The organism is Klebsiella sp. M5al, assembly GCF_002090195.1.
GTDB lineage: Bacteria > Pseudomonadota > Gammaproteobacteria > Enterobacterales > Enterobacteriaceae > Klebsiella > Klebsiella grimontii.
In genome coordinates this window covers 5,493,998-5,609,340 of sequence record NZ_CP020657.1, presented here as the reverse complement: position 1 = coordinate 5,609,340, position 115,343 = coordinate 5,493,998, and the positions used below count along the sequence as shown (strand labels likewise).

Genomic DNA, 115,343 nt, shown 5'->3' with positions numbered 1-115,343 from the left:
GGCGTTAAGCCGCAGACTGACATTATCAATCGCCTTCACCGCACCGAAGGTTTTAGTTATGTTCTTCATTTCGAGTAACCAGGACATAGAGGCTCCGCATAAGCGATATCCGGCAGGATGGGGCAACGCCCCCGGAAGAGGGCGTCAGAGATTACAGCTCGCTTTTTTTGTGGAAACCGTCCTTGATCACCGTCTGGTCAATGTTGTCTTTATTGACCTCAATGGGGGTCAGCAGCCGTGACGGGACGTCTTTCAGCCCATTGTTAAGCGAGGAGTCGGCCTGCGGCTGCTTGTCGTTGCCCAGTTCGACGGCGATTTCAGCCGCGGTGGTGGCAAGGGTGGTGATAGGTTTATAGACGGTCATCGTTTGGGTGCCGGCGATAATGCGCTTCACGCCGGCGAGGTCGGCATCCTGTCCTGATATAGCGACTTTGCCTGCGAGTCCCTGGGCGCTTAATGCCTGGATGGCGCCGCCGGCGGTGGCGTCGTTGGAGGCGACGACCGCATCAATTTTGTTGTTGTTGGCGGTCAGGGCGTTTTCCATAATTTTCAACGCATTTTCCGGTAACCATCCGTCGACCCACTGATCGCCGACGATTTTAATTTTCCCTTCATCAACATAAGGCTTGAGGACTTTCATTTGTCCAGCGCGGAAAAGCTTGGCGTTATTGTCTACCGGCGAGCCGCCCATTAAGAAATAGTTACCCTGAGGCACTTTATCGACCAGACTTTGCGCCTGCATTTCACCCACTTTTTCATTATTAAATGAAATATAAAAATCAATGTCGGCGTTATTGATAAGACGATCGTAGGCGAGAACTTTAATTCCCTCCTGTTTGGCCTCTTTTATGACATTGCTCAGCACCTGGCCGTTATAGGGAATAATCACCAGAACGTCGACGCCGCGGTTGATCATATTTTCGATTTGCGACATTTGCGTTTCTTCGTTGCCATTGGCTGACTGGACGAATACTTTTGCACCTAATGATTCAGCTTTGTTGACAAAAATATCGCGATCTTTTTGCCAGCGTTCCAGACGCAGGTCGTCAATCGCCATGCCAATTTTAACTTCTTTAGCAATGCCCGACAGGCTGGTGAGGAGGAGTGAAGCGCAGAGCGTTAGGCAAAGGTTCTTTATCTTCATAATAATAACACCTTTTTTGTAAAGTGCAGGATAAGACGAACGATAAAAATAAACGGCCTGATACGTAGCAGATTTTTAACGCGGAAAGGAGCGCTGGCAATTATCTATGCTTATTTTGCCGTTATGAAATTTTGTTTATTTGTTAATTTATGACCGCGATCGTACTTTAATAATTCGTTCTCACCGTATTTCATTGATCTCTCGTGGCGGAAGCGGCGGAATGAGGCCGCTGACGTATTATTTTTGCGACCTGGCGCACGTTTGTGGATTCTCTCAATCACAGTGTGAAATAACGTAATTGAGGAAACTAAAAAGAGAATTCTATATTGGCTTATGACTTATTACTCGCCGCATCCCTGAATATGGAGTTCATTATGCAGACCTATTTTGATCAGCTCGATCGCGTTCGTTATGAAGGCCCGAAATCCGCTAACCCACTGGCTTTCCGTCATTACAACCCGGATGAGCTGGTGCTGGGCAAACGGATGGAAGACCATTTACGCTTTGCGGCCTGCTACTGGCACACCTTCTGCTGGAACGGTGCCGATATGTTCGGCGTGGGCTCCTTTAACCGCCCGTGGCAGCAGCCGGGTGAAGCAATGGAAATGGCGAAACGTAAAGCCGATGTCGCTTTTGAGTTTTTCCACAAACTGAACGTACCGTACTACTGCTTCCACGACGTTGACGTTTCTCCTGAAGGGGCATCGCTGAAAGAGTATGCCAATAACTTCGCGCAAATGGTTGATGTGCTGGCGGAAAAACAGCAGCAAAGCGGCGTCAAGCTGCTGTGGGGCACGGCAAATTGCTTTACGAACCCGCGTTACGGCGCCGGTGCGGCAACCAACCCGGATCCGGAAGTGTTCAGCTGGGCGGCGACCCAGGTGGTGACCGCGATGGATGCGACCCACAAACTGGGCGGTGAAAACTACGTCCTGTGGGGCGGTCGCGAAGGCTATGAAACCCTGCTGAACACCGACTTGCGTCAGGAACGCGAGCAGATTGGCCGCTTTATGCAGCTGGTCGTTGAGCATAAACATAAAATCGGCTTCCAGGGTACGCTGCTGATTGAACCGAAACCGCAGGAGCCCACCAAGCATCAGTACGATTACGACGCGTCTACCGTCTACGGCTTCCTGAAACAGTTCGGCCTGGAAAAAGAGATTAAGCTGAACATCGAAGCGAACCATGCGACGCTGGCTGGCCACACGTTCCACCACGAAATTGCTACCGCCATCGCCCTCGGCCTGTTTGGTTCCGTTGACGCTAACCGCGGCGACCCGCAGCTGGGCTGGGATACCGACCAGTTCCCGAACAGCGTTGAAGAGAACGCGCTGGTGATGTACGAAATCCTTAAAGCGGGCGGCTTCACCACCGGCGGCCTGAACTTTGATGCTAAAGTGCGTCGTCAGAGCACCGACAAATACGACCTGTTCTACGGCCACATCGGCGCGATGGACACCATGGCGCTGGCGCTGAAAGTTGCTGCCCGTATGATTGAAGGCGGCGAGCTGGATAAACGCGTTGCCAAACGCTATGCCGGCTGGAACGGCGAGCTGGGTCAGCAGATCCTTAAAGGCCAGATGAACCTGGCGGACATCGCCCAGTATGCCACTCAGCATAACCTGGCGCCGCAGCACCAGAGCGGCCATCAGGAACTGCTTGAAAACGTGGTTAACCGCTACCTCTTTGATCGCTGATGATGGCGAAAATGCCCGGCGGGTCCGGGCATGGGTTTAACCGATGCTTTATTCCCGTCAGTAAGGAGAGGCCGTATGTATATCGGGATTGATCTGGGCACCTCGGGCGTTAAGGCTATTCTGCTCAACGAGCAGGGGGAGGTCGTGGCTTCGCACACCGAAAAGCTCAACGTGTCGCGTCCGCACCCTTTATGGTCTGAACAAGATCCAGAGCACTGGTGGCTGGCGACGGACAGCGCGATGAAAGCGCTGGGGGCGCAGCACTCTTTGCGCGCGGTTAAAGCGTTAGGCATTGCGGGTCAGATGCACGGTGCGACGCTGCTCGATAAGCAACAGCGCGTCCTGCGCCCGGCGATCTTGTGGAATGATGGCCGCTGCGGCGAGGAGTGCGCGCTGCTGGAAGAGAAAGTCAGCCGTTCACGACAGATCACCGGCAATCTGATGATGCCGGGATTTACCGCGCCGAAGCTGCTGTGGGTGCAACGTCACGAGCCCGAGATTTTTAGGCAAGTCGATAAGGTTCTGCTGCCAAAAGATTATTTACGTTTGCGTATGACTGGCGAATTTGCCAGCGATATGTCCGATGCCGCCGGAACGATGTGGATGGACGTGGCGCGCCGCGACTGGAGCGATGAAATGCTCGCCGCCTGTGGGTTGAGCCGCGATAACATGCCCGCGCTTTTCGAAGGCTGCGAAGTAACGGGCTCGCTGCGCCCGGCCGTCGCGCAAGCGTGGAATATGCCGGAAGTATTGGTGGTGGCCGGCGGCGGCGACAACGCGGCGGGAGCGGTTGGCGTCGGTATGGCGGATGCGGGCCAGGCGATGCTGTCGCTGGGGACCTCAGGCGTCTACTTTGCCGTCAGCGACGGCTTTCTTAGCAAACCGGAAAGCGCCGTTCACAGCTTCTGCCACGCGTTGCCCGGGCGCTGGCATCTGATGTCGGTCATGCTGAGCGCGGCTTCCTGCCTCGATTGGGCGGCGACCTTAACCGGCCTCGGCACGGTTCCGGCGCTAATTGCGGCGGCGGAAGCGGCGAACGACGATGCCGATCCGGTCTGGTTTTTGCCTTACCTCTCGGGTGAACGCACGCCGCACAACAATCCGCAGGCGAAAGGCGTCTTTTTCGGCCTGACTCATCAACACGGTCCGGCGGAGCTGGCGCGGGCGGTGCTGGAGGGAGTCGGTTATGCCCTGGCGGACGGCATGGATGTGGTTCACGCCTGCGGCGTCAAACCGGAGAGCGTCACGCTGATTGGCGGCGGCGCGCGCAGCGCCTACTGGCGGCAAATGCTGGCGGATATTAGCGGCCAGCAGCTTGATTTCCGCACCGGCGGCGATGTCGGACCGGCGCTTGGCGCGGCGCGGCTGGCGCAGCTGGCGCTGCATCGAAATGTCGCGTTTTCCGATCTGCTCCCGCAGCTCCCGCTGGAACAGGCTCATCTTCCGGATGCCGAGCGCTTTGCGCGTTACGCCCCCCGTCGGGAAACTTTCCGCCAGATTTATCAGCAGCTTTTACCGTTGATGTCCTGAAACATTCGCCCCTGTTCATGGGGCGAATTCATCTAATGAATGTTTTTAAAAACATCTAGTTATCGAGTGTATTGATATATTCCGAATTTGTCGTTTCAGATGTGAAAAGTGCGGATAATCACGTTCTGGCAGTACACAATGGGGCCTGTCTTATGCCAGGGAGGCTTCATGAAAAATAATATTATTCCTAAGCTATTGATGTCCCTTGGGGCACTGGTTTATCTGCTGGGGATCTGGCGCACCTGTCCGTTATTTAGCGGCAAGGGCTATTTCCTCGGCGTTCTGGTGATGGGCATGTTCGCGATTTTAGCGCATCAACGCACGATGCGGGAGAAGGCGCCAGACGATGGTTTTGCTTCGCTATGTCGCCTTGTGCTCCTGCTGTCGGTCGGTTTACTGATGGTCGGCGCCTGGTTCGTACCCGCCGGATGGGATGAGAAGATCATCTACGTGGCGGCCTGGTTTGTGTGCTTATACGGCGTTTCCGCGATGCCTCATAAGGCGCTGGCCGCACAGATGGCGCAGAAAGATTCCTCAGAACGGCCTTAACTGACAAAGCGGCGGACATCAAAGCGCTGAACCAGCATCGAGAGCAATAAACTTCCCAGCAGCGCAGCGCTGAATATCCAGACAATATCCAATAATGGCCAGCGGGACAGCGCCAGTCCGCTGGCGCGGAGCGCGTGGATAATCAGCGCATGAAAGCCGTAAATCCCTAACGAATGGCGTGCAATCAGCGCAATAAGCGGCAACTCACGCCTGGTCAGCGTATTTTTTACCAGCGTCAGAAGCGCTATCGCGCAGACAAAAACCGCGGGGCCGCAGTATAAATACCAGGTATCGCCAAAGTCGCCGCGCCAGCGCAGTTCGTGCAGCGTGCCGCGTGATATGACCCATACTCCCGCGATGAATAGGCCAGCGCAGAGCGCAGTCAGCCATTTTTTATCACTATTCATCATGCCGATTGCCCGCCCTAACACGCCGTACATCACATAGTAAAACGTATCCCCGTTGATATAGAGATTGACCGGCAGCCACTCGACTCCTCCCGCTTTCACCGTCACCATATTAGGGTTCGCCAAAAGCCCGACGATCGCCATCAGCGCTAGCAGCATCTTGCCGCTCACCGGTTTGACCTGAACCAGCGGCGAAAGCAGGTAAATGACAACGATAGCGAAGAAGAACCACAGATGATAGAACACCGGTTTTTGCAGCAAATTCCTCAGCGATAGCTCAACGTTGATGTGGGTAAACAGGGTGATATAGAGCAGCGACAGCGCGCTGTAAAAGAGGATGCACAGCGCGATGCGCAAAAAATGCCGGGGCTGAGCGCTGCGCTCGCCGAAAAACAGATAGCCTGAAATCATGAAAAACAGCGGCACGCTGACGCGAGACGCGGAGTTGAGGATATTGGCAACATCCCACGTCAGCAGGCTGATGGTGTGCGGGTGCGTGATATACCAGGCGGTGCTATGAATCATGACGACCATCAGGCAGGCAATACCGCGCAAATGGGTAATCCAGTGTATTTTTTCCTGCATCAGTACCTCTGTTTCTCCTTCTCAGACAGGGTCTGACTGCCCTTATCCGCTTGTATCGCAGTGGAATAATCCGAGTTTTTCGTCATAGACTTGTCGAGGTGTGGTCCAATTCGCACAATGAGCCGGTTATTTAACGTAACCTGCACGATAACAATTTACTAACAAGGCGGTCGAGAAAAAATGGTGATGAAATATGCGTTTTCTGGACTGCTGCTGTGCATGCTTGCGGGCTGTAGCGCACCGCCGCCTCAGCCAGCGCAGAAGGCGCAAAAAGCGCGGATAACGCCGCAGGCGACCCTCAATATGGCGCAGCTGTGCAAGGATAATGCCGCCGTACGTTACAGTACAGGCGCGCGTCAGATTGACGTCAGCCATTTCGAGCAATTCCGGGGGAGCTACGAGCTTTCGGGCAAGACTGCGCGGAATGAACGCTTTATCTGTTCTTTTGATCCGGACGGGCAGTTTTTGCATCTTTCCATGCGCTAAATGCGCCCGCGGTGGCGCTTATTTCCGCAATTTTCCCTAAACAATCCCGTTTCATACTGTATATCTCGCAGCCAGCGGGTATACTGGCTCCTTCCTTTAAATCCACACGTATCCAGCACGAAATCATATGCAAAAGTTTGATACCAGGACCTTCCAGGGCCTGATCCTGACCTTACAGGATTACTGGGCTCGCCAGGGCTGCACCATTGTTCAACCACTGGACATGGAAGTCGGCGCAGGCACTTCTCACCCAATGACCTGCTTACGCGCATTGGGCCCAGAGCCGATGGCAACCGCCTACGTGCAGCCTTCCCGCCGTCCGACCGATGGTCGCTACGGTGAAAACCCGAACCGTTTACAGCACTACTATCAGTTCCAGGTGGTGATAAAACCCTCTCCGGATAATATCCAGGAGCTGTACCTTGGGTCTCTGAAAGAGCTGGGTATGGATCCGACCATCCACGACATTCGCTTCGTCGAAGACAACTGGGAAAACCCGACGCTGGGCGCCTGGGGTCTGGGTTGGGAAGTGTGGCTGAACGGTATGGAAGTCACGCAGTTCACCTACTTCCAGCAGGTTGGCGGCCTGGAGTGTAAGCCGGTAACCGGCGAGATCACCTACGGTCTGGAGCGCCTGGCGATGTATATCCAGGGTGTCGACAGCGTTTACGATCTGGTCTGGAGCGATGGCCCGCTGGGTAAAACTACCTACGGCGACGTGTTCCATCAGAACGAAGTGGAGCAATCCACCTACAACTTCGAATACGCCGACGTGGACTTCCTGTTCTCCTGCTTCGAGCAGTATGAGAAAGAAGCCCAGCAGCTGCTGGCGCTGGAAAACCCGCTGCCGCTGCCTGCTTACGAACGCATTCTGAAAGCCGCCCATAGCTTTAACCTGCTGGACGCGCGTAAAGCCATCTCCGTCACCGAGCGTCAGCGCTATATTCTGCGCATTCGCACCCTGACCAAAGCAGTGGCTGAAGCTTACTATGCTTCCCGTGAAGCCCTTGGCTTCCCGATGTGCAACAAGAATAAATAAGAGGCGGCCATGTCTGAGAAAACTTTCCTGGTGGAAATCGGCACTGAAGAGCTGCCACCAAAAGCCCTGCGCAGCCTGGCTGAATCCTTCGCTGCGAACGTGACCGCGGAGCTGGATAACGCCGGCCTCGCGCACGGTAAAGTTGAATGGTTCGCCGCGCCGCGCCGTCTGGCGCTGAAAGTGGCGAATCTGGCGGCTGCGCAAGCAGACCGTGAAGTCGAAAAACGCGGCCCGGCGATTGCCCAGGCGTTTGACGCAGAAGGGAAACCGAGCAAAGCGGCTGAAGGCTGGGCGCGCGGCTGCGGTATTACCGTCGATCAGGCTGAACGTCTGGCGACCGATAAAGGCGAATGGCTGCTGTATCGTGCCCACGTGAAAGGCGAGAGCACCGAAGCGCTGCTGCCGAACATGATCGCCACCTCGCTGGCGAAGCTGCCGATCCCGAAACTGATGCGCTGGGGCGCGTCTGACGTGCACTTCGTGCGCCCGGTTCACACCGTGACCCTGCTGCTGGGCGACAAAGTGATCCCGGCAACGATTCTGGGCGTACAGTCCGACCGGATTATTCGCGGTCATCGCTTTATGGGCGAAGCGGAATTCACCATCGATTCTGCCGATCAATACCCAGAAATCCTGCGTGAGCGCGGTAAAGTAATTGCGGATTACGCTGAGCGTAAAGCCAAAATCAAAGCCGATGCCGAAGAAGCGGCGCGCAAAATTGGCGGCAACGCCGATCTGAGCGAAAGCCTGCTGGAAGAAGTCACTTCCCTGGTGGAATGGCCGGTGGTGTTGACCGCGAAGTTCGAAGAGAAATTCCTTGCGGTACCTGCCGAAGCGCTGGTTTACACCATGAAGGGCGACCAGAAGTACTTCCCGGTTTACGACAACGCGGGCAAGCTGCTGCCGAACTTTATCTTCGTGGCCAACATCGAGTCGAAAGATCCGACCCAGATTATTTCCGGTAACGAGAAAGTCGTGCGTCCGCGTCTGGCGGATGCTGAGTTCTTCTTCAATACCGACCGTAAAAAACGTCTTGAAGATAATCTGCCGCGTCTGCAAACCGTGCTGTTCCAGCAGCAGCTGGGTACGCTGCGCGACAAGACCGATCGCATTCAGGCGCTGGCCGGCTGGATCGCCGGGCAGATTGGCGCAGACGTTAACCACGCAACCCGCGCGGGCCTGCTGTCCAAGTGCGATCTGATGACCAACATGGTCTTCGAATTCACCGATACTCAGGGCGTGATGGGGATGCACTACGCTCGCCATGATGGCGAAGCGGAAGATGTGGCGGTTGCCCTGAATGAGCAGTATCAGCCGCGCTTTGCCGGTGACGCCCTGCCGTCAAATCCGGTAGCCTGCGCGCTGGCGATTGCCGACAAGATGGATACTCTGGCGGGTATCTTCGGGATTGGTCAGCACCCTAAAGGCGACAAAGACCCGTTCGCGCTGCGCCGCGCCGCGCTGGGCGTGCTGCGCATCATTGTTGAGAAGAACCTCAATCTGGATCTGCAGACTCTCACCGAAGAAGCGGTGCGCCTGTACGGCGATAAGCTGACGAACGGCAACGTAGTCGATGATGTTATCGACTTCATGCTGGGACGCTTCCGCGCCTGGTATCAGGACGAAGGCTACACCGTCGATACCATTCAGGCGGTACTGGCGCGTCGTCCGACCCGTCCGGCAGACTTCGATGCGCGCATGAAGGCAGTTTCGCACTTCCGTACCCTCGAAGAGTCCTCCGCGCTGGCGGCGGCGAACAAGCGCGTTTCCAATATTCTGGCGAAATCGGACGTTACGCTGAACGATATCGTTCACGCCTCCGTATTGAAAGAAGCGGCTGAAATCAAACTGGCAGGCAATTTAGTCGTGCTGCGCGATAAGCTGCAGCCGTACTTCGCCGAAGGGCGTTACCAGGATGCGCTGATCGAGCTGGCGTCCCTGCGCGAGCCGGTTGATGAATTCTTCGAGAACGTGATGGTCAACGCCGAAGACCAGAACGTGCGCGTGAACCGTTTGACGCTATTGTCCAAATTGCGCGATCTGTTCCTGCAGGTAGCGGATATTTCCCTGTTGCAGTAAGCGTATCGCTAATAATAAAAAAACCTGCCTCAGAGCAGGTTTTTTTATGCGTAAACTATAAATAAGCGAACCATTAATAATTCTCTAAGTAATATTTTAGATCAATATATAGCTTCAGGAAAAATATTTTAGGAATATGCCAACGTAGTCTGGTCAGATATTTACGGTAGAATGCTGGCGGGTGCTTGAGACTGTTTGTCTCAGGCGTTTAGCGGGAGACAAACAGAGAAAAGCCCCACCTGATGATAAATCAAAGTGAGGCTTCCCTATGCATGAACACCATAAGAGTAGCCTCTTACCTGTTGGAAATCAACACCGGAGGCGAGGAATGCCGCAAAAGTATCTGTTGTTTGGCTTAATGGTGATTTGCTTCACTATTTTATTATTCACCTGGATGGTTCGTGATTCACTGTGTGAATTACAGGTCAGACAGGGGAATATCGAGCTGGTGGCATTCTTAGCCTGTGAAATTAAACGGTAAGAGCATCTGGTGGGGAGCGATTCCCGCCAGACTTACGGCGTTAGGCATTTTCAATGCACCCTTTCGTTTTTCATCAAATAAATATTTTGCCTCCTGATATCAGGAGGCTTTTTTTTCGCTTTTATGGAATGTTGAAAAAACAGGCTTGAAATTTGCACCGGTGTGTGGCTATCCTATGCCCCGACGAATTCCTCGTCTTACCGGAGAGCACGCGCCAAATGAACAAACACGACTGATGAATCTCATGCCTTGCTTCGCGCTATTGGCGAGCAGGGGAAGTATTGATTTCATCCAGGAGTGCTTATGGCTCATTGTGCCCAATCCCCCTCTTTTCTTTTGCATCAGGTCACCTGTCAGTTTGCGACGGGAGATTCGCTTTTTGGTCCGCTGAATTTATCGCTGGAAGGCTCCCTCTGCGGGCTTGTCGGGCGCAATGGCGTCGGTAAAACCCGGCTGTTGCGTTTGCTGGCGGGCCTGGACTCGCCGTCGAGCGGCCATATCGAACGTATGGTTTCGGTAAGCTACGTTGCTCAGCAGCATGCTTTGACTCCTGATACGACGCTGGCGGAATGGCTAAGCTTCGAATTCGTTTTTTCTGCTCTGGCGCGTCTTGAACGAGGCGAAGGGCGAGTTGACGATCTCGAACGTCTTGATGGCTTTTGGGATCTTCCGGATCGTTTGAATGCAGGCTTCCTGGCCGCTGGCTTAGGGGAATTTTCTCCCGCACGGCCCGCCTCTTCGCTGAGCGGCGGCGAAAGAGTGAAGGCGCAGCTCTGCGCGGCATTTTTGTCCGGTGCGGATTTTCTCCTGCTTGATGAACCCACCAACCATCTCGACCGACAAGGCCGGGCGTGGTTCTATCAGCAGCTTGAGCAATGGCGCGGTGGCGCGCTGATCGCCAGCCATGACCGCGAGCTGCTGGCCCAGATGCCGCGCATCCTCGAGCTGACGCCTGCAGCTTTGCGTAGCTACGGCGGCAACTATGCGGATTATCAGCAGCAGCGTGAGCTGGAGCAGCAGGCGGCTCGCGCCGCGCTGGAGCATGCTGTCATTGAACGGCGGCGTACTCGCGCAAGGATGCACAAAGAGCACGATGCCTGTCTGCGGCGCTCCGCGCAGACGTTGCGTACTATCGACACGCTAAATATCGCTTCATTCGAGCGGGTAGCTTACAAAGGCGCGGCAAAAGAGCGCCCCGGAACCCTTAAGCGCCAGCATCGTGAACAACGTAGCGCGCTAAATGATGCGGTGGTTCAGGCGCGTGAGCGGGTAGAAGAGGACAATCCGGTGATGTTTACTCTGCCCGGTAGCCAGGTCGCTGCGGGAAAACAGGTACTGGAGCTGGAAGCGTTGCGGCTGGCGTATGCGCCTATGGCGCCGCTGGACTGGCGCATGGATGGGCCGATGCGCGTGGCGCTACGGGGTCCCAACGGCTGCGGTAAGACGACGTTGCTTAAAACGCTGCTGGGCCTGGAGCCGCCGCTTTCAGGACGCTGCCGCTTATCGGTAAACGCGGCGTATCTGGACCAGCATCTGACCCAGCTTGATCTGTCATTATCCGCAATGGCGCACCTGAATCTCGGCGATACGCCTTTGGAAGAGGGCGTGCTGCGCAGCCAACTGGCGCAGCTACAGCTGGGGGCGGACAAAGTCCATCTGCCGCTATCGGCCCTTAGCGGAGGAGAACGCCTGAAGGCGGCGCTGGCCTGCGTGCTCTGGCGGCGGGAAGCCACGCAGCTACTGCTGCTGGATGAGCCCACCAATCATCTCGACCTGGCGTCCACGCAGGCAATTGAAACAGCGCTGGCGCAATTTCCCGGCGCGATGCTGGTGGTGTCGCATGATGACGCCTTTTTACAGGCGCTGAAGCTGACCCACTGTCTGGAATGGCGGGAAGACGGATGGCGCTTTGAGCGGCGATAAATGCAAAACCGCCATCCGTGGGATGGCGGTTTCTTGTCGCACAAATAAAAAAATCCCCGCCGTTTGGCAGGGACTTAAGAATTTTGAGCTTTTTAAGCTTACAGGCTGGTTACGTTGCCAGCTGCCGGGCCTTTAGCGCCGCTTTCGATGGTGAAGGAAACTTTCTGACCTTCGTCCAGAGATTTGTAGCCTTCGTTCTGGATAGCAGAGAAGTGTACGAACACGTCTTTAGAACCATCGTCAGGAGTGATGAAGCCGAAGCCTTTGTCAGCGTTGAACCATTTTACGATACCAGTCATTTTACCGGACATAGTGAATTACCTTTAAAAAAAAATAAATGAGCCTTTCGGCGTTACGGTCTGGACTACAGATTTGAAGCGATAAAGGGAAAGTTCACTACCGGGGTATCAACGGATAACCTTTGAAGGACTGCTCTATTCGAATGCTCTGTGGTCTTTACATCAAACCTGCGAGCATTAACGCATGTTCACGTTGTGATAGCAAACTTTTTTTTCGTTGGCATGAAAACGGTCCTTTATCAGGACCGTTAGCCGAAACCAATAAACGCTAAAATTATGAGTCGATAAGCTGTCTTGAAAGCTGCGGATTCGCCTGTATCAGGCGCATCAGCTTAAGCTCTGTGGGAGAGGGCTTCACGCGTCTCGATTCCCACTCTTGTACCATTGCTACACTGACGCCCATGGCGCTGGCAAAATCATCTATCTTCAGCCCGGTACCTTTGCGTAGCTGGTCAAATTCAATGCTTGCGGCGGGCTTACGCGTCAGCGAGGCCGCCTGGGCCTGATCTTTAAAAATAATTTGTTCAAGGTTGCTCAGCAGTTCAAATGCAGGATCTTTATATTCCATTGAGAACTCCTCTCTTTCATACGGCGGAGGGTGAATTGTGTAGAGCCTCTTAAGAATAGTCGGAAAAAAAAGTGAGGAATGATTACCGTGGTAATTATTTATGACCTGGGGTTCTTTACGTCCGTTTCAGGCGGTATAACGTGCTGAAAAGTAATAGACAGAGCCGTTAAGCAAATTATTGTAAACAGATAAGAAGAAAAGCGGAAAAGGCCAGCGCGCGCCCGCTGGCCGGTGTATTACGCCTTTTGCAGCTTCTTCACATCGCCTTGCGAAGCCGCGGGTTGCCGCTGGCCCAGCTTATATTTGACCAGCAGCGCGATGGCCGACAGGAAGGCCGGGATAGCCAGCAAAGAGAAAATCGTTTCGAAAGAGAGCTGGGCCTGCATCAGGAATGCGCCGCTAAAGGCGCCGAGGATACCGCCAAAGCGGCCAATCCCTAACATCCAGGCCACGCCGGTCGCGCGTCCCTGGGTGGGGTAGAAACCGGCGGCCAGCGCAGGCATTGATGATTGCGCGCCGTTCATAATGCTGCCGGCGATAAAGACCATTATTCCCATCAGCAGCAGGTTATGGGTTGAGAAACCAACCAGGCAAACGAATACTCCGGTCAACAGCCAGCCCACGGCAACCACTTTGTTTGGGTTGAGCTTATCCATCAGCGCGCCGAGGATGAGCACGCCAATACCGCCGCCCAGCGGGAACAGCGCGGTGATAATGGAGGCCTGGCTCATCGTCGCGCCGGTTTCGCGTATCAGCAGCGGCAGCCAGCTGGTCAGCAAATAGAAGATCAGCAGGCCCATAAAGTAGGTCAGGCAGAGCATGATGGTGCCGACGGCGTAGCGCGGAGAGAAAATCACGCCGATGGATGATTTCTCTTGTATCTGGCCCGCTTCGCGTAGCTCAAATTCAGCCTGCTCGGGAACCGGCGCGATACGGCGCAGAATCGCGGCGATACGCTGGGCAGGCTGGCGTTTGACCACCATATAGCGCGCGGATTCCGGCAGAAGAAAGATCAGCACTACCGCCAGCAGCAGCGGCATCACGCCGCCAAGCACCAGTACGCTTTGCCAGCCGTAGTGGGGGATCATCCAGGCGGAGAGGAAGCCGCCCAGCGAGGAGCCCATCGGAAAGCCGACGAACATCAGGTTAACCATCAGCGCCCTACGCCGCTCAGGGGCATATTCGCTCATCAGCGTCGCGGCGTTCGGCATGGCGGCGCCCAGCCCAAGGCCGGTGAGAAAACGCAGCAGCGTCAGCTGGTTAAGGCTGGTAGCAAAGGCGGTCAGCAGGCTGAAGCCGCCGAAAACCACGATGGACATAATCAGAACTTTTTTCCGCCCAACGCGGTCGGCGAGCGGTCCGGCGGTCAGCGCGCCGACCGCGAGCCCGACTAAGGCGGCGCTCATCACCGGGCCTAACGCCGATTTTTCGACGCCCCATTCCTGCACCAGGTCAGAGGCGATAAAGCCGATTATCGCGGTATCGAATCCGTCCATCGCGACGGTGATAAAACATAAGGCCAGAATCATCCACTGGTATTTCGTGAAGGGATGTTCATTGATAAAAGCCTGAATATCGATGGTTGTTTTCTTCATGCGGCATTCCTGGCAGGCAGTGCGGGGGACAGAGATAGATTATTGTTATCTCCCTCGCGGTCGTTGATGTTGTTTGTGCGATTATCGAACAAAGAGCCGTTAATCGCTCATTTAATAAAATCATCGAACGGCGGTTCAGGCAATGTGGGGGAAAAGGGAAGCGTGCGATTATCGTCCGCTTTACGGGCAGTTCGGGAGTAAGGTTAAAGTAATCGTAGTAAAATCAGCTTATTAGATAAATCCGCTGCGCACTGAACGATAGTGGTAATTGTGATGAACTTAACAGAGGGTACCGCCGCGCGCTAAAACGTCGAAAACCCGGTTTTAAAGGCGGAAGATTATCAGGAAAAGGTATCCTGCAAGGCCGACCTGGACTATCCTTGTCAGCGTCTGACACGTGTGTGTCTGTTTGCGTTTTTTTTGGCTGAAAGGAGTAAAAAAATGGCGACAGGAAAGTCCTGCTCTCGCTGGTTTGCGGCTATTGCAGCCCTGTTAATGGTGGTTAGCCTGAGTGGGTGTTTTGATAAAGAAGGCGATCAGCGCAAAGCGTTCATCGACTTCCTGCAAAATACGGCAATGCGTAGCGGCGAACGTCTGCCGACGCTGACCGCCGATCAGAAAAAACAGTTTGGGCCTTTCGTTTCCGATTACGCGGTGATTTACGGTTATTCACAGCAGGTGAGCCAGGCGATGGATGCGGGTTTGCTTCCGGTGGTTGATAGCGTGAACGCGATTCGCGTACCGCAGGATTATGTTACCCAGCGCGAACCGCTGCGTCAGGCAAACGGCGCTTTGGGCGTACTGAGCCAGCAGCTGGAGAACGCAAAAATACAGGCGGATGCCGCCCACGGCGCGCTGAAACAGGGTGACGATCTCAAGCCGGTCTTCGACCAGGTCTATAATAAAGTCGTGACGGCCCCGGCGAATGCGCTACAGCCGTTAATCCCGGCAGCGCAGGTATTTACCCAGCAGCTGGTGCAGGTGGGTGATTTTATCGCGCAGCAGGAGACTCAGGTCAGCTTCGTGGCGAACGGTATTCAGTTCCCGACTTCGCAGCAGGCCAGTCAGTATAATACGCTGATTGGGCCGCTGGCCGCTCAGCACCAGGCCTTTAATCAGGCGTGGACAGCGGCAGTTAACGCGACTCGTTAACCGTTCTGACAACCCGGGCCAGGCTTCACCTTAGCCCGGGTTTTCTTTTCTTATTTCACCTGCGGGTTCACGCAGTTCTTCTCAACGCTGCCGTTCAGGGCATCAATCAGATTATCCACCGCGCAGGCCGCCATATTGTAGCGAGTCTCATGCGTGGCCGAGCCAATATGCGGCAACGCGACGACGTTCGGCATGCTCAGCAGCGGGGAGTCTTTCGCCAGCGGCTCTTGTTCAAAAACGTCCAGCCCGGCAGCATAAATTTCACCTTCCTGCAGCGCCGCAATCAGCGCCTTCTCATCCACGACCGGGCCGCGCCCGGCGTTAATAAAGATGGCGGAGGACTTCATTTTGGCAAACTGCGCTTTGCCGAACAGGTGATGAGTCTCTTCGGTCAGCGGCAGGATTAGACAGACAAAATCTGCTTCCTGCAGCAGGGTATCGAGATCGCAGTAGCGGGCGTTAAAGCGCTCTTCCGCCTGCGGGTGCTGGCGGCGGGCGTTGTAGAGAATGGGCATGCCGAAGCCCGCGTGGGCGCGCTGGGCAAGCGCCATCCCGATACGCCCCATACCGACGATGCCGAGGGTTTTATGGTGCACATCGTTGCCAAACCAGTCCGGACCGATGCTTTTGGTCCACTCGCCGGCCTTCACGCGGTTAGCCACTTCAACCACCCGACGCGCGGTGCTCAATACCAGCGCCATAACGGTATCGGCGACGGTTTCGGTCAGTACGGTCGGGGTGTGCATCAGCAGCACTTTACGCGCATTCAGCGCATCGACGTCGAAATTATCGTAGCCGACGGAAATGGTCGAAGTTGCACGAAGCTTGGGCATTTTCTCCAGTAACGCAGTATCGACTTTTTCGCTGGAACCCAGCAGACCTACCGCCTCAGCAAACGCGGCGGCGTGCTGTGAAACGGTCTCCGGACGCAGGTTTTTCACCTGCGTGACGGTAAAGTGTTGTTCCAGACGCTGTTGCAGGTCGTCGGGAAGCGTTTTGTAGAGAATGACTGACGGCTTCATGCGGTTCTCCGTTGCGTTAATGTTTCAGGCGTGACGTGCGCCGAGCGGAAGTTTTTGATTATTAGCAGGCTTAACAATCAAAGTAAGCCATACCGAGACGAAAAGCGCCACTCCCATAAAAATGTACGAGGCTGACGGGCTGCCGGTGGTGCCGTTCAGGTAGCCGACAAACCATGAGCCAAAGAATGAACCCAGCGCGCCCATGCTGTTAATCAGCGCCATGGCGCCCCCGGCGACGTTACGCGGCAGCATCTCGGGAATGATGGCGAAGAACGGCCCGTAGGGGGCGTACATCGCCGCGCCGGCAATGACCAGCAGGGTATAAGAGACCCAGAAATGGTTAGCGCCGACGGCCCAGGAGCCAATAAACGCGAAGGCGGCAATCAGCAGCAGCGGCCAGACGAATAGCTTGCGGTTCTGCATTTTATCGGAGGCCCAGGAGACCACGATCATGGCGATGGTTGCCGCCAGGTAGGGGACGGATGAGAGCCAGCCGACCTCGACCATGCCCATATTCTCGCCGCCGCTGCGGATAATTGACGGCAGCCACAGCACGAAACCGTAAACCCCGATGCTCCAGGCGAAATATTGCATGCACAGCAGGACCACGTTACGCGAGCGGAAGGCCTCACCGTAGTTGCGCACCGGTTTGATACCCTGCTGTTCGCGCTCCAGCTGCTCCTGCAATGCGGCCTTTTCGCTTTCCGCCAGCCAGTTGACCTGAGACGGTTTATCTTTTACCAGCACCCACCAGCAGAAGGCCCAAATCACCGCCGGAACGCCTTCAATAATAAACATCTCCCGCCAGCCGAAAGCCTGAATCAGGTAGCCGGAGACCACCGACATCCACAGCACCGTCACCGGGTTGCCGAGGATCAGGAAGGTATTGGCGCGCGAGCGTTCGGATTTGGTAAACCAGTTGCTGATGTATATCAGCATCGCCGGCATGACTGCGGCCTCGACCACGCCAAGGATAAAGCGGATCGCCGCCAGCGCGGGAATATTGTGCACCATCCCGGTCAGTGAGGCGCAGGCACCCCACAGGATCAGGCAGATGAAAATGAGTTTACGTACGCTGCGGCGTTCGGCATAAATCGCGCCGGGGATCTGAAAGAAGAAGTAGCCGAGGAAGAACAGCGCCCCCAGAAGGGAGGAGATACCTTTGGTGATCCCCAGGTCTTCAGTAATTCCGGCCGCCGAAGCGAAGCTGAAGTTAGCGCGGTCGAGGTACGCCAGGCTATACGTGATAAACACGATAGGCATGATGTACCACCAGCGTTTTGTTGCATTCGTTGAACTATTCATAGGTTTGCCTCTGTGAGTGAGGTGACGCTCATCATAGAAAAGATCCGTTACGCCGCGCTGCTGGTAGGGTACAGAACGGCCTGACGTTGTGCTGAATCGACTTACTCGCCCAGCGCCTCGCGCGTGGGTAATCCTTCGCTATCGCCCTGAACCTGAATGGCCAGTGAGCCGATTTTGTTTCCGCGTTTCACCGCCTGCCGCAGCGGTTTTCCTTCCAGCAGGGCGCTAATCACGCCGACGGCGAAACCATCGCCCGCGCCGACGGTATCGACGACGTTATCCACTTTTATCGCCGCCACGGCTCCCTGTTCGCCGTCGGCGGTTTTATACCAGGCGCCGTCGGAACCGGTTTTAATGATGACCGCACGCACGCCGTGGCCGAGGTAAAAGTCGGCGATGGCTTCTGGCGTTTGTAGGCCGGTCAGAATCATGCCCTCTTTTAAACCCGGCAGAACCCAGTCGGCCTGAAACGCCAGCTGGTTAAGCTTCTCGACCATCTCGGCTTCGCTTTTCCACAGCGTGGGCCGCAGGTTGGGGTCGAACGAAATCGTTTTTCCCTGCGCTTTCATCGTGTGCGCCGCGCGCTCCAGCAGGGCGTATGAGCTTTCCGACAGCGCGGCGGCCACGCCGCTTAAGTGCAGATGCCGGGCGCCGGCGAAGTATGATTCATTAAAATCCTCCGGCGAAAGATGGCTGGCGGCGGAGCCTTTGCGGAAATACTCCACGATGGGATCGGTTCCATTTTCGACTTTAGATTTCAGCTGAAAGCCGGTAGCGTAGCGGTCATCGATGCTCACGCCGCGGGCGTCGATTCCCTCTTTCGCCAGCGCGTTGAGGACGAAGCGGCCAAAGCTGTCCTTGCCGACGCGGCTTACCCAGCCGACGCTCAGGCCGAGGCGGGCCAGTCCGGTCGCCACGTTCAGCTCCGCGCCCGCGACGCGCTTCATAAAGTGCTCTACAGCAGACAGCTCGCCGGTCTCGGTGGCGACAAACATCGCCATGGCTTCGCCTATCGTGATGACATCTAACGCTTTTTGCATAATTTAATCCTCGCGCAGCAGGTTGACGTAGCGGCGGGTCACGGCCGTCAGGTCATGGCCAGTCAGCGGAAATTCAATCCCGCGCGGGGCATCGGCGGGCAGGTTATCGAGCAGCGCCAGCCAGCGCCCGGAGGCTTCATCCGGCGGCACGGCGCGAAAGTGCGAATGGTGCGGCTCAGCCGCCTTAACATGAATATAGCTGACGGCCGGGGCCAGGTGGCGCGCGGCCTCTTCCGGCGAGTCGCCGACCCATAGCCAGTTGCCCATATCAAAGGTGAGAGTGATCGGCAGCTGGTTAACCCGGCAGGCGGCTTTGAAGCGCTGCATCGGCGCCAGCTGGCCGCAGTCGGTTTGATCGTTTTCCACCACCAGCGCCATGCCGCTCTCGCGCAAAATATCGCGCAGGGTTTCCAGGCCATGGTGGTGGGTAAAATGGCCCAGCGAGAGCTTTAGCCACAGCGCGTTAAGGGTTTGCGCTTCCTGTAAAAGATCGGAAAGATGGGGGTTAAGCGCTCCGTCTGCGGCAAACAGGGCTTCCGGCGCGGAATAGCAAACCAGCAGGCCGCGGCGCTCAATATCGGCGGCCAGCTCCGCCAGGCGGTTCAGCTCATCCGCGCTGAACAGTTCCCGGCGGATCTCTACGCCGTCGGCGCCGGAACCGGCGATAAAGGGCAGTACGGCGGACTGCCCGCCCAGCGCTTTAACATGGTCATTCCCGTACGCGGCGGTCACGACAATAATCTTTCTGGCCATTCCAATACTCCCGACGATAATCTGATGCGTTGTTTATTACGCTAGATGGTATCGGTTCCAAAGCAAAGGCCAGGATGTCTAATTTATGATCGCCATCACGAAGGATCGTTAGCGGGAGGTGGAGCCTCTGACGATCAGCTCGCCGGAAAACACCCGTTCGCGGACCGGGTCGTTGCTGCCTTCAATCCGGCGCACCACCTGTTCGACGGCGGCGAAGCCAATCTGCCAGGTCGGCTGTTTAAGGGTGGTGATCCCCACGCCCGCCAGTTCGGCCCACTCCAGCTCATCGAAGCCCAGCAGGCCGATATCGCTGCCCCAAATCAGGCCAACGCGTTTAAGCGAGCGCGCCACCTGCAGGGTCAGCGCGCCGTTGGCGGAAATCACCGCCTTGCGCATGCCGCGATGGTGGGAGTGGAAATGGCGCAGGACGTTATCGAGCATCGCGCCATCATTCAACGGTACTTCGGCGTTTTCCGCGATGATACCGCTGTGGCGCTGTAGTGTCTGGCGAAAGGCGCTCAGACGCTCGCGGCGGGTATTGACCGAGCCAAGGGGTTCGCTGAGGAACAGCAGGGCTTCGAAACCTTTTTCCACCAGGTGTTCGGTGGCGGTAGTGGCGGCCTGAGTATTATCGAGGCCGACGACATCGCAGGCGAATTCCGGAATCTTGCGGTCGATAAGCACCATCGGCAGCGCCGACTGCTGCAGGCGGTTCAGGCCGTCCTCGCGCATCCCGACGGCGTTGACCACGATCCCTTCCACCTGGTAGCTGCGCAGCAGATCGAGGTAGTGCAGCTCCTGGTCCAGCTCGTTGTTGGTATTACATACCAGCAGGGTGAAACCCTTTTCGCGACAGGCGGCTTCAATGCCGCTGAGCACGTTGACCGAGTAGGGGTTGGTGATATCGGCGATGATCAGGCCAATCAGCCGGGTGCGGCCATGCTTCAGGCCGCGGGCCATCAGGCTGGGACGATAGTCGAGCTCGGCAATGGCTTTTTCAATCCGCCCCAGCAGATCGTCGGAAAGCAGATGCTTTTCGCCGTTCAGATAGCGTGAAATGCTGGTTTTGCCGGTCTGTGCGGCTTTCGCCACATCGCTAATGGTTGCTCGCGCCGCTTTCGCCATGGTGGCTTCCTTTGCTGAAATCTGCACACACCTTAGCGCGAAAATTCGCTATATCAAGCATTTTGCCCGGCGACTCACCGGGCAAAGCGGGCATTACTGCAGCGGGCTGAGGGTAATTTCGACGCGGCGGTTCTGCGCTTTACCTTCCGCGGTGCTGTTGCTGGCGATCGGATTCGCCGGACCCATGCCGGTAGTGCGGATGCGGTTAGCCGCTACGCCCTGGGTGATAAGCGCGCTGGCGACGCTCTCCGCGCGCTGCTGAGAAAGACGCATATTCAGATCCTGGCTGCCGGTGCTGTCGGTGTAGCCAACCACGTTAACGGCGGTTTTCTCATACTCTTTTAGCACCATCGCTACCCCGGTCAGGGTATTGGCGCCCGCCGGTTTCAGGTTGGCGCTGCTGCTATCGAAGGTCACATTGTTTGGCATGTTCAGCACGATATTGTCGCCGTTTCGCGTCACGCTGACGCCGGTTCCCTGCATTTTCTCGCGCAGCTTCGCTTCCTGCACGTCCATATAGTAACCAATGCCGCCGCCCAGCGCCGCGCCGGCCGCCGCGCCGATCAGCGCGCCTTTGCCGCGGTCATGTTTGGAAGAAGAGAGCACCCCTACGCCTGCGCCGACTAACGACCCAATGCCCGCGCCGATCCCGGATTTACCCGCTTCGCGCTCCCCGGTGTAGGGGTTGGTGGTACAGCCAGAAATAGCCAGTGCGCCGCTAACGACAGCCGCAATCATGAGTACGCGTTTTTTCATCTTATTTCCTTAATCCTTTTTATTCTTTGCCACAGCGACCGTGACGGTTGATTATGACGCGCGAAACCGGAGAAAATTCCGCAGAGAGCATCTCAATTTGTAAATAACATTGAACGGCTGAATAACGTGCCGTCACCACACCTGCTATCGCTGACCAGGAGCCCGCATTGCCAACCTCATCCGCCACCAAAACTATCCTCACCGCAGCCCACTGGGGGCCCATGCTGGTCGAAACCGATGGCGAGAACGTCATCTCATCGCGGGGGGCGCTTGATACCCCTTTCGCCAACTCGCTGCAAAGCGCCGTGCGCGATCAGGTGCATAGCAAAACCCGCGTACGGTACCCGATGGTACGTAAGGGGTTTCTCGCCTCGCCTGAAAGCCCGCAGGGCGTGCGCGGGCAGGATGAGTTTGTGCGGGTAAGCTGGGATCGGGCGCTGGATCTGATTCACACCCAGCACCGCCGAATTCGCGAAAGCTACGGCCCGGCGTCGATTTTTGCGGGCTCCTACGGCTGGCGCTCAAACGGCGTGCTGCACAAAGCGGCGACCCTGCTCCAGCGCTATATGAGTCTGGCGGGCGGCTATACCGGACATCTGGGCGATTATTCCACCGGCGCGGCCCAGGCGATCATGCCGTACGTGGTTGGCGGTAATGAGGTTTATCAGCAGCAGACCAGCTGGCCAATGGTGTTGGAACATAGCGATGTGGTGGTGCTGTGGAGCGCTAACCCCTTAAATACGTTAAAAATCGCCTGGAACGCTTCCGACGAACAGGGTATTCCGTGGTTCGACCGTCTGCGCCAGAGCGGGAAACGGGTGATCTGCATCGATCCGATGCGATCGGAAACGGCGGAATTCTTTGGCGACGCGGCGGAGTGGATCGCCCCGCATATGGGCACTGACGTCGCCCTGATGCTCGGTATCGCCCATACGCTGGTCGAAAACAGCTGGCAGGATGGCCCATTTTTGGCCCGCTGCACCAGCGGCTATGACGTTTTCGCCCGCTATCTGACCGGCGAGAGCGACGGAACGGCAAAAACGGCGGAATGGGCGGCGGCGATCTGCGGCGTCAGCGCGGATAAAATTCGCGAACTGGCAAAACTTTTCCACGAAAACACCACCATGCTGATGTCCGGCTGGGGCATGCAGCGCCAGCAGTTTGGCGAACAAAAACACTGGATGCTGGTGACCCTTGCGGCCATGCTCGGCCAGATCGGCACCGAAGGCGGGGGGTTTGGCCTTTCCTATCACTTTGCCAACGGCGGCAACCCTACGCGGCGTGCGGCGGTGCTGGGCTCAATGCAGGGTAGCGTGGCGGGCGGTACCGACGCGGTAGAGAAAATTCCGGTCGCGCGCATCGTTGAAGCGCTGGAGAACCCCGGCGCCGCTTATCAACATAACGGGATGGAGCGTAGCTTCCCGGATATTCGCTTTATCTGGTGGGCGGGCGGCGCCAACTTTACCCACCATCAGGATACCAACCGGCTGATCCGCGCCTGGCAAAAACCGGAGCTTATTGTGATTTCAGAATGCTTCTGGACCGCGGCGGCGCGCCATGCCGATATCGTCCTGCCCGCGACGACCTCGTTTGAACGCAACGATATGACCATGACCGGGGATTACAGCAACCAGCACCTGGTGCCGATGAAGCAGGTGATCGCGCCGCGCGATGAAGCGCGCGATGATTTCGCCGTTTTTGCCGACCTCAGCGAGCGCTGGGAAGCGGGCGGGCGGGAGCGCTTCACCGAGGGTAAAAACGATCTGCAGTGGCTGGAGACGTTTTACCAGATTGCCGCCCAGCGTGGGGCGCAGCAGCAGGTTACGCTGCCGCCGTTCGCCCAGTTCTGGCAGGATAATCAGCTGATAGAAATGCCGGAGGAGCCCGCAAACGCACGCTTTGCCCGCTTTGCCGCCTTCAGGGCCGATCCGCAGGCGAACCCGTTGAAAACCGCCAGCGGTAAAATTGAGATTCACTCGCCGACCATCGCCGGGTATGCCTATCCGGATTGCCCGCCGCATCCGATGTGGCTGGAGCCGGACGAGTGGCATGGCAATGCGCAGGAAGGTCAGCTTCAGGTGCTGTCAGCGCATCCGGCGCACCGCCTTCACAGCCAGCTCAACCATACGTCGCTGCGCGAGCGCTACGCGGTGGCGGGCCGTGAACCGTTAACCCTTCATCCGCGCGATGCGCAGGCGCGCAATATCGCCGATGGCGATCTGGTGCGGGTATGGAATTCACGCGGTCAGGTGCTGGCTGGCGCGGTAGTGACCGACGGTATCCGCCCTGGGGTTATCTGCCTGCATGAAGGAGCATGGCCCGACCTTGACCCTCAGGCGGGGATCTGCAAAAACGGTGCGGTGAACGTGCTGACCAACGATATTCCGACATCGCGGCTGGGCAACGGCTGCGCCGGAAATACGGCGCTGGCCTGGCTGGAAAAATATACCGGTCCCGAGCTTACGCTGACGGCATTTGATCCGCCGACCAATGCATAATCCAGGTCGGATGCTGGGTTTCATCCTGCCATGCGCAGTCTTCAATGCGGAAGCCTTGCGCATGGTAGAAATTCACCGCCTGAACGTTTTTCTGGTACACCTCAAGGGTTAGCCAACCGTAGTGTTTTTTGACTTCGCCAATCAGCGCGCTGCCGATACCCTGCCTGGCGGCATCCGGCGCGACGAACAGCGCGCCGATGAAGCGAGACTCCATCACGCTGATAAAGCCCTTCAGCACGCCGTCCTGCTCCCATACCCAGGTTTGGGCGGAGGGCAGGTAAACGTCGCGCACTATCGCCAGACTGTCATGCCAGTAGCTTTCGGCGATAAACGGGTGGGCGTGGATCGTACTCTCCAGCCACAGTTCAAGCAGCGGGCCGGTTTCGTTAGCGTCCCAGTTGCGGATCATCCTGGCCTCCTGAGCGACAGAAACAGCCGGTGACGTGGTCGTTGACCAGACCGCAGGCCTGCATAAAGGAGTAGCAGATCGTTGAACCGACAAACTTAAACCCCCGTTTTTTCAGCGCTTTTGACAGCGCGTCAGAAGCCGGAGTGGTTGTCGGGATCTCCGCCAGCGCGGCGGCGGTCGTCACCTGGGGATGATTATCGACGAATGACCAGACGAAATCTGCGAAAGGCTCGCCATTTTCCTCCATCGCCAGAAAGGCCCGGGCGTTGCCGATGATGGCCTGAATTTTCCCGCGATGGCGAATAATACCGGCATCGAGAACCAGACGTTCAACATCTTCTTCGTCCATTGCCGCGACGCGAACCGGGTCAAACTGGTGAAAGGCGCTGCGGTAGTTTTCACGCTTTTTCAGTACGGTGATCCACGACAGTCCGGCCTGCTGGCCCTCAAGACAAATCATCTCAAACAGCTTGCGGGGATTCTTTTCAGCGACGCCCCACTCGTTATCGTGGTACTCAATGTATAAAGGATCCTGACTGACCCATCCGCAACGTTGCATCTGCCTCTCCCTTTTGTCATAAAAATCAGCCGGGCAACTTGACGGCTGAAAGATAAAGATAATAGTTAATACAGGGTTATTATCCCCAAAACAGGGATAGGGCACCCCATAAAAAAACACAGCAACCTTGCCGTTTCGGCTCTTTTTGGAGTCGCATTAATGATAATAAAGAAATGCAATGGCCTCCGGGGATTCCTGGTCCCGGCGTACGTATCCGTCTGGGCGTCGTGTGTTGCCGGTGCGAATGCCTGGCAACAGGAATATATCGCTATCGATACAAAAAGTAATACTGCGGAACGCTATACATGGGACAGCGATCACCAACCGCGCTATGAAGATATTCTCGCGGAGCGGATAAATGCGTCCGACGATCCTTCCGGGCTGGCGTTTAACCAGGCGGTATCGCCGCCGGACAGCGCTCGCGGCATGAGCGTGGGCTGGAATTTCTCCTTGGTCGACGGCGTGACCTCCGGCCCGGTAGCCAGTTTACATTCCGACCTGACGTCCCCCCCGTTTACCCGTAATGCGGCCGGAACCGGCTACGTGAATACGCTGGGCTGGCGGGTAGATTATCAGAAGCTATGGGGTGTACATCCGTGGGCCCAGGTGAGCTATAACCAGGGATTTACGGCTGATGCCGGCGGGCAGAATCGCGCGCAGGACGGTGCCTGGCGGGACGTGACTTTTGGCGCCGATATGTCGCTCAACTCTCATCTTGCCGCCTGGGCGGCGCTGTCGCAGGCGGACAATCTGCCCACTGGGGCAAATTATCTCTACTTAATGGGCGTGAGCGCCAATTTTTAATTTATTCGTCATGCTTCAAGCGGCAGATGCGTTGGCCGCGCTTGAAGCAACTCGAATTATTTAGGCTAAATATGTAGCATATTTGATACGTTTAATTTACTTCATCATTACAGTAATGACGCATCTTCCGGCGGTAGCAGGTACTCACTTTTCAATGAATATTTAAGGCGTGAATATTTTTCACTGTCATTCATTCCGCCTTTAGTGCATTTCATTCCGCGGTGACGGCAGTTCATGCCTTTTTTCCCCAGCCTTAAAGGGGACTTCGTTATGGTGGCGGCAGTTAATTATTCAGGACAACTGCTATGAACGCTGCAAACCGTCAATACACCCGCTGGCTTACGCTGCTTGGCACTATCATTACGCAATTTGCGCTGGGATCGGTTTATACATGGAGTTTGTTCAATAGTTCGCTTTCCGCCAAGCTGGACGAACCGGTCAGCCAGGTGGCGTTCTCATTCGGCCTGTTAAGCCTCGGCCTGGCGCTCTCCTCATCCGTGGCGGGCAAATTACAGGAACGTTTCGGCGTCAAACGCGTCACCATGGCGTCCGGCGTTCTGCTGGGCCTCGGATTCTTCCTGACCGCGCATTCAAACAGCCTGATGATGCTGTGGCTGAGCGCGGGCCTTCTGGTCGGGCTGGCCGACGGCGCCGGCTATCTGCTGACGCTGTCGAACTGCGTCAAATGGTTCCCGGAACGTAAGGGGTTGATTTCTGCTTTCTCTATCGGTGCTTACGGGCTTGGCAGCCTGGGTTTCAAGTTTATTGATTCCCATCTGCTGGCGACGGTCGGTCTGGAAAAAACTTTTATTATCTGGGGCGCAATCGTGCTGGTGATGATCGTTTTTGGCGCGACGCTGATGACAGACGCGCCGAACCATACCGCCTCCGCGTCCAATGGCGTGGTCGAAAACGACTTCACCCTCGCCGAATCGATGCGTAAACCTCAGTACTGGATGCTGGCGGTGATGTTCCTGACCGCCTGCATGAGCGGCCTGTACGTGATTGGCGTGGCGAAAGATATTGCCCAGGGGATGGTGCATCTCGATGTGGCGACGGCAGCCAACGCGGTGACGGTGATTTCTATCGCTAACCTGAGCGGCCGTCTGGTTCTGGGCATTCTGTCGGATAAAATGTCGCGCATCCGGGTGATTACCATCGGACAGGTCGTTTCGCTTATCGGTATGGCGGCGCTGCTGTTCGCGCCGCTGAACGCCACGACTTTCTTCGCCGCCATCGCCTGCGTGGCCTTTAACTTCGGCGGCACGATTACCGTCTTCCCATCGCTGGTCAGCGAGTTCTTTGGCCTCAATAACCTGGCGAAAAACTACGGCGTGATTTATCTCGGTTTCGGTATCGGCAGCATCTGCGGTTCGCTGATTGCTTCCCTGTTCGGCGGTTTCTACGTGACCTTCTGCGTCATCTTTGCGCTGCTGATTCTTTCCCTGGCGCTGTCGACGACGATTCGCCAGCCGAAAAGCGAAATTTACCACCAGGCTCATGCCTGAAAGCGGGCGTTATCACGGCCCCGATGATTAATCACCTAAGCTAATAGTGCCAATCCAACCAAATGTTTTGTAAATGTTTGGTTGGATCACATTCCCTCCTGATACTTTTTCCTTCCGCTGTGGTCTACTTATCGCGCTTTGTAGAGGTTTCTTATAACCAAGCTAAACGCACTTTATTAACCTGCTTACTTATATCGCTTAAGTCGGGCGGTTTTATCTCTTCGTTTTCCAGGTTTTTTGCATGAAATACATTAAAACGATGACGCAGCTGAAGCTCAGTATCTGGCTGGCGCTGTACATCGGCTGGTTTATGAACGCTGCCGTATTCTTCCGCCGCTTTGAAGGGTACGCTCAGGAGTTTACCATCTGGAAAGGACTCTCAGGTGCAGTTGAGCTGATTGGGACCTTTCTGGTCACCTTCTTTCTGCTGCGTATTTTGTCGCTGTTTGGCCGCCGGGTCTGGCGCATCCTCGCGACCATCGTCGTACTATTCTCCGCCGCCGCCAGCTATTACATGACCTTCCTGAACGTGGTGATCGGCTACGGGATTATTGCCTCGGTGATGACCACTGACATCGACTTGTCCAGAGAAGTTATCGGCTGGCACCTGATTCTCTGGCTGGTGTTGATGAGCGCGCTGCCGCTGGTGCTTATCTGGAGCAACCGCTGCCGCTTCACGCTGCTGCGTCAAATTCGTACGCCCGGCCAGCGGATGAAGAATATTACTATCGTGCTGCTGGCTGGCCTGATGGTTTGGGGGCCAATTCGTCTGCTGGAGGTTCGCCAGAAGAACTTCGAGCGCAGTTCCGAAGTCGATCTGCCAAGCTATGGCGGGGTGGTGGCTAACTCCTACCTGCCGTCTAACTGGCTCTCAGCGCTGGGGCTTTACGCGTGGGCGCAGGTGGATGAGTCTTCCGATAATAAATCCCTGATCAATCCGGCGAAAAAATTCACCTACGTTGCGCCGCAAGGCCTGGATGATACTTACGTGGTGTTTATCATCGGCGAAACCACCCGCTGGGACCATATGGGCATCCTGGGCTATAACCGCAATACCACGCCTAAGCTGGCGCAGGAGAAAAACCTGGTCGCTTTCCGCGGATACTCCTGCGATACCGCCACTAAGCTGTCGCTGCGCTGTATGTTCGTTCGTCAGGGCGGGGCGGATGATAACCCGCAGCGGACGCTGAAAGAACAGAACGTCTTTGCCGTCCTCCACCAGCTTGGCTTTAGCGGCAACCTGTACGCCATGCAGAGCGAGATGTGGTTCTACAGCAACACGATGGCGAACAACATCGCCTATCGCGAGCAGATTGGCGCTGAGCCGAGTAACCGCGGCAAGAGCGTTGACGACATGCTGCTGGTAGATGAAATGAAGCGCGGGCTGGCGAAGAATCCCAGTGGTAAGCACCTGATTATTCTGCATACCAAAGGGTCGCACTTTAACTATACCCAGCGCTATCCGCGCAGCTTTGCCCAATGGAAGCCGGAGTGCGTTGGCGTCGATAATAAATGCTCGAAGGCTGAGCTGATTAACTCGTACGATAACAGCGTGACCTACGTCGATCACTTTATCGTCAGCGTGCTGGATCAGCTGCGGGATAAGAAGGCGATTGTTTTCTATGCAGCCGACCATGGCGAGTCCATCAACGAGCGCGAACACCTGCACGGGACGCCGCGCAAGATGGCGCCGCCGGAGCAGTTTCGCGTGCCGATGCTGGTGTGGATGTCGGATAAGTATCTGGAGTCGCCTGACCACGCAGCCTCCTTTGCGCGCCTGAAACAGCAGGCGGCAATGAAGGTACCGCGTCGTCACGTCGAGCTGTATGACACCATTATGGGCTGTCTTGGCTATACCTCGCCGGACGGCGGGATTAACCAATATAACAACTGGTGCCACGTTCCTGACGCTGCGGCGAAGAAGGAGTAGCAGAGTGGCGAGTTTCTCGCCGCTTGAGCGAATTTTTCATAATAAGGCATTGACGGGTGTGTATCGCAGCAGTAAGATGCGCCCGCATTCGGTGATTGGCGCAGCCTGGTAGCGCACTTCGTTCGGGACGAAGGGGTCGGAGGTTCGAATCCTCTATCACCGACCAAATTCGAAAAGCCTGCTCAACGAGCAGGCTTTTTTGCGTCTGTCGCCGGTACAGGTGCCCAGCACCGCCTCCGGGAAATTCAGCTGCTCTGCGCTCTGCTCCCCGGGGGCGGCGCTTGACGCGCCTTGCCCGGGCTACGGGTTCACCGCTGTCTGCGGGCCGGTCGCGCGGAGAGGTGCCCAGCACCGCCTCCGGGAAAATGCGCTCTACCTAAGAGTGTCAGAAAACTCGCCCATTACCCTTTCCTGCCGCCAATTCCCTGTTTTGTGACATCTTCCATTGTATTTTTTTATATATACTCCGATCTTTTTTCGCGAAGCTTATGGATAACTTCAGCATTTTCCGCTGTGCGTTTTAACGTTCACGCTATTTATCGCTCACATATTGGTCACATCGCAAGAAATTTTTACCATTTGGCATAATTGCTTATCACTGGCTGCCGGAAAATATTAAGGCGTTTATTCTGCGTACTGGCCGCTAGCATAAATTTCTCTGCTGGAAATAGCGCTTTGCACTTTTTTTAATCTTTGCCTGCCGATTCTCACCCCGGATGTAAAACCAGGTTGGCTGTATTGACGTTTCCCCATTCTGTTGACAGATTGTAGGGCATGAGGGGCATTTCATGGAGAATCCGTACTGCAACTCAGTCGTTTTTGCGAAAGGAATCCCCATCTCTCTCAATGCCTTCGGGCACCACCGACCGGACCGGGTAAAACATAAATAAAGGTCTGGCGGATATATGCAAACAACATCACATTTGGAGCAGAATAATGAGTATTTCCTTGAAAAAATCAGGGATGCTGAAGCTTGGTCTGAGCCTGGTTGCCATGACCGTTGCAGCAAGCGTACAAGCGAAGACCCTGGTTTATTGTTCAGAAGGTTCGCCGGAAGGCTTTAACCCGCAGCTCTTCACCTCTGGTACCACCTATGACGCCAGCTCAGTGCCGATTTATAACCGCCTGGTAGAATTCAAAACCGGCACCACGGAAGTGATTCCGGGCCTGGCTGAGAAATGGGAAGTTAGCGAAGACGGGAAAACCTATACCTTCCATCTGCGTAAAGACGTGAAGTGGCAGGATAATAAAGATTTTAAACCGACTCGCACGCTGAACGCCGATGACGTTGTCTTCTCTTTCGACAGACAAAAAAATACCAACAACCCGTACCATAAAGTGTCTGGCGGCAGCTATGAATACTTTGAAGGCATGGGGTTACCTGACCTGATTAGCGAAGTGAAGAAAGTGGACGATAATACCGTCCAGTTCGTGCTGACCCGTCCGGAATCGCCGTTCCTTGCCGATCTCGCCATGGACTTCGCCTCTATTCTGTCAAAAGAGTATGCCGACAACATGCTGAAAGCCGGTACGCCGGAGAAAGTGGACCTCAACCCAATCGGTACCGGCCCGTTCCAGCTGCTGCAGTACCAGAAAGACTCCCGTATTCTCTATAAAGCCTTCCCGGGCTACTGGGGCGTCAAGCCGAAAATCGATCGCCTGGTCTTCTCCATCACCCCTGATGCTTCCGTGCGCTACGCTAAGCTGCAGAAAAACGAATGCCAGATTATGCCGTACCCGAATCCGGCAGACATCGCGCGCATGAAGCAAGACAAGAACATCACTCTGCTGGAGCAGCCGGGCCTGAACGTGGGCTACCTCTCTTTCAATACCGAGAAGAAGCCGCTGGATGATGTCAAAGTTCGCCAGGCGCTGACCTACGCGGTAAACAAAGAAGCGATTATCAAAGCCGTTTACCAGGGCGCAGGCCAGGCCGCGAAGAACCTGATCCCGCCGACCATGTGGGGCTATAACGACGACATTAAAGATTACACTTACGATCCAGAGAAAGCGAAAGCGCTGCTGAAAGAAGCCGGTCTGGAAAAAGGCTTCACCATCGACCTGTGGGCAATGCCGGTACAGCGTCCGTATAACCCGAACGCGCGCCGTATGGCTGAGATGATTCAGGCTGACTGGGCTAAAGTTGGCGTCCAGGCCAAGATCGTCACTTACGAGTGGGGTGAATACCTGAAGCGCGCGAAAGCGGGCGAACACCAGACCGTCATGATGGGCTGGACCGGCGACAACGGGGATCCGGATAACTTCTTCGCCACCCTGTTCAGCTGCGCGGCGGCAAAAGACGGTTCTAACTACTCCCGCTGGTGCTACAAGCCGTTTGAAGATCTGATTCAGCCGGCTCGCGCCACCGATGACCACAACAAACGCATTGAGCTGTACAAACAGGCTCAGGTCGTGATGCACGATCAGGCTCCGGCGCTGATCGTCGCTCACTCCACCGTCTATGAGCCGGTGCGTAAAGAGGTCAAAGGCTACGTGGTCGATCCATTAGGTAAACACCACTTCGATAACGTCTCTATCGAATAATAACAGCGTGTTTCCCCTCTCCCCGCCTTGGGGAGAGGGAATTGACATTTGTGAGCAATACAGACGTCCTGTCACCAGGCGGGCCGTCTCCAGAGAGAATCCGGGTTATGTTGCAGTTCATTCTCCGACGTTTGGGACTTGTCATCCCAACATTTATCGGTATTACCCTTCTCACTTTCGCCTTCGTTCATATGATCCCCGGCGACCCGGTGATGATTATGGCGGGCGAACGTGGTATTTCCCCTGAACGTCACGCGCAGCTGCTGGCCGAAATGGGCCTCGATAAGCCAATGTGGCAGCAGTACGTCAACTATATTTGGGGCGTGATGCACGGTGATTTGGGCATCTCGCTGAAAAGCCGTATTCCCGTCTGGGAAGAGTTCGTGCCGCGCTTTAAGGCCACCATGGAGCTGGGCGTCTGCGCGATGATTTTTGCCATCATCGTCGGGATCCCGGTGGGAGTGCTGGCGGCGGTCAAACGCGGCTCTATCTTCGACCACACCTCCGTAGGCCTCGCGCTGACCGGCTATTCCATGCCTATCTTCTGGTGGGGGATGATGCTGATCATGCTGGTGTCGGTACAGCTTAACCTGACGCCGGTTTCCGGACGTATCAGCGATACCGTCTTCCTTGACGATACCCTGCCGCTGACCGGATTTATGCTGATCGATACCGCGATTTGGGGCGAGCCGGGCGACTTTATTGATGCGGTGATGCATATGATCCTGCCCGCCGTGGTGCTGGGGACGATTCCCCTGGCGGTGATCGTGCGTATGACCCGTTCGTCGATGCTGGAAGTGCTGGGCGAGGATTATATCCGTACCGCGCGCGCGAAAGGCCTGACGCGGATGCGGGTGATCGTCGTTCATGCTTTACGCAACGCGATGCTGCCGGTGGTCACGGTTATCGGCCTGCAGGTCGGTACGCTGCTGGCGGGGGCTATCCTGACCGAAACCATCTTCTCCTGGCCGGGCCTTGGCCGCTGGCTGATTGATGCGCTGCAGCGCCGCGACTATCCGGTGGTGCAGGGCGGGGTGCTGCTGGTGGCGACGATGATTATTCTCGTCAACCTGCTGGTCGACCTGTTGTACGGCGTGGTGAACCCGCGTATCCGGCATAAGAAGTAAGGGGCCATCATGTCACAAGTTACTGAAAATAAAGTTGTCGCCGCACCGGTGCCAATGACCCCTTTGCAGGAGTTCTGGCACTATTTTAAACGCAACAAAGGCGCCGTCGTGGGGCTGGCCTACGTCGCGGTGATGATTATCATCGCCGTCTTCGCCAACTTCATCGCGCCCTATAACCCGGCGGATCAGTTCCGCGATGCGCTGCTGGCCCCGCCGTTCTGGCAGGAAGGCGGCAGCGTAACCCACCTGCTCGGCACCGATGACGTCGGTCGCGATATCCTGTCGCGCCTGATGTACGGCGCGCGCCTGTCGCTGCTGGTTGGCTGTCTGGTGGTGGTGCTGTCGCTGATCCTCGGCGTGGTGCTCGGCCTGATTGCTGGCTATTTTGGCGGCGTGGTTGACTCGGTCATTATGCGCGTTGTCGATATTATGCTGGCCCTGCCGAGCCTGCTGCTGGCGCTGGTGCTGGTGGCCATCTTCGGCCCATCCATCGTCAACGCCTCGCTGGCGCTAACCTTTGTCGCCCTGCCGCACTACGTGCGTCTGACCCGCGCCGCGGTGCTGGTGGAAGTCAACCGCGACTACGTGACCGCTTCTCGGGTGGCGGGCGCGGGGGCGATGCGTCAGATGTTCATCAACATTCTTCCCAACTGCCTTGCGCCGCTGATTGTTCAGGCGTCGCTGGGCTTCTCTAACGCCATTCTCGATATGGCCGCTCTTGGCTTCCTTGGCATGGGTGCGCAGCCGCCGACACCGGAGTGGGGCACGATGCTCTCCGATGTGTTGCAGTTCGCGCAGAGCGCCTGGTGGGTCGTCACCTTTCCGGGTGTCGCTATCCTGCTGACGGTGCTGGCATTTAACCTGATGGGTGACGGTCTGCGTGACGCGCTCGATCCCAAACTGAAGCAGTAAGAGGTTCGAGATGGCGTTATTAAATGTAGATAAACTCTCGGTGCACTTCGGCGACGAAGGGACGCCGTTCCGCGCCGTAGACCGCGTAAGCTACAGCGTAAACCAGGGCGAAGTGGTCGGTATCGTCGGCGAGTCCGGCTCGGGCAAATCGGTCAGTTCGCTGGCGATTATGGGGCTGATTGACTATCCCGGCCGGGTGATGGCGGAAAAGCTGGAGTTTAACGGTCGCGACCTGAAGCGCATTTCCGAAAAAGAGCGTCGCCAGCTGGTGGGCGCGGAAGTGGCGATGATCTTCCAGGACCCGATGACCAGTCTGAATCCGTGCTATACCGTCGGCTACCAGATTATGGAAGCCATCAAGGTCCATCAGGGCGGTAATAAGAAAACGCGTATTCAGCGGGCGATTGACCTGCTGACGCTGGTGGGGATCCCCGACCCGGCTTCACGTCTCGATGTCTATCCGCACCAGCTTTCCGGCGGCATGAGCCAGCGCGTGATGATCGCGATGGCGATTGCCTGTCGGCCAAAGCTGCTCATTGCCGATGAACCCACGACGGCGCTGGATGTCACCATTCAGGCGCAGATCATCGAGCTGCTTCTGGAGCTGCAGCAGAAAGAGAATATGGCGCTGATCCTGATTACCCACGATCTGGCGCTGGTGGCCGAAGCGGCGCACAAAATCATCGTCATGTACGCCGGCCAGGTAGTGGAAACCGGCGATGCGAAGGATATCTTCCGCGCCCCGCGCCACCCCTATACGCAGGCGCTGCTGCGCGCGCTGCCGGAGTTCGCTCAGGATAAAGCTCGCCTCGCCTCGCTGCCGGGCGTGGTGCCGGGTAAATATGACCGTCCGAGCGGCTGCCTGCTCAACCCGCGCTGCCCGTATGCAACGGACAAATGCCGCAGTGAAGAACCTGAACTGAACCTGCTTAACGGCGGTCGTCAGTCAAAATGTCATTACCCACTTGATGATGCCGGGAGGCCAGGGCTATGAGTACGCATGAGGCCACCACGCAACAGCCTCTGTTGCTGGCCACCGATCTGAAGAAATACTATCCGGTGAAGAAGGGGCTATTTGCGCCGGAACGCCTGGTCAAAGCGCTGGACGGCGTCTCGTTTACCCTTGAACGCGGTAAAACGCTGGCGGTCGTGGGGGAGTCCGGCTGCGGTAAATCGACGCTCGGCCGTCTGCTGACGATGATTGAAATTCCCACCGGCGGCGAGCTCTATTATCAGGGACAGGATCTGCTTAAGCACGATCCGCAGGCGCAAAAGCTGCGCCGGCAGAAAATCCAGATTGTCTTCCAGAACCCCTACGGTTCGCTAAACCCGCGTAAAAAGGTGGGGCAGATTCTGGAAGAGCCGCTGCAGATCAACACCAGCTTAAGTAAGGAGCAGCGCCGGGAGAAAGCGCTGGCGATGATGGCCAAAGTGGGCCTGAAAACGGAACACTACGACCGCTATCCGCATATGTTCTCCGGCGGCCAGCGTCAGCGTATCGCCATCGCCCGCGGTCTGATGCTTGACCCGGACGTGGTGATCGCCGACGAACCGGTCTCCGCGCTGGACGTTTCGGTGCGCGCGCAGGTGCTGAACCTGATGATGGATCTGCAGCAGGATCTGGGGCTTTCTTACGTCTTTATCTCCCACGATCTGTCGGTCGTGGAGCACATCGCGGATGAGGTGATGGTGATGTACTTAGGCCGCTGTGTAGAGAAAGGGTCGAAGGATCAAATCTTCAACAACCCGCAGCATCCGTACACTCAGGCGCTGCTATCGGCTACGCCGCGCCTGAACCCGGATGACCGCCGCGAGCGCATCAAGCTGACCGGCGAACTGCCGAGCCCGCTGAATCCGCCGCCGGGCTGCGCGTTTAACGCCCGCTGTCGTCGCCGTTTTGGCCCATGCACCCAGCTTCAGCCGCAGCTGAAGGATTACGGCGGCCAGCTGGTGGCCTGTTTTGCCGTCGATGAAGATCAAAACGGCGAGAAGCCGCTGAGCTGATTGAGACCGCTGATAACCAAAGCCGAAGCCTGCGCATCGGCTTTTTTTTAGCCATTATTCAGCGCCGATGGAACAATCTACAACGAACAATGACGCTGCCGTACGCCAGAGGAAATGTTATCGCTGAAAGTTAAGCTAACTCCATGAATATATTTTATTTTATCATCATTATTGCTTTTCTGGTTGCGCATAAGCGGCAAGAGTGATTCACAAAACTGTTCTTTGTTGTTCGGTCAACGCTTTATATTCCTGGTTTTTAGATAACATCCTGAGCTATTTATTTTACGGTGGAACATTATTTATTATTTTAATTAAGCGCGGGGAGTGATTTCTAAACGCCTTAAAAAATATTAAAATGTATTCTCTTTAGCCGTCGGCTGGCGTGTATTACGCCGTTTTTTAAAATTAAGGCAGTATAAAAAACTACTCTCTGCGAATAGCCTGGCAGGCTGCGGGGGGAATGACGGCGTCGCCGCCCAAAAAATGGGGCTATCATTTTGAAAAAGAGCTGTTAGTGTAGCCGCACTATCCCTATGGAATTACACCAACCTGACTTATCCAAATAATCAAATCGCGACTAAAGTTAGCGTATTGTGACGGTCGTAACGCCGGGTAAATGCCCAAAAAACAACAAATTAAACTATGCTTTAGCGGCGTAGAATGACAATTAAAACAGATTAAATATGATGTATTTAAATCATGAGGTTATCTATGAACCATTATGATGATTTGCAGCGCTTCAAGGAAAAGACGCGGACACACAGTCTAAAATTCAAGGACCTCTCATCAGAAGCCACCGCCGGTGAAAAAGGGGATTGGGTTATTCTCAATCAACTTATTCCCGCGGAGGAAGAGTCTTCTTTGGCAATGGGGGGATCGGTCTCCCTACCTGTGCCGCAGCGGGTTCCTGCCGATATGTTTCATCAGGTGGAGCGCGCTGTCGTTCAAACCGCCCCTGCGCCATCTGCGCCGGCGCCAGCGTTGAGTATCCCGCCTTCCGCGCCGCAGCCTGTTCCCGTGACGGACAGGATGGCCGTAGTGCCCGCGGCGCCGGAAAGCGCGCCCGCGGCTGAACCCGCTTCCCTGGCGACGGTTTCTCGACCTGCTGCTCAGCCGATACCTGTCCCTCCGGCCAGGCCTCGTCCGGCGATAGCGCCGACGGCGGAAGGGTTTGCCCATCTCTTTGCGACAAAAACCGCAGAGCCGGTAGCAAAAGATAAAGATCAGTCACTGAAATCACTCCTGGAGAGGATCGCGACATGCCGTTGATCTGCGTGTGTTCACCGAAAGGCGGCGTAGGAAAGACGACCCTGGCGGCAAATCTGGCCTGGGCGCTGGCCCGCGCAGGCAGCAAAGTTCTGGCCCTCGATTTTGATGTGCAGAACGCCCTGCGCCTGCATTTTGGCGTCCCGCTTAGCGATGAGCGCGGCTATGTCGCGAAAGCGCTGGAGCTCCATGACTGGAGCCAGTGCGTATTAAGCGCCGGCAGCAATATTTTCGTCTTGCCCTACGGCGACGTGAGTGAAGCCCAGCGGCAGTCCTTTGATGAACGTTTGACCCACGACGAGCATTTCCTGACGCGCGGCCTGGCGGCATTACTCAACTATCCGGGGCTGATTACCATCGCCGACCTGCCGCCGGGCCCTTCGCCCGCGCTGAAGGCGCTCACTTCGCTTGCCGACCTGCATCTGGTACCGCTGCTGGCGGATACCGCTTCAATGTCCGTACTGTCGCACGTCGACAATCAGCGGTTGACCGGGGGTGAGCTCAACCATAAACACGGACACTATTTTGTGATTAACCAGAGCGATAACCGTCGCCAGGTGAGTCGCGATGTCACGGCGTTGATGGAAGAAAAGCTGGGCGATCGTCTGCTGGGCATCATCCATCGTGATGAAAGCGTGGTGGAAGCGAATGCTTCCCAGAAGTCGATCCTTGACTTTAATTCATCCTCCGCTGCCGCCTTTGATATTGAAATTATCGCCAAAAAAATTTCTGCGCTGTTGGGTATCAATATTGGTGACGGCAAGGTGCATAGCCAGCCTCGCAGGTCAGGGCTTTAATTTAATTGCAGGGCTGCTGAATGAAAAAGACGCTTTTCTGGTTGCTGGTACTGGTGCTTTCGCCGATTGCCGTGCTGGTGGTGATCACCCCGATGGACAGCCAAAAGCAGTATATTTTTGGCCTGCTGAGCATCGGTATTCTTTTCCTGATGGGATTCAGTAAAAATCGCAGCGTTTCCGTCATCATGGTGGTGACATCGCTGCTGATGTCGACCCGTTATATGTATTTCCGTCTGACGCAGACCCTGCATTTTAACTCCACCATCGAAGCGATTCTGGGGATGGGGCTGTTTCTGGCGGAAGTCTATATCTGGGTGATGCTGCTGCTTAACTACCTGCAAACAGTCTGGCCGCTAAAGCGTGAAATCGTCCCGCTGCCGGATGATATGAGCAAGTGGCCGACGGTCGATATCTATATTCCCAGCTATAACGAACCGCTTGAAGTGGTGCGTGATACCGTGCTCGCTGCGCAATGCATTGATTACCCAAAAGATAAATTAAAAATCTATTTACTGGATGACGGGAAGCGCAATGAATTTGCGGTCTTCGCCGCCGACGTTGGGGTTGGGTATATCACCCGTAACGACAACAAACACGCCAAGGCGGGCAACCTCAACCACGCGATGACGCTGACCCACGGCGAGCTTATCTGCGTGTTTGACTGCGACCACGTGGCAACCCGCGTCTTCCTGCAGGCGACGGTGGGCGGATTCCTCAACGACCCGATGCTGGCGCTGGTGCAGACGCCGCATTATTTCTACTCGCCGGATCCCTTTGAGCGCAACCTCTCCGTTGGCCGCAATATTCCTAACGAAGGGATGCTGTTTTATGGCCCGATTCAGCAGGGGAACGACAACTGGAACGCGACCTTCTTCTGCGGCTCCTGCGCCGTCATTCGCCGCGCCGCGCTGGAGCAGATCGGCGGCTTTGCGGTTGAGACCGTGACCGAAGATGCCCATACCGCGCTGAAGTTCCAGCGTCTGGGCTGGAAGTCGGCATTCCTCGATATCCCTCTGGCGGCGGGTTTAGCTACCGAACGCCTGGTGGTGCACGTGATTCAGCGTACCCGCTGGGCGCGCGGGATGACGCAAATTTTCCGTCTGGATAACCCGCTGCTGGGCCGCGGGCTGACCTTTCAGCAGCGCCTGTGCTACCTCAGCGCCATGCTGTACTACCAGTTCGCCCTGCCGCGCGTGGTCTTTGTCACCGCGCCGCTGGCCTACCTGCTATTTAACCTCAATATTATCTACTCCTCGGCCAGCCTGATCGTCTCTTACGCGCTGCCGCATCTGTTCCTCGCGATCTATGTCGGCTCGCGCATGAACGGTCGCTATCGCTACAGCTTCTGGGGGGAAATCTACGATATCGTGCTGGCGTTCCACCTGGTGCTGCCGACGCTGGTGACGATGATTTTCCCCAAACGCGGGAAATTCAACGTGACCGATAAAGGCGGCCTGCTGGACGTGGGCTACTTCGACTTTACCGTCGTCAGGCCGCACCTGGTCGTTGCCTGTCTGCTGGGCCTGGGCGTGATATTCGGTATTGTCCGCGCCATCGGCCATGACTACTTTGGCTCAGACCCGAACGTTATCGCGCTGAACGTCGGTTGGGGGATTTACAGCCTGATCTTCCTGCTGGCCGCGATTGCGGTGGCGCGCGAAACCCGTCAGGTGCGAAAAACGATTCGTATTGACGTCGATATCCCGGTGCTTATCCACTACGCCAGCGGCATTGTCTCCCGCAGCCACACCGCGGACCTGTCAATGGGCGGCTGTCGCGTTAGCGCGCCGGATAACCGTCACCTGCAGGATGAAATTGAAGAGATTGAGCTGATCCTCCAGTCCGGGGCGATCTCGATTCCGGTACGCCAGATCACCGCCGACGAGCGCTTTATCCGCCTGCAATTTGATGAAAATATTCAGCTTTCCCGCCGCCGCGAACTGGTGCGCGTGGTGCTGGCCCGCGCCGATGCGTGGATTAACCCGCCGCGTCCGCAGGATAACCCGTTCCGCTCTTTTGCCACCATTTTGCGCTGCGTGTTTGAACTGTTCTGGCTGACGTGGAAAACGCGCCGCAGCCAGCGTCGCCAGCCGCCTGCGGCCAATCCCGCGCAGGAGGATGGTAGCTTATGAAACGCTTAACGACGCTTGCGCTGCTGGCCGGGATGCTCTCTGCGCCGACGCTGCATAGCGAGGAAACGCCCGCTGACGCATTGCCGCAGCTTAACTTTCCGCTATCCGGGGCGGAAGCCGACGGCGCATCGGCGGCCGAGGCGAATTCGCCCGCCGCAACGGAGCCCGCGCCGGCAAACGTCGATCAGCCGGCTTCGCTGCCCGCGATGCCGCCGCCAGTCGCAGCCGGCATTCCTGATACGGTACCGCTAACGCCGATTGTCGGCGGTAATCTGAACCTGACGCAGATGGGTATGCCGGACGGCATCATCCTTAGCGGCGGACAAAACCAGGGCGGCGCCAGCTTTACGCTGCCCTCCGATCAGGTGGTGACCCACGCCCAGCTGATGCTGGAGGTTAAGGTCTCGCCGGAGATGGCGGCCCGCAACGCCACGCTGCAGTTAATGCTCAACGGCCAGCCGCTCGGCACGCTGCCGCTGGGCGCGGACGGCGAGGAGATCTCGCACTATCAGCTGGATATTCCGGCGGCGCTGATGGTCTCCAGCAACAACCTGAGCTTTAAGATTAACGACGGCGATGCGATGCAGTGCCGGCTCGATATTCACGACACCTCGCGGGTGACTATTTTGCCCGCCTCGCACTTTAGCTGGGAGAGCCAGCAGCTCAATATCAGCAACGATTTAAGCCACTTCCCGCGGCCATTTTTCGACAGTATGCAGATGACGCCGGCGGATATCGCTATCGCTTATCCGGAGAAATCGACGGCGGACATCTTTAGCGCTGCGGCGCTGGTGTCGTCGTGGCTGGGTATTCAGGCCGATTATCGCGGTATCGCCTTTGACGCGCTGCGCGATCGCCTGCCCGAGAAGCACGGCATTATCATCGGCCACCCCGGCGATCGGGTGGGCGGCCTGACGCTGCCGCAAACCGACAAGCCGCTGCTGCGGATCGTTGAGAATCCCGGCAACCCGGCCTATAAGCTGCTGCTGATCGTCGGGCAGAATGACGCCGCGCTGCGGATGGCCGCCTGGCGCCTGACCCGCGGTGATTTCGCCCTGCAGACGGCCAGTATGGAGGTTGATCCGCAGGCGATTCCCGTCGGCAAGCCGTACGATGCCCCGCGCTGGATCGCCACCGATCGGCCGGTAAAAATCAGCGAGCTGATCCGCCAGGATCAAAGTATGACCGTCAGCGGCGTGTGGCATGAGCCGCTGCGCGTCGCCTTCCGCGCCGCGCCGGATCTCTATCTGTGGGATGGCGAAACCATTCCGTTGCAGATTGGCTATCGTTTCCCGTCGGAGAGCTGGATTAACGAGGACAAGTCGCTGCTGAGCGTGACGCTCAACAACACCTTCCTCAACAACCTGCCGATGAACAAACAGGGGCCGCTGGAGAAGCTCTGGCGTCACCTGGGCGGCGATGCGCGTCAGGAGCGTTTTACGATCCCGCTGGCGCCGTATCTGATTTACGGCGATAACCAGCTGTCGCTCTATTTTAATCTGGTGCCGAAGGATAGCGCTCCCTGTTCAGTGCTGCTGAACAGCACGATCAAGAGCCGCATTACCGACGACTCGTGGATCGATTTGAGCGGCACGCGGCACTTCTCGCTGTTGCCGAATCTCTCCTACTTTGTCGGCGCGTCGTTCCCGTTCTCCCGGCTAGCGGATTACTCGCAAACCACGCTGCTGCTGCCGGAGCGGCCTTCGGAAACCCAGGTCGCGATGATGCTGAATCTGGCCGCCCGCTCGGGGAACTCGACCGGCAAAGCGCTGGCCAATAACCGCGTGATGCTGGGCGTTCCTGACGACGCCGCCAATTCGCCTTTCCTGCGCGATCGCGATGTGCTGGCGGTGAGCGCGCTTGACCAAAAAGTGTTTAACCAGCGCCTGCTGGCCGACTCTCCCTATAATCCGGTCGAAAACCTGCTGAGCGTGCGTGAACCGGCGCTATGGGCGAAAATTCAGCGCCGGCTGAGCGGCGACTGGGCCTCCGACGGCGTGGATGCCGATCGCTATTTCTCCTCCAGCAGCGCCTGGCGAGGGTTTATCAGCTATCGCTCGCCGTGGAATCCGCAGCGAGTGGTGGTGGTGGCGATGGCCAGCAGCGACGATCAGCTGGCGAAACTCGAAGACGACCTTAATTCACCGCGCATCAATGCCGGTATTCGCGGCGATACGGCGGTGATTACCAGCGATAACGGCGTGCGTAGTTTCCAGGTCAGTACGCCGTTCCCCAGCGGCCAGATGCCGTGGTACATGATGGCGGTGTGGTACGCCAACCAGCACTCCGGACTGCTGGCGGTGCTGGGGTTAATCGCCACATCGATTCTGGGACTGGCGCTGACCGCCATGTTTAAACGTCATGCCCGTAAGCGCCTGGAGTCGGGAGAGAGCCAATGAAAAGAGTCAGCAGAATGAATAATAAGGCGGCCCGTCAATTTTCCACGCTGTGCCTGTCCGGCGCGCTGACGCTGGGCGCGTTTGGCGAGGCGCAGGCGGCGGGTAACGATGCGGCGCTACAGGCGCTTTTTGCCCAGGCCAACTACTGGCATGAAAAATCCCACGATGAGCTGGCGATGGAATCGCTGCAAAAAGTGTTATCGGTGGATGCCAATAACGCTCAGGCGCTGTACCTGATGGCGCTGTGGGCGCAGCAGGGGGGCAACCTGCAGGCCGCGGCCCAGTGGCGGGCGCGGCTGGAGAAAGCGGCGCCCAACAGTCCCGGCTTGCAGGATCTGGATAGCGCCAAAAAAATGGCCCAGGTCCCCCAGGGACAGCTAAACCTGGCAAGACAGCAGGCGCGCAGCGGCAACGTGCCCGCCGCGCTGGCGACCTGGCGGAGTATGTTTAACGGTAACGTTCCGCCTTCCGGTCTGGCGGCGGAATACTACATGACGATGGCCAGCGACAAGTCGCTCTATTCGCAGGCGGTGAGCGAACTGCGTCAGTATGTCGCTCAGCATCCGCAAGAGAACGGGCCGCGCGTAGCCCTGGGTAAGGCGCTGACCTGGCGCGAAGAGACCCGGCGGGAAGGGATCGCTATGCTGGAGCCGATGGCCAGCGGCAGCAAAGAGGCCGATGCCGGGCTGCGCCAGGCGCTGCTGTGGATGGGGCCGCAGCCGGGGGATGAACCGTTTTACGATACCTGGATGCAGCGCCACCCGCAGGATAGCGAAGTGCAAAACTACTTCCGTGAACGGCGCAGCGGCCAGGCGCGCGGTCAGGGCTACTCTGACCTGAACAGCGGCAATACCGCCGCGGCGAAGCAGCAGTTTGAACAGGTCCTGCAAACCAATCCGCAGGACGCTGACGCGCTTGCCGGGATGGGCTATATCGCCCAGCGCAGCGGCGATTTTCAGGCGGCCTCTCAATATTTGAGCCGGGCGGCGGATCTCGGCGGCGAGAGTTCTGAAACCCGGCGCCAGCAGGCGGCGGATGCGCTGTTTTACGGCCAGCTCGCGCAGGCGCAGCAGGCCTGGAAGCAAGGCAATATTAGCCAGGCGCTGGCGCTCTCCGCGCCGCTGGCGCAGCAGAGCGGGGCCCAGGGCTCGGCGGCGAAACTGTTCCGCGCCGACGTTCTGCGGCACAACAAAGATCTGCCCCAGGCCGAACAAACGCTGCGGGCGCTGCTTAACGACCAGCCGCAAAATGGCCCCGCCCGGGAGAATCTCTATTACGTTTTGCGTGAACAGAATAAAACCGCGGAAGCCCAGGCGATGCTGCGAACGCTGCCGGAAAGCCTGCAGCAAAAACTGCAGCCGCGCGTGGTCACCGGGACGCCCGGAGACTCGCTGCGTCGGCAGGCGCAGGAGCAGGCCAGCGGCGGAAACGTGACCGGGGCAATCGCCACGCTGCGCCAGGGCGTTTCTCGTTATCCGGACGATGCGTGGATGCGCCTCGATCTGGCCCGACTGCTGCAAAAGTCCGGTAACGACGGCGAGGCGAACGCGATCATGGGCGCCGCGTATCGTCCCGGCGCCAGCAGTAACTCCTTATACGCCGCGGCCCTTTTCGCCAGCGAGAACGGCGGCTGGCAGCAGGCGCAAACGCTGCTGGCGAGAATTCCTCCCGCCAGCCAGACCAGCCAGATGCGCGATTTACACCAGCGGGTGAACTACAACCTGCAGCTGGCGACGGCGCAGGGCTATCTGGCGCAGGGGAATACCGTCGCGGCTTCCAATACGCTAAGGGCGATGGCCGCGACGCCGCCAAAAGCCCCGGCGGATGTGGGTAAACTGGCGCGCCTGCTGGCCCAGAGCGGCGATGTGACCACCGCGGTATCGCTGGTGCGCAACAGTATTAACGGCGGTATCTCGGGCAATGCCGGGGATTACGCAGACCAGGTGACGGTGCTTAACCAGGCAGGCCTGACTAACGAAGCGCAGAGGCTGCTCACCAACCCGCAGCTGCAGGCGAGCAGTACGCCGACGCAGCTGGCCAGTATCCGCAACGGCTATGTGATTAACGAAGCGGACCACCTGCGCGAGCAGGGCAACTACGCGGCGGCGTATGACAAGCTGATGGGCGCGATGCAAAGCGACCCGCAAAATACCGACCTGATGTTCGCCATGGCGCGTCTCTATCAGAGCGGCAAAATGAATAAAGAGGCCGGGGTCGTCTATGACTACCTGATGACCCGCGATACGCCGACCCAGGACGCGCGCAGCGGAGCTATTGATGTCGCGCTGTCGGCGGGCGATAACGACCGGGCGGCGCAGCTGGCAGGCGGGCTGCGGCCGGATAATTCGCCGGACCGTTTGCTGCTGCTGGCGCGCGTTGCCGAATCGCAGGGGCATCATCAGCAGGCGATGACCTATCTGCGCAGCGCTCGCGGAAGGCTGCTGGGGTTACAGAGCAGCAACGGCACGCAAACGCCGACCGTGGGCGGCGTGCTGGCGGCGGATAATCCGTTTGTCGGCGTCTCGCGTACGCCGGCGGCGACGCGTACCGCTTCCACCTACGGGCAATATATGCCGTGGCAGGTTTCTCAGGTATCGACGGGCGATGGCAGCACGCTGCCGGGGATCCAGCGCACCGATCTGCCGGTCGAAACCGCGCAGACCCGAATGCTGCGCCAGGTGGACACCATGATGGAGACCTTACAGGAAAAAACCGGCACCTGGCTGCAGGGGGGTATGGAGGTTCGCGGCCGCGATGGCGAATCCGGCACCAGCAAGCTGAGCGAAATTAAAACCCCCCTGACCTGGTCCTCCTCGCCGTTCGGTGATTCGCGTTTCGACTTTACCGTGACGCCAATTACGTTGAACGCAGGGACGGCAACCGGCGACGCCTGGCGGCGCTATGGCGCGAATCCGCTATCAAACGCGGTCTCCAATATGATCTCCACCGCCACCAGCGAGCAGGCGGCAATTGCGGCGATGACCCCTACCGAGCGCACGACGTACTTTGCCAACAATCCGGGGGCGGAGACATTGAGCGGTCTCGGCACGCTGAATGCTTCAGACTTTAACGCCACCACCAGCAGCGGCATGGAGAATCTGGCGAAGCTCGGCACCTATGACTCCGGGCAGGTCGCCAGCTATCTGGCTTCTTCAAATCTGAAACCTAACGTTGATCAGGCCAGCGGCTCAACCGATTCGCAGAAAGCCAACGGCGTGGAGCTGGCGCTGGCGCTGAGCGGCGACGATTATCGCGTCGATATCGGCAGCACGCCGCTGGGTCAGGATCTGAATACCGTGGTGGGCGGCGTGAAGTGGTCGCCGAAGCTGACCAACTACCTGTCGCTGATTTTTACCGGCGAGCGTCGTTCGCTGACCGATAGCCTGCTCTCCTGGGTGGGGCTGAAGGATTCCTACTCCGGCAAGACCTGGGGACAGGTGACTAAAAACGGCGGTACCCTGCAGCTAAGCTATGACGACGGCGACGCCGGTTTCTACGTCGGCGGCGGGGGCTATAGCTACCTGGGACAAAACGTCGCCAGCAACACCAGCATTAACGCCAACGCCGGGGTTTATCTGCGGCCATACCACGATGAGTATCGTCAGCTGCAGACCGGGTTGAGTATGAGCTACATGGATTACTCGAAAAACCTCAGCTACTTCACCTACGGGCAAGGGGGTTACTTCAGCCCGCAGAACTACGTTAGCGTGTCGCTGCCGGTCAGCCTGACGGAGAAATATGATAACTGGACGATGAAGCTTGGCGGTTCGGTGGGGTATCAATCGTACAGTCAGGATAAGAGCGCCTATTTCCCGACCAACGCCGAGTGGCAGCAGACGCTCGAGACCGCTGTGAGCAACGGTTTTGCCAAAGAGGCGTACTATTCAGCCACGTCGAAGAGCGGCATCGGCTATACGCTGCGCGCCGGTGCGGATTACAAAGTGAATAAACAGATGACGCTCGGCGGCCAGGTGGGCTATGACACCTTTGGCGATTATAACGAGAGCACCGCCGGACTTTATATCCGCTACATGCTGGGAGATCGCTGATCATGACGGACAATAATAATGCGCTGGTGACGGCCTGGTTTCAGCAGCAGCAAACGCCTGCCGGGTGGTTCGATCTGCTGCTGATTATGGTTGATGGCATGGTCAACAACGCGGGCGAACTGGAGAGTCAGCCCTTTCTGCGGCAAATGGGCGAGGCGCTGGCCGATGAGCATCCGCTGCCGGAGTCGGAGACGATCGGTGAGCTGGAAGCCCATATTAATGCGCAGCTCAGCCGCTTTCAGTGGGGACTGGTGAGCGTTGAGGTGAGCGATGATGGCCTGCGGTTACGCCATCAGGCGCTGCCGGTGAGCCGCGATGAAGCGCGCCGCGTACGCTGGTGTAATGCGTTTTGTGCCATACTCGAGGGGCTTTATTCCCGCTGGCTACAGGGACAGGGCGGCGCGGCGCATGTGGTTTTACAGCGCGAGCGGCTGTTTTCGGTCTCTGACGTTCAGTTTCTTTACTTCCATCCCTGAAGGGTGAATTTATGTCCTTGCGTGCTTTAGCGACAGTCGTGGTGACGACGATGATGATGCTTCCCCACGCGTGGGCCGATACGGCGTGGGAAAGCTATAAATCGCGTTTTATGATGCCGGACGGGCGCATTATTGATACCGGCAACGGCAACGGCAACGTTTCTCATACCGAAGGGCAAGGTTTTGCCATGCTATTAGCGGTGGCCAATAACGATCGCCCCGCCTTTGACAAGCTATGGCAGTGGACCGATAAAACGCTGCGTAACAAAGAAGACGGGCTATTTTACTGGCGCTATAATCCGGTGGCGCCTAATCCGGTGGCGGATAAAAACGATGCCGCCGATGGCGATACCCTGATTGCCTGGGCGCTGCTGCGCGCGCAGCAGCAGTGGCATGAAAAATCCTACGGCAGCGCGTCGGATGCGATAACCGCTTCGCTACTGAAGTCCACGGTGGTCACCTTCGCCGGCCGTCAGGTCATGCTTCCGGGCGCGAAGGGATTCTATCTCAACGATCATCTGAACCTTAATCCCTCCTACTTTATCTTTCCGGCATGGCAGGCCTTCGCCGCGCGGACGCATTTAACCGCCTGGCGAAAGCTGCAAAGCGATGGTCAGGCGCTGCTGGGGAAAATGGCGTGGGGGACATCTCAGCTTCCCAGCGACTGGGTCGCCTTAAGAGCGGACGGCAGGATGGAGCCGGCAAAAGAGTGGCCGACGCGGATGAGCTTCGATGCGATCCGTATTCCGCTGTATGTTTACTGGAACGACCCGAAAAGCAGCCTGCTGACGCCATGGAAAAACTGGTTCCAGCGCTATCCGCGTCTGCAAACGCCGGCGTGGATCAACGTCAATACCGATGAAGTGGCGCCGTGGTTTATGACCGGCGGGCTACTGGCGGTACGCGATTTAACCCTTGGCGAAGCGCAGGCCGAGCCGCAGATTAGTGCCCAGGACGACTATTATTCCGCCAGCCTGAAGCTGCTGGTATGGCTGGCAAATAAAGACCAGTCGTAAACTGTGGAAGGCGCCTAGAATAACGCGCCAGGGCCGGGTGCTGAAATCGGAAGAGCGCCGTAGAATCATCGGCAAGCCGGGTTCGCCCGGTGAGGCGCAATGTTGCGGGGGCTTGAACCCCGGCGGCATAGAGAGATGGTTGCTGGAAAGAGAAAAACCCCCGCACGTTGTTCGGTATCAACCTGGCAACGTTTCGGGGGCTACTCTCGAACCTCAACAATTCGAGGATAGCCGCGAACGGTTGCCATTGCAACAAGGCGGCTGTATGACGCTTGCTCAGTTGGGCATGGTGCTGTGGGACGATCTGGCGGCTCCGGTAATTGCCGGCATTCTTGTCAGCATGATCGTGAGCTGGATGGATAACCGCAAGTAGCCAGCCGGTGGGTATCTGCCTGCCTTAGTGGCAGCATGCGCCCGAACGGGGCCGCAGGGGTAAAATCCTGCGGCCTTTTTCGTTGTATTGCTGAAACAAAAACGATCCTGGAATGCGCTTCGCACGCTGCGTAATGGGGGAGTACGGGTACCGGGGCGGAGCAGTAGAATCATCGGCAAGCCGGGTTCGCCCGGTGAGGCGCAATGTTGCGGGGGCTTGAACCCCGGCGGCATAGAGAGATGGGTTGCTGGAAAGAGAAAACCCCCGCACGTTGTTTGGTATCAACCTGGCAACGTATCGGGGGCTAACCTCGCATCTAGACCATTCGAGGATAGCCGCGAACGGTTGCCATTGCAACAAGGCGGCTGTATGACGCTCGCTCAGTTGGGCATGGTGCTGTGGGACGATCTTGCGGCTCCGGTAATTGCCGGCATTCTTGTCAGCATGATCGTGAGCTGGATGGATAACCGCAAGTAACCGGCCGGTGGGTATCTGCCTGCCTTAGTGGCAGCATGCGCCCGAACGGGGCCGCAGGGGTATAATCCTGCGGCCTTTTTCGTTTACTGCGGATAAGGCACCCAGCTGCCGCCGTTCAGCTGAACATACGGTTTCCCCTGGTACTGAATGACGATGGCGTTGGAGTTTTCCGACACCGCCGCGCTCTGCGGCAGGTTGGCAATATACTGCTGCCAGTTGATGTCGTTTTCGTCAAACATCTTGCCGTCGAGGGCGCGAACCACCAGCTCCGAAATCGCCAGGTAGCTGCTTGGCTGGTTGATGATTATCGGCGCATCGGGATGTTGCGCTTTAATGCCGAAGAATTTCACCGCCGCCGGAACGTTGGTGATGGAAGGACTGGGAATATCGCGCAGGCCGGAAACCTGCATTTTGTCGCCTTTCAACGCCGCGCCGTGTTCCGGTACAACGATGACCAGCACCTTACGGCCCGATTTCTCCAGCTCGGTGAAGAAACTGTCCAGCTCATCGAAGAACTTCTGCGCACGGGCTTTATAGTCCGCAGTTTTGCTCTGGCCCGGATAGTGGTTGCCATCATGCAGCGGCAGCGTGTTGTAGAAGGTCGCCGTACGCGGCGTATTCAGCTTATCCAGCGTCTGCAGCCAGCGGTTCAGCGTTGCCTGGTCATCATAGACCGGGGAGCCGTCAAAGCCCTGCAGAATCACCGGCAGGCCGGATTGATCCATCAGCGGGCTCTGGATACCACCCAGCGAGCGCAGCTCTTTCAGGAAGTCGCCGAAGATACCGTTGTGACCGAGCATCAGCTGCTGGGTAAAGCCCAGCTTCGCGAGGTTTTCAAACAGATAGCATTCGCTGCCTGACGGCTGGTAGAGGTTGGCGTGCGAGAGCTGGCCGCAGCTGGCGCGCAGCAGACGCGCCGCCGCCGGGCCGCTGTAAGAGGTCGCCGAGTTAAAGTTTTTGAACAGCAGGTCGAAATGCTTCCACAGCGGATGGTCCGTCAGCCCGGCCGATTCAATATCTGACCATGAGAGCGAGCAGATATTGATAATCAGGACATCGAACGGCTGAGCATCGGCCGGAAGCGCGTCCGGGAAAGTGGTTTTACGTTTCTGCTCGGAAGCATAAAAGGCGTTCAGCCAGTTGGTCAGATTGGCTGACGTCGGCGGCTCGGTTTGCGGCGGAATATCGTTATTCGCCGGCGCGGTATTGGTCGCGATGGCCGTACCGCCGGTCGTATTCGCGGCGGTGTTCGCCGCCGCTGCCGTTGGCTGACCTGCCGGCCAAAGGGTGAAAGAGGGCAGCAGCGGGCTGACGACCAGCCAGACCATGATTGCGGAGACGAAAACCGTCACCCGCAGCCACTGGCTGATAAACAGCCACAAAACCAGCAGCACGAAGAACGCGCCGACCATATTCCAGTTAATAAAGCGGGTCACCAAATCCCAGATATAGTCGGCGCTAAAGCCGGCAATCTGCGAGCCCTGGCTGGCAATACTTTCCGGTCCGGGCAGCCAGGTGTCGTGCCAGAACAGCATAAAGCCCAGCGGGATCGCTATCCAGTGGCGGATGCGGTGCAGCTTATACTGTGGAATCGGCACCAGCAGGAAGGCCAGAAACACCAGGTTTAACATGGGATGAAAATTGAGGTATCCCGCCCATAGCAAAGCGAACTTCACCAGAAAGTAGAAGTTCCAGCCAGATAAGCCTCGCCAGTACCGCCAGAGCGGAAGCGACGCGGTGGGTGTTTTGGGTTTGGTCATTTCGTTGATTTGCCTTGCCTGGATGCCGCTTCCCGGCGCAGCACGCCAGCCGGTTTGACATAACGGGGTTTAAAGAACATCAGTCTTAAGGTGGTGCGAATACGCCGCTGGTAGTGGCGCGTCAGGTATCCCAGCGGGAAGAACAGCAGGGCGCACAGGACGACCAACTGAATAATATCGGCGATTGACATCATAAGGTTGGCTCCCCATCAATGGACAGACGGTGCGGCTCGGGATTTCGCCGCCAGCTTCGCCCGTCATGGGTCGCGTTGATGGTTTCATTTTTGCCAAGCGAGACAGGCAGCGGCGTATTCCAGTTCTCCGGCAGAATTCCGCGCATCTGCATGATTTCAGCCGTTATCTGTTTATCTTCGAACCAAATCATACGGTTAGAAAAAATATCGCCGGTTGGTAAAGGGAAAATATGGTTTAACGCGGTGTCCAGGTCGTTCACCCGGCAAAATGACAGGAACAGCACCAGGCGATTGTTACCGATGGTCATAATGTCGCCCATGCGGTTGGGCTTACACAGGGTCAGCGCCTGCTCTACGCGCAGGCCGGGCGCCGGGCGCAGGGCCACCATCACGCCTTTGCCATCGGCGGGCAGCATGGTGTTGGCCATAATATTGTGCACCGCTTCGCAGAAGGCCTCCCATTTCTGGTAGCCGCGCAGTTTTAGCGGCTGGCTCCAGGTCAGCAGAGTATTAAAATCTTCCGGGATATGGCGGGTAAATTGCTGTTTCTGAACGCTTTCTATAAGCGTAAGGCAGCGGGATAGCGGCGCGCCGCTGGGAATAACCATATTGGCGCCGCTGCTCAGCAGCAGGCGTTCATCGGTGGCGCGCAGGCTTGGCGTTTGTTCGCGGACGACAATTTTTAGCGCGCTGCCGCGCTGGCGGCGCAGGGTATGGATATAGCGTCCCAGCTGTTCAATCTGCTCATTCTGGGTAATGGAGAAGATCAGCGTTGCCGCCTGCGCCATCCTCCCGGCGTTGAAAACGGCGTCGTTGGTATCGAACAGCGTCCAGTATTCAGAAAGCGCGGGCGCCCCCTCCAGTACGCGCAGATTGCTGAGAATGACTTTCTCATCGCTGCGCGGCTGCACCACCGTTTCTTCATCCTGCGCCAGCCGCCAGCCGTTCTCATCCTGGAGAATAATGAGCTGCTGCCGGGCGCTGATGCCTTTTTCACTCCCCCACCAGGCGATATCGAACAGGTGGTTATCCCCCTGGAAACGAATACTTGCCAGGCCGGAAAGCGAGCGGTACTCGCGTAGTAAAGGGGAGAGTTGCTTATCGATATCGTGCCCGGAATTAAGTACTAATAATGAACAACGATGATAATTAGTCCAGCGATATGATTTTTCAACCCAATTGCATAGATCTTCGCTTTTTATATTCTGCCAGGCATTTTCAGCGCATAGCAGAATAAACAAATAATTGCCAGGTTCGAGGGAGCAAACTAAATCACGGTGCATTTCTGCCAGCCCCTCAAAGCGGTTCGGCATGCTAAATAATGCGATCTTTTCTGGGCCGCGATCTTTCCCAGGTGCAATGATTTTATTGGGGTTCTCGCCCATGACTATCGCTGCAACCTGGCTCTGTTTATCCTGGGCAGCCAGCGTATGGTTGAGCAGGCTTACCGCGTCGGCATGGCGGTCGACATTCAGCCACCATACTCCACCCACGGGCATATGGCATACTTCGTCCCATAATGATGAAATACCCAAAGAATATACGATATCCACGGCGTCCCTCGTGAGACTTGATTTACACTTGATTAGTTTACTAGCGAAAGCGTCAGAGTAAACCTAACATTGAAATTAAAGGACATCAGTTTTAGCATGTAAACATATTTTAAGGATGAACTTACGCCTCTCGGTTTAATTTATTGTATTTTCCAACGGACAGAGAAATGCCAGCAAAAGAGCCTGCTGTACCCACCGATGCGACTTTGGGCTACACCTTTCAAAATGATTTCCTGGCGTTAAGCCGGGCATTTTCCCTGCCTGATATTAACTACCACGATATTTCCCGACGCGAGCAGTTAACCGCGGCGCTAAAACGTTGGCCATTACTGGCTGAATTAGCAGAGAAAAAGTAAGGAAGCCATCGATGGCGATTCTGGGATTACAGGGCGTGCGCGGCGGTACTGGCACCACGTCGATTACCGCTGCGCTGGCCTGGGCGCTGCAGTTACTTGGTGAAACCGTACTGGTGGTGGACGCCAGCCCGGACAACATGCTGCGCTTCTTTTTCAACGTCGATTTCAGCCACAAAGCGGGCTGGGCGCGCGCCACGATCGACGGCACCGACTGGCGCGACGCCGGGCTGCGCTATACTTCGCATATCGATCTGTTGCCTTTTGGTCAGCTGACGCCGGGCGAGCGCGAAAATATTGAGCGGCTCCAGCCGACGCTGGCGCCGATGGCCGGGATCGTGCAGAAGCTCCACCAGCAGGGCGATCACCGCTGGCTGCTGATTGACCTGCCGGACGGTTATTCCCCGCTGACCCGCTCCTTGATCAACGTCTGCGACCGCACGCTGGTCGTGGTCCACCCGGACGGCAATAGCCATATTCGTCTCCATCAGCAGGCGCTGCCGGTCAATAGCGATATTTTGATTAACGATCTGCGCGTCGGCAGCCAGCTGCAGGAGGATTTATATCAGCTGTGGCTGGAGAGCCAGCGGCGCATTTTGCCGGTGACTATCCATCGTGATGAGGCGATGGCGGAGTGTCTGGCGGCCAAGCAGCCCCTCGGCGAATACCGCCAGGACTCGCTGGCGGCGGAGGAGATACTGACGCTTGCCAACTGGTGTCTGCTGCACTACGCCGGGAAGGGGGCGGAATGATTCGCCTGAGCGCGCTGCTGCTGGCGCCGCCGGTCGGGAAACGGCTGAGCGAGCGCTATCTTGATTACCGCCAGCACGGCGCCTCGTGGCTGTCGGCCGCGCTGGGCTGCCTGTGGGCGTCATTGGCATGGGCGTTTATGCCGCTGGAAACGCCGCGCTGGCAGGCTATCCGCGAACGTCACGGCGAGTTTTTCCCGCATATTAATCCGCATCGGCCGCGCCCGCTGGACCCGATTCGCTACCTGCTGCAAGCCGTGTGGCTGCTGGCGACGCGGGTGCCGGAGCCGGATAAAAAGATTAACTGGCGTTCCCTGGCGGCGCTGGAAGGCGTCCAGGGGCGCTACGCCCAGTGGCTGGAAAAGCTGCCGGAAAAGGTCAACGCCCGTACCGGCCATCTGGATAAGCATAAAGAGCTGGGGCACCTGAATCCGAAGATACGGCGGCTTATTCTGGGCGCAATAACCTTTTTCTCGCTGATCCTCGCGCTGCTCTGCATTACCCAGCCGTTTAATCCGCTCTCGCAGTTTATTTTCCTGTTGCTCCTGTGGGGCGTAGCGCTGCTGGTGCGGCGCATTCCTGGGCGCTTTTCGGCCCTGATGCTGATCGTGCTGTCGCTGACCGTCTCCTGCCGCTACATCTGGTGGCGCTACACCTCGACGCTCAACTGGGATGACCCCGTGAGCCTGGTGTGCGGGATAATTCTGCTGTTTGCTGAAACCTACGCCTGGGTGGTGCTGGTGCTGGGCTATTTCCAGGTCGTGTGGCCGCTGAACCGTCAGCCGGTCCCGCTGCCGGAGGATATGGCGCAGTGGCCGACGGTCGATATTTTCGTGCCGACCTATAACGAAGACCTCAACGTGGTGAAAAACACCATTTACGCTTCGCAGGGGATCGACTGGCCGAAGGACAAGCTTAATATCTGGATCCTCGACGACGGCGGGCGCGAAGAGTTCCGCCAGTTCGCCAAAGACGTCGGGGTGCACTACATTGCGCGCACCACCCATGAGCACGCGAAAGCCGGCAATATCAACAACGCGCTGAAGTACGCCAAGGGCGAGTTCGTGTCGATTTTCGACTGCGACCACGTGCCGACCCGTTCGTTTCTGCAGATGACCATGGGCTGGTTCCTGAAAGAGAAGAAGCTGGCGATGATGCAGACGCCGCACCACTTCTTCTCCCCGGACCCGTTTGAGCGCAACCTGGGGCGATTTCGCAAAACGCCGAACGAAGGCACGCTGTTTTATGGTCTGGTGCAGGACGGGAACGACATGTGGGATGCGACCTTCTTCTGCGGCTCCTGCGCGGTGATCCGCCGCGGCCCGCTGGATGAAATCGGCGGCATTGCCGTGGAAACGGTGACGGAAGACGCCCACACTTCTCTACGCCTGCACCGCCGCGGGCACACTTCAGCCTACATGCGTATCCCGCAGGCGGCTGGTCTGGCGACGGAGAGCCTGTCGGCGCATATTGGCCAGCGCATCCGCTGGGCCCGCGGGATGGTACAAATTTTCCGCCTTGATAACCCCTTGTTTGGCAAAGGGCTGAAGCTGGCGCAGCGCGTCTGCTACGTCAACGCGATGCTGCACTTTCTATCCGGTATTCCGCGGCTGATCTTCCTGACCGCGCCGCTGGCGTTTCTGCTGCTGCACGCCTATATCATCTATGCGCCTGCCCTGATGATCGCCCTGTTCGTGCTGCCGCATATGATTCACGCCAGTCTGACCAACTCGAAGATTCAGGGCAAATACCGCCACTCTTTCTGGAGTGAAATTTATGAAACGGTGCTGGCGTGGTATATCGCGCCGCCGACCTTTGTCGCGTTGATTAACCCGCATAAGGGTAAATTCAACGTGACGGCGAAAGGCGGACTGGTGGAGGACGAGTACGTCGACTGGGTGATTTCGCGTCCCTATATCTACCTCGTGCTGCTGAACCTGGTCGGCGTCGGGGTAGGGATCTGGCGCTTTATATACGGCCCGGAAAACGAAATCCTGACCGTCTGGGTGAGCATTATCTGGGTGTTCTATAACCTGATTATCCTCGGCGGCGCGGTGGCGGTCTCGGTTGAAAGCAAGCAGGTGCGGCGATCGCACCGCGTGGAGATGTCGATGCCGGCGGCGATTGCCCGCGAAGATGGGCACCTGTTCTCCTGTACCGTCCATGATTACTCCGACGGCGGCCTCGGCGTCAAAATTCACGGCGAGGCGCAGGTGCTGGAAAGCCAGCACGTCAAGCTGCTGCTGAAGCGCGGGCAGCAGGAGTACGCCTTCCCGGTGCGGGTTGCGCGGGTCAACGGCAGCGAGGTTGGGCTACAGCTGCTGCCGTTAAGCAATCAACAACATATCGATTTTGTACAGTGTACGTTTGCCCGCGCAGATACGTGGGCGCTTTGGCAGGATAGCTTCCCGGAAGATAAGCCGATGGAAAGCCTGCTGGATATCCTGAAGCTGGGGTTCCGTGGATATCGTCACCTGGCGGAGTTCTCCCCGCCGTCGGTGAAGGGTATTTTCCGCTCGCTCACCATGCTGGTGGCCTGGTTTGTTTCGTTTATTCCGCGCCGTCCGGAACGCGCTGCGGCGACACTCTCGGCAGAACCGGCGATGGCTCAACAATGATGATAATGCGATGAACAGAAAACTCTCTTTGATTTGTGCAGTAGCGGTGGGCATTGGCGGCTGGTCCTCCTTCGCATCGTATGCGGAACCGACGGCGCAGGCCGTGCAGACGACGACGGTACCCGGTATCGCCGGTACGGTGGCGGACAGCCAGCCCACGGCGACGCTTGCCGACCCGGCGGCGCCGGTGGTGGTGCTGGATAACGCCCCGACCCGTGACGTGAAGCTGACCTTCGCTAAAATCGCCCCACCTCCGGGCAGCATGGTGCTGCGCGGCGCGCGCCCTGAGGGTTCGGTCGAGTTCGGCATGCGCAGCGATGAAGTGGTGGCGAAAGCGCTGCTGAATCTCGACTACACGCCCTCTCCGTCGCTGCTGCCAGTGCAGTCGCAGCTGAAGGTGTATCTTAACGATGAGCTGATGGGCGTGCTGCCGGTCACCAAAGAGCAGTTGGGCAAAAAAGTCAGCGCGCAGATCCCTATCGATCCGCTCTATATCACCGACTTTAACCGCGTGCGTCTTGAGTTTGTCGGCCACTATCGCGATGTGTGTGAAAACCCAGCCAGCAGCACCTTGTGGCTGGACGTCGGTCGCGAAAGCTATCTGGATTTAACCTACCAGTCGCTGAACGTGCGCAACGATCTTTCGCATTTCCCGGTGCCGTTCTACGATTCGCGCGATAACCGCCAGCTGACGCTGCCGATGGTCTTCGCCTCCGCGCCGGATGTCCTGCAGCAACAGGCGGCGGCCATTATCGCCTCCTGGTTCGGCAGCAAGGCGGGCTGGCGCGGCCAGCAGTTCCCGGTCCAGTTCAACCAACTGCCGGACCGTAACGCCATTGTTTTCGCGACTAACGATAAGCGCCCGGACTTCCTGCGCGAGCACCCGCCGGTTAAGGCGCCGACGATTGAAATGATCGACCACCCGGATAATCCGTACGTCAAGCTGCTGGTGGTCTTCGGGCGGGATGACAAAGACCTGCTGCAGGCGGCGAAGGGGATAGCCCAGGGCAATATTCTGTTCCGCGGCAGCAGCGTGACGGTTGACGATGTCAAACAGCTGCAGGCGCGTAAACCGTACGATGCGCCAAACTGGGTGCGTACCGATCGGGTAGTGACCTTTGCCGAGCTGAAAACCTACGAACAGCAGCTGCAATCCAGCGGCCTGGTGCCGGATTCCATCAACGTGGCGCTGAACCTGCCGCCGGACCTCTACCTGCTGCGCGCCAACGGCATCGATATGAACCTGAACTATCGCTACACCATGCCGCCAATTAAGGACAGCTCGCGCATGGATATCAGCCTTAACGATCAGTTCTTACAGTCGTTCAGCCTCAACAGCTCGCAGGATGTGAATAAGCTGATACTACGCCTGCCGGTGCTGCAGGGGCTGCTGGACGGCAAAACGGAAGTGACGATCCCGGCATTGCGCCTCGGCGCCATGAATCAGCTGCGCTTCGACTTCCAGTATATGAACCCGATGCCGGGCGGCTCCATCGATAACTGTATTACCTTCCAGCCGGTGCAGAACCACGTAGTGATTGGCGATGATTCGACCATCGACTTCTCGAAGTACTATCACTTTATGGCGATGCCGGATCTGCGCGTCTTTGCTAACGCGGGCTTCCCGTACAGCCGGATGGCCGATCTCGCCGATACCCTGGTCGTGGTGCCCAAATCGCCGACCGAGGGCCAGGTTGCCACGCTGCTGGAGACGGCCGGCGGCATTGGCGCGCAAACCGGCCTGGCGGCCATTAACCTGCGCATGACCGACGACGGCGGCCAGATTAAGGACAAAGACGCCGACCTGCTGCTGATTGGCTCCATTCCGCAGGCGCTGAAGGACGACACGAAAATCAACCTGCTGGTTGAAGCGACCAAAAGCTGGGTGAAAATGCCGATGCGCCACTACGATCTGGCCAGCATCTATCCCGATACCGAGGCCAGAACGCCGAATACTCGCACCGACGTCACGTCGACCGGGCCGATGGCGGCGATTATTGGCTTCCAGTCGCCGTACAACGATCAGCGCAGCGTCGTGGCGCTGCTGGCCGACAGCCCGCGCGGCAACGAACTGCTGACCCAGGCGCTTAACGACAGCGGTAAACGCGCGGCGATGTTTGGTTCCGTTGCGGTCATTCGTGAGTCGGGCGTTAACAGCCTGAGGGTGGGCGATATTTACTATATCGGCCACCTGCCGTGGTTCGAACGCATCTGGTTTGCACTCTCCAGCCATCCGGTGCTGCTGGCGATTCTGGCGGCGGTCAGCATCGTCCTGCTGGCATGGGTACTGTGGCGCATGCTGCGTATTATCAGCCGTCGCCGCCTCGATCTTGATGATGAGTAATTGATGATGAACGCGGTACGTAGTGTGGTGTTATCGGTATTGATGCTGGCGGCGGCGCAGGTGAGCGCCGCCTGCCAGTGGCCGGCCTGGGAGCAGTTTAAAAAAGAGTACGTCAGCGCCGAAGGTCGGGTTATCGATCCCAGCGATGCGCGAAAAATAACCACCTCGGAAGGGCAAAGCTACGGGCTGTTCTTTGCTCTGGCGGCTAACGATCGCGACGGTTTCCGCAAGCTGTTCGAGTGGACGCAAAACAACCTTGCCGAGGGCGACCTGCGCGCGCACCTGCCGGGCTGGCTGTGGGGGAAAAAGAGCGATGACCAGTGGACGGTGCTGGACAGCAACTCCGCCTCGGACTCCGACCTGTGGATAGCCTGGGCGCTGCTGGAAGCCGGACGTCTGTGGCAAACGCCTCACTATACGGAAGTCGGTAAAGCGCTGCTGGCGCGCATTGCCGCCGAAGAAGTGGCCACGGTGCCGGGGCTGGGGCCGCTGGTGCTGCCGGGAAAAGTCGGCTTTGTCGATGACGGCGGCTGGCGTTTTAATCCCAGCTACCTACCGCCGCAGCTGGCAACCTATTTTGCCGCGTTTGGCTCACCCTGGCCGAAAATACGCGACAACAATCTGCGCCTGCTGCTGGAGACCGCGCCAAAAGGCTTCTCGCCTGACTGGGTGCGCTACCAGAAAGGGAAAGGCTGGCAGCTGAAAGCGGATAAACCGATTATCGGCAGCTATGACGCCATCCGCGTCTATCTGTGGACCGGTATGCTCGATGACGGCGATAAGCAAAAAGTCCCCCTGCTGGCGCGCTTTAAACCGATGGCGGCTCAGACGGTTTCACAGGGCGTGCCGCCGGAAAAAACCAACATCGCGACCGGTAAAACCACCGGCAATGGCCCGGTCGGCTTCTCCGCGGCGTTACTGCCGTTCTTGCAGAAGGAAGATGCCCGCGCCATACAGCGCCAGCGCGTCGCCGATGACTATCCCGGGGCGGATGCATACTACAGCGCGGTCCTGACCCTTTTCGGCCAGGGATGGGATCAACACCGTTTTCGTTTCACCGCCGGCGGTGAATTACGGCCTGACTGGAACCAGGAATGCACAAGTTCTCACTAAGCTTATTCACTCTCTCCCTGGGCGTCGCGCTGATGCCGCTGGCGCATGCCGCGACTACCCCTGTTCAGGAGCATCTACTGGAGCAGGTCCGCCTCGGCGAGGCCAGCAAACGTGAGGATTTGGTGCGCCAGTCGCTCTACCGCCTGGAATTGATCGACCCCAATAACCCGGACGTTGTCGCCGCGCGGATGCGTTATCTTCTCCGCCAGGGCGATACCGCCGGCGCGAAGCAGCAGCTGGAGCGTCTGGCGAAGCTGGCGCCGGAATCGCCTGAGCTGAAAGCCTCGCGCGACGAGATGAAAAGCAGCGCCGGCGATGGTCGCCAGGAGCTGCAGCAGGCGCGCCTGCTGGGCGTGGCCGGGAAGGTTGATGAGGCCATCGTCGCTTACGAGAAGCTGTTTAACGGCGTTCCTGATGATGATGATGCGGCGATTGAGTACTGGACGCTGGTGGCGCGGCTGCCCGCCCGTCATAACGAAGGCATCAATCAGCTGAAAAAACTTAACGCCCGCTTGCCGGGCAACGTCTCGCTGCAAACGGCGCTGGCGAAACAGATGTTTGGCGATAATAAGCCGGAAGAGGGATTTGCTTATCTGGAGCAGATGTCGCGCTCGGCGGCGGGCCGCGGTATCGCGGCGGATATCTGGTTTAACGAAGTGAAAAGCATGCCGGTCAGCCGGGCCAGCGTGCAGGCGCTGCAGCGCTTTCTCATGCAGTTTCCCACCGGTTCCACCTCGGCGAATGCCCGCGTCCTGCTCGCTCAGCAGCAGACGCAGCTAAAAGACCCGACGTTCCGCGATCGCGCGGAGGGGCTGGCGGCGGTGAAGGCCGGGAAAGGTTCGGTGGCCGTGGCCGATTTGCAGCAGGCCGTACGGGCGGATGCCAAAGACAGCGACGCGGTTGGCGCATTGGGGCAGGCGTATTCTCAGCGCGGCGATCGGGCGCGGGCGGTCGCCCAGTTGAGTAAAGCCATCAAAATGGACCCGGATAGCCCGAGCCGCGATAAGTGGGACAGCCTGCTCAAGACTAACCGCTACTGGCTGCTGATTAAGCAGGGCGATAGCGCCCTGAAAAGCGGCCGGCTGGCGCAGGCGCAAAATCATTACGCCCAGGCGCAGCGTATAGACAATACCGATAGCTATGCGGTGCTGGGGCTGGGCGACGTGGCGGCGGCGCGTAAAGAAAATGCGGCGGCGGAGCGTTACTACCAGCGCGCGCTGCGTATGGATCGCGGCAACAGCCTGGCGGTGCGCGGTCTGGCGAATCTGTATCGCGGCGAATCGCCGGAAAAAGCCAGCGCGTATATCGCCAGCCTGTCGCCGGGCCAGCGGCGCAGCATTGATGATATTGAACGCAGCCTGACCAACGATCGCCTGGAGAAACAGGCCGAAGCGCTGGAGAGCCAGGGCAACTGGGCGCAGGCGGCGGAAGTGCAGCGCAGACGGCTGGCGCTGGACCCGGATAGCGTGTGGATCGCCTACCGCCTGTCGCGGGATCTGGTCAGCGCGGGCAGCCGCAGCGAAGCCGATGCGATCATGCGCGCGATGGTCAACCGCCAGCCCGGCGATGCCGACCGGGTTTACGCCTACGGCCTCTATCTATCCGGGAATAATCAGGATGAGAGGGCGCTGGCGCAGATTAACGCCCTGCCGCGCGGGCAGTGGACGGACAATATCCGCGAGCTGGAGGCGCGCCTGCAAAGCGATAACGTATTGCGTCAGGCAAACCAGCTGCGCGACGACGGCCAGGAAGACCGGGCCATCGCGCTGATTCAACAGCAGCCGGCGTCGGTGCGCTACGCGCTGACGCTGGCGGACTGGGCGCAGCAGCGCGGCGACAGCCAGACGGCGATTGCTCAATATCAGCGGGTGCTGGGCCAGCAGCCGGATAACGGCGATGCGCGTCTGGGCCTGGCGGAAGTGTATCTTGCCGATGGCGATAAAAACGCCGCCCGCGCCCAGGTGGCGCAGCTCAAGGGCGAAGACATCGATTCTATCAATATGCAGCGGCGTATCGCCCAGGCGCAGGCCGGGTTGGGCGATCGCGCTCAGGCGCAGCAAACCTTCGCCCGCATCGTGCCGCAGGCGAAAGCGCAGCCGCCGTCAATGGAAAGCGCGCTGGTGCTGCGCGACGCCGCGCGTTTTCAGGCGCAGAACGACGAGCCGCAGCAGGCGCTGGAAGGCTATAAAGATGCAATGGTGGCCTCCGGCGTTGCCCGCGAGCGCCCGCAGGATAACGACACCTTTACGCGGCTGACGCGTAACGATAGCAGCGATGACTGGCTGAAACGCGGGATCCGCAGCGACGCCGCCGATCTTTATCGTCAGCAGGATCTTAATGTCACCCTCGAACATGATTACTGGGGCTCCAGCGGTACCGGCGGCTATTCCGACCTGAAAGCGCATACCACCATGCTGCACGTGGACGCGCCGCTGGCCGACGGGCGCATGTTCTTCCGTACCGATCTGGTGAATATGAATGCCGGGAGCTTTTCGACGAAGAGCGACGGCAGCTATTCGCCGAGCTGGGGTACCTGCGGCGAAATCGCCTGTACCGGCGGCAGCAAACACCAGAGCGATAGCGGCGCCAGCGTCGCGGTGGGCTGGAAGAACGAGACCTGGAGCGGCGATATCGGCACTACGCCGATGGGCTTTAACGTCGTTGATGTGGTGGGCGGCCTGAGCTACAGCAGCGACGTTGGCCCGCTGGGCTACACCGTTAATCTCCACCGACGCCCCATCTCCAGCTCGCTGCTGGCCTTTGGCGGGCAGAAAGATAACCCTAACGACGGCCATACCGGCAAGAGCTGGGGCGGAGTGCGCGCCGACGGCGGCGGTGTGAGTCTGAGCTACGATAAAGGCGAGGCCAACGGCGTCTGGTCTTCGCTGGGCGTCGACCAGTTGACCGGGAAAAACGTCGCCGACAACTGGCGCGTGCGCTGGATGACCGGCTACTACTATAAAGTGGTTAATGAAGATAACCGCCGGGTCACCGTCGGCCTGAACAATATGCTCTGGCACTATGATAAAGACCTGAGCGGCTATACCCTGGGTCAGGGCGGTTACTACAGTCCGCAGGAATATGTCTCCTTCTCGGTGCCGGTCACCTGGCGTCAGCGGACGGAGAACTGGTCATGGGAGCTGGGAGGCTCGGTGTCGTGGTCCCATTCGCGCACCAAAACCGAGGCGCGCTATCCGCTGCTCAATTTGCTTCCCTCGCAGTATCGCCATGATGCCAGCCAGCTTACGGAAGAGGGCAGCAGCAGTTCCGGCGTCGGCTATACCGCGCGGGCGCTGATTGAGCGACGGGTCACCAGCAACTGGTTTGTCGGGGCGGCGGTGGATATTCAGCAGGCGAAGGATTACACCCCGAGCCACGCGCTGCTGTACGTCCGCTATTCAGCTTCCGGCTGGCAGGGCGATATGGATATGCCACCGCAGCCGTTGGTGCCTTACGCCGACTGGTAGCAGATTAGACTGAATTATGCGACAGGGCGCCACTCCACGGCGCTCTTCGCGTATACTCGTTGCCTTCGGTCAGGCACGCAGATTTCCCTTCCGGTGGCGCTGAAGCTGCACTGCGCGCTGCATCCCGGAGGCGGCGCGAGGGGCGCCTGTCCAGGCTACCGGCCCGATGGCGGTGGTGAACTTGTCGCCCGGACGGTTTTGTAGCCCGGGTAAGGCGTCAGCCGCCACCCGGGAATGCCCCCGGTTACGGGTCCGTGCGGTTTTGGGTTTTGTAGCCCGGACAGGCGCACCGCGCCGCCTCCGGGAAAACGTCCCGAAGGCATGGCTTTGCGCCCTCGGGCGCGGGCGAACAATTTGAGTATATAATCAGCCTGAAAATGACCGGCGTGGATGGATTTTCGTCGGATATACGTTCAGTTTCAGTGGAGAACCCCCGTTGCGCGTCAGCCGTTCACTTACAATTAAACAGATGGCGATGGTCGCGAGCGTGTCCATGGCGTTTGTACTGGTCTTCTGTTCTATTCTGCTGTTCCACTTCGTTCAGCAGAGTCGCTTTACCACGGCCACGCAGTTAGAAAGCATCGCGCGTTCCGTTCGCGAACCGCTGTCAGCGGCTATCCTGAAAGCCGATATCCCTGAGGCGGAAGCCATTCTGAGCCGTATTCAGCCCGCGGGCATCGTCAGCCGGGCGGATGTCGTGTTGCCCAACCAGTTCCAGGCGCTGCGGATGCGTTTTATTCCCGAACGCCCGGTGCCGGTGACGATCACCCGGATGTTCGAACTGCCGGTGCAGATTTCACTGCCAATTTACTCCCTTGAACGTCCGGCGAACCCGCAGCCGCTGGCCTATCTGGTGCTGCAGGCCGATTCCTACCGCATGTATAAATTCGTCATGAGCGCGCTGGCAACGTTAGTGACTGCTTACTTACTCTTGGTGCTGATTCTGACGGTGGCGATCACCTGGTGTATCAACCGCCTAATCGTCCGCCCGCTGCGTAAAATCGCCCGTGAGCTGAACGATGTCCCGCAGCATGAGCGTTTGGGCCATCAGCTCACGCTGCCGCGTTTACATCATGATGATGAAATCGGCATGCTGGTGCGTAGCTACAACCGCAATCAGCAGACGCTGCTGCGCATGCACGACGAGCTCTCTTTGCAGTCGACCCGTTTCCCGGTATCCGAGCTGCCGAACAAAGCCTTTCTGATGGCCATGCTGGAGCAAACCGTCGCCCGTCCGCAGCCGTCTGCACTGCTGATCGTCGCCTGCGAAACGCTGCAGGATACCGCTGGCGTACTTAAAGAGACGCAGCGCGAAATGCTACTGTTGACGCTCGTCGAAAAGCTGCGGGCGGTTATCCCGACGCAGATGGTGCTGGCCCAGGTGAGCGGCTACGATTTTGCGATTCTGGCCCACGGAATTACCGAACCCTGGCAGGCGGTGACGTTAAGTAAGCAAGTACTTACTGTCTTAAGCGAACGTTTACCGCTGCACGGCATCCAGCTGCGCCCCTGCGCCAGCGTCGGCATTGCGATGTTTCACGGTGAAATTAACGGCGAACAGCTCTATCGCCGGGCGTTTTCCGCCGCCGTCACCGCGCGGCGTAAAGGTAAAAATCAGATTGAGTTCTTCGATCCAGAACAGATGGAAAAAGCGCAGCGCCGCCTGATGGAAGAGCACGATATTTTAACGGCGCTTGATAATCAGCAGTTTGCCATCTGGCTGCAGCCGAAGGTGGATACCGCCAGCGGCGAGGTCTGCGGTGCAGAGGCGCTGCTGCGTCAGCGTCAGGCTGACGGGAGCTGGTCGCTGCCGGGCGATCTGATTGAGCGTATCGAAGCCTGCGGCCTGATCGTCCCGGTCGGCTACTGGGTGATGGAAGAGGCCTGCCGACAGCTTGCCGCCTGGCAAAACCAGGGGATCATGTTGCCGCTATCGGTCAACGTGTCGCAGCTACAGCTGCTGCATCACGATCGCGGCGCGGAAATGCTGGCGCTGCTCGCGCGCTATCGTATCGCGCCAGGGACGCTGATACTCGAAGTCACCGAAAGTCGTCGAATAGACGACCCGCAGGCCATGATTTCCCTGCTGCGTCCGCTACGTGAAGCGGGCGTGCGGATCGCGTTGGATGACTTTGGTATGGGCTATGCCGGCCTGCGTCAACTGCAGCATATTAAATCGCTGCCGGTGGATATCCTGAAAATCGATAAAGTCTTTATCGATATGCTACCTGATGACATCAGCATGGTGCCCGCGATTATCCAGCTGGCGCGAGGGCTGAATCTGCACATCGTCGCGGAGGGCGTCGAAACCGATGAGCAGTATCGCTGGCTGCAGGAGGCGGGCGTCGAGACGGTGCAAGGGTATCTTTTTGGCTGCGCCATGCCGCCTGAGGCTTTTATCGCTCGCTTTTTACCCGCCGCCGTAGAGGATGCAAGTTTGTAAACGTATTGTTAGCTTACGCGAGTCAGTTCAAATAAATTAACAATTACATTGCAATTTCATCACTCGTTATTTCTGAAATGTTTCATGGGTGTTATTTTTAAGCCACGGACGCAATACCCCCTCACGGTCTGTGGTTATATCCAAAGGACACCCTATGAAAATCTCTTTCTTTAAAAGCCTCTATGTCCAGGTTCTCTCGGCCATAGCGATCGGTATTCTGCTGGGCCATTTTTACCCGGAACTGGGTGCGCAGATGAAACCCCTCGGCGATGCCTTCGTTAAGCTGATTAAAATGATTATTGCCCCGGTTATCTTCTGTACCGTCGTGACGGGGATTGCCGGGATGGAGAGCATGAAGGCCGTCGGCCGCACCGGCGCGGTGGCGCTGCTCTACTTTGAAATCGTGAGTACTATTGCGCTGATCATCGGCCTGATTATCGTTAACGTGGTGCAACCTGGCGCCGGAATGAACGTTGACCCGGCGACCCTCGACGCGAAGGCCGTGGCGGTTTACGCCGAACAGGCGAAGGACCAGGGGATCGTGGCATTCTTGCTCGATATTATCCCCGGCAGCGTGATTGGCGCTTTCGCCAGCGGCAACATTCTGCAGGTGCTGATGTTTGCGGTGCTGTTTGGTTTCGCGCTGCACCGCCTCGGCAGCAAAGGCCAGCTGATTTTTAACGTTATCGAAAGCTTCTCGCAGGTGATCTTCGGCATCATCAATATGATTATGCGCCTGGCGCCGATTGGCGCTTTCGGAGCCATGGCCTTTACCATCGGGAAATACGGCGTCGGTACGCTGGTGCAGCTCGGCCAGCTGATCGTCTGCTTCTACATCACCTGCATCCTGTTTGTGGTGGTGGTGCTGGGGTCAATCGCCAAAGCCACCGGCTTCAGCATCTTTAAATTTATCCGCTATATCCGCGAAGAGCTGCTGATCGTGCTGGGCACCTCTTCATCCGAGTCGGCGCTGCCGCGTATGCTCGATAAGATGGAAAAGCTGGGCTGCCGTAAGTCGGTGGTGGGGCTGGTGATCCCGACGGGGTACTCCTTTAACCTCGATGGAACCTCAATCTACCTGACGATGGCGGCGGTGTTTATCGCTCAGGCCACGAACAGCCATATGGATATTTTCCATCAAATAACCCTGCTGGTGGTGCTGTTGCTCTCCTCGAAGGGCGCGGCGGGGGTAACGGGCAGCGGCTTTATCGTCCTGGCGGCGACGATTTCCGCCGTCGGCCATTTGCCGGTCGCCGGTCTGGCGCTCATCCTCGGCATCGACCGTTTTATGTCCGAGGCGCGCGCGCTGACCAACCTGGTAGGTAACGGCGTAGCGACTATTGTGGTCGCGAAATGGGTTAAAGAGCTGGACTCACAGCAGCTCGATGATGTGCTGAATAACCGTACGCCGGTAAACAAATCGCACGAATTATCCTCATAAATCCATCTGTTAGGTCCATAGTTCCTTGCTGGACTATGGGCTCCTGCGCATAATTAGGGGTCGCTGCCGCATGCGCGGCGGTGACCCTTATGATTATTTCACGTCAACATGCGACATTTTCATCTCCGTGTGGTCTAACCGACGTACTTAACTCACCATATTTTTTCGGCGGCCCTCCCGTGGGCCGCTGTTGTAACCAGGAATGTTCATCAGGGGTTCACATGCAGGGCACAAAAATTCGACTCTTAACCGGTGGTTTGCTGATGTTGGCGACGGTCGGTTATGTGCAGGCAGAAGCGCTCCAGCCGGACCCGGCCTGGCAACAGGGGACACTGGCGAACGGGTTTCAGTGGCAGGTTCTGGCCACCCCGCAGCGTCCCAGCGATCGTATCGAAGTTCGCCTGTCCGTGAATATTGGCTCGCTGAGCGAAAGCACTCAGCAGAGCGGCTTTAGCCACTTTATCCCGCGTCTCGCGCTGACGCAAAACGGCGGCCTCCCGACCATGCAGGCCCGCTCGCTATGGCAGCAGAGTATTGACCCGAAGCGTCCTCTGCCGCCCGCCATCGTCTCTTATGACTACAGTTTGTTTAACCTGAGCCTACCGAATAACCGTAACGATCTGCTGAAAGAAGCGCTGAGCTGGCTGGCCAGCGCCAGCGGTAAAATGTCGATCACCCCGGAAGCGGTCAACCACGCGCTGCAGGGCGAAGATATGGTGGCGACCTGGCCTGCGGATACCAAAGAAGGCTGGTGGCGCTATCGGCTGAAAGGGTCCACCATGCTGGGGCACGATCCGGCGGCGCCGCTGAAGCAGCCGGTGGATATTGCCCAGCTAAAAGACTATTACCACAAGTGGTACACGCCGGATGCCATGACCCTAATTGTGGTCGGCAACGTGGACAGCCGCAGCGTCGCGGAGCAAATCAACAAAACGTTCGGCGGCCTGAAGGGCAAGCGCGAAACGCCGGTGGCGGTTCCTACGCTGTCGCCGCTGCCGACGACGCCGGTCAGCATCATGACCGATGCGGTGCGCCAGGATAAGCTGTCGCTGATGTGGGATGCGCCGTGGCAGCCGATCCGCGACTCGGTAGCGCTACAGCGCTATTGGCGTGACGATCTGGCCCGGGAAGCGCTGTTCTGGCACGTACAGCAGAATCTGAGCAAAAGTAATATTAAGGATATCGGCCTGGGCTTTGACTGCCGCGTCCTCTACCAGCGCGCCCAGTGTGCGATCAATATCGAATCGCCGGGCGAGCGCCTGAACGCCAACTTAACTACCGTAGCGCGCGAGCTGGCGAAAGTACGCGATAACGGCCTGCCGCAGGAGGAGTTTGATGCCCTGATCGCGCAGAAAAACCTCGAGCTACAGAAGCTGTTCGCCACCTATGCGCGCACCGATACCTGGATCCTGATTAGCCAGCGGATGCGTTCGTTGCAAAATCAGGTGGTGGATATCGCGCCCGAGCAGTATCAGAAGCTGCGCCAGGAGTTTCTCAATTCGCTGACGGTCGACATGCTGAACCAGTATCTGCGGCAGCAGTTGTCGCAGGATATGGCGCTGGTATTGCAGCAGCCGCAGGGCGAGCCGGAATACAACATGAAGGATCTGCAGGCGACGTGGGAAAAGCTGATGGCGCCAGCACCGACGGCCGCAGCGGCGTCCAGCAGCACCAGTGACGTTGCGCAAGGGCGTAACGAAGCGACGGATATTCCGCCCGTACAGTAAAGCAAAACCGGATAGCGTGGCTATCCGGTGATTTAATGGCAAATCTGTTTTACGTATTGCTCGGGGTTGGCCCAGTGATTTTCCCGGCGGCGCTGGCGCGCTTTGTCCGGGTTGATGCCAGCGCCAGACAGTAGCCTGGCTAAGCGCAGCGCGAGCCGGGAAGCAGCAGCGCCGATTCTTCTGCTACCGTGACTGCGGCATCGCTTCACGCGGGATAATCGCGCCGCGATACTGGATCACCGTGCTGGCGGTCAGGTGCCCGCGTTTGGCCGCCGACTCAGCATCGCCGCCGGTCAGGCGCACGGCCAGGTAGCCAGCGCTGAAGGAATCGCCCGCCGCGGTGGTATCAACCACTTTCTCTTTCGGCAGCTTAACGGCCGGGACGTCCAGCTGCGGCTGTCCGGCAATCGCCACCAGGCAGGAGTCGGCGCCGCGCTTAACCACCACTTCTTCCACGCCGGCGGCGTGGGTCCGGGCAATCACTTCCGCCACCGGCTTCTCGCCCCACAGCGCGTCTTCGTCATCGAGGGTCAGGAAGGCGATATCGGTGCAGCTCAGCATCTGCTGATAAACCTGCTGCGTCTCCTCTTTGCTGCTCCACAGGCGCGGGCGATAGTTGTTATCAAAGATAACTTTGCCGCCGTTCGCCCGGCACTCGCGCAGCAGGGTCAGCAGCTTCTCGCGGCTGGTTGGGTTAAGGATCGCCAGGCTGATGCCGCTGAGATACAGATAATCAAAGGTCGCCAGCTCTTCACAGATGGCCGCGGACTGCTCGCTCTCCAGCCAGAACTTCGCTGCGGCTTCATTACGCCAGTAGTAAAAGGTGCGCTCGCCGGTATCGTCGGTTTCGATGTAGTAGAGGCCCGGTAGCCGGTCGGCCATGCGCTGAATCAGGTCAGTCTGGACATTCTCGCTCTGCCAGGATTCAAGCATTTGCTGGCTGAAGGTGTCCGTTCCCAGGGCGGTTACGTAGTGCACGCCCAGCGCGCTGGCGTCGGTCTGACGCGCAATGTAGACGGAAGTGTTTAAGGTATCGCCGCCAAAGCCGCGATTTACCGCCGCGCCTTTCTCTGACAGCTCAATCATGCATTCGCCGATGACGGCAATTTTCTTAGACATAGTGATGACCTGAAATTAAATCAATATTAACCCTAGTGTGCGCTGGGCCGCTTTTATGGTCAATGATATTAAAACAACGTTCCATTATTTTTTTGACCTGGCGCGGATTATGTGACGAAAACCTCATTCGGCGGAGCAACTGGCGTTTCTCAACTATATTCAGGACTGGCGATACGCAAAAGGAGTGCAGAAGGGATGAGCAGAACCCGAAAAACCGTTGCTATTATTCTTGGAACGATAGTCATACTGATCGTTTTGTTTTTTATCGTGCTGGCGACCTTTGACTGGAACCGCCTGAAGCCGACGATTAATCAGAAAGTGTCGGCCGAGCTGAACCGCCCGTTCGCGATTCGCGGCGATCTGGGCGTCGTCTGGGAACGCCAGCCCGGCGAAAGCGGCTGGCGAAGCTGGATCCCCTGGCCGCACGTTCACGCCGAAGATATCGTCCTCGGCAACCCGCCTGATATCCCACAGGTCACGATGGTGCACCTGCCGCGCGTTGAGGCGACGCTCGCCCCGCTGGCGCTGCTCAGCAAAACGGTCTACCTGCCGTGGATAAAGCTTGAACAGCCCGACGCGCGACTGATTCGACTGTCGGAGAAGACCAACAACTGGACCTTCGACCTGGCCTCGGCGGGGGCGTCTGAGAAAGATGCGCCGCCTTCCAGCTGGTCTTTCCGTCTCGACAATATTCTTTTTGACCGCGGCAAGATTGCTATCGACGACAAGGTGTCGCGCGCAGACCTGACGATTGTGGTTGACCCGCTCGGTAAGCCGCTGGCGTTTAGTGAAGTGACCGGTGAAAAGGGGAAAGAGCAGTCGCAGAAAGTCGGCGATTACGTCTTCGGCCTGCAGGCGAAAGGCAGCTACAACGGACAGCCGCTCGCCGGTAACGGAAAAATCGGCGGTATGCTGGCGCTGCGCAGCGAAGGTACGCCGTTCCCGCTGCAGGGGGATTTTCGTTCCGGCACTACCCGGGTGGCCTTCACCGGCACGGTCAGCGACCCGCTTAACCTCGGCGGCGTCGATCTACGGTTGAAGTTTTCCGGCGATTCGCTGGGCGATCTCTACGACCTGACCGGCGTGCTGCTGCCGGATACGCCGGCCTTTTCGACCGACGGGCATCTACGGGCCACCTTCAAGGATAAGGCCGGTTCACGCTTCGCCTATCAGGATTTTAATGGCCGTATCGGAGAGAGCGATATCCACGGTTCGCTGACCTACACCACCGGCAAACCCCGGCCTAAGCTGGAGGGCGATCTCGAGTCCAGGCAGCTAAGGCTGGCGGATCTGGGGCCGCTAATCGGCGTCGACTCCGGCGGCAAAGGGAGCAAAACCGAACAGCGTAAAGGCGAGTCTTCTCCGCAGCCAGCCGGAAAAGTGTTGCCGTATGACCGCTTTGAAACCGACAAGTGGCAAGTGATGGATGCCGATGTGCGCTTTAAAGGGCGGCGCATTGAGCACGGCGGCACGCTGCCCATCAGCGACCTCTCCACCCACGTGATCCTCGAACGGGGCGACCTGCGCCTGCAGCCGCTGCGTCTGGGGCTGGCCAACGGCACCATTGCCGGCAGCATTCATCTGGAGGGGGATAAAAAACCGCTGCAGGGGACGGCGAACCTGCAGGCGCGCCGCATGAAACTGAAAGCGCTGATGCCAAACGTGGAGATGATGCAGAAAACCCTCGGCGAAATGAACGGCGATGTGCAGCTTCGCGGTACCGGCAACTCCGTCGCCGCGCTGCTGGGCAACAGTAACGGTAACCTGAAGCTGCTGATGAACGACGGGCTAATCAGCCGCAACCTGATGGAAATCCTCGGTCTGAACGTCGGTAACTATATCATCGGGCAGATCTTTGGCGACGATGAGGTGCGGGTAAACTGCGCGGCGGCCAATATCGACGTGGTCAACGGCGTCGCCCGGCCGCAGGTGTTCGCGTTTGATACCGAAAACGCGCTGATCAACGTCACCGGGACCGCCAGCTTTGCATCGGAGCAGCTGGACCTCACTATCGATCCGGAGAGTAAGGGCTTTCGTATTATCACCCTGCGTTCCCCGCTGTACGTTCGCGGCAGCTTTAAGTCGCCGAACGCGGGCGTGAAGGCGGGTCCGCTGATTGCGCGCGGCGCGGTAGCGGCAGCGCTGGCGACGCTGGTGACGCCAGCCGCCGCGCTGCTGGCGCTGATCTCACCCGCCGAAGGCGAGGCGAATCAGTGCCGGACCATACTGTCGCAGATGAAAAAATAGTCGGAAAGGAGACTCCCCTGGCCGGATGGTCAGGGGAGCGAGCGGAGAATTACAGCGACTGGTGGCGCGTTTCGTGGGTCAGCAGCAGCGCGATCATCGTCAGCGCCGCCATGGCGGCCAGATAGAGTCCGACCGCAGGCAGACCGTAGTTGCCCTGCAGCCAGGCGGCGATATACGGCGCCACGGACGCCCCGAGGATCGACGAGACGTTGTAGGAGAACGATGCGCCGGTATAGCGAACTTCCGTCGGGAACAGCTCCGGCAGCAGCGCGCCCATTGGGCCAAACGTCAGCCCCATCAGGCTCAGGCCAATCAGCAGGAAGGCAAAGACCAGCAGCGGGTTGCCGGAACCAAGCAGCGGTTTAAAGGCAAACAGCGCGAAGAGGATGATCAGGGTAGTGATCACCACCATGCTCTTACGACGACCAAACGCATCCGCCAGCAGGCCGGCAACCGGCACCATCACGCCAAAACCGATAACCGCCATCATCAGCATCCACAGCACTTCGTTACGCGGCAAACCGAGGCCAATCGGCGCGGCGGCGGTACTGAAGGTCATGGAGTAGACGGTCATGATGTAAAACAGCGTGTAGGTCGCCAGCATGATAAAGGTGCCGAGCACCGTCACGCGGACGTGTTTGGTCAGCAGCGTGCCCAGCGGAATTTTGACCTGTTTCTTCGCGGCGGCAACCTTAGCGAATACCGGCGATTCGTGCAGCGAAACGCGGACGTACAGGCCGATAATCACCAGCACGGCGGAGAAGATAAACGGCATACGCCAGCCCCACTCCATAAACTGCTGGTCGGTCAGCAGCCAGGAGAGCAGCAGGAAGGTGCCGTTAGCGAAGAAGAAGCCAATCGGCGCGCCCAGCTGCGGGAAAGAGCCGTACAGCGCGCGCTTGCGCGGCGGAGCGTTTTCCGTCGCCAGCAGCGCCGCGCCGCCCCATTCGCCGCCAAGGCCGAGCCCCTGGCCAAAGCGCGCCAGCGCCAGCAGCACCGGCGCCATAATGCCAATGGTTTCATAGCCGGGCAGCAGACCGATAACCACGGTAGAGATCCCCATCGTCAGCAGCGAGGCCACCAGAGTCGTTTTACGGCCTACCCGGTCGCCGAAGTGGCCAAATACCGCGGAGCCGATAGGGCGGGCGATAAAGGCGATAGCGAAGGTGGCCAGCGATTGTAGCGTCGCGGCGGCGGGATCGCCCTGCGGGAAGAAAATATGTGGAAATACAATAACTGCCGCGGTGGCGTAGATATAGAAGTCGAAGAACTCGATGGCGGTGCCAATGAGTGAGGCGACGACGACTTTATTGCGTGAGTTAACCGGAACGGTGTCCTGCGCGTTGTCGAGTGTGGTGGCTGTGGCTTGCATAGATCTTTCTTATTTTTTGCGAACGAAAGGCCATATAGCCACAGCCTTGGGGACATTTCAATCTGTAACAAGGTGCGGGGGGAGGTTAAAAAATAGGCAAAAAGTGAATAATTTCTGTGCCAGAAAAATAACTTCTATGAAATGCTTCACATAATTCAAATAATGGTCAATAAAACCAGGTTTAGGTTAAATAAAAGTTACATGTTGGATTTATATGCTGAAATGCCAGGTTGGGCTGAATTTTGCGTCTTTTATTCAGCCCAATAATGATTTAGTCGTGGGCTTTACCCGGCATCCGGCGGTCGTCTTTATATTCGGCGGTGGCAATCCATGCGGCGCAGAACAGCGTCAGGCGGGCAAAGAAATAGAAGAAGGCCATTATCCCCAACACCGAGCCGAACGCCGCCCCGGAGGGGGATTTCACCAGCGCCGGCAGCGTCCAGGTCATGATGATTTTGATTATCTCAAAGCCGACGGCCGCAATCAGAGTGCCGCGAATCAGCGCCTTGCGGCGAGGGCGGTGGCGCGGGAGCCGCCAGAAAATCCAGAAAAACAGCAGATAGTTAGCGAAGATGGAAATCGCCAGGCCAATCAGCCGCCACGCCGGTTTCAGCCACTCAATGTAATCAAGGTAAAGCGCCGAGATAATCATCTGCTGGGCCGAGCCGGCGATGGAGGTGATCGACAAGGTAATGACCAGCGCCACCAGCAGGCCGATCAGCGAGATAAAGTCGCGGAAATATTTGACCCAGATTTTCTCCTGATCCTGCGGCGTGCGCTCCCAGACGTCGCGCGACTGGGCGCGGATGGCCTCACGCAGGTTGCCCATCCAGTTAATGCCGGAGTAGAGCGCCACCAGCAGACCGACGATACCGACGGCGGTACGCTGCTGTACGGCGGTATTGATGGTATTTTTCAGCGTTGCCGCCAGCGTCGGGTCGCTAACGTTCAGCAGGATTTTATCGAAGATGTCCTGTAGCAGCGTGGGATGCGAGGCGAGAACAAAACCGGCGGCCGCAAAAGAGACCATCAGGATCGGGATCATCGATAAAAACGAGAAGTAGGTGATTGCCGCGCCAAACTGATTACCCAGCCTGTCGTTAAAGCGCTCCGCGGCGCGGATGATATGGGCGACCATATGGTTACGCTGAACTTTTTCCGCCGTTCCGGTGACGCTTTTCAGCGCCTGGTTGGCTTTTTTCGCCACGGTAGAGTCGTTTATCGCAGCCATCGCGCTTTTGTTTTTATCCGGCTGCTGGCCCGGATCCTCGGTTGGGCGTTGAGCGTCGTTTTCCGGCGTCATAAATTATTTCTTCCTTTTTTACAGCGGTATTCATCAAAATTATATACGTAAAATCGCGGATAAGGCGTACCGGGGCCATCGGGTCTATGAATCCGAGAGCGGTTGAAGCGCGCTCTTCTGCCATTGTCCAGGCCTGCGGGAAGTTGATAATGCAATGATATAGTTGATTTTTTATTCTTATTCAGGCCTCACCCGCCATCCGGCAGAAAATATCGGCACCCTCTCAAATACGGATTTTTCATCATGCGGACTAATCAACATAGTTTTTCATCATCCCGCCGAGCCACTCCATAAACAGATGTACCCGCCGCGAGAGATTACGCCGGTGCGGGTAAATGAGCGACACCGGCAGCGGTTCGGCGCGGTAGTGGGGAAGAATTTCGATCAGTTCGCCGGTGCGCAGCATTTCGCGAACGCCTATCCGTGGAACCTGAATAATCCCCAGTCCGGCCAGACACGACGCCTGATAGGTCTCGGTACTATTGACCGTAAGCACGCCGCCCGCTTTAACCCAGCGAACCGCGCCATCGCTGACCACTTCAAATCCGAGCGGACGAACGCCCAGATTGCTGGCGTAGTGGATCAGCGCATGATCCGCGAGATCGTCCAGCGACTGCGGATAGCCAAAGCGCGTCAGATACTGCGGACTGGCGCAGTTAATTTGCGTGAGCTTGCCTAGCGGCCGCGCGATCAGCCCGGAATCTTTCAGCGTACCGACGCGCACCACGCAGTCAAAGCCCTCGCGGACCACGTCGACTAACCGATCGCTGCTGCTGAGCTCCAGTTCGATGCCCGGATACTGCTGCAAAAACGCCGGCAGCTGCGGAATGACCAGCTTTTTCGCCACTGCGACGGGCATATCAACCCGCAGACGCCCGCTGATGCTGGAGGGGTCGAGCTGAAACATACCGTCGAGCTCTTCAAGATTGCTCAGCAGGTCTCTGGCGCGTTCGTAGTAGACCATGCCGTCCTGGGTCAGCTGCACCCGGCGGGTCGTGCGGTGCAGCAGGCGAGCGCCAAGGTGGCTCTCGAGCGCCTGAATCTGGCGCGATACGCTCCCTTTCGGCAGGCCAAGGGTGTCGGCGGCGCGGGAAAAACTTTCCAGCTCCGCTACCCTAATGAACAGCTGCATTGCGTGAATTTTATCCATCCCGGCGGCCTATTGTTGTTCTTCGGGAAACAGTAAAACGTAATTTGCCATATTTATTGTTTTTATAGCAGCTAATAAGCTCTTTAACTCTGCAAATGCAACCGAGAAGGGGTTTTCTGATGACTCAACGTATCGCTTTAGTCACCGGCGGCAGCCGTGGATTGGGAAAAAACGCCGCATTGAAGCTGGCTGCGAAGGGAACTGATATTATTCTGACCTGGCGCAGCAACCAGCAGGCTGCGCTGGACGTGGTGGCTGAAATTGAGCGAACGGGCGTGAAAGCCGCGGCATTACCGTTAAACGTCGGTGATGTCGGCAGTTTCGATGCTTTTGCTCAGCAGGTGGCGGAGGTGCTGCAGGAGCGCTGGAAACGGGATACCTTCGACTATTTATTGAACAATGCCGGAATCGGTCTGAATATTCCTTTTGCTGAAACCAGCGAAGCGCAGTTTGATGAATTAATGAACATCCAGTTTAAGGGGCCGTTCTTCCTCACCCAACGCCTGCTGCCGTTATTGCAGGACGGGGGGCGGATCCTCAATGTTTCCAGCGGGCTGGCGCGTTTTGCTCTGCCGGGCTACGCGGCCTATGCCTCAATGAAAGGCGCGATGGAGGTGCTGACGCGCTATCAGGCGAAGGAGCTAGGGGCACGCGGAATTTCGGTCAATATCATCGCGCCTGGCGCGATTGAAACAGATTTTGGCGGCGGCGTCGTAAGGGATAACGCTCAGGTGAATCAGCATATTGCCGCGCAAACGGCGCTGGGAAGAGTAGGGCTTCCGGATGATATTGGCGATGCCATCGCCGCGATACTGAGCGATGACCTGCGCTGGATGAACGCCCAGCGCGTAGAAGTGTCAGGCGGGATGTTTTTGTGATCGAGCGCCCCGCCATCGATGATGGCGGGGCAACGCGCATTTCATGCGTTTTCTTACTCCGTAACATACGTTCCTGATTTTGCCATCGCCTGCGTTTCCGGGTTCGTTTAAAATAGAAAAATTAATATTGTGTTTATTCTTTTCTTGCCCGGTAATTAAGGATTTCCTTAATTTAAGTGTAATAATTATTGTGAATGAGTAATGGTATCAACAAGGCCTGTAACTATTCATTGTTATGATATTTAGTTAATTCTCTCTATCGGTAAAATGCCCCGAGCCAAACAGCGAGCGCTTATTTTACTTGCTGATATTCCCCTCCCCCTGATTAAATCGGGCATTTCTTTGATGGAGATAAATCCATGCAGGTAATCATGTTTGACAGGCAGTCGATATTTATTCATGGCATGAAAATTGGCCTTCAGCAATACATTCCCGAAATTGATCTTTTTGGCACCTGTCAGCCTGAACAGCTCTGGCAGACGCTGACGGCGCACCCTGACGCGCTGCTCATTCTGGATGGTGATATGCACAGCGAGTTTTGTTGTTGGTTGTTGCAGGAAAAACAGCTTCGCTTCCCGCAATCTCAGGTACTACTGACTGTTTCTGACAATAATAAGAGCTGGCTACAGCGCGCGCTGCCTTACAATGTGCGGGGCATCGTGCAACGCGAGGAAGGTTTGCAAACTTTCGCTCAGGCGATCAACAGCGTCCTGCTGGGACTGCTCCGTCTACCGGGCGATTGGCTAATGACGGCGGAAGCGCGGGATAATAAATGGGTTCATTTAAGCCAGCGCCAGCGTGAGGTTTTACAGCTGCTGGCCGCCGGTGATTCAAATAAAGAGATTAGCCGTACGTTAAATATTAGCGTCGGCACGGTAAAGGCCCATCTTGAGTCGCTCTATCGCCGGCTTAACGTGAAGAATCGTACCCAGGCGGCGATGATTTTTAATAGCATTAGCGAAACTTAATCGGTGCAGGCTTTGAATCGTGCGCACTCTTCGCGCCGCTGTTCGCGGCTGCTGCGAATATTTCCCCATGCGTTCAACGCTTCAGCGAACCGCTGATGGTTAAGATGGGTCAAAACAATATTAAGCGCCGGAGACGCCGCCCCGCAGCTAAAGGCTAAAGAGACCAGCGCATCATATTGCGCTTGATTAAGCGTAACCCGCAGGCTGCGCTTAAGCTCGCGCTGGCATTGCAGTAGATCCACAGTAAGTAAGGTCTCCGCGACCTCGCGCGTGAAGTGGCTGAACGTTTCATAGTCGTTGAGAACATGGCCGTAGCCAATCACGTGCAGGCCGCTTTCGTCCCGATAGGGGACGAGCGCTAATCCCTGGGCGCGCTTAATAAACTCAAGGCCCTGCAGGCTTAGCGGCGGTATCGTTGGTGACATTTATTGCCTTCCTCTGTTGTCGGCCTGCAGTGTAGAGGAAAAGCCCGTCGTCCCCTATTCGCCAGATGGCCCAGGCTAGTTGTAATCGCGGCGCAGCAGGCCAAAAAGCCAATCGTTGTGCCAGCGACCATTGAGCCAGTAGCATTCGCGTAGCTCGCCTTCCTGGTGAAAACCCACCTTCTGGAGCAGATTTTTGGATGCCAGGTTGCCCGCGGTGACGGTTGCCGTAAGCCGCCGGATGCCGCCCGTGGAGAAGGCGTAATCGCATAGCGCGCGCAGAGATTCATAGCCGTAACCCTTGCCCTGTGCATGGGGAGCGAACAGAAAACCCGCTTCAGCGCTGTCGGGGGCATGGTGATGATAACCGGTGAGGCCAAGGGGGGCGTGGGTATAGCGGTCGCGCACCACCAGGCACAGCCAGTGGGGCGCCCCCGGCGACCACGCGGGAAGCCGCGAATCAAAAGCGTCGCGAATTTCCGCTACCGGGCGAGGATCCGCGACGTAGAGCATGACCTGGGGGTCTTGCTGTAGGCTGAGAAAAAAGGGCCAGTCGTCAAGCTGCAGCGGCGAGCAGCGCAGGTGTGGGGTAACCAGTTCGGGCATGGCAAGAGTTCCGGCGAAAGTCGATGCCATGAACATAGCAGGACATCGACCCCGGGAATAGCGCGCTTTTACAACGGCTCGCCGTACAGGCCGATAAGCCGGCGCACCACGCCGTTGGTCCAGCCGAAGCCGTCCTGGAGGGGATATTCACCCCCTCCGCCTTCGTGGGGCGTGGCGCTGGCGATATGGTACTTTTCAATCAGCTTGTAGTGCTGTTTATAGTAATGATTCACCGTTTGCAGCCAGCTCTGCGCTATCTCATCGCCGAGCGGATCCTGGCCGTACATTTTAAAACCCTGTACCGCCATCCACTGCAGCGGCGCCCAGCCGTTGGGTTTATCCCACTGTTCGCCGCTTTCATATTCGGTCGCCATAATACCGCCCGGAGTGAGCAGGCGGGCGCGTACCGCGTCGGCGAGCCTGTCGGCCTGTTCATGGGTCGCCATGCCGACGTAGAGCGCGACGATGCTGGCGGCGGAAAACAGCGCCAGCTGCTCGCGGCGCCAGTCGTAATCGCGAAAACAGCCGCTCTCGTCATCCCACAGATAGCGGGTCACCGCCGCCCGGCGGTCGCTGGCCTTCTGGCGAAACGCGGCCTCTGTTTCCCGATCGCCCTTGAGGCCGGAGAGGTTGGCGATGGTGTTCTCCAGCTTGAACAGGAAGGCGTTCAAATCGATGGGGATAAACTGGGTGGTACGGATGCTCGCCAGCCGGGTGATATCGCGCAGCCAGCGGCTGGAGTAGTCCCAGCCGGATTCCGCTCCGGCGCGCAGGTCGCGATAGACCTCGTTCGGCGGGCGGCCGGAGTGTTTTGCCGTTTCGACATCTTCCCGCCATGACTCATCGCGCGGCGTATCGCGATCGTCCCAGTAGCGGTTTAGCAGCGAGCCGTCCGGCATACGCACCACGTGGCGGTAGGCCTGATTGGGGATCAGCGATTCCGCGCCGTCCATCCAGAAGCTGTACTCCATCTGCAGATGGTCAAGGTACCGTTTAGCGCCGCGGACGCCATCTTCTTCAAACAGTTCAACCATCAATGCAAAGACCGGGGGCTGCGAGCGGCTGAGATAATAAGTGCGGTTGCCGTTGGGAATATGGCCGTAGATTTCAATCATCCACGCGAAGTTGTCGGCCATGCACTTCAGCAGATCTTCGCGGCCGCTTTCCGCCAGCCCCAGCATGGTGAAGTAGGAATCCCAGTAGTAGGTTTCGCTAAAACGGCCGCCGGGAACGATATATGACTGCGGCAGCGCCAGCAGCGACGACCAGGGAATATGATCCTGCGGCTCGCGGGTCAGCACGGGCCACAGGTTATCAATATGCTCTTTTAACGATCGATTAGGATCGGAGACGTAATCCTCGGCGCGGCTATCCGGCAGCCAAAAGTGATCTTCAACGAACTGGCGGAGATCGAATCCGGGAGTGCGCCTTACGCGACGGTAGTGAATCAAAATATCCAGCGGGTCCTGCTTCGGCGCGCAGTCAGGGAAGGTTTTGCTATCGGCGAAAATGCGTGACTTCTGGACGTGAGCGAACAGTTCCAGATAGCGATCGGCAGGGGTCAGGGCATCCGAGGCGGGCAGCCCTTCAATGATCTCCGGTTCGGGTTCGGCGTCGAACATTTCATCCAGCTTTAACTCATACGGATCGGCTTCGTAGCACGGATCGTTTTCGATCCTGAGCTCATCGTCATCAACGTTGCGTAATTTCTGGCTGAACATAGTGGTACGGACCTCCGGATTGCGTCAGTAGAGGATGCCGGGCGCGCCCGACCTGTCTATTAAGCTTAGACATTCGCAGCGGGAAACGAAAAGAGAAGTGTGCGGTAGATCACGCTTTGTTCTAAGCCTTCAGCTCGAGGTTTCTGCTTTAACTATTTGACCTGGCGCATTAAAACCATTTTAACCGCTTCGTATTGCGCCAAAAAATTCGGAGATTTCGTTTTGCAACAAAATCTAAATTTCCGGGCGCTTTAGCAATAAAGCCATTACTCCCACGCGGCTTCCAGCATCTCCAGCAGCTGCTCGCTGGTCAGCATGACCGGGTTAGCCTTCATCGATGATGAACTGCTGGCGGCGAGGGCCGCGGGTTCCAGCGCTTCGCGGGGGACGCCGAGCTCGCGCAGGTTGCCCAGCCCGGCGCGCTGGCTCCACTCGCGCAGGCTCTCCCAGGCGTTGTTCGGGTCGACGTCCAGCCCCGCCGCCAGCCACTGGCGTACGTCGGCAAAGCGCTGGCGGATTTTTTCGTCGCTAACCTGGGTTTCATTGAGCGCCAGGCCGAAGGGAAGCAGGCTGCCGCAAAGCGCGCCGTGGGCGGCGTTGCTCAGACCGCCTAAGGGGCCTGCCAGACCGTGAATCACGCCGAGGCCGGCGTTGGCTAACGCCAGTCCGCCGCACAGGCTGACCCATGCCATCTCATCGCGGCTATCCGGGCACTCTTTTATCATCAGCGTTCTGAGCGCTTTGATGCCGCGCGGGATCGCCTCCCGGCAGAGCGCGTCGGTAAACGGATTGGCGCGGGCGCACAGCCACGGCTCAATCACCTGGGTGATGGCGTCAAGACCGGAGGCTAAGGTCACCGCGCGCGGCGCGTTGTCGGTGAGCGACGGGTCGATAATCGCCAGATCCGGCAGCATGCGGTCATCGCGCAGGCTGACTTTACGCTGCTGTTCAGGGACGTTGATCACCGCGTTCTTTGTGACTTCCGCCCCGGTACCGGCCGTGGTGGGAATGGCGACGAACGGCAGCGGATTGGCCTCTAACAGGCGCCCGGAGCCCACCACTTCCAGATATTCAATCGCGGGTCCCTGAGCGGGCACCAGCGCCGCAATGGCTTTGCCCGCATCAATGACCGCGCCGCCGCCGAGGCTGACCACCGCCCCGACGCCTTTTTCCCGCGCCAGACGAACGCCCCGTTCAATGTCCTGCAGGCTGGGTTCATGGGCGATAGAGAGCGTAGTGACGTGCAGCTGGCGCGCGTGGAGTTCGCTTAACAAAAACTCTGCGCGCGTCAGGCTGGCGCCGTGAACCAGCAGTATCTGTGCGCAACGTCCGGCGAGCCAGGGCGCAGCGCTACAAGCAAGGCCGCGCCCAAAGCGGATATTGCCCGGCGTTAAAACGTTAAAAGAGGTCAGCATGTCGGATAACCTGTTCTGGAGAAAAATCCTGCAATCCACTATACACATTATCCGGGTGTACATGCGTCGCCGATGCAGTATTGTGAAACAACCATCTCTTTTGATTGAGGAATTGCTGACAATGCTAAAAATACTGGGCAAACGCTCATCAATTAACGTGCGTAAAGCGCTGTGGACCTGCGAGGAAGCGGGACTTGAGTATCAGCAGGAGGATTACGGCAGCGGGTTTCAGTCCATCGAGACGCCTGAGTTTCGCGCCCTTAACCCGAACAGTCTGGTACCCGTGCTGCTGGATGACGACTTTGTGCTGTGGGAGTCGAACAGCATCTGCCGCTACCTGGCGCGCAAAGCCGGGCGGGAAGACCTGCTCCCCACGGCGCCGCGGGCTGCCGCCGAGGTTGAGCACTGGATGGACTGGCAGGCAACGGAATTTAACACGGCCTGGCGCTACGCCTTTATGGGGCTGGTGCGCAAGGACCCGCGCTTCCAGGACCCGGCGGCTATCAAAGAGAGTATCGCCGCCTGGACCCGCTGCGTGCAGATCGTCAATACGCAGCTGCAGCAAACCGGGGCATGGGTCGCCGGTAGCGAGTTTACGCTGGCGGATATTGTCCTTGGCCTGTCTGTGCATCGCTGGAAAATGACGCCGTTCGCCCATCCTGAAATGGCGGAAGTGGAGCGCTGGTATATGGCGCTGAATCAGCGGCCGGCGTTTAAGCGCCACGGCAATAATGGCGTGGCGTAGAGATAAAAAAAGAAGCTCCTGAGAGCTTCTTTTTCATGCGTGGTGCGCGTCTTAGCGCATGGTCACAAACTCTTCCGCCGCGGTTGGGTGGATTGCCACGGTATTGTCGAAGTCTTTCTTGGTTGCGCCCATTTTCAGCGCCACCGCGAAGCCCTGCAGCATCTCATCCATCCCGAAGCCGATACCGTGAATACCGACAATCTTCTCTTCCGGGCCGACGCAGACCAGCTTCATGCGGCACGGCTGGCGGTGTGAGGTCACGGCGGTATACATGGCGGTGAAAGAGGATTTATACACCTTCACCGCTTCATCGCCGTACTGCTCGCGCGCCTGCGGCTCGGTTAAGCCGACGGTGCCGATAGGCGGATGGCTGAACACCACGGTCGGGATGTTGCTGTAGTCCAGATGTTCGTCCGGCTTGTTGTTAAACAGACGCTCGGAGAGACGACGGCCTGCGGCGACGGCGACCGGGGTCAGCTCGACGGCGCCGGTATTATCGCCGACGGCGTAAATACCCGGAACGTTGGTGTTCTGGAATTTATCGACCACGATATAGCCTTTATCGTTGGTTTTTACCCCGGTAGCGGCGAGGTTGAAGTTATCAGTCGCCGGTTCGCGACCGATCGCCCAAATCAGGCAGTCCACGGTCTGGCTGCGGCCGTCTTCCAGTTCCAGGGTCAGGCTGCCGTCGGCATTTTTAACCACCGCTTGCGGAATGGCGTTGGTGTGCAACTGCGGGCCTTCGGCGTTCATCACCTCAACCAGCGTTTCCACAATCAGCGGATCGAAGCTACGCAGCGGCGCGTGTTTACGCACGAAAAGGTGCGTCTCCGCGCCCAGGCCGTTAATCACGCCCGCCAGCTCAACGGCGATATAGCCCGCGCCGACAACCGCAACGCGTTTCGGCAGCGCCGGCAGTTCGAAGAAACCATCGGAATCAATCCCGTATTCGACGCCGGGGATATTCGGATGGCTCGGGCGTCCGCCGGTGGCGATCAGAATATGATCGGCGGTTATCGTCTCGCCGTTCACTTCGATGGTTTTCGCATCGACAAAACGGGCGAAGCCTTTAATCACGTCGACCTTATTTTTGCCCAGCACGTTATCGTAGGAGGTGTGGATACGATCGATATAGGCGCTACGGCTGGCGACCAGTTTATCCCAGTCGAAGTGATTGATCGTGGTATCAAAACCGTAATCCGGGCCATACAGATGGATAGCTTCGCGAATCTGCGCCGCATGCCACATCACTTTCTTCGGTACGCAGCCGACGTTTACGCAGGTACCGCCCAGGTCTTTGGCTTCAATCAGCGCGCACTTCTGGCCGTGCATAGCGGCACGGTTAATGGAGGCGATACCGCCGCTGCCGCCGCCAATGGCGATATAGTCATAATGCTTGCTCATGAGTCTTATCCTTAATGTCTGATTGGCGCGATTGTATACCTGAAATCAATAGTTTCCACCGATGACTGCGATTACTCAGGCACGATCCAACTGACGGTGGCATGGCCGATACCGGTCGGCACCAGCTTTTTATGCAGCCACGGCAGAACGTTGTTCATCTGCTGCTCCAGCTTCCACGGCGGGTTGATGACGATCATCCCGGAGGCGGTCATCCCGCGCTGGTCGCTGTCCGGGCGCACCGCCAGCTCGATTTGCAGAATTTTGCGAATGCCGGTGGCCTCTAACTCTTTGATCATGCGCTTAATCTGCGCCCGCAGCACCACCGGATACCACAGCGCGTAGGTGCCGGTGGCAAAGCGTTTGTAGCCTTCATGAATACCGGTCACGACCGCCTGGTAGTCGCTTTTGATTTCGTAAGGCGGGTCGATCAGCACCAGCCCACGGCGAGAAACCGGCGGCAGCTTAGACTTCAGCTGCTGATAGCCGTCGGTTTTTTCAACCCGGGCGCGGTCGTCTTTCTGAAACTCGGCGCGCAGCAGCGGAAAATCGCTCGGGTGCAGTTCGGTCATCTGCAGGCTGTCCTGCTCGCGCAGCAGCTGGCGGGCAATCAGCGGCGAGCCGGGGTAGTAGCGCAGCTGGCCGCTACGGTTGAAGTGCTGAACGACGGAGACATACGGCTCCAGCTCGGCGGGCAGGTCATCCTGCTGCCAGATGCGGGCGATGCCTTCGAGATATTCACCGGTACGTTCGGCGTGTTCGCTGCTCAGCTGATAGCGGCCAGCCCCGGCGTGGGTGTCCAGATAGAGAAACGGTTTTTCTTTCTCTTTGAGCGATTCAATGATCAGGCTCTGAACGGTGTGTTTAAGAACGTCGGCGTGGTTGCCTGCGTGAAAGCTATGACGATAACTGAGCATGGATACGGTGATTCCGGGATTTAGACAAGATTACCGATAGTTTACCGCAGATCGGCCTGGATTACCGCCGCGCTGTTTCCATTCCGCTTAAAGCGTTGCAAAACATAACCGTGTCATAAAAGCGTCAAACAGAGAGGCTAGCGTCACGTACAGGCAAGGTAATTGTTTGAATAAAAGGAAAAATAATGAAAATGCAAATCACGCTTCTCGCAACGGCGCTCGTGCTGGCGCTGCCGGTACTGGCGAAAGAGGTCCCTTTGAACCAGGCGGCAACAATGGCCAACGCCGTGACGCTAGCCGCCGCCAGCCCGGCGTTTGACGCGCTGGAGAGCCAAAGCCTGTCGCAGCTGCGCAACGCGCTGAAGGGCGATGCGGCGACCCTGACTCGCGACCAGCTTGAACACGCCAGACAGAATAAAACCCAGGCGGATACCGCGTGGCTGAAGGCCAGCGGGTACGACTTTCAGACCAAAGCCAACCAGCAGGCGGGAATCGAGCTGCTCTCGGCGTTCACTGCGCTGCCGCAGGCGGTGATTGAGCAAAATCTGGCGACGGTCACCGCCATTAACCGCGATGCCGTACAGACCTCCCGCCATCAGGCGCTGGCGGATGCCGAGGGCATCAGCTATCTCTACTTCCTCAGCGATGCGCTGGGGCCGCGCCTCGGCAAAGCGTTCCTCGCCGCCTACGACAAAGGCGAGCTCGGTAAGGCGGCGGCGCTGATCAAAGCCTCTGAAGTGAGTACCGGGGCGGCGAAAAAGCACTTTAACAACCCGCGTCCGTTCCTGATTCAGGGCAATACCATCCATCTGGTGCCGGACGATGTGGTCGTTAAGGACAATAAGCCCTATACCGCAGACGGCGGCTCGTTTCCAAGCGGGCACACCAATACAGGCTATACCGACGCTCTGCTAATGGCGGAGATGATCCCGGAGCGCTTCGATGCGCTGGTTACCCGCGGCGCTCGCTATGGCTATTCGCGCATCGTGCTGGGCGTGCACTATCCGCTGGACGTGATGGGCTCGCGGATGGTGGCGCAGCGCAACGTCGCCCACTATTTGAATGACGCGAAGTATCGCGGGCTGTTTAATGAGGCCCGCGATCAGCTGCGCGCCGCGCTGGAGAAGGAGTGCGGCACGACGCTGGCGGAATGCGCGAAGATGCCTGCGAAAGACGATCCGTATCGCGACCCGGCGATGAAGGCGTTTTATCGTTTCACCATGACCTACGATTTGCCGCAGCAGAAGGGTGAAAAACAGAGCCTGAAGGTGCCGCAAGGGGCTGAAGTGCTGCTGGAGGCTGCGCTGCCGAATCTGTCCGCCGCGCAGCGTCGGGCGCTGATGGTCAAAACGGCGCTGCCCGCAGGGTATCCGCTCTCCGGTGAGAATGACGCTCAGCAGTTCTGGCAGCGGCTGAATCTGCCGGCGGCGTATCAGATGGCGAATAAAGCGCATTAAACCTGAAGCAGTCCGGCAACGTCCCGGAGGCGGCGCTTGACGCGCCTTGTCCGGGCTACTGGTCCGCAGACGGTGGTGAGCTCGTAGCCCCGGTAAGGCGCGAGCCGCCGCCGGGCGGTTTTATGCGGGCGTACCGGATGAGGTTGGTTTAAGGCCGATCTAGCTCTCTTTGGTGGATTTTACCGCTGGCAGAGCGCGATTCATCGGCACCGGCAGCCAGGCGCGAATTAATAATCCGCCGCGTTCGCTGGAACCAAGTTCCAGCTTGCCGTTATGGTTATCGATGATGCGCTGAACGATAGCCAGGCCGAGGCCGGTTCCGCTAATCGTACGGGCGCTATCGCCGCGCACGAACGGCTGAAACAGATGCTCGCGCTGCTCTGGTTTAATCCCCGGACCGTCATCTTCCACCTGGAACCAGGCCCGGTTTCCCTCGCTGCCGCTGCTGACTTTAATCCAGCCGTTGCCGTAGCGGGCGGCGTTAACCACCATATTCGCCAGCGCGCGCTTGATGGAGAGCGGATGCACGCGCAGCGGGATCTCGCCCGGCTGCAGATCGGTGGCGATTTCTCGCTCGTAGCCGCTCTCCGCCGCAATCACTTCCCCCAGCACCGCGTTAAGGTCCGTCAGCTCCATCGGCATCTCCTGACCGGTGCGCAGGTAGTCGATAAACTGCTCAATAATGGCGTTACACTCTTCGATATCTTTATTAATCGATTCGGCGAGATAGCCGTCCTCTTCGCCCATCATCTCCGTCGCCAGACGAATACGCGTGAGAGGGGTGCGTAAATCATGGCTGACTCCGGCCATCAGCAGCGTACGGTCGTCCGCCAATTGCTTCACGCCAGCCGCCATATGGTTAAAAGCGCGGGTCACCGACCGCACTTCCGATGCGCCGTATTCGCGCAGCGGCGGGGGAATAATGCCTCGCCCGACCTGCAGCGCCGCGTGCTCCAGGTCGACCAGCGGTCGGTTCTGAATACGAATAAAGAGCCAGGCGCCGCCAATCGCCAGCAGCATGATGGCCAGGGTGTAGCGGAACAGCGGCGAGAAGTCGCCCTGGTGGATTTCGGTCAGCGGTACGCGCACCCAGATATTGGGGGAGAGCCAGGTTTTCAGCCACACCACGGGCGAGCTTTTATTCACTTCCACCCGCACTTCGGTCGGCCCGCCGAGCTGGTGCGCCATCTGCTGACTTAAGAATTCATAATGCTGCGCCCAGCGCAGGCCTGCGTCTTCCGCCGCTTCGTTGGAATAGAGCGAAATGCCCAGCTCGCGATAAATCTCGCGGCGAAACGCCGGGGGCACCACCAGTTGGGTGCCGTCTTCCAGCTGCAGTTTATCGGTCATCAGCATACGCACTTCGTAGGCCAGAACCTTATTAAACTGCTGGAGACTGGGCAGGATCGCGAAATTCAGCACCACTAAATAGGTCGTCACCAGGCTGGCGAACAGCAGGGTGACGATCAGTAACAGGGTGCGGGCAAACGAGCTTCGCGGCGAAAAGCGCACGCGTTTCATGCCTTAGAGCCGTCCGGGACGAAAACGTAGCCCAGGCCCCAAACGGTCTGGATATAGCGTGGATGCGCCGGGTCTTCTTCCACCATGCGGCGCAGACGGGAGATTTGTACGTCGATGGAACGTTCCATGGCCGAATATTCACGGCCGCGGGCGAGGTTCATCAGCTTATCGCGGGATAATGGTTCGCGCGGATGGCTCACCAGCGCTTTCAGTACCGCGAATTCACCGCTGGTCAGCGGCATGGGTTCATCTTCACGGAACATCTCGCGGGTGCCGAGGTTCAGCTTGAACTTACCAAAGGCGATCACCGCCTCTTCCTGCGAAGGCGCGCCCGGCAGTTCATTAGCCTGGCGGCGCAGCACGGCGCGGATACGGGCCAGCAGCTCGCGCGGGTTGAACGGTTTTGGGATGTAGTCGTCGGCGCCGATTTCCAGGCCCACGATACGGTCAACTTCTTCCCCTTTCGCCGTGACCATGATGATCGGCATCGGGTTGCTCTGGCTGCGCAGGCGGCGGCAAATGGACAGGCCATCTTCGCCCGGCAGCATGAGATCCAGCACCATCAGGTGGAAGGATTCACGAGTCAGCAGGCGATCCATCTGTTCAGCGTTCGCCACGCTACGAACCTGGAAGCCCTGCTCGGTCAGATAACGTTCGAGTAGCGCGCGCAGGCGCATGTCGTCATCGACAACCAGAATCTTATAATTCTCTTGCATTGTTTATACTCCCAAAGGTTCACTGCAATTGTCAGTACGTATTCTCAAAAAAGCCCGGGTCGCCCACCAGCGAAATCTGGTATATATTCCAGGCTAAATTGTTACAAAGCATATTTAACAGCAGCTTAAGTATACATTTAAGCATAAGACACATTATTTATCCTGTTGCTATGATGACGTGCGACGAATTGTGCGCAGCATTGCACAAAGATTTGTAATCAGGAGCCGGAACCTTCGATGAAAACGCCGCTGATCACCCGTGAAGGGTATGAAAAACTGAAGAAAGAGATGGACACCCTGTGGCGCGAAGAACGTCCGGAAGTTACCAAAAAAGTGACCTGGGCGGCGAGCCTTGGCGACCGCAGCGAAAACGCCGACTATCAGTACAATAAAAAGCGCCTGCGTGAAATCGACCGCCGGGTGCGCTATCTGACCAAATGCCTTGAGCAGCTGAAAATCGTCGATTATTCGCCGCAGCAGGAGGGGAAGGTTTTTTTCGGCGCGTGGGTGGAAATTGAAAACGATGCGGGCGAGACGAAGCGCTTTCGGATTGTCGGCTACGATGAAATCTTTGGCCGCAATGACTACATCTCCATTGATTCGCCAATGGCGCGCGCGCTGCTGAAAAAAGAGGTCGGCGATTTAGCTATCGTTAACACGCCCGCGGGCGAGGCGGCCTGGTATGTTAATGAAATTGAATACGTCAAATAAGCCCGGAACATTCCGAGAGGCTTGGGTCGTGGCTGGCATTTTACCGTGTCAGTCCGTATAACTATCCCCCTGATTTTTGATCCTAAAGATGAATTAAACCGATGATGAATGATTCGCTCTGCCGCATTATTGCGGGTGAACTTCAGGCCAGGGCTGAACAGGTAGAAGCTGCCGTTCGCCTGCTTGATGAAGGGAACACCGTGCCGTTTATCGCACGCTATCGTAAAGAAGTCACCGGCGGTCTGGATGACACGCAGCTGCGTAATCTGGAAACCCGCCTGGGTTATCTGCGTGAACTCGAAGATCGCCGTCAGGCAATCCTGAAGTCCATCGGCGAGCAGGGCAAACTGACCGAGGCGCTGGAAAAAGCCATCAACGGGACCTTGAGTAAGACCGAACTCGAAGACCTCTACCTGCCGTACAAACCGAAGCGCCGCACCCGCGGGCAGATCGCCATTGAGGCCGGACTGGAGCCGCTGGCCGAGCTGCTGTGGAACGAACCGTCCCACGACCCGGAAACCGAAGCCGCCAAATATATCGACGCGGATAAAGGCGTCGCGGACAGCAAGGCCGCCCTCGACGGCGCGCGCTATATCCTGATGGAGCGCTTTGCGGAAGACGCCGCCCTGCTGGCGAAAGTGCGCGACTATCTGTGGAAGAACGCCCACCTGGTGGCGACCGTCGTCAGCGGTAAGGAAGAGGAAGGGGCGAAATTTCGCGACTACTTCGATCATCACGAACCGATCGCCACCGTGCCGTCGCACCGCGCGCTGGCGATGTTCCGCGGCCGCAATGAAGGCGTGCTGCAGCTCTCTTTAAACGCCGACCCGCAGTTCGACGAGCCGCCGAAAGAGAGTCACGGCGAGCAAATCATTATCGACCATCTCGGCCTGCGCCTGAACAACGCCCCGGCGGACAGCTGGCGTAAGGGCGTGGTGAGCTGGACGTGGCGCATCAAGGTGCTGATGCACCTCGAAACCGAACTGATGGGCACCGTGCGCGAGCGGGCGGAAGACGAAGCGATTAACGTCTTTGCCCGCAACCTGCACGACCTGCTGATGGCCGCTCCGGCCGGGCTGCGCGCCACCATGGGCCTCGATCCGGGTCTGCGCACCGGCGTGAAAGTCGCCGTCGTTGACGGCACCGGCAAGCTGGTGGCTACCGATACCATCTACCCGCATACCGGGCAGGCCGCTAAAGCGGCGGTGGCGGTTGCCGCGCTGTGTGAAAAGTACAACGTTGAGCTGGTGGCGATCGGCAACGGTACCGCTTCGCGTGAAACCGAGCGTTTCTTCCTCGACGTGCAGAAGCAGTTCCCGAAAGTGACCGCGCAAAAGGTTATCGTCAGCGAAGCGGGCGCGTCCGTGTATTCCGCCTCCGAACTGGCGGCGCTGGAGTTCCCGGATCTCGATGTTTCCCTGCGCGGCGCGGTCTCTATCGCCCGTCGTCTGCAGGACCCGCTGGCCGAGCTGGTGAAGATCGATCCGAAATCCATCGGCGTCGGCCAGTATCAGCACGATGTCAGCCAGACCCAGTTGGCGCGTAAGCTGGACGCGGTGGTGGAAGACTGCGTGAACGCCGTCGGCGTCGACCTGAATACCGCTTCCGTCCCGCTGCTTACCCGCGTCGCCGGTCTGACCCGCATGATGGCGCAGAATATCGTCTCCTGGCGCGATGAGAACGGTCAGTTCCAGAACCGCCAGCAGCTGCTGAAGGTGAGCCGTCTGGGGCCGAAAGCGTTTGAGCAGTGCGCGGGCTTCCTGCGCATCAACCACGGCGACAACCCGCTGGACGCCTCAACCGTGCACCCGGAAGCGTATCCGGTGGTGGAGCGCATTCTGGCGGCGACTCAGCAGGCGCTGAAAGATTTGATGGGCAACAGCAGCGAGCTGCGTAATCTGAAAGCCGTTGATTTCACTGATGATAAATTCGGCGTGCCGACGGTAACCGACATTATCAAAGAGCTGGAAAAACCGGGCCGCGACCCGCGTCCGGAGTTTAAAACCGCCCAGTTCGCCGATGGCGTAGAGACCATGAACGACCTGCTGCCGGGAATGATCCTCGAAGGCGCGGTGACCAACGTCACCAACTTCGGCGCGTTTGTCGATATCGGCGTTCACCAGGACGGCCTGGTGCATATCTCTTCCCTGTCGAATAAGTTCGTTGAAGATCCGCACACGGTGGTCAAAGCGGGCGATATCGTGAAGGTCAAAGTGATGGAAGTTGACCTGCCGAGGAAGCGTATCGCGCTGACGATGCGTCTGGACGAACAGCCTGGCGACAGCAACGCGCGCCGCGGCGGCGGAAACGATCGTCCTCAGGGCAACCGCCCGGCGGCGAAGGCCGCTAAACCTCGCGGTCGCGAGGCGCAGCCAGCGGGCAACAGCGCGATGATGGACGCGCTGGCGGCGGCAATGGGTAAAAAACGCTAATCTCTTTCCGGCCCCTTTTCTGAGGGGCCGTTTCTTCTCTGCTCTTCGCCATATTGCGCAAACAAGCATCAGTATTTTCTTATAACCTCTTAATAAGCGCGAATTACGGATAATGAGATTATTATTTTCATTTCGTTAACCAATGACACCTTTATTAAACATTCGCTAAGCAGAAATAATGATTCTCTCTACGGTCGTGACAAAATAGAGTTTGCTCAATATCAACAAATGCTCAATTTCCTGTTTAAAAAAAGAATCGAGCGCATTATATGTATTGATGATAAAAACTATTCTCATTATCATTATTTCCATTGAGTGTTTTTTATTCTTCGTTGGCTATGGTCCCTGGCACCGCGTCTGCGGCGCATAGGGGAAAACTCTCTTTCGGTTGGCGATACACAAGTAGGTCCTATGCAATTCACACCTGATAGTGCGTGGAAAATCACCGGCTTCTCCCGCGATATTAGTCCGGCATATCGGCAGAAGCTGCTGTCCCTCGGGATGCTGCCGGGTTCGTCTTTTAACGTGGTTCGCGTGGCGCCGCTCGGCGACCCTATTCATATTGAAACCCGACGCGTTAGCCTGGTATTACGTAAAAAGGATCTTGCGTTAATTGAGCTGGAAGCGGTTGCACAATAATGCCTGACCGGCACTAAGAGTATGAATATGAAAAAATTAACCCTTGGTTTAATTGGTAATCCAAATTCCGGGAAAACAACGCTGTTTAACCAGCTCACCGGCGCGCGCCAGCGTGTCGGGAACTGGGCGGGGGTGACCGTTGAGCGCAAAGAGGGTGGCTTCAACACCACCGATCATCAGGTCACGCTGGTAGACCTTCCGGGCACCTATTCCCTGACCACCATCTCCTCGCAAACCTCGCTGGATGAGCAGATTGCCTGCCACTATATTCTCAGCGGCGACGCCGACATGCTGATAAACGTGGTCGATGCGTCCAATCTGGAGCGTAACCTCTATCTGACGCTGCAGCTGCTGGAGCTCGGCATCCCCTGCGTGGTCGCGCTGAATATGCTCGATATCGCGGAAAAACAGAACATCCGCATCGATGTCGACGCGCTGGCCGCCCGCCTTGGATGCCCGGTAATCCCGCTGGTTTCCACCCGCGGGCGCGGTATCGAAGCCTTGAAAATGGCTATCGACCGCCATCAGCAAAATCAGGATATTGAACTGGTGCACTATCCGCGGCCGCTGCTGCGGGAGGCGGACAAGCTGGCGGAGATGATGGCCACGGACATTCCGCCGCGCCAGCGCCGCTGGCTGGGTTTACAGATGCTTGAAGGCGATATTTACAGCCGCGCCTTCGCCGGAGACGCCGCCCACAAGCTGGACGTAGCCCTGGCGCACCTGAGCGAAGAGCTGGATGACCCGGCGCTGCACATCGCCGATGCCCGCTACCAAAGCATTGCCGCCATTTGCGATGCGGTCAGTAATACCCTCACCGCCGAACCCAGCCGCTTTACCGCGGCGATGGATAAAGTGATCCTCAACCGCTTCCTCGGCCTGCCGGTCTTCCTGTTCGTCATGTATCTGATGTTCTTACTGGCGATTAATATTGGCGGCGCGCTGCAGCCTATTTTTGATGCCGGTTCCGTGGCTATCTTTATTCACGGTATACAGTGGATTGGCTATACCCTGCATTTCCCGGACTGGCTGACGGTATTCCTCGCCCAGGGGATTGGCGGGGGGATCAATACCGTGCTGCCGCTGGTGCCGCAGATCGGCATGATGTACCTGTTCCTCTCTTTCCTTGAAGACTCTGGCTATATGGCGCGGGCGGCGTTTGTGATGGACCGCCTGATGCAGGCGCTGGGTCTGCCGGGGAAATCCTTCGTGCCGCTCATCGTAGGTTTTGGCTGTAACGTCCCGTCGGTGATGGGCGCGCGTACGCTTGATGCGCCGCGCGAGCGTCTGATGACCATTATGATGGCGCCGTTTATGTCCTGCGGCGCGCGGCTGGCGATTTTCGCCGTCTTCGCCGCCGCCTTTTTCGGCCAGAACGGCGCGCTGGCGGTCTTCTCCCTGTACGTGCTGGGGATCGTGATGGCGATTGCGACCGGACTGATGCTGAAGCATACCATTATGCGCGGCGAAGCTTCGCCGTTCGTGATGGAGCTGCCGGTGTATCACGTTCCGCACGTGAAGAGCCTGCTTATCCAGACCTGGCAGCGTCTGAAAGGCTTCGTCCTGCGGGCGGGTAAAGTGATCGTTATCGTCAGTATCTTCCTCAGCGCGCTGAACAGCTTCTCGCTGAACGGTAAGATCGTCGATAATATCAACGACTCGGCGCTGGCGTCGGTCAGCCGGGTGATTACCCCGGTGTTTAAGCCGATTGGCGTACATGAGGATAACTGGCAGGCGACCGTCGGCCTGTTTACCGGCGCGATGGCGAAAGAAGTGGTGGTGGGGACGCTGAACACCCTCTACACCGCCGAAGATATCCAGAACGAAGCGTTTAATCCGCAGGCGTTTAGCCTCGGCGATGAGCTACTGGCCGCGGTGGATGAGACCTGGCAGAGCCTGAAAGACACGTTTAGCCTGAGCGTGCTGGCGAACCCCATCGAAGCCAGCAAGGGCGACGGCGAAATGGCAACCGGCGCGATGGGCGTCATGGGCAGCAAATTCGGCAGCGCCGCCGCGGCGTACAGCTACCTGATTTTCGTTCTGCTCTATATTCCCTGCATCTCGGTGATGGGGGCGATTGCCCGCGAGTCGAGCCGCGGCTGGATGATGTTCTCGGTCCTGTGGGGGCTGAATATCGCCTATTCGCTCTCTACGCTGTACTACCAGACCGTCAGCTTTAGCCAGCATCCGCGCTATAGTCTGGTGTGCATTCTGGCGGTAGTGCTGTTCAATATCGTGGTCTTTGGCCTGCTGCGCAGAGCGCGTAGCCGGGTGGACGTCTCGCTGCTGGCGACGCGCAAAACGCCGTCGTCCTGCTGCCAGAGTCCGGCTGGCGATTGTCACTAAGGAGCGATAATGGCGTCGTTAATTGATGTGCGCGATATGCTGGCCCTGCAGGGGAGGATGGACGCAAAGCAGCTCAGCGCCCGCCTGCAAGCGCCGCAGCCGTTGATCGACGCGATGCTGGGTCGTCTGGAAGCGATGGGTAAAGCGGTCAAAGTAACCGAAGATGCCGATGGCTGCCTCTCCGGCAGCTGTAAAAGCTGCCCGGAAGGCAAAGCCTGCCTGCGGGAGTGGTGGTCGCTGCGCTGATGGGTATGTAAAGGCTGGTTTCCCCGGATTGCGGCTAACGCCTTATCCGGGCTACGAGAGACAGTCTGGTAGCCCGGGTAAGGCGTTTACGCCGCGACCCCGGAGATTCGACCACAGATTGGTACGGTTTGGGGTGGGTAGCCCGGACAGGCGCAACGCGCCGCCTCCGGGAACTTGCTGCGGCATATACCGCAAGCGGGTCCCGGGACCCGCTTTCTGGCTTACTTGTAGACGTCCGCGTTAGCGTGAACCGTTTTCTCGTTCTTCTCGCCTGCAATCACCACGAAATAGGTGCCGCCCAGCTCATCCGCTTTTTTCGACAGATCGCGCTTTGCATCCATCGGAGAGGTCGTTCTTGAGGTGGTAATCGAACCGATTTTGGTCAGGTTCATCTTAGCCACTTCGTCTTTTTGAATTTCCTTGGCGGCGAACGCGCCGAAGGACAGGGAGCCAATCACCAGAGATGCAACAATTCCTGTAACAAATTTCATAGCCTCTACTCTCCATTAGGTTGTTTTTTTTAGGTCACGGGTCCGGCGTGAAATAGTCAACCCCCGCAACAACCTAAGTATTGCTGCACCCTGCGTTTTTACCACGTCCCGCTATAAAAATTTATCGAACTCACGCTTCAGCTCAATCAGAGGAGCGCAAAACGCCTGCGGATGTGAAATGAACGGCGCGTGGGCGGCCTTATCGAAAATCATCGACGTGCTTTTTGGCCACAGCGCATCGAGAATCGGGATGATTTTACGCGGCACCAGGCCATCCAGGCGACCGTACAGGCGCAAAAACGGCACGTCGAGGGTGGTCAACGCCTGACGTAAATCGGCGGTCTTAAGGATCTCCAGCCCGCCGTTTAAAACCTCCGGCGACGGCATCGGTAGCGACAGCACCGTGCTCTTCAGCGCTCTCGCGTCCTGGCGCGCGCTTTCGGTACCCATGGTTTGCAGCGCCAGAAAGCGCTCGACGGTGCGCTGAAAATCTTCGCTCAGCTGCTGTTGAAATCCGCTTAGCACCTCGGGCTTGATGCCGGGCCAGCTGTCGTGAGCGCTAAAGCAGGGGGAAGAGGCGACGGTGACTAGCGCCTGCACGCGCTCGGGATGCGTTATTGCCGCCTGGCTGGCTACCAGCCCGCCGAGGCTCCAGCCAAGCCAGATCGCGCGGTCCGGCGCTTGCTCCAGCACCCGTTGCGTCATCTCCTCCAGCGACATTGCGCCAAAACCGCCGCTGCGGCCATAGCCCGGAAGGTCGACGAGGTGCAGCGTAAAATGCGAGGACAGCTGCGGCGTAATGCAATCCCACACCCCGGCATTCAGCCCCCATCCGTGCAGCAGCACAAGATGACAATTTCCTTCGCCCGTAGTCTGCCACGCCAACTCTTTCATCAGTTACTGTTCTCTTTCCACCACAATGAGGGGAAATATGCTAACAGCACACAGCTTATGCTGGCTATGCCAAATGCCGCTGGCCATTGCCCGCTGGGGGATCTGCTCGCGTTGCGCGTCTGCGCTGCTGGATTCTGAACCGCTTTGCCCGCAGTGCGGCCTGCCGGCTCGGTCAGACGCGCTGCCCTGCGGGCGCTGCCTGCAAAAACCGCCGCCGTGGCAGCGGCTGGTGGCGGTCAATGACTATCGTCCGCCGCTGAGCGGCCTGATTCACCAGTTGAAATTTACTCAGCGGCCCGAGCTGGCCCCGGCGCTGGCGCGTCTGCTGCTGCTGCGTATACGCCAGCGTCGGGATCTTCCCCGACCGGACCGGATCATTAGCGTACCGCTCTGGCAGCGGCGCCAGTGGAAGCGGGGGTTTAATCAGAGCGATCTGCTGTGTCGGCCGCTATCCCGCTGGCTGGGCTGCGCCTGGCGTAGCGATGCGCTGACCCGTCGGCGCCGTACCGCCACCCAGCATCAGCTCAGCGCCAGATTGCGTAAACAGAACCTGAAAAACGCCTTTCAGCTTGAATTGTCGCTACAGGGCCACCATATCGCCATTGTGGATGATGTCGTCACCACCGGAAGCACCGTCGCCGAGATATCCCGCCTGCTTTTGCGAAACGGCGCCGCGACGGTTCAGGTATGGTGTATATGCCGTACCTTGTAGACCCCTGCTGATGGGCGTATTATAACCCAGTAAAATAGTCAACTATTAGGCCAACGCTATGATCCGTATTTCCGATGCTGCACAAGCGCACTTTGCCAAACTGCTGGCAAATCAGGAAGAAGGGACACAAATTCGCGTATTTGTGATCAATCCCGGCACCCCTAACGCCGAGTGCGGCGTGTCCTACTGCCCACCGGATGCGGTGGAAGATTCCGATACTGCGCTGAAGTTTGAACAGCTCACCGCGTATGTCGATGAACTTAGCGCGCCGTATCTGGAAGACGCTGAAATCGATTTTGTTACCGACCAACTGGGCTCCCAGCTGACGCTGAAAGCGCCAAACGCCAAGATGCGCAAAGTGTCCGACGATGCCCCGCTGATGGAGCGCGTCGAGTACCTGCTGCAGTCGCAGATTAACCCGCAGCTGGCCGGGCACGGCGGGCGCGTCACGTTGATGGAAATCACCGAAGATGGCCTGGCGATCCTGCAGTTTGGCGGCGGCTGCAACGGCTGTTCGATGGTCGACGTGACGCTGAAAGAAGGGATCGAGAAGCAGATGCTGAACGAGTTCCCGGAACTGAAAGGCGTACGCGATCTGACTGAACACCAGCGCGGCGAGCACTCCTACTACTAATTATCCGCCCGGCTGCCTTTGCGCGGCCGGGCGGCTCCCCCTATGTTACCGCGCAACATTCCCCGCTAAGCGACCCGGCAAAAACCCGGGAAAGAGTATGACTTAAGTCTCATATTTGAAATTTTCACCGCCCAGGTGATTCTCAAACTTCATATGTTACCCGTATCATTCACTTCAGGCGCCACAGATAAAAAAATAGCCAGCTATCCTTTCTCTGGGTAAGGATAAAGCCAGCTTCTACGGCGTCAGACATTTTTTGTTCCGCTCGGAACGGATGAAGTCAATGTTGAAACTATGACGTTACCCATAACAAATTAAGGCCAGGTAAATCATGCCATTAGTCATCGTTGCTATCGGGGTTGCCCTGTTATTGTTGCTGATGATCCGTTTCAAGCTGAACGGGTTTATCGCTCTGGTTCTGGTGGCACTTGCCGTCGGGCTCATGCAGGGCATGCCTCTGGATAAAGTGATCGTATCCATCAAAAACGGCGTTGGGGGAACCCTCGGCAGCCTCGCGCTGATCATGGGCTTCGGCGCGATGCTCGGTAAAATGCTGGCGGACTGCGGCGGTGCGCAGCGAATCGCCACCACGCTGATTGCCAAATTTGGTAAACAACATATTCAGTGGGCGGTTGTGCTCACCGGCTTTACCGTCGGCTTCGCCCTGTTCTATGAAGTGGGCTTCGTGCTGATGCTGCCGCTGGTCTTTACCATCGCGGCATCCGCCGGTATCCCGCTGCTCTATATCGGCGTCCCGATGGCGGCCGCGCTCTCCGTGACCCACGGCTTCCTGCCTCCGCACCCGGGCCCGACGGCGATTGCCACTATTTTCCATGCCGACATGGGCAAGACCCTGCTGTTCGGTACGATTCTGGCGATCCCGACGGTTATCCTCGCGGGTCCGGTTTATGCGCGCTTCCTGAAAGGTATCGATAAGCCGATTCCGGAAGGGCTGCATAACCCGAAAACCTTCACTGAAGAAGAGATGCCGGGCTTTGGCGTCAGCGTCTGGACCTCGCTGGTCCCGGTTATCCTGATGGCGATGCGCGCCGTGGCCGAGATGGTTCTGCCGAAAGGCCATGCCTTCCTGCCGATTGCTGAATTCTTCGGCGACCCGGTGATGGCGACGCTGATCGCGGTACTGATCGCGATGTTCACCTTCGGTCTCAACCGCGGTCGTTCAATGGAGCAGATTAACGATACGCTGACCTCCTCGATTAAAATCATCGCCATGATGCTGCTGATCATCGGCGGCGGCGGCGCCTTCAAGCAGGTGCTGGTCGATAGCGGCATGGATAAATACATTGCTTCTATCATGCATGAATCCAATATGTCCCCGCTGTTTATGGCGTGGTCGATTGCCGCGGTACTGCGTATCGCCCTGGGTTCCGCCACCGTTGCGGCTATCACCGCGGGCGGTATCGCCGCGCCGCTGATCGCCACCACCGGCGTGAGCCCGGAACTGATGGTTATCGCCGTGGGCTCCGGCAGCGTTATCTTCTCCCACGTTAACGATCCGGGCTTCTGGCTGTTTAAGGAATACTTCAACCTGACCATCGGCGAGACCATTAAGTCGTGGTCGGTACTGGAAACCATTATCTCCGTGTGCGGCCTGGTAGGCTGTCTGCTACTGGGGATGGTGGTATAAGCTGCTTGTCAGCCTAAAACGGGCCGGGTCGCCGCGATGCGAACCCGGCTTTTTTATGCGCGATGGCCACCACGGCCAGACTTATCGCAGTAATACCCGCCTGCGCGCGGCGCCTGACATTGAAATTCACCCAACTATCCCCCATTCTAGATCTCATGCTACAGCGCGGGACGCGCGCTTCATTCACCCTATTCAACAGGACTGCGCATATGACCAATCCATTACTGACGCCTTTTTCATTACCGCCATTTTCTGCAATCAAACCCGAGCACGTGGTCCCCGCGGTCACTAAAGCGCTGGATGACTGCCGGGCGGCGGTAGAGCGCGCGGTGGCGCAAGGGGCGCCGTATACCTGGGAAAATCTTTGCCAGCCGCTGGCGGAAGTGGACGATGTGCTGGGGCGTCTTTTTTCTCCGGTCAGCCACCTGAACTCGGTTAAAAACAGCCCGGAGCTGCGCGAAGCCTACGAACAAACCCTGCCGCTGCTCTCCGAGTACAGTACCTGGGTTGGGCAACATGAAGGTCTGTACAAAGCGTACCGCGACCTGCGCGACGGCGATCATTACGCCACCCTGAATACCGCGCAGAAAAAAGCGGTCGATAACGCGCTGCGTGATTTTGAACTCTCCGGTATTGGCCTGGCGAAAGAGCAGCAGAAACGCTACGGCGAAATCGCCGCCCGCCTGTCCGAGCTGGGCAATCAGTACAGCAACAACGTGCTCGACGCGACCATGGGCTGGACCAAGCTGATCGCCGATGAATCCGAGCTCTCCGGGATGCCGGAAAGCGCGCTGGCCGCCGCGAAAGCCCAGGCTGAAGCTAAAGAGCTGCAGGGGTATCTGCTGACCCTCGATATTCCGAGCTATCTGCCGGTGATGACCTACTGCGACAATCAGGCGCTGCGTGAAGAGTTGTATCGCGCGTATTCCACCCGTGCCTCCGACCAGGGGCCAAACGCTGGAAAATGGGATAACGGCCCGGTGATGGCGGAAATCCTCGCCCTGCGCCACGAACTGGCGCAGCTGCTGGGCTTTGACAGCTATGCCGATAAGTCGCTGGCGACCAAAATGGCGGAAAATCCGCAGCAGGTGCTCGACTTCCTGACCGACCTGGCCAAACGCGCCCGTCCGCAGGGTGAGAAAGAGCTGGCCCAGCTGCGCGCCTTCGCCAAAGCCGAATGCGGCGTTGATGAGCTGCAGCCGTGGGATATCGCTTACTACAGCGAAAAACAGAAGCAGCATCTTTACAGCATCAGCGATGAACAGCTGCGCCCGTACTTCCCTGAAAACAAAGCCGTTAACGGCCTGTTCGAAGTGGTTAAGCGTATTTACGGCATTACCGCGAAAGAGCGTACCGATGTTGATGTCTGGCATCCGGAAGTGCGCTTCTTCGAACTTTATGATGATAAAAATGAGCTGCGCGGCAGCTTCTACCTCGACCTCTACGCCCGCGAACATAAACGCGGCGGGGCATGGATGGATGACTGCGTCGGCCAGATGCGCAAGCTTGACGGTACGTTGCAAAAGCCGGTCGCTTATCTGACCTGCAACTTTAACCGTCCCGTCAGCGGTAAGCCGGCGCTGTTCACCCATGATGAAGTGATCACCCTGTTCCACGAATTTGGCCACGGTCTGCACCATATGCTGACCCGTATCGATACCGCCGGCGTATCCGGCATCAGTGGGGTACCGTGGGATGCGGTCGAGCTGCCGAGCCAGTTTATGGAAAACTGGTGCTGGGAGCCGGAAGCGCTGGCGTTTATCTCCGGCCACTATGAAACCGGCGAGCCGCTGCCGCAGGAGCTGTTGGAGAAGATGCTGGCAGCGAAAAACTACCAGGCGGCGATGTTTATTCTGCGCCAGCTGGAGTTTGGTCTGTTCGACTTCCGCCTGCATGCGGAGTTCAGCCCGCAGCAGGGCGCGAAAATCCTCGAAACGCTGGCGGAAATTAAGCAGCAGGTCGCGTTGATTCCCGGGCCGTCGTGGGGCCGTTTCCCGCACGCCTTCAGCCATATCTTCGCCGGAGGTTATGCGGCGGGCTACTACAGCTATCTGTGGGCCGACGTGCTGGCGGCGGATGCCTTCTCACGCTTCGAAGAGGAGGGGATCTTCAATCGCGAAACCGGCCAGTCGTTCCTCGACAACATCCTTAGCCGCGGCGGGTCGGAAGAGCCAATGGTGCTGTTCAAACGCTTCCGCGGACGTGAGCCGCAGCTGGATGCGATGCTTGAGCATTACGGTATTAAGAGTTAATCCTGTTGTGAAAATTTGTTTAATTGATGAAACGGGCGCCGGAGACGGCGCCTTATCCGTTCTGGCCGCCCGCTGGGGGCTGGAGCAGGACGAAGACAACCTGATGGCGCTGGTGATGACGCCCGAGCATCTGGAGCTTCGCAAGCGTGATGAGCCGAAGCTTGGCGGCATCTTCGTCGATTTTGTCGGCGGGGCGATGGCCCACCGTCGCAGGTTCGGCGGCGGTCGCGGCGAGGCGGTGGCGAAAGCGGTGGGTATTAAAGGCGACTACCTGCCGGATGTGGTCGATGCGACCGCCGGCCTGGGAAGGGATGCCTTTGTTCTTGCTTCCGTGGGCTGTCGCGTGCGGATGCTGGAGCGTAACCCGGTGGTCGCCGCGCTGCTTGACGATGGCCTGGCGCGCGGCTACGCCGATGCGGAAATCGGCCCGTGGTTGCAGGAGCGGTTGCAGCTGATCCACGCTTCCAGCCTGACGGCGCTGACCGATATTACCCCGCGCCCGCAGGTGGTCTATCTCGACCCGATGTTTCCGCATAAGCAGAAAAGCGCGCTGGTGAAGAAAGAGATGCGGGTATTTCAGTCGCTGGTGGGGCCGGATTTAGACGCCGACGGTCTGCTGGAACCGGCGCGTCAGCTGGCGACCAAACGGGTAGTGGTTAAGCGCCCGGACTACGCGCCGCCGCTGGCGGACGTGGCGACGCCCAACGCGGTGGTGACCAAAGGCCACCGGTTTGATATCTACGCCGGAACGGCGATTGAGCCGCAATCCGGGCATGTTTCTGACTGAAATAGCGTGCGCGCTTTCCCCGGGGGCGGCGCTCGGCGCGCCTTGCCCGGGCTACGGGTTCGTGCGGTCTGGCGGTTTTGTAGCCCGGACAGGTGCGTAGCACCGCCTCCGGTGCCGACAATCTGACGCGTCTGAACGGCGGCGAGCTGATGCTGACGCCCGCCTGGGAAGAGCATCTGGCCGGGCTGCAAAAAACCGGGGCCATCACCTCCCGGCTGTTCCTTAACTGGCCGATCCTCCTCGAAACGCAACAGGCGCTGAGTAAAGCCTCCGGTTCCACGCCGAGGAACAGGCAGGTCAGCCCAGACGTGAAGCGCCCCGACACCGATGTACAGTTTTACGGTAAGGTCTACAGCGCGCAGCTCAGGAAAGAGTTCGTGCGTGAAGTGATGATGCAGTGAAAAATTCCCCTGCCGTGCTGGCAGGGGATGTTTATTTATACAAACGGGGCAAGCGGGTCGGCAGTCTCGAACGCCACCGCTTTATCGGCTTGTGGCGGATAAATCAGCTCGCTGACGATCGACATCTTGAGTTTTTTCGCTTCGGCGCGCGTCAGTTTCACCTGCTGATCCCAGCCCTCGGTGTAAACCGCGCCCCATTCGCCCAGATCCAGACAGGTGACGTACATCTCCTGACGATACGGCAACGGTTCAACGTTCAGCAGACTTGCAGCCGCGTTATTCCCGGCAAACTTGCCCAGCAGAATCGCGTGCTGGCAGGTCATTAACGCGTGATTACCCTTATCATCGGTGGCGGCATAAGCCACGTCGCCGGTGGCATAAATCTCTTCATGCCCCACAACCTGAAGATTAGCATTCACGTGCAGACGACCCTGACGGTCGCGCGGGGCGTCGATCTGTGCCGTTAAGCCGTTAGCCTGAACGCCAACGGTCCATATGACCGTCTGTGATGCAATCGTCCGACCCTCTTTCAGCGTCACACCAGAGCTATCAACGTTCTCCACTTCGGCATTGACCAGCCACTCGACGCCCAGCTCTTCTGAAGCCTGAATAATCACCTCGCGTAGCTCATCGCTGAAGCGTGAGCCTGGCTGCGGGCTTCGCTCAACTACGACAATTCTGGTCTTAGCATCGGCGCCGAGAATTGCCCGCAGACGACCCGGTAGCTCCAGCGCCATCTCAATACCGGTGAAGCCGCCGCCGCAGACCACCACGGTATTACGTGCCGTGCTCTCTGGCTGCCGGGCCAGATCTTGCAGATGCTGCTCCAGTACGGTAGCGCTTTCCAGTTGATCGAGGTCGAATGCGTACTCTGCGGCTCCGGCGACCGTACTGCGATTGACCTGGCTGCCGCTGGCCAGCACCAGGCGGTCGTAGCGATGCTGGCGCATTTCACCGTTGGCATCTTTCCAGCTTACCTCTTTGCAGGCCGGAAGGATTTTCTCAACCGTGCCGCGCAGGAAAGTCACCCCGGTGACGTCGAACAGCGGTTGCAGTGGCGCAACCAGCGTTTGAACGGCGCTTTCATAAAAACGCGGGTGCACACGCAGTTCAGGCTGTGGCGCAATCACCGTAATATCAATGTCCTGCTGATTTTTATCCGCCAGACGTGCGGCGCTCAGCGCTGCCCACATACCGGCAAAGCCAGCGCCCACGATCAGAATTTGTTTACGCATTGGAGTTTCTCACTGGTAACGATGAAATATTTACTCGGATTTTATTGGTCGTAGTTTAGAAATGCAATGTGATTTCAGCTGAACGGATTGCTTTGTGCGTTGTTTTATAATTATCTATTTGATATTTAATTAATTATATATCCAATAATCGTGGCTTGGCTCTGACTGTCTGGAATCTGTATTTTTAAAAAGCTACAATGAACTCAGATTAATTTTGGCTGAGATAAGAGTATGGCATTCTACAGTTCCGGGGTTGAATACGGCATCCATAGCCTGATGTGTATGGTGGACAGCAAGGGCGATGCCCGCGACATGAGCGTACGTGAGATTGCTGACTTGCAAAGTGTGCCCTACGATTACCTGGCCAAAATTTTCACCCGTCTGTCAAAGGCCGGTTTGGTACGCAGCATCGAGGGTAAGGGCGGCGGTTTTCAGCTGGCGAAAGCGGCTGAACACATTACGGTTCTCGACGTGGCGAACGCCATTGATGGTGATAAACGGATTTTTGAATGCCGTGAAATTCGCCAGCGTCTGGCGGTATTTGAGGAGCAGCCTCCGCAGTGGGCTTGTGAAGGCATTTGCGGCGTGCGCTCGGTGATGGATATGGCGCAGCAGCGGATGGAGGAGGCTTTAGGCCAGCACACCATCCTCGATCTGGCGCGTAAAATGTACCGCAAAGCGCCGGATACTTTTGTGGTTGAAGTGCAGGACTGGATTGCCGCGCGAAAAGCGTAGTCGCCGGAACCGCCCGATAGCGCAAGGCTCATCGGGCGCGCGCAAAGAAGGCCGGATAAGGCATTAGCCGCCATCCGGCAATGATAATTACTGTTTGGTATCCGGTGTATTAATCATCCGGTTTAGCCACGGCACCATGATCGCCATGACCACCGTTACGCCCAGGGTCACCAGACCGATTTTGCTGAAGACATCGGTATAAATCGGCAGCGTCTGTAGCGGGTCGGTTATAGTGTCCGGTACGGCGGTGAAGGTCGCGACGTAGCCGCCCAGCAGAAACGCGGCGGCCTGCGTCAGGAACCACATCCCAAGAATAAAGCCCATCAGATGCTGCGGTACCAGCGCGGCGACCATCGCCAGCCCCAGAGCGCTAATCAGCAGTTCCCCCAGGCTCTGGAACAGATAGACCAGCACGATAAACCACGGCGAGGTCAGCCCCTGGGCATCGGCAAACCACATTCCCGCCGCGGCGGCCGTCAAAAAACCCAGCGCGCACAGGAACATCCCGAGGGTGAACTTCATCGGCATGGTCAGATCTTTGCCCTTATTGCCCAAACGCGTATAGATAGCGGCGAGGATCGGGCTGGCCACCACCACCCAGAACGGGTTTAGCGCCTGGAAACTCACCGGATTAATCGCGAAGCCGAGAATTTCATGGTGGACGTTGTTGATCGCAAAGAAGTTGAGCGAGGTGGGCATCTGCGCGTACAGAATATAAAACAGCACCGCCTCCAGCATCAGGATAAAGGCGACGAACATTTTGTTGCGCCCGGTCTTATCAAGCTTGAAGGCCTCGCGGAAGAAGAAAATCGTCACCACCAACGAGAGGATAATCAGCACCAGGTTGGCAATTTTGACGTTATGCATCAGCCAGGCGCAGACAAAAATCATGACCACCGTTCCGGCCAGCACGTACAGCAGGTTGCGCAGGCTTAGCGGCCTGCGGTCCGGCTCAGAACCGATATCCTTCACCATCCCTCGACAGGCGAAGTAAACCAGCAGGGCGACGATCAGCCCCGCGCCGCACAGGTTGTAGGTCACCGCGTAGCCGAACTTATCGGCAATTACCGGCGCCAGCGAGAGCGACAGCAGCGAACCGATATTGATCGACATATAAAACAGCGTGAAGGCGCCATCCAGGCGGGCATCTTTTGGCGGATAGCACTTGGAGAGCAGGCTCGCCGGGTTGGCTTTAAATAGCCCGTTTCCCACCGCAATGGTCCCCAGCGCGATGAAAATCAGATTGGGTTGGTGCAGCGACAGACCGGTCATAAAGTAGCCTGCGGCCAGCACAATCGCGCCAAGTACCAGCGTGCGTTTAGTGCCGAGCAGGTGATCGCCGACATAGCCGCCGATGGAGATAAGGCCGTAGACCAGCGCGGCAAACGCGCCAAAGGTAATAAACGCCTGCTCCTGAGAAAAGCCAAGCTGTTTAACAAAGAATACGGCCAGGATGCCCTGAACGCCGTAATAGCCAAATCGCTCCCATAGTTCCACAAAAAAGATCATGAAGAATGGGCGAGGTTGCTGCAGCAAGCCTGTCGGTGCGGTTGAATTCATCTTTCTTCGCCTTTAAGTCCTGTCCGGAAAAGTATGAACGCGTATGCCAAAACGCGCTGAAAAAGCTTTATTTTGCGTAATGATATGATGTTTATGGCTGTTAACAAATTATTATATGGGTAAATTGCCTGTGAAATGGTTGATCAGTCTGGCATTGTGGCAATTATTTGGACGTATGTGCTTTTTATGCGGCGGGTGAGGCGAGAAACAAAAACGCCCGCGTTAGCGGGCGTTGGTCATCAGCGGATTAAATAACGTCCTGTTATTCCTCTTCTTCGTCGCGCAGTGGGACAATCAGCATATCAACGTGAACGGTGTTGATAAGCTGACGCGCTGAGGACATCAGCTTGCTCCAGAAGTCCTGATGGTGACCACAAACCACCAGGTCCATATCATATTTTTTAATCGCATCAACCAGAACCTGGCCGAGATCGCCGCTGCCGCTGAGGGTTTCAGTGATCGGGTAGCCCGCGTTCGTCGACAGCTCGCTTAACGCGTGGTGAGTTTCTTCAGAGATGCGTTTCTGCATGTCGCCCAGATTGACGTCAATAAGGCCGGTGTAGAGATCGGAGTAATTCACATCCACGTGGATCAGGGAAACTTTTGCATTGTAGGGACGGGCCATAGAAACGGCTTTTTCTACCAGTACTTTGCTTTCCGGGGACAGGTCTACTGCAATAAGAATATGTTTGTAAGCCATAGTGTTACTCCTTCCATAAGTTGTCGATGACCGTTGGACCTGACAGCCAGCGCTGCCGCTTCGCCCGCGTCCTGCGTGCTACATTCGCGGGGGCTAGTCCTTAAGGACCTAATTGTAGAAGATATTTCTACCTTATAGCGCCCCTCGCGATCCGTCAATCCACCTTGTTCAGCGAATAGTTAAACAAATATATCCGACTTATGCATTGATAATGATTAACGTTGTGGTAAAAAAATTAACTGATCTCCTACACTATTTAATGAGCCGGTCGGATAAATAAACGTGATCGGAATCGCACTCTTTTACTGTACAGTCGGTTTGCTATTGGGGAGCGGTAGTCCCGGAGGGAGCCTCCGAGGACGGGTCGCCGGGGAGGAGGTATGATCAGCACTATTGCGCTGTTTTGGGCCCTGTGTATCGTATGTGTAGTGAATATGGCACGCTACTTCTCGTCGCTGCGTGCATTGCTTGTTGTGCTACGTGGTTGTGACCCTTTGCTCTATCAATATGTCGACGGCGGCGGTTTTTTTACGTCGCACGGGCAGCCCAGCAAACAGATGCGCCTGGTGTGGTATATCTACGCTCAGCGCTACCGCGATCACCATGACGATGAGTTTATCCGCCGCTGCGAGCGGGTTCGTCGGCAGTTTATCCTCACCAGCGCGCTATGCGGCCTGGTGGTGGTCAGCATGATTGCCCTGGCTATCTGGCACTAGCTTTACGGCAGGCAAAAAAAACGGGCCAGTTTCCTGACCCGTTTGTCTCTCTTCTGACTGATACCCGCTTAGATAAACTGCAGCGAGAGCCAGTACAGCGCACCGGACAGCAGAATCGCTGCGGGCAGGGTGAGCACCCAGGCCATCAGGATGCTGGTGACGGTTTTCTTCTGCAGGCCGCCGCCATCAACGAGCATCGTCCCCGCTACCGAGGAGGAGAGCACGTGGGTGGTGGAAACCGGCATCCCGGTATAGCTCGCCAGACCAATCGATACGGCTGCGGTCATCTGCGCTGACATACCCTGCGCATAGGTCATCCCTTTCTTACCGATTTTCTCGCCGATAGTGGTCGCCACGCGACGCCAGCCGATCATGGTGCCGATTCCCAGCGCCAGAGCAACCGCCATAATAATCCAGATTGGCGCATACTCGATGGTGCTCAGCATATCGGTTTTCAGCTTCTTCAGTAGACGCTTATCGTCAGCATTCACTTCCGGCAGTTTAGCCACTTTATCGGTGGTGTCGGAGATGCAGAGCATAATACGGCGCAGATGGCTACGCTGCTCAACGGAGAGCGTGTCGTAGCTTTCGGTACCGGCCAGCATCGTCTTCACGCGGTCAAGCGCGTTGATGGTGTTTGCCGGGTGGCAGTGAAACTCGCCGTTAGCGGCGGCCCCTGCGTCCGGAGACGGAATGAGCTGCTCGGCGCCGGTCGCTTTCTTCAACAGCTCAGGGCGCTGCTGGAAGAAGGTTTCCACGTTGTTGACCGCATCGCGGGTACGGGTGATTTCGTAGCCGGAAGCGTTCATATTGACCACGAAGCCCGCCGGGGCAACGCCGATAAGCACCAGCATCACCAGGCCAATGCCTTTCTGGCCATCGTTCGCGCCGTGGGAGAACGCGACGCCAATGGCGGACAGAATTAGCGCAATACGCGTCCAGAACGGCGGCTTTTTCTTGCCGTCTTTCTTTTCACGCTCGGCGGGGGTCAGGTGGATACGGGCGCGTTTTTTGGTTCCGCTCCAGTAGCGACGCAGAATGAAAATCAGGCCGCCCGCCACCACCAGACCTACGATTGGCGAGATGATCAGCGAGCCAAAAATACCCATGACTTTCGGGATGTTCAGCGCATCCACCACCGACGTGCCGGTCATCAGCGCATTGGTTAAACCAATACCGATGATCGCGCCGATCAGGGTGTGCGAGCTGGAAGCCGGAAGGCCGAAGTACCAGGTGCCGAGGTTCCAGATGATTGCCGCCAGCAGCATGGAAAAGACCATGGCGAGGCCATGCGCTGAACCCATGTTAAGCAGCAGGTCGGTCGGCAACATATGCACGATGGCATAGGCTACGCTGAGACCGCCCAACAGAACGCCGAAGAAGTTAAAAAGAGCCGCCATCGCCACAGCAAGCTGCGACCGCATTGCGCGTGTGTAGATCACCGTTGCAACAGCGTTTGCGGTATCATGAAAACCATTGATCGCTTCGTAAAAAAGCACGAAAGCCAGAGCAAGCAATAATAATAGCCCGGTATGTAAATCCAGACCGGCAAATAAATGTAGCATAGGACGTTACGCCATTTTGAGGACATGAACGCGGCGCATTATCAGTGACTTTCGCGGCGCGGGCAAAGTGAAATATAGACTTTTTTTGATTTTCTTCCTGTTTAAGTTTTACCTTGTTGGGAGTATTCCTATATCTTTCAATGAGGTACAGAAATCTGTTTTTTTTCAGGCTGGTGCGACCAGAGTGAAAAATTTACAATTCCCGACAATCGGGATATGAGGAATGTTGTGTGGAAAGGTTTGATGCCATCGTAATCGGCGCCGGAGCGGCGGGAATGTTTTGTGCGGCGCAGGCGGGGCAGGCAGGTTGCCGGGTGCTGTTACTCGATAACGGCAAAAAGCCCGGGCGTAAAATCCTGATGTCTGGCGGTGGCCGTTGCAACTTTACTAACATGTATATCGAACCCGCGGCATATCTCAGTCAAAACCCGCATTTTTGCAAATCTGCGCTGGCGCGCTACACCCAGTGGGACTTTATCGATCTGGTTGGCAAATACGGTATTGCCTGGCATGAGAAAACCCTGGGCCAGCTTTTCTGCGATGATTCCGCCGAGCAAATCGTTAACCTGCTGCTGGCCGAGTGTGAAAAAGGCGGCGTGGAAATTCGCCTGCGCAGCGAAATTATCAGCGTTGAGCGGGATGATGAGGGCTACACGCTGCAGCTTAACGGCGAGACGGTGGCGGCGAAAAAGCTGGTGGTCGCCTCCGGCGGGTTATCCATGCCCGGTCTGGGCGCTTCGCCGTTCGGCTATAAGCTTGCCGAGCAGTTTGGCCTGAAGGTGCTGCCGACCCGAGCGGGCCTGGTGCCGTTTACCTTGCATAAGCCGCTGCTTGAACAGCTGCAGGTGCTTTCCGGGGTGTCGGTACCGTCGACCATCACGGCGGAAAACGGTACCGTCTTCCGGGAAAATCTGCTCTTTACCCACCGTGGGCTGTCCGGACCGGCGGTATTGCAAATTTCCAGCTACTGGCAGCCGGGAGAATTCGTCAGCATCAATCTGCTGCCGGATTGCCATCTTGATGACTTCCTCGACGAGCAGCGCGCGGCGCATCCCAATCAAAGCCTGAAAAACACCCTCGCGATGCAGCTGCCGAAGCGGCTGGTTGAGTGCTTACAGCAGCTGGGCCAGCTTCCGGATGTCACCCTGAAACAGCTTAACGTTCGTGAGCAGCAGGCGCTGGTGGAGACGTTGACCGCATGGCGCGTCCAGCCGAATGGCACCGAAGGCTATCGCACGGCGGAGGTAACCCTCGGCGGCGTCGATACGAATGAGCTCTCTTCGCGCACCATGGAAGCCCGCAGGGTGCCCGGTCTGTACTTTATCGGCGAAGTGATGGACGTTACCGGCTGGCTGGGCGGCTATAACTTCCAGTGGGCGTGGGCATCAGCCTGGGCATGCGCGCAGGCTTTAGCGGAACAGAAATAATTCCTGCTCTGTATCAGCAGACCCGGCTCCGCCTTATCCGCTGATATTGTGCTGCTTTAATTTGCGCCATAGGGTCGTGGGGCTGATGCCGAGCATCACCGAGGCTTTGGTCCTGTCCCCGTCGGTTTTTTCTATGACATGGGTAATCAGCCGTTTCTCTTGTTTCTTTAATAAATCGGTTTCATCTGATGTCACGCCCGTGGCCGGGAGGTGAGAGCCCTCATTGTCGTCATCCGGCGATATTTGACTGACCTGCAGCAAAATCTCTTTGCTCACTCGATCAATATCCACCAGGACGATGAGTCGGTAGATCACCGCCTGGAGTTCACGAATGTTGCCAGGCCAGCGATAACCATGCAAAAAATCCACCGCATCGGGGGTAAAGGTTATTTGCTTACCCTGTTGATGAAGCAGGTGCTGAATCAACGGCATGATATCGCCCGGTCGCTGGCATAAGGCCGGTAGACTCAACTCAAGAATATTGATTCGATAGTACAGATCCTGCCTGAACTCACCGCTGGCGACGAGCGGGCGTAGATCCTTATTGCTGGCGGTGATCAGGCGAAAATCGGCGGTAATAAGCGTATCGCCGCCGAGACGAGAAAACTGCTTCTCCTGCAATACGCGCAGCAGTTTGACCTGTACCGATAGCGGCGCTTCGCTGATTTCATCGATAAACACCGTGCCGTTCATCGCCATTTCAAACACCCCCGGTTTTCCGCCCTTACGCGCGCTGGTAAATGCGCCGTCGGCATAGCCAAAGAGTTCGCTTTCCAGAATACCCTCAGGGATGGCCGCGCAGTTAATCGCGATAAAAGGGCTATGGCTTCTGGCGCTATGGTTATGAATACTCTGGGCGAAAAGCTCTTTGCCCGTGCCGGTATCGCCCAAAATATGGATGGGAAGTTCATGGCGGGCGCACAGTTTGGCTTTTTTTATGACATCGAGTATTGCTGGAGACTGACCAATAATATCATCGAAAGACCAGGTGGTGGAAAAACCGCGGAGCTTACTTTTTTTGTTGACGCTGTTTTGCCAAAGCGTACTCTCCTGGCTTAACCCCGTAATAACGGCATAAGATATTTTTCGGTTAGAAAAGTGGCGCACGGAAATATGAATCGTTACGCCGTTGATGTCTATAGCCTGCTCTTTGATGTCTAATTCATTAATAATGCTGGCGTAGATCTCTTTAAAAGCTTCTTTTTTGAATATTTTATCTCCAGCTTGACATTGGAATAATGCCACGCCGGTGGCGTTGATATTGATAATTTCACCAAGCTGATCGATGCACATAATACCTTCACGCGCCTGATTCAATGCTGAGTGGCTCATGATCAGTTTGCTGTGTTCTCGATTAATGTATTTCAATAAACTGTGAGCTTCATTGATGGCCTGCTCAATGGAAATATTATCGGTATCACCCATAATAGCATTGAGGTGATATTTTTGCGCCATTTCAGCAACGGTCAGCCCGCCGATTACGGTATGATAATTATTCTCCGAAAGATTTTTTATAACATTTTCAATATCGTGATGGTTGTAAACCTGGCAAATTTTAAACTCTTCATTAGTCATGTTTTGGTAATGGCGTAAGGCGCTACAAAACTGCGGGAAACCAACGGCGGCAATTTTTTGCGATTTGCTGTTGGCTTCCTGTAAGATGCGATAAACGCCATGGAAATCATGGGCGATTTCAATGACAGGGATAGTAATGTTGCTACGCAAAAGTGCGGCGGTACCGCCCCGGCTAATAATTATCTTAGTGCCGGATTGAATCATCTCATGGGCTTTATCGAGAACATCTGAATAACGAAATTCAAACACGGGGATATCGAGTTTCCTTTCAATAAGGACATTCATAATTCGTTGGGTTATTGTCCTGGAAACTGAAAAGATAACAATTTCATTATTATTCATGCATTATTCTCGCAGACATCAGGGTAGGCAAGTCTTAGTATATGATGAGAGCGAGGAGAATCAATGAGGGAAGTCATATTATGCGTGATTCAGAATAAAAGCCTTACGCCGATGTAGGCGTAAGGCTTAATAATTAGCGACTAGAAGCGCAGGCGGCGGTAGACAATTTGACCATTACACAGGGTAGCGCAGTTATCAATGTAACGGTCGCCTTCAATTTTAACGCCCTGAGTATCTTCAAAAACAATCTTCTCTTTTTGCAGTTTAACAATCGAAACGTCAGCAAAAGCGCCGGGCGCCAGGGTACCAATTTGCCCCTGCATCTTCATCAGGCGAGCGGGCGTAGCGGTTACCGCGCGAACAACATCGAAGAAGGACATTCCCATGTTGAGATATTTCGACATGACGTGGAGTAGGCTGTAAACCTTATCCGTCCGTAAGCTATTTCGCAAAGTGAGATCGGTACTGATGATATCCGGATAAAATCCTTGCTCCATGGCGGTTCTGGCAACGTGAAAATCAAAGTGGGCCACGCCGTTTGAACAGTCAAAGATAACGCCCCGGGACTGCGCCTCTTTTATCGCCGCATAGACCTCGCCCTGTTCATTAAGAATCGAGTGGCCGGTGCCGTGGAAGCAGTGCGCATAAATATCATCGGCATTAAAATAGCGGATCAGTTCATCGGCGCAGAGAAGAGAATCCGTGACGTGAACGCAAATCGTGGTATCGAGTTTACGCGCCAGGGAGACGGTAGAGAGAAGCGGGTCGCTGGCGTACTGTTTCCCTTTGGCGATATCCTGGCTGTAGCGTAGTTTCAAGCCGAGAATATTGTCTCTGTTGCCATTCAGCGTTTGCGCTATCTTCTCCTCGTTGTAATTTGCCGGATTGGTATTTTCCAGATAACCGGTCGGGCCGCCGCCGAGGGTAGAAAGCCCAACGTTGACCACGTTCAAATAGCTTTTGATTTTCACCATGGCAGGATGAATCACGCTATTGCGAAAAAGCTGATAATTTACCCAGCCGCTGCTGCCGGCATCGACCATACTGGTGACCCCATTAGGCAAGCATACGATATCAGGGTTAACGCTGATGGCGGTTCCGCCATGAAAAACATGGCCATGGAAGTCGATTAAGCCAGGCAGCACGATACAACCCGCGGCATCAATCACCGTTTCGGCCTGCAAATCATCAACGGCATTCAAGTCAACGATACGATCGCCGATGATGCCAATATTGCGATTAATATAATCGCGGCTATCAAGATCGGCGACCAGACCATTTTTAATCAGAATATCCAGTTTCATTTTATGCTCCTGTTAAATGCCAATAAACTTCCAGTAGGGTATGCCGATCAGGAAAAAGATTAATACGTTGACCACCACCATGATGGTGCCCAGCATCCAGAACGTTTTTTGTGGGACGTAGCCGCTGGAGAACGTAAATACGCCGGCGCCATTGCCATAATGCGTAAGCAATGCGCCATAGCCTGCGGAGAAGGCCAGAGATAGCGCCACGTACATAGGATGCGCCTGAGTCGTCATTCCCAGGGTAAAAAGTACCGGGTAGAATGAGACGACGAACGCGCTATTAGAGACAAAGAAATAGCGGACGGCAAGGCTGATAAAGACCAGCACGGCAATCGCGCTGATTTCATTCAGGTGTGACAGGTCGAGATAGTTTTTGATGACGTCGACCAGGAAGACATAGAACCCGCCTTTTGATAGCGCAACCGCGCACCCATAAAACGCGCCGTACCAGACGAAGGTCTGCCAGGCCGATTTTTCGCTCACCACGTCATTCCAGCTCAGTACGCCGAAAAGCAGCAGGCAGGCGAGGAAAGCCAGGCCGACGGGAATAAAGGCGATACCGGTGATGGAACCCGTCATCCAGCCGAGTACGCCCAGAATAAAGAATACGATCAGCAGCTTCTCTTCTCGTTTTACCGGACCGAGCTCACACAGACCCTTCTCGGCAATTTCATTGACGTTATCGATAACTTTCAGTTCTGGCGCGTAGATTTTATACAGTATCCACGGCGCGAGCAGCAGCACCAGTCCGGCTGGCACTACGGCGGCTTTAAACCAGGTCATCCATTCGAGATTCACTTTCATGATCTCGTTGGCCAGCGAGACGGTAATTGAGTTGGTCGCCATCCCCGTCAGAAACAGGCTGGAGGTTCCCATTGAGACGACGTACATCAGGATGGTCAGATAGGCGCCGATTTTCCGGCTACCGTCGTCGGGCTTCGAGCCCAGCGCTTCGGCGATATTCCTGAAGATGGGATAGGTAATGCCTCCGGAACGGGACATATTTGAACCCGTTGCCGGGGCCAGTACGGTATCCGTCACCATCATCAGATAACCCAGGGTGAGGGTATTTTTACCGTAGCGTTTTAGCAACAGATAGGCGATACGTTTACCCAGACCGGTAATGACAAACGCTTTGCAAATAATAAAGGCGCTGATGATAAACCAGACCATCGGGCTACCAAAACCCGCAAACAGAGGAGCAGGGTCGAGAACCAGAGAGGCAAACCCGAGAATAATCAGCATAATGACCGCATCGGTAAACGGACGTAAAACCAGTCCGCACAGCATCGCCAGATAGATGCCAACCATGTGCCAGGTCGGTGCGGCGACGCCTTCCGGGTGCGGTATTATCCAAAATAAAACGGGAAAAAAGATAATGGGCAAGAGTTTTAAATAAAGCATTTTTATTACCTTTGCTTTAAAGCCACGGCCCGTCAGGGCACCGCGGCCT

The 115,343-nt window shown here is 57.2% G+C and carries 91 protein-coding genes, 1 tRNA gene and 2 pseudogenes (1 of these 94 cut by a window edge); 56 read left to right on the top strand and 38 right to left on the bottom strand.

The genetic code is table 11. The annotated features are described in order from the left end of the window. Positions 1 to 87: the start of a xylose ABC transporter ATP-binding protein gene (locus BWI76_RS27035; RefSeq protein WP_049086993.1), read on the bottom strand. 1,455 nt of this gene lie to the left of the window's left edge; only the first 87 of its 1,542 coding nucleotides appear in the window; its start codon is at positions 85 to 87; its stop codon lies beyond the left edge, outside the window. Positions 88 to 151: 64 nt separating this feature from the next. Next, on the bottom strand, positions 152 to 1,144 hold the full coding sequence (xylF, locus tag BWI76_RS27030) for a D-xylose ABC transporter substrate-binding protein (protein ID WP_004137804.1): 993 nt from the start codon (positions 1,142 to 1,144) through the stop codon (positions 152 to 154). Positions 1,145 to 1,518: 374 nt separating this feature from the next. Here xylF and xylA point away from each other — a divergent pair, with 374 nt between their 5' ends. The 3 genes from xylA to yiaB all read left to right on the top strand — a co-directional run bounded on the left by xylA (position 1,519) and on the right by yiaB (position 4,920). Further along, a complete protein-coding gene (gene xylA, locus BWI76_RS27025; protein ID WP_004137805.1) occupies positions 1,519 to 2,841 on the top strand; it encodes a xylose isomerase in 1,323 nt (440 codons plus the stop codon). Positions 2,842 to 2,916: 75 nt separating this feature from the next. Beyond that, entirely contained in the window at positions 2,917 to 4,371 is a 1,455-nt protein-coding gene (gene xylB, locus BWI76_RS27020; RefSeq protein WP_049086994.1) for a xylulokinase, read from the top strand. 168 nt (positions 4,372 to 4,539) lie between these two features. Continuing rightward, positions 4,540 to 4,920: an inner membrane protein YiaB gene (gene yiaB / locus BWI76_RS27015; protein WP_004137807.1), complete on the top strand. Its 381-nt coding sequence runs from the start codon at positions 4,540 to 4,542 to the stop codon at positions 4,918 to 4,920. Here yiaB and BWI76_RS27010 read toward each other — a convergent pair. Further along, positions 4,917 to 5,912, bottom strand: a complete 996-nt coding sequence (locus tag BWI76_RS27010; protein WP_004137808.1) for an acyltransferase — start codon at positions 5,910 to 5,912, stop codon at positions 4,917 to 4,919. The genes yiaB and BWI76_RS27010 overlap by 4 nt on opposite strands. Before the next feature lie 180 nt (positions 5,913 to 6,092). On the opposite strand from BWI76_RS27010, the gene BWI76_RS27005 reads away from it, so the two are divergent. The 5 genes from BWI76_RS27005 (at position 6,093) to BWI76_RS26985 (ending at position 11,920) form a co-directional block, all read left to right on the top strand. Next, positions 6,093 to 6,398, top strand: coding sequence for a YsaB family lipoprotein (locus BWI76_RS27005; protein ID WP_004137809.1), 306 nt, complete (start codon positions 6,093 to 6,095; stop codon positions 6,396 to 6,398). 127 nt (positions 6,399 to 6,525) lie between these two features. After that, entirely contained in the window at positions 6,526 to 7,437 is a 912-nt protein-coding gene (gene glyQ, locus BWI76_RS27000; protein WP_004126458.1) for a glycine--tRNA ligase subunit alpha, read from the top strand. A 9-nt stretch (positions 7,438 to 7,446) separates the two neighbouring features. After that, positions 7,447 to 9,516 carry a glycine--tRNA ligase subunit beta gene (gene glyS / locus BWI76_RS26995; protein WP_024359752.1) on the top strand — a complete coding sequence of 690 codons (2,070 nt, stop codon included), beginning with the start codon at positions 7,447 to 7,449 and terminating at the stop codon, positions 9,514 to 9,516. A 328-nt stretch (positions 9,517 to 9,844) separates the two neighbouring features. Then, positions 9,845 to 9,997, top strand: coding sequence for a type I toxin-antitoxin system toxin HokA (hokA, locus tag BWI76_RS26990; RefSeq protein ID WP_004137811.1), 153 nt, complete (start codon positions 9,845 to 9,847; stop codon positions 9,995 to 9,997). A 303-nt stretch (positions 9,998 to 10,300) separates the two neighbouring features. Beyond that, positions 10,301 to 11,920, top strand: a complete 1,620-nt coding sequence (locus BWI76_RS26985; protein ID WP_049086995.1) for an ATP-binding cassette domain-containing protein — start codon at positions 10,301 to 10,303, stop codon at positions 11,918 to 11,920. A 98-nt stretch (positions 11,921 to 12,018) separates the two neighbouring features. Here the strand turns inward: BWI76_RS26985 and cspA are convergent, their stop codons facing one another. The 3 genes from cspA to BWI76_RS26970 form a co-directional block, all read right to left on the bottom strand. Further along, positions 12,019 to 12,231 (bottom strand): RNA chaperone/antiterminator CspA, encoded by a 213-nt coding sequence (gene cspA / locus BWI76_RS26980; protein WP_004126446.1) that lies wholly within the window; start codon positions 12,229 to 12,231, stop codon positions 12,019 to 12,021. A 262-nt stretch (positions 12,232 to 12,493) separates the two neighbouring features. Continuing rightward, positions 12,494 to 12,787: an HTH-type transcriptional regulator gene (locus tag BWI76_RS26975; RefSeq protein ID WP_004126445.1), complete on the bottom strand. Its 294-nt coding sequence runs from the start codon at positions 12,785 to 12,787 to the stop codon at positions 12,494 to 12,496. Between the two features lie 236 nt (positions 12,788 to 13,023). After that, complete coding sequence (locus BWI76_RS26970) at positions 13,024 to 14,382, bottom strand: MFS transporter (RefSeq protein ID WP_004137813.1); 1,359 nt, start codon at positions 14,380 to 14,382, stop codon at positions 13,024 to 13,026. Between the two features lie 441 nt (positions 14,383 to 14,823). Here BWI76_RS26970 and BWI76_RS26965 point away from each other — a divergent pair, with 441 nt between their 5' ends. Beyond that, positions 14,824 to 15,534 carry a DUF3053 domain-containing protein gene (locus tag BWI76_RS26965; RefSeq protein WP_004137814.1) on the top strand — a complete coding sequence of 237 codons (711 nt, stop codon included), beginning with the start codon at positions 14,824 to 14,826 and terminating at the stop codon, positions 15,532 to 15,534. A gap of 50 nt (positions 15,535 to 15,584) precedes the next feature. Here the strand turns inward: BWI76_RS26965 and ghrB are convergent, their stop codons facing one another. The 6 genes from ghrB to BWI76_RS26935 all read right to left on the bottom strand — a co-directional run bounded on the left by ghrB (position 15,585) and on the right by BWI76_RS26935 (position 21,535). Continuing rightward, complete coding sequence (gene ghrB / locus BWI76_RS26960; RefSeq protein ID WP_004137815.1) at positions 15,585 to 16,556, bottom strand: glyoxylate/hydroxypyruvate reductase GhrB; 972 nt, start codon at positions 16,554 to 16,556, stop codon at positions 15,585 to 15,587. 24 nt (positions 16,557 to 16,580) lie between these two features. Next, positions 16,581 to 17,861, bottom strand: a complete 1,281-nt coding sequence (locus BWI76_RS26955; protein WP_004126424.1) for an MFS transporter — start codon at positions 17,859 to 17,861, stop codon at positions 16,581 to 16,583. 101 nt (positions 17,862 to 17,962) lie between these two features. Beyond that, positions 17,963 to 18,901: a sugar kinase gene (locus BWI76_RS26950; protein WP_024359755.1), complete on the bottom strand. Its 939-nt coding sequence runs from the start codon at positions 18,899 to 18,901 to the stop codon at positions 17,963 to 17,965. Positions 18,902 to 18,904: 3 nt separating this feature from the next. Beyond that, positions 18,905 to 19,654, bottom strand: a complete 750-nt coding sequence (locus tag BWI76_RS26945) for a sugar phosphate isomerase/epimerase family protein (RefSeq protein WP_004137816.1) — start codon at positions 19,652 to 19,654, stop codon at positions 18,905 to 18,907. A gap of 108 nt (positions 19,655 to 19,762) precedes the next feature. Then, the gene (locus BWI76_RS26940; protein ID WP_004137817.1) at positions 19,763 to 20,779 is read right to left on the bottom strand and encodes a LacI family DNA-binding transcriptional regulator; all 1,017 of its coding nucleotides are present in this window, start codon (positions 20,777 to 20,779) and stop codon (positions 19,763 to 19,765) included. A gap of 93 nt (positions 20,780 to 20,872) precedes the next feature. Next, positions 20,873 to 21,535 (bottom strand): OmpA family lipoprotein, encoded by a 663-nt coding sequence (locus tag BWI76_RS26935; RefSeq protein ID WP_004126414.1) that lies wholly within the window; start codon positions 21,533 to 21,535, stop codon positions 20,873 to 20,875. 167 nt (positions 21,536 to 21,702) lie between these two features. Between BWI76_RS26935 and BWI76_RS26930 the strand changes: the two genes are divergently transcribed. Then, positions 21,703 to 24,033 carry a molybdopterin guanine dinucleotide-containing S/N-oxide reductase gene (locus BWI76_RS26930; protein WP_004137818.1) on the top strand — a complete coding sequence of 777 codons (2,331 nt, stop codon included), beginning with the start codon at positions 21,703 to 21,705 and terminating at the stop codon, positions 24,031 to 24,033. Here BWI76_RS26930 and BWI76_RS26925 read toward each other — a convergent pair. Beyond that, positions 23,996 to 24,442, bottom strand: a complete 447-nt coding sequence (locus BWI76_RS26925) for an N-acetyltransferase (protein ID WP_004137819.1) — start codon at positions 24,440 to 24,442, stop codon at positions 23,996 to 23,998. The two genes, BWI76_RS26930 and BWI76_RS26925, sit on opposite strands and share 38 nt — an antisense overlap. After that, a complete protein-coding gene (tag, locus tag BWI76_RS26920) occupies positions 24,420 to 25,001 on the bottom strand; it encodes a DNA-3-methyladenine glycosylase I (protein WP_004137820.1) in 582 nt (193 codons plus the stop codon). The genes BWI76_RS26925 and tag overlap by 23 nt, the downstream gene beginning before the upstream one ends. Positions 25,002 to 25,160: 159 nt before the next feature. Here tag and BWI76_RS26915 point away from each other — a divergent pair, with 159 nt between their 5' ends. The 18 genes and pseudogenes from BWI76_RS26915 to BWI76_RS26815 all read left to right on the top strand — a co-directional run bounded on the left by BWI76_RS26915 (position 25,161) and on the right by BWI76_RS26815 (position 48,815). Continuing rightward, positions 25,161 to 25,805, top strand: coding sequence for a hypothetical protein (locus BWI76_RS26915; protein ID WP_049086997.1), 645 nt, complete (start codon positions 25,161 to 25,163; stop codon positions 25,803 to 25,805). Positions 25,806 to 26,110: 305 nt separating this feature from the next. Then, positions 26,111 to 27,313 carry an MFS transporter gene (locus tag BWI76_RS26905; protein ID WP_004137821.1) on the top strand — a complete coding sequence of 401 codons (1,203 nt, stop codon included), beginning with the start codon at positions 26,111 to 26,113 and terminating at the stop codon, positions 27,311 to 27,313. Positions 27,314 to 27,554: 241 nt separating this feature from the next. Beyond that, a complete protein-coding gene (gene eptB, locus BWI76_RS26900; RefSeq protein WP_004137822.1) occupies positions 27,555 to 29,243 on the top strand; it encodes a kdo(2)-lipid A phosphoethanolamine 7''-transferase in 1,689 nt (562 codons plus the stop codon). Between the two features lie 89 nt (positions 29,244 to 29,332). Beyond that, a tRNA-Pro gene (locus BWI76_RS26895) sits at positions 29,333 to 29,409 on the top strand. 770 nt (positions 29,410 to 30,179) lie between these two features. After that, entirely contained in the window at positions 30,180 to 31,787 is a 1,608-nt protein-coding gene (dppA, locus tag BWI76_RS26885) for a dipeptide ABC transporter periplasmic-binding protein DppA (protein WP_004132647.1), read from the top strand. Positions 31,788 to 31,894: 107 nt separating this feature from the next. Further along, the gene (dppB, locus tag BWI76_RS26880; protein ID WP_004126390.1) at positions 31,895 to 32,914 is read left to right on the top strand and encodes a dipeptide ABC transporter permease DppB; all 1,020 of its coding nucleotides are present in this window, start codon (positions 31,895 to 31,897) and stop codon (positions 32,912 to 32,914) included. A gap of 9 nt (positions 32,915 to 32,923) precedes the next feature. Beyond that, the gene (gene dppC / locus BWI76_RS26875) at positions 32,924 to 33,826 is read left to right on the top strand and encodes a dipeptide ABC transporter permease DppC (RefSeq protein WP_004126388.1); all 903 of its coding nucleotides are present in this window, start codon (positions 32,924 to 32,926) and stop codon (positions 33,824 to 33,826) included. Positions 33,827 to 33,836: 10 nt separating this feature from the next. Next, complete coding sequence (dppD, locus tag BWI76_RS26870; protein ID WP_004126385.1) at positions 33,837 to 34,820, top strand: dipeptide ABC transporter ATP-binding protein; 984 nt, start codon at positions 33,837 to 33,839, stop codon at positions 34,818 to 34,820. Beyond that, complete coding sequence (gene dppF, locus BWI76_RS26865) at positions 34,817 to 35,830, top strand: dipeptide ABC transporter ATP-binding subunit DppF (protein ID WP_024359761.1); 1,014 nt, start codon at positions 34,817 to 34,819, stop codon at positions 35,828 to 35,830. The genes dppD and dppF overlap by 4 nt, the downstream gene beginning before the upstream one ends. A gap of 711 nt (positions 35,831 to 36,541) precedes the next feature. Continuing rightward, a complete protein-coding gene (locus tag BWI76_RS26860) occupies positions 36,542 to 37,099 on the top strand; it encodes a cellulose biosynthesis protein BcsO (protein WP_064371540.1) in 558 nt (185 codons plus the stop codon). Position 37,100: 1 nt separating this feature from the next. Further along, positions 37,101 to 37,893 (top strand): annotated as a pseudogene (gene bcsQ, locus BWI76_RS26855) (cellulose biosynthesis protein BcsQ). 20 nt (positions 37,894 to 37,913) lie between these two features. Next, on the top strand, positions 37,914 to 40,025 hold the full coding sequence (bcsA, locus tag BWI76_RS26850; protein ID WP_004132651.1) for a UDP-forming cellulose synthase catalytic subunit: 2,112 nt from the start codon (positions 37,914 to 37,916) through the stop codon (positions 40,023 to 40,025). Next, entirely contained in the window at positions 40,022 to 42,424 is a 2,403-nt protein-coding gene (gene bcsB, locus BWI76_RS26845; protein WP_049086109.1) for a cellulose biosynthesis cyclic di-GMP-binding regulatory protein BcsB, read from the top strand. Before bcsA (BWI76_RS26850) ends, bcsB (BWI76_RS26845) begins: the two co-directional genes overlap by 4 nt. Continuing rightward, positions 42,421 to 46,473, top strand: a complete 4,053-nt coding sequence (locus tag BWI76_RS26840) for a cellulose biosynthesis protein BcsC (RefSeq protein ID WP_064362290.1) — start codon at positions 42,421 to 42,423, stop codon at positions 46,471 to 46,473. The genes bcsB (BWI76_RS26845) and BWI76_RS26840 overlap by 4 nt, the downstream gene beginning before the upstream one ends. Then, entirely contained in the window at positions 46,473 to 46,949 is a 477-nt protein-coding gene (bcsD, locus tag BWI76_RS26835; RefSeq protein WP_024359766.1) for a cellulose biosynthesis protein BcsD, read from the top strand. Before BWI76_RS26840 ends, bcsD begins: the two co-directional genes overlap by 1 nt. Positions 46,950 to 46,960: 11 nt before the next feature. Next, positions 46,961 to 47,965: a glycosyl hydrolase family 8 gene (locus tag BWI76_RS26830; protein WP_064371541.1), complete on the top strand. Its 1,005-nt coding sequence runs from the start codon at positions 46,961 to 46,963 to the stop codon at positions 47,963 to 47,965. A 265-nt stretch (positions 47,966 to 48,230) separates the two neighbouring features. Beyond that, a complete protein-coding gene (locus BWI76_RS26820; RefSeq protein ID WP_004132660.1) occupies positions 48,231 to 48,338 on the top strand; it encodes a type I toxin-antitoxin system toxin Ldr family protein in 108 nt (35 codons plus the stop codon). Positions 48,339 to 48,707: 369 nt separating this feature from the next. Beyond that, on the top strand, positions 48,708 to 48,815 hold the full coding sequence (locus tag BWI76_RS26815) for a type I toxin-antitoxin system toxin Ldr family protein (RefSeq protein ID WP_004132660.1): 108 nt from the start codon (positions 48,708 to 48,710) through the stop codon (positions 48,813 to 48,815). Between the two features lie 83 nt (positions 48,816 to 48,898). On the opposite strand, the gene bcsG is transcribed toward BWI76_RS26815, so the two are convergent. From bcsG to bcsE, 3 genes are read right to left on the bottom strand one after another with little or no spacing between them, the layout of a single operon-like run. Further along, entirely contained in the window at positions 48,899 to 50,575 is a 1,677-nt protein-coding gene (bcsG, locus tag BWI76_RS26810) for a cellulose biosynthesis protein BcsG (RefSeq protein WP_004132662.1), read from the bottom strand. After that, positions 50,572 to 50,769 (bottom strand): cellulose biosynthesis protein BcsF, encoded by a 198-nt coding sequence (gene bcsF / locus BWI76_RS26805; RefSeq protein WP_004106715.1) that lies wholly within the window; start codon positions 50,767 to 50,769, stop codon positions 50,572 to 50,574. The genes bcsG and bcsF overlap by 4 nt, the downstream gene beginning before the upstream one ends. Then, complete coding sequence (gene bcsE, locus BWI76_RS26800) at positions 50,766 to 52,322, bottom strand: cellulose biosynthesis protein BcsE (RefSeq protein WP_024359768.1); 1,557 nt, start codon at positions 52,320 to 52,322, stop codon at positions 50,766 to 50,768. Before bcsE ends, bcsF begins: the two co-directional genes overlap by 4 nt. A 167-nt stretch (positions 52,323 to 52,489) precedes the next feature. On the opposite strand from bcsE, the gene bcsR reads away from it, so the two are divergent. From bcsR to BWI76_RS26755, 9 genes are all read left to right on the top strand, one after another. After that, on the top strand, positions 52,490 to 52,678 hold the full coding sequence (gene bcsR / locus BWI76_RS26795; RefSeq protein WP_004126335.1) for a cellulose biosynthesis protein BcsR: 189 nt from the start codon (positions 52,490 to 52,492) through the stop codon (positions 52,676 to 52,678). An 11-nt stretch (positions 52,679 to 52,689) separates the two neighbouring features. Next, on the top strand, positions 52,690 to 53,427 hold the full coding sequence (gene bcsQ / locus BWI76_RS26790) for a cellulose biosynthesis protein BcsQ (protein ID WP_024359769.1): 738 nt from the start codon (positions 52,690 to 52,692) through the stop codon (positions 53,425 to 53,427). Then, positions 53,424 to 56,042: a UDP-forming cellulose synthase catalytic subunit gene (gene bcsA / locus BWI76_RS26785; RefSeq protein WP_064371542.1), complete on the top strand. Its 2,619-nt coding sequence runs from the start codon at positions 53,424 to 53,426 to the stop codon at positions 56,040 to 56,042. Before bcsQ (BWI76_RS26790) ends, bcsA (BWI76_RS26785) begins: the two co-directional genes overlap by 4 nt. 10 nt (positions 56,043 to 56,052) lie before the next feature. Then, positions 56,053 to 58,386 carry a cellulose biosynthesis cyclic di-GMP-binding regulatory protein BcsB gene (bcsB, locus tag BWI76_RS26780; protein WP_064371543.1) on the top strand — a complete coding sequence of 778 codons (2,334 nt, stop codon included), beginning with the start codon at positions 56,053 to 56,055 and terminating at the stop codon, positions 58,384 to 58,386. A gap of 3 nt (positions 58,387 to 58,389) precedes the next feature. After that, positions 58,390 to 59,499: a cellulose synthase complex periplasmic endoglucanase BcsZ gene (bcsZ, locus tag BWI76_RS26775; RefSeq protein WP_064371544.1), complete on the top strand. Its 1,110-nt coding sequence runs from the start codon at positions 58,390 to 58,392 to the stop codon at positions 59,497 to 59,499. Then, positions 59,481 to 62,966 carry a cellulose synthase complex outer membrane protein BcsC gene (gene bcsC, locus BWI76_RS26770; RefSeq protein WP_064371545.1) on the top strand — a complete coding sequence of 1,162 codons (3,486 nt, stop codon included), beginning with the start codon at positions 59,481 to 59,483 and terminating at the stop codon, positions 62,964 to 62,966. The genes bcsZ and bcsC overlap by 19 nt, the downstream gene beginning before the upstream one ends. A 436-nt stretch (positions 62,967 to 63,402) precedes the next feature. Continuing rightward, a complete protein-coding gene (gene hmsP / locus BWI76_RS26765; RefSeq protein ID WP_004134241.1) occupies positions 63,403 to 65,409 on the top strand; it encodes a biofilm formation regulator HmsP in 2,007 nt (668 codons plus the stop codon). A gap of 154 nt (positions 65,410 to 65,563) precedes the next feature. Beyond that, positions 65,564 to 66,850, top strand: a complete 1,287-nt coding sequence (locus BWI76_RS26760; RefSeq protein ID WP_004126321.1) for a dicarboxylate/amino acid:cation symporter — start codon at positions 65,564 to 65,566, stop codon at positions 66,848 to 66,850. 221 nt (positions 66,851 to 67,071) lie between these two features. Beyond that, positions 67,072 to 68,577, top strand: coding sequence for a M16 family metallopeptidase (locus tag BWI76_RS26755; protein WP_004134243.1), 1,506 nt, complete (start codon positions 67,072 to 67,074; stop codon positions 68,575 to 68,577). A 183-nt stretch (positions 68,578 to 68,760) separates the two neighbouring features. Here the strand turns inward: BWI76_RS26755 and BWI76_RS26750 are convergent, their stop codons facing one another. Then, positions 68,761 to 69,696: a sugar kinase gene (locus BWI76_RS26750; protein ID WP_004134245.1), complete on the bottom strand. Its 936-nt coding sequence runs from the start codon at positions 69,694 to 69,696 to the stop codon at positions 68,761 to 68,763. A 195-nt stretch (positions 69,697 to 69,891) separates the two neighbouring features. Here BWI76_RS26750 and BWI76_RS26740 point away from each other — a divergent pair, with 195 nt between their 5' ends. After that, on the top strand, positions 69,892 to 71,943 hold the full coding sequence (locus BWI76_RS26740) for an AsmA family protein (protein WP_049086116.1): 2,052 nt from the start codon (positions 69,892 to 69,894) through the stop codon (positions 71,941 to 71,943). A gap of 49 nt (positions 71,944 to 71,992) precedes the next feature. Here BWI76_RS26740 and BWI76_RS26735 read toward each other — a convergent pair whose 3' ends face one another. The 3 genes from BWI76_RS26735 to BWI76_RS26725 all read right to left on the bottom strand — a co-directional run bounded on the left by BWI76_RS26735 (position 71,993) and on the right by BWI76_RS26725 (position 75,768). Beyond that, the gene (locus BWI76_RS26735) at positions 71,993 to 73,315 is read right to left on the bottom strand and encodes an MFS transporter (RefSeq protein ID WP_004134247.1); all 1,323 of its coding nucleotides are present in this window, start codon (positions 73,313 to 73,315) and stop codon (positions 71,993 to 71,995) included. A gap of 271 nt (positions 73,316 to 73,586) precedes the next feature. After that, on the bottom strand, positions 73,587 to 74,618 hold the full coding sequence (gene yhjD, locus BWI76_RS26730; RefSeq protein ID WP_004134249.1) for an inner membrane protein YhjD: 1,032 nt from the start codon (positions 74,616 to 74,618) through the stop codon (positions 73,587 to 73,589). Between the two features lie 250 nt (positions 74,619 to 74,868). Further along, the gene (locus BWI76_RS26725) at positions 74,869 to 75,768 is read right to left on the bottom strand and encodes a LysR family transcriptional regulator (protein WP_024359777.1); all 900 of its coding nucleotides are present in this window, start codon (positions 75,766 to 75,768) and stop codon (positions 74,869 to 74,871) included. A gap of 119 nt (positions 75,769 to 75,887) precedes the next feature. Between BWI76_RS26725 and BWI76_RS26720 the strand changes: the two genes are divergently transcribed. After that, complete coding sequence (locus BWI76_RS26720) at positions 75,888 to 76,646, top strand: SDR family NAD(P)-dependent oxidoreductase (RefSeq protein WP_004134253.1); 759 nt, start codon at positions 75,888 to 75,890, stop codon at positions 76,644 to 76,646. 359 nt (positions 76,647 to 77,005) lie between these two features. Then, positions 77,006 to 77,614 (top strand): DNA-binding response regulator, encoded by a 609-nt coding sequence (locus tag BWI76_RS26715; protein WP_004134255.1) that lies wholly within the window; start codon positions 77,006 to 77,008, stop codon positions 77,612 to 77,614. Here the strand turns inward: BWI76_RS26715 and BWI76_RS26710 are convergent. The 4 genes from BWI76_RS26710 to BWI76_RS26695 all read right to left on the bottom strand — a co-directional run bounded on the left by BWI76_RS26710 (position 77,611) and on the right by BWI76_RS26695 (position 81,778). Further along, positions 77,611 to 78,039: a lysozyme gene (locus BWI76_RS26710; RefSeq protein WP_049086117.1), complete on the bottom strand. Its 429-nt coding sequence runs from the start codon at positions 78,037 to 78,039 to the stop codon at positions 77,611 to 77,613. The two genes, BWI76_RS26715 and BWI76_RS26710, sit on opposite strands and share 4 nt — an antisense overlap. A 75-nt stretch (positions 78,040 to 78,114) precedes the next feature. Beyond that, positions 78,115 to 78,642: a GNAT family N-acetyltransferase gene (locus BWI76_RS26705; protein WP_004134260.1), complete on the bottom strand. Its 528-nt coding sequence runs from the start codon at positions 78,640 to 78,642 to the stop codon at positions 78,115 to 78,117. Between the two features lie 68 nt (positions 78,643 to 78,710). Next, positions 78,711 to 80,363, bottom strand: coding sequence for an alpha,alpha-trehalase (locus BWI76_RS26700; protein ID WP_004134262.1), 1,653 nt, complete (start codon positions 80,361 to 80,363; stop codon positions 78,711 to 78,713). Positions 80,364 to 80,629: 266 nt separating this feature from the next. Next, positions 80,630 to 81,778, bottom strand: a complete 1,149-nt coding sequence (locus BWI76_RS26695; protein WP_004134263.1) for an iron-containing alcohol dehydrogenase — start codon at positions 81,776 to 81,778, stop codon at positions 80,630 to 80,632. Between the two features lie 121 nt (positions 81,779 to 81,899). On the opposite strand from BWI76_RS26695, the gene BWI76_RS26690 reads away from it, so the two are divergent. After that, entirely contained in the window at positions 81,900 to 82,523 is a 624-nt protein-coding gene (locus tag BWI76_RS26690; RefSeq protein ID WP_004134265.1) for a glutathione S-transferase family protein, read from the top strand. Positions 82,524 to 82,574: 51 nt separating this feature from the next. Here BWI76_RS26690 and gorA read toward each other — a convergent pair whose 3' ends face one another. Together gorA and BWI76_RS26680 are read right to left on the bottom strand one after the other, a co-directional pair. After that, complete coding sequence (gene gorA / locus BWI76_RS26685; protein WP_004134266.1) at positions 82,575 to 83,927, bottom strand: glutathione-disulfide reductase; 1,353 nt, start codon at positions 83,925 to 83,927, stop codon at positions 82,575 to 82,577. A 71-nt stretch (positions 83,928 to 83,998) separates the two neighbouring features. Next, positions 83,999 to 84,841: a 23S rRNA (adenine(2030)-N(6))-methyltransferase RlmJ gene (locus BWI76_RS26680; protein WP_004134268.1), complete on the bottom strand. Its 843-nt coding sequence runs from the start codon at positions 84,839 to 84,841 to the stop codon at positions 83,999 to 84,001. Between the two features lie 185 nt (positions 84,842 to 85,026). On the opposite strand from BWI76_RS26680, the gene BWI76_RS26675 reads away from it, so the two are divergent. Continuing rightward, positions 85,027 to 86,298, top strand: a complete 1,272-nt coding sequence (locus BWI76_RS26675; RefSeq protein ID WP_004134271.1) for an acid phosphatase — start codon at positions 85,027 to 85,029, stop codon at positions 86,296 to 86,298. 159 nt (positions 86,299 to 86,457) lie between these two features. Here the strand turns inward: BWI76_RS26675 and envZ are convergent, their stop codons facing one another. Together envZ and ompR are read right to left on the bottom strand one after the other, a co-directional pair. Beyond that, positions 86,458 to 87,819, bottom strand: a complete 1,362-nt coding sequence (envZ, locus tag BWI76_RS26670) for a two-component system sensor histidine kinase EnvZ (RefSeq protein ID WP_024359787.1) — start codon at positions 87,817 to 87,819, stop codon at positions 86,458 to 86,460. Then, on the bottom strand, positions 87,816 to 88,535 hold the full coding sequence (gene ompR, locus BWI76_RS26665; RefSeq protein ID WP_001157751.1) for a two-component system response regulator OmpR: 720 nt from the start codon (positions 88,533 to 88,535) through the stop codon (positions 87,816 to 87,818). The genes envZ and ompR overlap by 4 nt, the downstream gene beginning before the upstream one ends. A 237-nt stretch (positions 88,536 to 88,772) precedes the next feature. On the opposite strand from ompR, the gene greB reads away from it, so the two are divergent. The 5 genes from greB (at position 88,773) to feoC (ending at position 94,909) form a co-directional block, all read left to right on the top strand. After that, positions 88,773 to 89,246 carry a transcription elongation factor GreB gene (gene greB, locus BWI76_RS26660; protein ID WP_004134279.1) on the top strand — a complete coding sequence of 158 codons (474 nt, stop codon included), beginning with the start codon at positions 88,773 to 88,775 and terminating at the stop codon, positions 89,244 to 89,246. A gap of 101 nt (positions 89,247 to 89,347) precedes the next feature. Beyond that, entirely contained in the window at positions 89,348 to 91,678 is a 2,331-nt protein-coding gene (locus BWI76_RS26655; RefSeq protein ID WP_024359788.1) for a Tex family protein, read from the top strand. Between the two features lie 411 nt (positions 91,679 to 92,089). Beyond that, entirely contained in the window at positions 92,090 to 92,317 is a 228-nt protein-coding gene (gene feoA / locus BWI76_RS26650) for a ferrous iron transporter A (RefSeq protein ID WP_004126281.1), read from the top strand. 27 nt (positions 92,318 to 92,344) lie between these two features. Then, on the top strand, positions 92,345 to 94,663 hold the full coding sequence (feoB, locus tag BWI76_RS26645) for a Fe(2+) transporter permease subunit FeoB (protein WP_004134283.1): 2,319 nt from the start codon (positions 92,345 to 92,347) through the stop codon (positions 94,661 to 94,663). Between the two features lie 9 nt (positions 94,664 to 94,672). After that, positions 94,673 to 94,909, top strand: a complete 237-nt coding sequence (gene feoC, locus BWI76_RS26640) for a [Fe-S]-dependent transcriptional repressor FeoC (RefSeq protein ID WP_004134286.1) — start codon at positions 94,673 to 94,675, stop codon at positions 94,907 to 94,909. 221 nt (positions 94,910 to 95,130) lie between these two features. On the opposite strand, the gene BWI76_RS26635 is transcribed toward feoC, so the two are convergent. Together BWI76_RS26635 and bioH are read right to left on the bottom strand one after the other, a co-directional pair. Further along, on the bottom strand, positions 95,131 to 95,400 hold the full coding sequence (locus BWI76_RS26635; protein WP_004134288.1) for a YdgH/BhsA/McbA-like domain containing protein: 270 nt from the start codon (positions 95,398 to 95,400) through the stop codon (positions 95,131 to 95,133). Positions 95,401 to 95,511: 111 nt separating this feature from the next. Further along, on the bottom strand, positions 95,512 to 96,294 hold the full coding sequence (gene bioH / locus BWI76_RS26630) for a pimeloyl-ACP methyl ester esterase BioH (protein ID WP_004134290.1): 783 nt from the start codon (positions 96,292 to 96,294) through the stop codon (positions 95,512 to 95,514). A 37-nt stretch (positions 96,295 to 96,331) separates the two neighbouring features. On the opposite strand from bioH, the gene gntX reads away from it, so the two are divergent. From gntX to BWI76_RS26600, 6 genes and pseudogenes are all read left to right on the top strand, one after another. Further along, complete coding sequence (gntX, locus tag BWI76_RS26625; RefSeq protein ID WP_004134293.1) at positions 96,332 to 97,006, top strand: DNA utilization protein GntX; 675 nt, start codon at positions 96,332 to 96,334, stop codon at positions 97,004 to 97,006. A gap of 58 nt (positions 97,007 to 97,064) precedes the next feature. Then, complete coding sequence (gene nfuA, locus BWI76_RS26620; RefSeq protein WP_004126273.1) at positions 97,065 to 97,640, top strand: Fe-S biogenesis protein NfuA; 576 nt, start codon at positions 97,065 to 97,067, stop codon at positions 97,638 to 97,640. Positions 97,641 to 97,971: 331 nt separating this feature from the next. Beyond that, a complete protein-coding gene (gene gntT / locus BWI76_RS26615) occupies positions 97,972 to 99,288 on the top strand; it encodes a gluconate transporter (RefSeq protein ID WP_004134706.1) in 1,317 nt (438 codons plus the stop codon). Between the two features lie 209 nt (positions 99,289 to 99,497). Then, positions 99,498 to 101,540, top strand: coding sequence for an oligopeptidase A (gene prlC, locus BWI76_RS26610; RefSeq protein WP_004134707.1), 2,043 nt, complete (start codon positions 99,498 to 99,500; stop codon positions 101,538 to 101,540). A 7-nt stretch (positions 101,541 to 101,547) separates the two neighbouring features. Further along, positions 101,548 to 102,327, top strand: a complete 780-nt coding sequence (gene rsmJ / locus BWI76_RS26605; protein WP_004134709.1) for a 16S rRNA (guanine(1516)-N(2))-methyltransferase RsmJ — start codon at positions 101,548 to 101,550, stop codon at positions 102,325 to 102,327. A 92-nt stretch (positions 102,328 to 102,419) separates the two neighbouring features. Next, positions 102,420 to 102,728: pseudogene (locus BWI76_RS26600) on the top strand (LysR family transcriptional regulator); the annotation flags it as partial. 35 nt (positions 102,729 to 102,763) lie between these two features. Here the strand turns inward: BWI76_RS26600 and BWI76_RS26595 are convergent. After that, complete coding sequence (locus BWI76_RS26595; RefSeq protein ID WP_004134713.1) at positions 102,764 to 103,963, bottom strand: NAD(P)/FAD-dependent oxidoreductase; 1,200 nt, start codon at positions 103,961 to 103,963, stop codon at positions 102,764 to 102,766. Between the two features lie 231 nt (positions 103,964 to 104,194). Here BWI76_RS26595 and BWI76_RS26590 point away from each other — a divergent pair, with 231 nt between their 5' ends. Beyond that, a complete protein-coding gene (locus tag BWI76_RS26590) occupies positions 104,195 to 104,698 on the top strand; it encodes an RrF2 family transcriptional regulator (RefSeq protein ID WP_004134715.1) in 504 nt (167 codons plus the stop codon). An 87-nt stretch (positions 104,699 to 104,785) separates the two neighbouring features. Here BWI76_RS26590 and dtpB read toward each other — a convergent pair whose 3' ends face one another. After that, positions 104,786 to 106,258: a dipeptide/tripeptide permease DtpB gene (dtpB, locus tag BWI76_RS26585; RefSeq protein ID WP_004134716.1), complete on the bottom strand. Its 1,473-nt coding sequence runs from the start codon at positions 106,256 to 106,258 to the stop codon at positions 104,786 to 104,788. Positions 106,259 to 106,520: 262 nt separating this feature from the next. Next, entirely contained in the window at positions 106,521 to 106,958 is a 438-nt protein-coding gene (gene uspA, locus BWI76_RS26580; RefSeq protein WP_004106650.1) for a universal stress protein UspA, read from the bottom strand. A 380-nt stretch (positions 106,959 to 107,338) separates the two neighbouring features. Between uspA and uspB the strand changes: the two genes are divergently transcribed. Next, positions 107,339 to 107,674, top strand: coding sequence for a universal stress protein UspB (gene uspB / locus BWI76_RS26575; protein WP_004126267.1), 336 nt, complete (start codon positions 107,339 to 107,341; stop codon positions 107,672 to 107,674). A gap of 68 nt (positions 107,675 to 107,742) precedes the next feature. Here the strand turns inward: uspB and pitA are convergent, their stop codons facing one another. After that, positions 107,743 to 109,239 carry an inorganic phosphate transporter PitA gene (gene pitA / locus BWI76_RS26570; protein WP_004126266.1) on the bottom strand — a complete coding sequence of 499 codons (1,497 nt, stop codon included), beginning with the start codon at positions 109,237 to 109,239 and terminating at the stop codon, positions 107,743 to 107,745. Between the two features lie 230 nt (positions 109,240 to 109,469). Here pitA and BWI76_RS26565 point away from each other — a divergent pair, with 230 nt between their 5' ends. After that, positions 109,470 to 110,666, top strand: a complete 1,197-nt coding sequence (locus BWI76_RS26565) for an NAD(P)/FAD-dependent oxidoreductase (RefSeq protein ID WP_049100312.1) — start codon at positions 109,470 to 109,472, stop codon at positions 110,664 to 110,666. Positions 110,667 to 110,699: 33 nt separating this feature from the next. On the opposite strand, the gene BWI76_RS26560 is transcribed toward BWI76_RS26565, so the two are convergent. From BWI76_RS26560 to BWI76_RS26550, 3 genes are all read right to left on the bottom strand, one after another. Then, positions 110,700 to 112,583, bottom strand: coding sequence for a sigma-54-dependent Fis family transcriptional regulator (locus BWI76_RS26560; protein WP_024359795.1), 1,884 nt, complete (start codon positions 112,581 to 112,583; stop codon positions 110,700 to 110,702). A gap of 140 nt (positions 112,584 to 112,723) precedes the next feature. Further along, positions 112,724 to 113,887 carry a metallo-dependent hydrolase gene (locus BWI76_RS26555; RefSeq protein WP_004134742.1) on the bottom strand — a complete coding sequence of 388 codons (1,164 nt, stop codon included), beginning with the start codon at positions 113,885 to 113,887 and terminating at the stop codon, positions 112,724 to 112,726. A 12-nt stretch (positions 113,888 to 113,899) separates the two neighbouring features. Then, complete coding sequence (locus BWI76_RS26550; RefSeq protein ID WP_004134744.1) at positions 113,900 to 115,294, bottom strand: DASS family sodium-coupled anion symporter; 1,395 nt, start codon at positions 115,292 to 115,294, stop codon at positions 113,900 to 113,902. Between the last annotated feature and the right edge of the window lie 49 nt (positions 115,295 to 115,343).

What these genes read in the sequence shown, in the direction of transcription:
- xylB (WP_049086994.1), top strand. Translation starts at nt 2,917, where the DNA reads ATGTATATCGGGATTGATCTGGGCACCTCGGGCGTTAAGGCTATTCTG.
- dppC (WP_004126388.1), top strand. Translation starts at nt 32,924, where the DNA reads ATGTCACAAGTTACTGAAAATAAAGTTGTCGCCGCACCGGTGCCAATG.
- feoA (WP_004126281.1), top strand. Translation starts at nt 92,090, where the DNA reads ATGCAATTCACACCTGATAGTGCGTGGAAAATCACCGGCTTCTCCCGC.
- xylA (WP_004137805.1), top strand. Translation starts at nt 1,519, where the DNA reads ATGCAGACCTATTTTGATCAGCTCGATCGCGTTCGTTATGAAGGCCCG.
- BWI76_RS26955 (WP_004126424.1), bottom strand. Translation starts at nt 17,861, where the DNA reads ATGAATAGTTCAACGAATGCAACAAAACGCTGGTGGTACATCATGCCT.
- bcsR (WP_004126335.1), top strand. Translation starts at nt 52,490, where the DNA reads ATGCCAGCAAAAGAGCCTGCTGTACCCACCGATGCGACTTTGGGCTAC.
- gntX (WP_004134293.1), top strand. Translation starts at nt 96,332, where the DNA reads ATGCTAACAGCACACAGCTTATGCTGGCTATGCCAAATGCCGCTGGCC.
- BWI76_RS26830 (WP_064371541.1), top strand. Translation starts at nt 46,961, where the DNA reads ATGTCCTTGCGTGCTTTAGCGACAGTCGTGGTGACGACGATGATGATG.
- BWI76_RS26985 (WP_049086995.1), top strand. Translation starts at nt 10,301, where the DNA reads ATGGCTCATTGTGCCCAATCCCCCTCTTTTCTTTTGCATCAGGTCACC.
- BWI76_RS26655 (WP_024359788.1), top strand. Translation starts at nt 89,348, where the DNA reads ATGATGAATGATTCGCTCTGCCGCATTATTGCGGGTGAACTTCAGGCC.
- BWI76_RS26820 (WP_004132660.1), top strand. Translation starts at nt 48,231, where the DNA reads ATGACGCTTGCTCAGTTGGGCATGGTGCTGTGGGACGATCTGGCGGCT.
- yhjD (WP_004134249.1), bottom strand. Translation starts at nt 74,618, where the DNA reads ATGACGCCGGAAAACGACGCTCAACGCCCAACCGAGGATCCGGGCCAG.
- BWI76_RS26970 (WP_004137813.1), bottom strand. Translation starts at nt 14,382, where the DNA reads ATGAAGAAAACAACCATCGATATTCAGGCTTTTATCAATGAACATCCC.
- glyQ (WP_004126458.1), top strand. Translation starts at nt 6,526, where the DNA reads ATGCAAAAGTTTGATACCAGGACCTTCCAGGGCCTGATCCTGACCTTA.
- BWI76_RS26595 (WP_004134713.1), bottom strand. Translation starts at nt 103,963, where the DNA reads ATGCGTAAACAAATTCTGATCGTGGGCGCTGGCTTTGCCGGTATGTGG.
- feoC (WP_004134286.1), top strand. Translation starts at nt 94,673, where the DNA reads ATGGCGTCGTTAATTGATGTGCGCGATATGCTGGCCCTGCAGGGGAGG.
- BWI76_RS26590 (WP_004134715.1), top strand. Translation starts at nt 104,195, where the DNA reads ATGGCATTCTACAGTTCCGGGGTTGAATACGGCATCCATAGCCTGATG.
- yiaB (WP_004137807.1), top strand. Translation starts at nt 4,540, where the DNA reads ATGAAAAATAATATTATTCCTAAGCTATTGATGTCCCTTGGGGCACTG.
- BWI76_RS26750 (WP_004134245.1), bottom strand. Translation starts at nt 69,696, where the DNA reads ATGTCTAAGAAAATTGCCGTCATCGGCGAATGCATGATTGAGCTGTCA.
- BWI76_RS26555 (WP_004134742.1), bottom strand. Translation starts at nt 113,887, where the DNA reads ATGAAACTGGATATTCTGATTAAAAATGGTCTGGTCGCCGATCTTGAT.
- hokA (WP_004137811.1), top strand. Translation starts at nt 9,845, where the DNA reads ATGCCGCAAAAGTATCTGTTGTTTGGCTTAATGGTGATTTGCTTCACT.
- BWI76_RS26720 (WP_004134253.1), top strand. Translation starts at nt 75,888, where the DNA reads ATGACTCAACGTATCGCTTTAGTCACCGGCGGCAGCCGTGGATTGGGA.
- bcsA (WP_004132651.1), top strand. Translation starts at nt 37,914, where the DNA reads ATGAAAAAGACGCTTTTCTGGTTGCTGGTACTGGTGCTTTCGCCGATT.
- BWI76_RS26735 (WP_004134247.1), bottom strand. Translation starts at nt 73,315, where the DNA reads ATGCAAGCCACAGCCACCACACTCGACAACGCGCAGGACACCGTTCCG.
- prlC (WP_004134707.1), top strand. Translation starts at nt 99,498, where the DNA reads ATGACCAATCCATTACTGACGCCTTTTTCATTACCGCCATTTTCTGCA.
- BWI76_RS26905 (WP_004137821.1), top strand. Translation starts at nt 26,111, where the DNA reads ATGAACGCTGCAAACCGTCAATACACCCGCTGGCTTACGCTGCTTGGC.
- BWI76_RS26945 (WP_004137816.1), bottom strand. Translation starts at nt 19,654, where the DNA reads ATGGCCAGAAAGATTATTGTCGTGACCGCCGCGTACGGGAATGACCAT.
- BWI76_RS27010 (WP_004137808.1), bottom strand. Translation starts at nt 5,912, where the DNA reads ATGCAGGAAAAAATACACTGGATTACCCATTTGCGCGGTATTGCCTGC.
- BWI76_RS26755 (WP_004134243.1), top strand. Translation starts at nt 67,072, where the DNA reads ATGCAGGGCACAAAAATTCGACTCTTAACCGGTGGTTTGCTGATGTTG.
- BWI76_RS26975 (WP_004126445.1), bottom strand. Translation starts at nt 12,787, where the DNA reads ATGGAATATAAAGATCCTGCATTTGAACTGCTGAGCAACCTTGAACAA.
- BWI76_RS26710 (WP_049086117.1), bottom strand. Translation starts at nt 78,039, where the DNA reads ATGTCACCAACGATACCGCCGCTAAGCCTGCAGGGCCTTGAGTTTATT.
- gntT (WP_004134706.1), top strand. Translation starts at nt 97,972, where the DNA reads ATGCCATTAGTCATCGTTGCTATCGGGGTTGCCCTGTTATTGTTGCTG.
- bcsA (WP_064371542.1), top strand. Translation starts at nt 53,424, where the DNA reads ATGATTCGCCTGAGCGCGCTGCTGCTGGCGCCGCCGGTCGGGAAACGG.
- greB (WP_004134279.1), top strand. Translation starts at nt 88,773, where the DNA reads ATGAAAACGCCGCTGATCACCCGTGAAGGGTATGAAAAACTGAAGAAA.
- bcsZ (WP_064371544.1), top strand. Translation starts at nt 58,390, where the DNA reads ATGATGAACGCGGTACGTAGTGTGGTGTTATCGGTATTGATGCTGGCG.
- envZ (WP_024359787.1), bottom strand. Translation starts at nt 87,819, where the DNA reads ATGAAACGCGTGCGCTTTTCGCCGCGAAGCTCGTTTGCCCGCACCCTG.
- gorA (WP_004134266.1), bottom strand. Translation starts at nt 83,927, where the DNA reads ATGAGCAAGCATTATGACTATATCGCCATTGGCGGCGGCAGCGGCGGT.
- BWI76_RS26940 (WP_004137817.1), bottom strand. Translation starts at nt 20,779, where the DNA reads ATGGCGAAAGCGGCGCGAGCAACCATTAGCGATGTGGCGAAAGCCGCA.
- bcsQ (WP_024359769.1), top strand. Translation starts at nt 52,690, where the DNA reads ATGGCGATTCTGGGATTACAGGGCGTGCGCGGCGGTACTGGCACCACG.
- dppF (WP_024359761.1), top strand. Translation starts at nt 34,817, where the DNA reads ATGAGTACGCATGAGGCCACCACGCAACAGCCTCTGTTGCTGGCCACC.
- dtpB (WP_004134716.1), bottom strand. Translation starts at nt 106,258, where the DNA reads ATGAATTCAACCGCACCGACAGGCTTGCTGCAGCAACCTCGCCCATTC.
- BWI76_RS26950 (WP_024359755.1), bottom strand. Translation starts at nt 18,901, where the DNA reads ATGCAAAAAGCGTTAGATGTCATCACGATAGGCGAAGCCATGGCGATG.
- dppD (WP_004126385.1), top strand. Translation starts at nt 33,837, where the DNA reads ATGGCGTTATTAAATGTAGATAAACTCTCGGTGCACTTCGGCGACGAA.
- BWI76_RS26915 (WP_049086997.1), top strand. Translation starts at nt 25,161, where the DNA reads ATGATAATAAAGAAATGCAATGGCCTCCGGGGATTCCTGGTCCCGGCG.
- BWI76_RS26695 (WP_004134263.1), bottom strand. Translation starts at nt 81,778, where the DNA reads ATGCTGACCTCTTTTAACGTTTTAACGCCGGGCAATATCCGCTTTGGG.
- bcsB (WP_064371543.1), top strand. Translation starts at nt 56,053, where the DNA reads ATGAACAGAAAACTCTCTTTGATTTGTGCAGTAGCGGTGGGCATTGGC.
- pitA (WP_004126266.1), bottom strand. Translation starts at nt 109,239, where the DNA reads ATGCTACATTTATTTGCCGGTCTGGATTTACATACCGGGCTATTATTA.
- BWI76_RS26700 (WP_004134262.1), bottom strand. Translation starts at nt 80,363, where the DNA reads ATGTTCAGCCAGAAATTACGCAACGTTGATGACGATGAGCTCAGGATC.
- ghrB (WP_004137815.1), bottom strand. Translation starts at nt 16,556, where the DNA reads ATGAAGCCGTCAGTCATTCTCTACAAAACGCTTCCCGACGACCTGCAA.
- BWI76_RS26675 (WP_004134271.1), top strand. Translation starts at nt 85,027, where the DNA reads ATGAAAATGCAAATCACGCTTCTCGCAACGGCGCTCGTGCTGGCGCTG.
- bioH (WP_004134290.1), bottom strand. Translation starts at nt 96,294, where the DNA reads ATGAAAGAGTTGGCGTGGCAGACTACGGGCGAAGGAAATTGTCATCTT.
- BWI76_RS26815 (WP_004132660.1), top strand. Translation starts at nt 48,708, where the DNA reads ATGACGCTCGCTCAGTTGGGCATGGTGCTGTGGGACGATCTTGCGGCT.
- BWI76_RS26715 (WP_004134255.1), top strand. Translation starts at nt 77,006, where the DNA reads ATGCAGGTAATCATGTTTGACAGGCAGTCGATATTTATTCATGGCATG.
- BWI76_RS26705 (WP_004134260.1), bottom strand. Translation starts at nt 78,642, where the DNA reads ATGCCCGAACTGGTTACCCCACACCTGCGCTGCTCGCCGCTGCAGCTT.
- uspA (WP_004106650.1), bottom strand. Translation starts at nt 106,958, where the DNA reads ATGGCTTACAAACATATTCTTATTGCAGTAGACCTGTCCCCGGAAAGC.
- bcsF (WP_004106715.1), bottom strand. Translation starts at nt 50,769, where the DNA reads ATGATGTCAATCGCCGATATTATTCAGTTGGTCGTCCTGTGCGCCCTG.
- BWI76_RS26965 (WP_004137814.1), top strand. Translation starts at nt 14,824, where the DNA reads ATGGCGACAGGAAAGTCCTGCTCTCGCTGGTTTGCGGCTATTGCAGCC.
- tag (WP_004137820.1), bottom strand. Translation starts at nt 25,001, where the DNA reads ATGCAACGTTGCGGATGGGTCAGTCAGGATCCTTTATACATTGAGTAC.
- BWI76_RS26725 (WP_024359777.1), bottom strand. Translation starts at nt 75,768, where the DNA reads ATGGATAAAATTCACGCAATGCAGCTGTTCATTAGGGTAGCGGAGCTG.
- BWI76_RS26935 (WP_004126414.1), bottom strand. Translation starts at nt 21,535, where the DNA reads ATGAAAAAACGCGTACTCATGATTGCGGCTGTCGTTAGCGGCGCACTG.
- uspB (WP_004126267.1), top strand. Translation starts at nt 107,339, where the DNA reads ATGATCAGCACTATTGCGCTGTTTTGGGCCCTGTGTATCGTATGTGTA.
- BWI76_RS26740 (WP_049086116.1), top strand. Translation starts at nt 69,892, where the DNA reads ATGAGCAGAACCCGAAAAACCGTTGCTATTATTCTTGGAACGATAGTC.
- eptB (WP_004137822.1), top strand. Translation starts at nt 27,555, where the DNA reads ATGAAATACATTAAAACGATGACGCAGCTGAAGCTCAGTATCTGGCTG.
- dppA (WP_004132647.1), top strand. Translation starts at nt 30,180, where the DNA reads ATGAGTATTTCCTTGAAAAAATCAGGGATGCTGAAGCTTGGTCTGAGC.
- BWI76_RS27005 (WP_004137809.1), top strand. Translation starts at nt 6,093, where the DNA reads ATGGTGATGAAATATGCGTTTTCTGGACTGCTGCTGTGCATGCTTGCG.
- BWI76_RS26840 (WP_064362290.1), top strand. Translation starts at nt 42,421, where the DNA reads ATGAAAAGAGTCAGCAGAATGAATAATAAGGCGGCCCGTCAATTTTCC.
- BWI76_RS26560 (WP_024359795.1), bottom strand. Translation starts at nt 112,583, where the DNA reads ATGAATAATAATGAAATTGTTATCTTTTCAGTTTCCAGGACAATAACC.
- BWI76_RS26925 (WP_004137819.1), bottom strand. Translation starts at nt 24,442, where the DNA reads ATGATCCGCAACTGGGACGCTAACGAAACCGGCCCGCTGCTTGAACTG.
- BWI76_RS26550 (WP_004134744.1), bottom strand. Translation starts at nt 115,294, where the DNA reads ATGCTTTATTTAAAACTCTTGCCCATTATCTTTTTTCCCGTTTTATTT.
- BWI76_RS26690 (WP_004134265.1), top strand. Translation starts at nt 81,900, where the DNA reads ATGCTAAAAATACTGGGCAAACGCTCATCAATTAACGTGCGTAAAGCG.
- cspA (WP_004126446.1), bottom strand. Translation starts at nt 12,231, where the DNA reads ATGTCCGGTAAAATGACTGGTATCGTAAAATGGTTCAACGCTGACAAA.
- BWI76_RS26760 (WP_004126321.1), top strand. Translation starts at nt 65,564, where the DNA reads ATGAAAATCTCTTTCTTTAAAAGCCTCTATGTCCAGGTTCTCTCGGCC.
- glyS (WP_024359752.1), top strand. Translation starts at nt 7,447, where the DNA reads ATGTCTGAGAAAACTTTCCTGGTGGAAATCGGCACTGAAGAGCTGCCA.
- BWI76_RS26635 (WP_004134288.1), bottom strand. Translation starts at nt 95,400, where the DNA reads ATGAAATTTGTTACAGGAATTGTTGCATCTCTGGTGATTGGCTCCCTG.
- bcsC (WP_064371545.1), top strand. Translation starts at nt 59,481, where the DNA reads ATGCACAAGTTCTCACTAAGCTTATTCACTCTCTCCCTGGGCGTCGCG.
- xylF (WP_004137804.1), bottom strand. Translation starts at nt 1,144, where the DNA reads ATGAAGATAAAGAACCTTTGCCTAACGCTCTGCGCTTCACTCCTCCTC.
- feoB (WP_004134283.1), top strand. Translation starts at nt 92,345, where the DNA reads ATGAAAAAATTAACCCTTGGTTTAATTGGTAATCCAAATTCCGGGAAA.
- BWI76_RS26860 (WP_064371540.1), top strand. Translation starts at nt 36,542, where the DNA reads ATGAACCATTATGATGATTTGCAGCGCTTCAAGGAAAAGACGCGGACA.
- BWI76_RS26680 (WP_004134268.1), bottom strand. Translation starts at nt 84,841, where the DNA reads ATGCTCAGTTATCGTCATAGCTTTCACGCAGGCAACCACGCCGACGTT.
- bcsG (WP_004132662.1), bottom strand. Translation starts at nt 50,575, where the DNA reads ATGACCAAACCCAAAACACCCACCGCGTCGCTTCCGCTCTGGCGGTAC.
- bcsB (WP_049086109.1), top strand. Translation starts at nt 40,022, where the DNA reads ATGAAACGCTTAACGACGCTTGCGCTGCTGGCCGGGATGCTCTCTGCG.
- nfuA (WP_004126273.1), top strand. Translation starts at nt 97,065, where the DNA reads ATGATCCGTATTTCCGATGCTGCACAAGCGCACTTTGCCAAACTGCTG.
- dppB (WP_004126390.1), top strand. Translation starts at nt 31,895, where the DNA reads ATGTTGCAGTTCATTCTCCGACGTTTGGGACTTGTCATCCCAACATTT.
- ompR (WP_001157751.1), bottom strand. Translation starts at nt 88,535, where the DNA reads ATGCAAGAGAATTATAAGATTCTGGTTGTCGATGACGACATGCGCCTG.